Raw genomic sequence first — 111818 nt, forward strand, 5'->3', positions numbered from 1 at the left:
CGGTGCCCACGCGCCTGCTCACCAGCTCCGGCGGTCCCCACGCGTCCAGGCACTCGGGGCCGATCGCGGCGTCGAGGACGAGCAGCAGGAAGCCTGAAACATCGCGAAGGATCAGCGCGCCGGCCGCGACCCGAGCGAGGGCCCGGGCGAGCCGTTCCCGCCCGGCGCGAATGGCCAGATACCAGCTCAGGAAGCCCAGCACGATCAGCGCCCGACACGAACCACAGCTGACCGCTGAGCTCGTTGCCTAAGCACCACCCAGAGGACCCCCACGCGAACAACCTGACGTCATCGTCGATCCAGAAGTAGACGGTGGGACTCACCGCGGTGAGCAGGGCCGCCACCCACAGGATCGATGATCGCCGGGACACGGAGACAGATGGTACGTGATCACAATCGCGCGAACCGTGTGGACAGCCGGCGTTCGGTTTCATGAGCTGCCGGAGCAGGGCGATCCGGCCGCCGCGTGCCTGGTTCGGCTGATGACAGAACGTCGGTCCACCAAACGAGGTCTTGCGACCTTCCACTTCAGGTCCACGATCGGGTTCCTGTCGATCAGCTTGAGTTCGACGGCATGGGCCATTGCATTGGACAGGATGACGCGGTGCCGTCTGTTCGAGCTGGCGGCCACGCACTGCATGCGGCGCTCACCCTAGAACCGTGTAGATCCATCGATTATGGCAAGCTTCTTGATTTCTTCGATGGATACACCTTTTATGCCGCGTAGATTCGCGCCCTTAAAATCCGCTTGCCGGATATTGGCTCTCGAAAGATTCGCGAAGGATAAGTCGGCATTCGTTAGCACGGCATTGGTGAGATCGGCAGATTTCAAATTTGCTCTTGTTAGATCAGCAGCGTTCAGGTTGGCCTCATAAAGCACGGCAGACCCCATATCTGCACCCGAGAGAGTTGCACTGGAAAGATTAGTCCTAGTCAAGAATGCTTCGACAAGTCTGGCATTCCTCAACGAAGCGCCCAGCAGGTCTGAACCCATTAAGCGAGCACGACTGAGGTTCGAGTTACTCAAGTCCGCAAATGCAAGGTTAGACGTCTCCAGGGATACATTGCTTAAGTGGGCACCTCGGAGATTAGCCCAATGGAAGTTCGCTTGCTCGAAACGAACTGTCGTGAGCGCCACGGATTCACGAGTGATGCCCGTAACTGTTCCCAACACTCTCAATGCCGTTAATATATCGGCACTTGGTTGCCATCTAGTCAGCGGCGGAACCCATGGTGGATCCGGTGGTGGCGGCAACTCGGGCGAAGTGCGTGATGCCGTAGGGGAGAGAGAACTCTTGCTGGCGCTAACATGCTGGACAACGAAGGCCACGATAACTTCCTGAACGATGGAGGCATCATATGAAGAGTCTTGAGCTATCCGCTGCAGTGCGTACAGGCCGCCAATGCGGACTTCGATAGACTTTTCGGAGCTTATTTGCTCAATGGCCTTTGTGTAGCGATCTGTTATCTGACCTTGAATCTGAGACTCTAAGGTCTTCTGACCAGTCTCCCAAGTGCGTGCAGTATAAAGAAGGCCGCCCGCGGTGAAAATAAGACCAAAGAGTACACCGAACGATGTGATCCGCTGCCAGCGGCGTTCACGACGCATGTCGTATAGCTCTTGACGATCCCTTACTGGAAGGGCATCAAGTTCCGCTTGCGTGGGCGGTGTTATGCGTGGAGTGCGGTGCCGCTTCCATCCCCGCTCTACTGGGCGTGCCATCGCTACGGTGCCATCGTTGATCGCCTTCTTGCGCTTCTTCTTGGGAGAAGTGCCTGGAACAGGAGTATGCGGCTTGGTCGAAGGACCGGGCGGTCTTTCGGCATCGGACACGGAGGTGAGAGTAGCCGATCATGGGCGCAAGCGGCTAGGAAGCAGGCTCGCCAAAGGTCGGACACATGATCCAGGTGGCCGCTTAGGGGCCTTCTCGCCACGTTCCGGTCGGCGAGCCTGCCGAGAGGCGCGACGCGCAACCGATTAGTGGAAGACGGAGGCTCTGTAGGGGCACACTGACGGGTGTCCTCGGCGCGATCCAACCGTTACTCGCGCCCCGCACCGAGGACGGCAGAAGGGCTCACAAGCATGACTATTTCCCAATGCTTCCCACATAGGGCTTGTGGCGAGCCGATCGGCGGCGCTGTTGCTGGTAGGAGCTATGAGTCTTCGAGTTGAATCTTCCTACGGATCAGAAGGTTAGGGGTTCGAGTCCTCTCGGCCGCGTAGGGTCTGACCAGGAAGTTCCTTGATCTCAAGGGGCTCCCTGAGCCATTTCTAGAGGTCTGCTGTAGCAACAGCTGTAGCAGCCAAAGATCGTTCACCCTGGTTCGCCAGGGACTCGGCGGCGGCCCAAGTTCGCCAGGGTGCCGTCGAGGGAGTCGGCTGCTCGCCGCTGCACCTCGGCGGTGAAGTGCGTGTAGATATCTGCCGTGGTCGCCATCCGGCTGTGCCGAAAGGCCCCCTGGATGCCCTTCAGGTACAGGCCGGCCACGTGCAGCCATGTCGCCCTCGACCCCGCCTACGTCGGCTCCCTCAAGCAGGAGTACGTCGGCCTCTGGTATTGCCACTTCATCGAAGGCGCCTGGTGCCTCGCCGAGGGCGCCGTCTACGACATGTGGGACGGGGACATCTGTCGTCGACCTGCTCCCGCCCATCGAGCGGTGGATCGCAACTGGCGTCGGCTACGGCACCGTCAACCCGTTCGCCGCGCTCGTGCTTGGCCTCGGCGCCGACGGCCACCTCACCAGCGAATACCGCTGGATGGACGTCGGCGGCCACCCGCGCCCTCAGTACGTCGTCGTCGAGCCGAGCGCGGCCAGCTTCCGCGTGCAGCTGCATCAGCCGCCGTACAGCATCGCCTCCACGCTCAGCAACAACGAGGTCCTACCAGGGTTGAGGATGATGGTGAGCCTCTTCGCCACGGACCGGCTCAAGGTCCACCGCTCGTGCACCGGGTTCGAGGAGGTTCCTGGTTACTCGTGGGATGACGAGAAGGCCGAGAAAGGCCCCGACGAACCGATCAAGTCTGACGATCACAGCCTGGACGCTGGCCGGTACGCGGTTCACACAACGCGCGGTCTGGCAGTACCACTTGCGAGAGCCGACGCTTCTCGCAGCGTGAGGGCTATGCGAAGCCAAAGACGAGTCCTGCCAGGTAGAGCAGGATGCAGAACGCGAAACCTGCCAACATGATCAACATCCAAACGCCGATGCCTTCGAGATCTCGGCGCCTGATGTGACCACACCTGCAACAACCGCAATCGCGACGATCGCTAAAAGGAGGAACATGGGGGACTGTGCCTTTCTCGCCGAGACTATGCGATGGGTTGTACCCAGGCGCGGGTCGCGATAGACGACCAAGAGCACTGCTCTACTGATAATTAGCTTTTGGGAAGTTCCTCTCCCAAGCTCCACATTCAAGATCACCGAGTAGTGCTCGTGAAATAGATCACGACATGAAGGCGGATACGGCTTGCCCGAACGCGATGACCGCTAGGATCACTCCGATCACCCAGATACTTCGCTTCCCCCGCCTCGTGCGAGAAGGGTCCATAGCGAAGACCATTCGGATCAGCGATTCCGCTGCAGGGATGCTGAACGCGAGGATGATCCCGAACGTGAGCATCTGTGCAAGTACAGAATCGTCAGGTTCAGTAAGACCGCTCGCGATCTGTAGGACCCGGAGTTCGCCGAGGGCAAGAACGATCTGGATCATCGCCATCGTGCCTATAAGCACGCCCATCCACTTGAACCTGTAGTCCTCTGCGTCATCTTCGCCCTCCGGCGCAACTCAACGTATCGAACTGTGTATGCACGCAATTCGAGAGCGACCGCAATCGCGATAACCGGAATCACCTAGGCGAGCAGCGAGGCGTACTCCTTCGTCACATTTCGTCAGTATCACGTACTTGGGGAGAGATCCATGCCGCTGCCAAGCGGCGGCACCTGGCCGCCCCGCAACACCCAGCCCATCTACCAGCACTACGGCATCCTCGACGCCTGGTACCGCGGCGTCAGCGAACGTCTGGCAGCCATCTACGGCGACACCCGCGGCGTGAGTACGGTCGCCCCCCGCCAACCGGCCCAGCACCTACCAGGGCGGCATGGTCGGCACCCTCACCCGCTGGTTCTGGGGCCAGCTCGTCCGCTGCCGGTCCGAGACGCTCGACGGGTTGGCCCGGCTCCGCGCCTCGGGATGGAAGGTGGCGATCGTCACCAACGGGATGGCCGACAACCAGCTCGGCAAGATCCAGCAGACCGGCTTGGCTGAGGCTGTCGACGCCTACGCGCTGTCGGGGATCGAAGGGATGCGCAAACCCGACGTCGGCCTGTTCGAGGTCGCCGCCAAGAGGTGCGGGACGACCCTTGCCGACGGGGGATGGATGGTCGGTGACCACCTCGTTGCCGATATCGGCGGAGGACGATCAGCCGGTCTCCGTACCATCTGGATCGATCGGGGCACATGGCCGGAGCACGACCATCCCGCGGATCACGTAGTCACGGGCGTGCTCCAGGCGATCGAGATCCTTCTCCAGCACCAATAACCGAGGGGCTCGAATCAGCTCGCTCAAGTGATACAGCGGCTTGACGGCGTCTCGTCATCGACCAGGGCACCCTTCACGATGACCGGCATGGGGAAGCCTCACAAGCGTCAGCCAGCCAAGCCGGACTCCGCGACGGCCGCGAGTGCCGAGGAGCTCGCCATGCGCCGAGCCCAAAGCGAACACGATGCACGGCGGGCTGCCGCCGAGAACCAAGGGCAAGAGTGGAAGATCCCTCCGGGGGAGAAGGAGCGACGAGCCACGCAAGCCGCCCTCGCACGTGGCCGAGCCCGCACACCGGGAACCCCGGAGTTCAAGAACCGCGAACGCCAGCGAGACGCCGCCCGGGATGACGAAGCGATCTGGAACAGCGCCCATGATCCAGAAGCGTTCGGTTCCGAAGACTGGTGAGCGGATGCCCGTACCCCAGATAGGCAGGGCACGACGAGGGCACATCAGAGCGCGAAACCACCAGACAAGGCGAGACACAGCGAGGTGCCGAACCGCAGGTCAGCGGCCATCCGGCGGCATCGGCGCGGGGCTCAGCCGCCGCCCTTGCTGAAGTGCTGGTAGTCCTTGGTGCCGGACCAGTAGCCGCCCCATTCCCAGCCGACCGCGGCGAACGTGCGGACCACCCGGTCGCCGGGGTTGATCACGCCCTTGCCCTTCATCGGGCGTTCGGTGAACTCGCGGGCGTTGTCGTGGGCCGTGGAGCCGGACGCCGTGACGTACGGGTTCTCGCGCGGGTTCACGTCGACCGCCTGGCCGTAGGCGTGGTTGGACCAGCTGCTCGACCCCGTGGCGCGGCGGCAGTTGAAGGCCGAGGTGTTGTCGGCGTCGATCGAGGCGTAGTCGCTGCCCTTGTAGACGTCGACGGGCTCCATGCGGTTGATGGGGTACCGCATGGCGTACAGCTTCTTGAAGACGGTGACGATGTCGTCTGTGACGGTTTCGCGGACGACGAGTTCGCCGGTGTGGGCCTGGTCGTCGAAGCCCCAGTAGGTCATGGTGATCAGGCGGAGGTCCCGGTAGTGGACGGGGCAGCCGGGGCGCCAGGAGTGGGGGAGCCGGTCGGGGTCGAGTTTGCTCACCTTCGCCTGGAAGGCGGGCGGGCCGGTGGGTGACGGCGCGGGGGTCGGGTCGACGGCGGGCGCGGTGGAGGCGGCGGGGTCGGCGGTGGAGGTCGACGTGGCCGCGGGATCGGTGGACGGGGCGGTCGCGGGCGTCGGGCCGGTGGCGCCTGGGCTCGCCGACGCGACGGGGGCGGTGTTGGCGCCGCATGCGGTGACCAGCAACGATACGGCGGCGATGACGCGTTTCACCTTTTCCAAAGTAGCGCGCTCTACGGCACGACCAGTACCGTTCGCCGCGCGTGCCGTATCAAACCTCGGGACACGGACGCGTGCCAGGGCGAGCGGGAGCGGCCGACGACGATGGCGTCGGCCCGGTGGGTGGCGGCGAGCGTTTCGAGCTCTCTGGCGGCCTCGCCGCGCACGCTGACGAAGCGCCAGGGCACGCCGTGGTGGCCCATCTCCTCGCGCAGGTCGTCGATGAGGTCCTCGGCGGGGTCGGGGATGACCGGGGAGCCGACCCAGAACCACAGGGTGGTGCTGGTGAGGGATTCGACGAAGGCGACCAGCAGGCCGGCCCCGTCGCGGCGGGCGAGCCCCGCGGCGTACGCGAGGGCGTTGCGGCTTGGGCCGGTGCCGTCGTAGCCGACGACGAGCAGGCCCGCGCCGTCCTTGCCTATCTCGAACCGGCCGTCGGGGAGCCGGTTGGCCAGCGGTTCCACGGCGCCGCTCTCAACGGGTGAGGTCCACGGCGTGCCGGCCGCGACGGGCCAGCTCGCGCAGCGTGGCGGCCGCGTAGCCGGCCAGCGTGAGGAAGGCGCCCGCGGCCAGCAGGCCGCCGATCCACACGTCGTTCACGGTGGCGTCGGTCCAGGCGGCGCCGCGCGGCTGGTAGCCGGTCACGAAGGGGGCGGCGACCAGCCAGAGGCCGCCGACGAACAGCAGCGCGAGGGCGCCGAGGCCCAGTGTGGTCTTCATCGCCGGTGTCCGTTGGTGGTGGTGAGGTCTTCGCGCAACGCCACGACGAGCGGCGCGAGCATGGTCGCCAGTTCCGCCGACGACATGCCGGGGGGTGCGGGCTCGGGTGCGGGTTCTGGTTCGGGTTCGGGGGCGCGCTGCCGTACGGTGACCAGCCCGCGGGCCACCAGGTCCTCGTGGATGGCGGCGGCGAACGCCACCACGCCCACCAGGCCGGCGACGGTGACGCCGAGCCCGGTGAAGAACTCCACGTTCGTGGCGTCGATCCAGTCGTCGAACTCGGGCTGGGTGCCCAGCGCGAAGGGTGCGACCATCAGCCACAGCCCGGCGATCGACGCCAGGGCGGCCGTGACCGCGCCCACGAACCTGCGCATCATCGTGCGGCTCCTTCGGGGACGGTGTTGACGGACGGCACGGCGCGGGCCAGCAGCGCGCGCGAGGTGGGGCGCAGCACGGCGCCGGCGACGGCTCTGGCCCGGTCGCCTTCGGGTCTGTTGTCGGGTGGCGCCATCCGGGCGACCGCGCTGACCAGCGCGGACGGCCTGCCGTCCGCGTGCTCGACGCGCTGGGCGATGAGTTCGAGCAGCAGGCCCGCGAGGACCAGGTCGTCCTTGCCGGGCGGTGTGGACGGCGCCGCCTCGGCGGGGCCGTGTCCCCGCAGCGGCAGCTCCTTCAGGAACAGCACCGCGAAGAAGCCGAGCACCGCGATGGGCACGCCGACCAGGAAGACGGTCTCCAGGCCTCTGGTGAAGGCTTCGAGCACGATGCCCTTGACGGGTTCGGGCAGCTGCTGGATGTCGGCGGGGCTGCCGAGGCTGAGCGAGCCGCCGCCGGGCGGCCTGACGTGCGCGGCCCGCATGAGCTCGGCCATCTCGTCCTTGAGCCGGTTGGACAGGATCGCCCCGAACGCGGCGACGCCGACCGCCCCGCCCAGCGAGCGGAAGAACGCCACGCCCGAGGTGGTGGCGGCCATGTCGCGTAGTTCGGAGCCGTTCTGGGCGGCGAGGATGAGCATCTGCATCGACAGGCCGAGCCCGATGCCGAGCACCGCGACGTCCACGCCGATCAGCCACTGCGTCGAGTCGACGTGCAGTCGCGAGAGCAGGAACAGTCCGACGGCGACCAGCAGCAGGCCGACGACCGGGAAGATCTTCCACCTGCCGGTCCTCGTGACGATCTTTCCGGAGATCACGCCGGACAGGAACAGCGAGAACACCATCGGCAGCGTCATCAGGCCCGAGGCGGTCGGGCTCATGCCCTTGACGATCTGCAGGTACTGCGGCAGGTAGATCATCGCGCCGAACATCGCCATGCCCACGAAGAGGGAGGCCAGGCTGGTGAGCACGAACGTCCGGTTGCGGAACAGCCGGGGCGGCAGGATCGGGTTGCGGGCGGTGCGCTCGGCGAACACCGACAGCAGCAGCATGACGACCGCGACGGCGCCGAGGAAGTAGGTCCAGAACGAGTTCCAGGCGAACTCGTGCCCGCCCAGCGTCAGCAAGAGCATCAGCGCGCTCGCGCTGGCGGTGATCGTCGTGGCGCCCCAGATGTCGATCGAGGTGTTCCGGTTGGTCGCCGGCAGCCTGAGCACCTTCTGGATCACCGCGAACGCCACCACGGCGAACGGGATGCACACGTAGAAGCACCAGCGCCAGCCCAGCCAGTCGGCGTCGACGATGAACCCGCCGAGCAGGGGGCCCGCGACGGTGGAGATGCCGAAGACCGCGCCCATGTAGCCGGAGTAGCGCCCCCGCTCGCGCGGGGGCACGATGTCGCCGAGGATCACCTGGGACAGCGCGGACAGACCGCCCACCCCCAGACCCTGTACGGCACGCGCCGCGATGAGCTGGCCCATGTCCTGCGAGAGCCCGGCGGCCAGCGAGGCGGCGACGAACAGGCCGAGGGCGATCTGGAAGAGCAGCTTGCGGCCGTAGACGTCGGACAGCTTGCCCCACAGGGGGGTCGACACGGTCATCGTGAGCATGGTGGCCGAGGCGACCCAGGAGTACTGCTCCTGCCCGCCGAGCTCGCCCACGATGGTCGGCAGCGCCGTACCCACGACCGAGGTCGAGATCATCGAGGTGAGCATGGCCAGCATCAGCCCCGACATCACCTCGAGGATCTCTTTGTGGGTGTACTGCCTGGTTTGTGCCATGCCAGCGAGTATACGTCTGTTTACTAGCCGCGCGGCAAGTGCGATTAGGCTTCAGCCATGGAGGTCCGGGTACGGGATCGCGAAGCGACCAGGGAACGCCTGCTCACGGCGGCACGCGCGCTGTTCACCGAGCACGGCTACGAGCAGGTCACCGTACGCATGATCGCCGCCGCGGCCGACGCCAACCTCGCGCTGGTCGGCCGCTACTTCGGCTCCAAGGCGGGCCTGTTCGGCGAGGTGCTGGCGGGCGAGCCGTCGGTCGCCAGGGTGCTGGACGGCGACACGGCAGGGCTGCCCAGGCGGCTGGCCGAGTACGCGGCGCAGCGCATGCACTCCGACCCCGAGAGCCCCATCCTGCGCACGCTGGAGCGGTCGGCCGGCGACCCCGAGGTGCAGGCGCTGATGACCGAACGGCTCAGGACCGCGGTCGTGCAACCACTGGCGGCCCGGCTGGGCGGGGACGACGCGCACGCCCGCGCCCGCCTGGCGACGGCGGTCTTCCTGGGCATCGGGTCGGTACGGCGGCTGCTCGGCCCGGCGGATCCGTCGGCCGACGACATCGACCGCCTGACCGCGGTGTTCGAGGCCTGCCTGCGGTGAGGCTCAGCCGGTCAGGTCGGCGAGCCTGTCCAGCGCCAGGCCCCACGGGAAGGCCGCCGCGTGGCCGGCGTCCGCGGTGGCCGGTGGCGGCTCGAACTCTCCCGGGCCCAGCAGCACCGCGACCCCCTCGGCCCGCAGGCTCGCCACGTTCCTGACGAACGGCGCCCGCGAGGCCAGCGCGCTGTTGACGAACGGCAGCACGACCACCGGGATCCCCAGCCCGGGGGCCTCCGCCAGGACGCCCAGGGCGTAGGTGTCGGTGATGCCCGTCGCGAACTTGTTGACCGTGTCGAACGTGGCGGGCGCCACCACGATCGCGTCGGCCCGCGGCGGTTTCGGCTCGTCGGGCCCGCGGTACCTGCTGCGTACCGGGCGCCCGGTCTGCTCCTCCAGCGCGGCGACGTCGATGAAGCCCAGCGCGGAGGGGGTGGAGACGACCTGGACGGCCCATCCGGCGTCCTGCGCCATGGCGACCAGCCGCCCGACGCCTCCCGCCGGTACGGCCGCGCACACGATGACGTACAGGACCTTGCTCATACCAGCGGAAGGTTAACGCCTCAGCCCTCCCCGATGAAGCGCTCGCCCGCGGCCTCGATGCGCAGGATCTCCGTCCTGAAGAAGCGGGCCAGCTCGGCGCAGGCGGCCGGATCGACCGGGCCTCCCTCGCGTCTGGGCAGGTCGGGGTAGGGACTGCCGATGACGAAGATGTTCTCGTCGTTGTAGTTGTTCGCCGGCTCGGTGTAGTTGAACGAGCCCGCGATGACCGTGGCGTCGTCGATGACCATGAGCTTGTGGTGGAGCTTGCCGAAGGCGGGGCCGCGCTTGGGGAAGTACAGCTCGATGTTGGCGCGGTCGAGGTCATGGGTGGCCGCCCACTTCTGCGCCCCCTGGCCGGGGTCCATCGCTCCGGTGACGGCCCGCCCGGCCGCGGCCAGGGCGATCATCGCGTCGTCGATGCCGGAGGAGCCGGAGAAGGTGAAGATGGCGAAGTCGACCCGGTCGGTCGCCTTGAGCATCTGCTTCATGATCTCCAGCTCGGGCGCGTGGTCCGGGGCGAACAGCACCTTCACCGGGATGCCGTTGAGGCTGTAGGCGGCCGGGACCTTGCCGTGGGCACCGCGGCCGAACTGCCCGGCGCGCATCTGGTTGAACTCGGTCGTGTACGCCAGGCAGACCCGCGCGTCATGAAATATCACGACATGGTTGAGGTTGCGGTGGCAGTCGGTGCCGGTGAAGTTCGCCGACCCCGACAGGATCGCCGACGTGGGCAGGGCCCGCTCGCGGTAGTCGCGGATGATGAACTTCTGGTGGAAGATCGCCGGGTTGTAGTCGGCCTTCACGTCGACGTCGCAGCGCAGCAACGCGGCCAGGATCTTCCTGTTCGGCTCCAGGCTGCGGGCGCCCGTCTCCTCCCCCCACTGGACACGCCGGCGCGCGGCCGCCTCGTCCTCCCCCGCCCGCGGGATGATCTTCGGCAGCTTCGCGGAGACCAGATAGTCCTGTTCCAGCACCATGCGGACGTCCACCCCGCGGAAGCGGGCGTCGAGCACGGCCTGGGCGATGGGCTCGGAGTCGAGCTCCTGGACGGCGATGTCGAGGGACCGCTGGGCGCCGTCGATGAAATCGATGATCACGTGCTCGAGGTCGTCTGCCGCGCCCAGCTCGGTCGGCCCGACGAACGCCTCGATCTTGCCACCGGCGAACATCGTCATACGGTAAGCGTTCCACTACAGCAGGTGGCAGACAAGCATCACCCGCGACGGGCGTACCGCATCCCGCCGACGGCACGCGCCGCGGGCCGGGCGGAGCCCGGGGGTCAGCCCTGGGGGGTGACGATGAGGCCGTAGATGATCATGATGCAGACGCCGATCCCGATCAGCGACCAGATCGGGAAGGCGGCGATGAACAGGAACTGCCCGAGCATCGCCAGCGCCGCCATGAAGATGCCGGCCCATCGCGCCCACCCCTGCCCCATCAGGAGACCGGCGCCGGTGGCGATCTGCAGCGCGCCGATCACCAGCCAGATCCAGCCCCACGTGTTGTAGTCGAGCACCAGGAGCCGGCCGTCGGGGGCGAGGAAGTAGCTCTCCTTGACCAGGGCGATGAACCCCTCGATGACGTTGAACACGCCCATCATGACGCCGAGCATCCCGGCGAATCCGTACCATCCGGTCTGCATCGGCTGGCGGAAGGTGGGGCCGTGCGGGGTGGAGGCGGTTGTCATCGCGAGCTCCTCTCACCGATCCCGGCAGGTACTGCCGAGCCCATTCAGCGGTGGTCATTCCCTGATTGTGGATAGCGCTAGTAACCGATCCGACAAAGTTCTCGTAAGGAAAGTAACTGGCGGTGCCAGACGGACGACAGCGCCCTCCGGCGATCCGATGGCACGAGTTTCCGCGCGGCTGTCCGGATCGGGCCGCGCCGATCGTCACTAGGGTGCAACCACCGAGAGGAGACCCTGGCGATGAAGTACGTGATGTTCGTCTGCACCGACACGGAACCGGACACCGACCCCGCCGCGACGCCCGACATCGACACGTGGGTGGCCGAGAACGACGCCGCCGGCCGGCGGCTGCAGGGGATGGTGCTGGCGCCGAAGTCGACCGCGACGACGGTGCGCGTGCGCACCGGCGAACTGCTCGTCTCGGACGGCCCGTTCGCCGAGACCAAGGAGGTGATCGTGGGCTTCGACCTGCTCGAGTGCGCGAACCTGGACGAGGCCATCGAAGTCGCCCGCACCCATCCGATGGCCCGTGGCGGACGCATCGAGATCCGCCCGCTGGCCGACTTCGAGCAGTGACCGGTCCGGAAGGGGCCACGGCGGTCCAGGCGGCCGCGACCGCGGCCGCCGACGCCTATCCGCGTATCGTCGCGGCGCTGATCCGCGTCACGGGCGACTGGACCCTGGCCGAGGACTGCGCACAGGAGGCCCTGGCCCTGGCGCTGGAGCGCTGGCCCGCGGACGGCGTGCCGGCCAACCCGGGCGGCTGGCTGATGACGGTCGCCCGCAACCGGGCCCTGGACGTGTTGCGGCGGGCGTCCGTCGAACGGCGCAAGCTGCACGAGCTGGCGGTGGCGACGCTCACCGCCGCCACCGAGGAACCGGCACCGGAGGAGATCGTGGACGACCGGCTTCGCCTGATCTTCACCTGCTGCCACCCGGCCCTCGGACCGGAGGCGCGGGTGGCGCTGACGCTGCGCACGATCTGCGCGGTGCCGACCGCGGACATCGCGCGGGCGTTCCTGGTCACCGAGTCCACGATGACCCGGCGGCTGACCCGGGCGAAGACGAAGATCGCGCAGGCGGGCATCCCGTACCAGGTCCCCACCGGCGTGACCCTGACCGAGCGGCTCCCGGGCGTGCTGGCCGTGCTGTACCTGCTGTTCACCCACGGCTACAACGCCGACGGGGAGCCGGCGTTCGCCGAGGAGGCGATCAGGCTGGCCAGGCTGCTGGTGCGGCTCATGCCCGGACAGCCCGAGGCGGCGGCGCTGCTCGCCCTCTTCCTGTTCCAGCACTCCCGGCGCCACGCCCGCCGGGACGCCGAAGGCCACCTGGTCACCCTCGACAAGCAGGACCGGTCCCGCTGGGATCACGCCGCGATCGGCGAGGCCGTGGGCATCCTGGCCGCTCTGCGGCACCTCGGGCCCTACGCGCTGCAGGCGGAGATCGCCGCCTGCCACGCGACCGCGACGTCCGCGGCCGACACCGACTGGCGCCGGATCGCCTCCTGCTACGACCGGCTCGTACGGCTCCAGCCGGGTCCGGTGATCGAGCTGAACCGCGCCGTGGCGCACGGCTACGCGTACGGGCCCGCGGCCGGGCTCGCCCTGCTCGAACAGGCTCACGCCGGCGGCGCGCTCGACGACTACCCGCTGGCCATCGCCGCCGAGGCGGACCTCACCGCCCGCGCCGGCGACCGGGAACGCGCCGCCGTCCTGTTCCGGCAGGCGGCAGCACGGACCCACAGCGCGTCCGAGCGCCGGGGGCTGCTCGTCCGCGCCGCCGAACTGTAGAGAGTCGTCGAGAAGGGAACGTCCATGGACCTGCTCACCGCCCTCAACGGCCAGCGCCGGCACGTGCTCGGCATCGTGGACGGCCTGACCGAGGAGCAGCTGCGCCGGCCGGTGCTGCCGTCCGGCTGGTCGTGCCTGGGGCTGGTCAACCATCTGGCGCTGGACGTCGAACGGTTCTGGTTCGGCGCGGTGGTCGGCGGCCGGCGGGCCGCGATCGACGAGCTGGCCGGGACGGCCGACGCCTGGCAGGTCGGGCCTGACGTACCCGCCCGTGACGTGCTCGACCGCTACCGCCAGGAGATCGACCTCGCGGACGCCGTCATCACCGCCACTCCCGAGGACGCCGCGACCGCCTGGTGGCCGCAGGACCTGTTCGGCGACTGGCGGCCGCGCACCCACCGTGACGTGCTCCTCCACGTGATCACCGAGACCGCCTGCCATGCGGGGCACCTGGACGCGGGCCGCGAGCTGATCGACGGCAGGCAGTGGCTCGTCCTGCCGTGACCGCCGTGGCGCCGAGTCCGCCTTTCACCGCGCGAGGGGCGCGGCGGGACAGGTAGACCCGTGTGACGGAGTTCCAGGAGAAGCGTGCCTTCAGGGAGCGGCCGGTGGCCGTGGTCAGCGGATGACGCGGCCGCGGTGGATGACGCGGGCGGGTGTGCGCAGGACGGCGAGATCGGTGCGCGGGTCCAGGTCGTAGGCGACCAGGTCGGCGGGGGCGTCGTGGTCGAGCACGGGAAAGCCGAGGAAGGCGCGCGCCGTCCAGGAGGCCGCGCCCAGAGCCGCGGCGGCGGGCATGGGGGCGGCCGCCAGGTGGCGCACCTCGCCGGCCACCCGGCCGTGGGGGAGTTCGGGCGTCCCGTAGCTGTCGGTCCCGGCCAGCACCGTCACGCCGGCCTCGTGCGCGGCCGACACCAGCGGCGCCAGGCGGGCGTGGGCCGCCCGGAACCACGAGCGGAACCGTTCGGAGCCGGAGGAGCGGGCGACCTGCTCGAAGGTCTCCCAGACGGTGAACGTGGGCACCAGGGCGGTCCCCTGGCGGGCCATCCGGTCCAGCAGGGCCGGGTCGAGGCCCAGACCGTGTTCGAGGCTGTCCACCGCGGCCGCGACGGCGGCCTCGGCGCCCGCCGCCGTCTGCGCGTGGACGGCGACCCGGCCGCCCATGGCGTGCACCCGCCGGGTCAGCTCGGTGAGCACGCCGACGGGAAGCGGCGGCGCGTCGAGCCCCTCCTCGCCGACCACCCAGTCCGCGTAGACCTTGCACCAGCCGCCGGACGCGCGGGCCTCCTCGACCGCCGCGTCCGCCAGTTCGGGCTCGCCGACGTGCCGCGCCCATCCGTCGTAGAACGTGCCTGGCACGCCCAGCCAGCGACCGGCCGAGACGACGCGCGGCTGGTCCGGTTCCGCGCCGAACCACGCGGGGAGCCGGTCGGCCGAGCCGGGCACGCGCAGGAGCGTCACGCCGGCCGCCAGGTGCTCGCGGCCGTGCCTGCGGAGCAGCGCCGGGTCGAGCGGGTCGCCCGGACGAAGGGCGCCTGGATGCGTGTGCGCGTCCACGAGCCCCGGCAGCAGCCAGCCGCCGTCCACGACCGTGGTCGCGTCCGGCAGCGGCTCGCGCGTCAGCCTGCCGTTCGCGATCCAGAACTCGGCCCACTCCTCGGACGGCAGCGCGACGCCGCGCACGCGCAGCCGCTCCTGACGGCGGCCCGGTCGTGTGTCGTTCGCCATGCTCGGCAACCCTCGTCCGGAACGTTCCCCGGCGATGGCGGGAAAACCGCGAGAACCGCGTGGGCCTGACCGGGGCCGCCGGAGGATAACCGGGCCAAGCCAACCCCTCAAGTCCCGAAATTTCGTGGCATGACGGTTGATGTCGTGTCTGACCTACTTGAGACGAGCTTCCTGCCACGTCTCCGAGGTGAACGACCGTATGCCCACATCCGACAAGCCCTCCACGGCCGGCGTCAGGCGCCGGCTCGCCGCCATGGCGGCGATCGCCACCGTGGTGGTCGCGGGCCCCGTGGCAGGCGCCGCCGCCGGCACCGCCGCTCCGTCCCGCGTTCCCGCCACGGCACCGAGCGAGCAGCGTCTCGCGTGGGCTCCGTGCGCGCACGCCAAGGGCTTCCAGTGCGCCACGCTGGAGGTCCCGCTCGACTACGCCGACCCGTCCGGGACGTCGATCAGCGTCGCCGTCATCCGGTCGAAGGCGACCGACCCGAGCCGGCGCCTGGGGTCCTTGGTGTTCAACTTCGGCGGCGGCGCCACCGGCGTCTCGATGCTCCCGGAGGACGCCCCGGCCTACGCCACCCTGCACACCCGCTACGACCTGGTCAGCTTCGACCCGCGAGGGCTGGGACAGAGCACGCCGGTGGACTGCAGCAGCTACCGGCCCGCCGGCGCGACCGCACCCGACCTCGCGACCGCCGCCGGCCGCAGGGCCATCAGGGCGGAGTTCGTCGCGTTCAACCGGGCCTGCGCGAAAGGTTCCGTGAACCTGCGGCACCTCGACACCGAGAACGTCGCCAGGGACATGGACACGCTGCGGGCCGCCCTCGGCGACGACAAGCTCAACTACTTCGGCACCTCGTACGGCACGATGCTCGGCGGGGTGTACGCGGGCCTGTTCCCCGGCAAGGTCGGGCGCTTCATGCTCGACTCGGCCATGGACGGCGACCTCTACGTCGACGGCAAGGAGTTCGTCAAGAGCCAGGTCGTGGCGTTCGAGCGGGTGCTGAACAGGTTCCTCGACGACTGCGTCAGGAGCAGCTCCTGCCCTCTGGGCGGCAGCCGGGAGAAGGCGTACGCGCGCGTGACGGAACTGGTCGCCGATCTGAACGCCGAACCCCTCGATGTCGCCAAGGGCAAGAAACTGACCGGGACGGACGCGATCACCGGCATCGGCGCCGCCCTCTACTCCCGTCACTCCTGGCCGGCGCTGCGCGAGGCCCTCACCCAGGCCTACGACGGCGACGGCGCCGCGCTGCTGGACATGGCGACGGCGTATTCCGGCGTCACCGGCGGATGGCACGTGACGTTCTGCGCGGACACGGCCTACCGCCCGGCCCTGGACGAGTTCGCGCGCGTCGTCCCGGAGTTCACCGAGGCCTCCCCGCTGTTCGGCCCCTGGACCGTCGCCGAACTCATGAGCTGCGCCGGGTGGCCCCGCGGTGACGGTTCGGCCGCTCGCGTGGACGCGACCGGTTCGGCGCCGATCCTGGTCGCCGGCGTGACCAACGACCCGGCGACGCCGTACGAGCAGTCGGTCTCCCTCGCCACCAAGCTGCGGACGGCCACGCTGATCACGCTGGACGGCGACGGCCACGGCGCCTACTTCACCGGCGACGCCTGCGTCAAGAACGCCATCGACGACTACCTGCTGTACGGCACGCTGCCCGCCGCAGGCACCACCTGCTGAAACGCTCCTGATGGCCCCGGGCGGGCGGCCGGGGCCATCAGGCTGACACACCGAAGGCGGCGAACCTGCGATCTCACCGCGAGCCGGGTTAGCCTCGTGCTGGGCATCCGGCGTCTCCCCCGGTCAGGTGGCCCTGGCAGCACACACCACCGTGATCGGAGGCAGGTCATGTCCCACCATCTCAGCGGCCCGAACCTGCGACCGCCGTCCGGTGACGCGCGCCTCGACCTCACCGACGTGTTCGCCTTCCGACCGCCGCGCGCTCCGGAGAGCACCGTGCTGGTCATGGACGTGAACTCGTTCTCGTTCGACCCGACCCACGGCCCGCACCTCCACCCTGACGCGGTCTACCGGCTCAACATCGACAACGACGGCGACGCCCGCGCGGACGTCGCCTTCAGCTTCGTCTTCTCCGCGCCCAGGGAAGGCCGCCAGACCGTCACCGTCTTCCACGGCACCGGCGAAGCCGCGAGGTCGTGGGAGGCGGCGGGTGACCAGGTGCTCACCGACGTCCCGGTGAGTTTCGGGCCCGAGCCGGAGATCGCGGAGACGGACTGGCTCCGGTTCTCCGCCGGGCTGCGCAGCGATCCGTTCTTCGCCGACCTGGAGGGCATCGGCAAGGGCTTCCAGTGGACCGGCGCCGACACCATGGCGGGCAGGAACGTCGTCGGCATCGTCCTGGAGGTGCCCGACCGGGTCCTGGGCGCCGAGCCGGGCATCGGCGTGTGGGGCCGGGTCTGCCTGCGCCGGGACGGCGAGCTGGTCTCGGTGGACCGCGGCGCGCACCCGTCGCTGACCGCCTACTTCAACGCCGAGGAGGCCAAGGAGGGCTACAACCGCGGCGAGCCCGCCGACGACGTGGCCACCTACCTGGACGCCTGGACCGCGGCGCTCCAGCACACCGGGGGCTACACCGCCGAGGCCGCACGCGACCGGCTGGCCACCGTCCTGCCGGACATCCTGCGTTTCGACAGGTCCGCGCCCGCCGCCTACCCCAACGGCCGCCGCCTCGACGACGACGTCACCGACGTCCGCATCGGGATGGTCACCGACGGCAGGGTCCCGGACGACGGGATCGGCCCGCATACCGACCTGCTGCCCGACTTCCCGTACCTGGGCACCCCGCATCCGCAGACGTGATGCCGCCCTATTTCTGGTCGACCCTGTGGAACGCCGCGCTGATCGTGGCGCTCTACTACCTGCTGCCGCTGGAGGAGGCCAGGTACGGCTGGGGGGCGTGGGCGCGGCTGGGCGTGTTCGTGGTCGGCGTGCTCCTGCTGGTCTGGGGTGTGGTGCTGGCGGCGCGGCGGCAGGCGGCGACGGACCGGGCATACCTTCCGGTGAGCGGCCTCATCCTGCTCACGCTCGGCGGCCTCGTGCTGTTCGCGCTGGCCGACTTCACCGTCGCGACCCGGTTGGACGGGCAGTTCGTCGGGCTGACGACCAAGACCGACGCCCTCTACTTCTCGATGACCACCTTCGCCACCGTCGGCTTCGGCGACATCCACGCCTCCGGCCAGCTCGGCAGGGGGCTCCTCCTGGTCCAGATGACGTTCAACCTGGTCGTCCTGGCGACGGCGGCGAGCCTGATGTCCCTGCGGATCAAGGAGCGGGTCGGGCAGCGGGAGCAGAGACCGCACGACTAGGTGTACTGACCGTCGCATCGATCCGGATCTGGCTTCGGGATCCTGTCGTGTGAGCTACTGGACGCGCCCTGGTCGACCGGCTGACGTGGCGCCGACGGCCGCCTCGGGTGCGGCGACCGTGAGAATCGGCTCCAATACGCCCGGAAAGCGAGCCTCCAGGTCGTCACGACGCAGCGTCATGTAGCGGGCCTTGCCCTCGGAGCGAGTCGAGGTGATGCCCGCCTCACGCAGAATGCGCCAGTGATTGGAGAGCGTGGAACGCGGGACGTTCAGGTGTTGCGGGCTGCAGGGCACCTCGCCGTCTGCGGCCATCAGGCGCACCAGGCCCAAGCGGACGGGATCGCCGAGCGCGTGTAGCACGGCGACCAGATCCATGTCTGCCGTCTTGGGCTCGGTCGGCGATCGCATCCCGCTCTCCTGATGTCGGTCTGAGTTGACATGTCCCGATCCGACCAGCATAGGATCATTTCCATATTTCGAGAAAATGGAAATGATCATGGAGTGTCGCATGGCCACCCGTACCACCTACGCCCGCATCTATGTCGACGACCTGGACACCGCTCTGCCCACCTTCGAAGCCCTCACCGCCGCCCGGCCGGGGCTGCGCTTCCCCTACGGGAACCTCGAGCTGGCGAGCATCGGCGACTACCTCCTGGTCTCAGGCACCCCAGAGGCGCTGGCGCCCTACCGCGACGTGCAGGCCACCGTCATCGTCGACAGCCTCGATGATGTCTTCGCCATCGTTGAGCGCGAGGGAGGCGACACCCTTGACGGCCCGAACGAAGTCCCCACTGGACGCAACCTGACGATCCGCCACCCCGGCGGCGCGATCATCGAATACGTCGAGTTCGACTCCGCCAAGGTCCAGGCTCAATCGGCGCAGTAGAAGTTCGGGACAGGCCCTAGCCCAGCCGTACGGTGACCGTGGCCGAGCCGCCGCCGGCACCGGCCAGCGGGCCCCACACGAGCGTCAGCGCCGCGCCCGTCGTGGCGGCCGACAGCAGCGGGTGCCCGCCGAGCACCCCGGCCACCGGCCGTTCCCACGTCACCGTGAGCTCGTCCAGAGCCTCCCGCGGGTCGGCCACGGTTAGCGTGGCCGTGCCGTCGTCCCTCTCCCTGACGAGGACGGCGCACGGCGCGGAGGCGGAAAGCGCTCCCGCGCCGCCCTCGGTCCAGAAGTTGACGGCGGTGACGCCGAGCGAGGGGACGGCCACGCCCTGCTGCGCCGAGGTGTTGGCCAGCACGCGCAGCCATCCCAGGTCGGCGGCGCGTGCCCGGGTCGCGGCCGCGCTCGCTCCCGGCATGAGCAGGTAGAGGTATCCGGCCGCGCGCGGGTCGACGCCGTGGTCGAGCCAGAGCGTCACGTAGCCGCGCGTCGCCGCGCCGCCCGAACGCCTCTCGCGCAGCGTGCGCAGCGGGGCGCAGGGCAGCACGTAGCCGCCGTGGCCCTCGAGGTGCGCCCAGCCCGCCACGCGGTCGACGGTCAGCGGCGCGTCGGTCCTGCGGTTGTCCACGACGGTCTCGACAGGGACGCCGTCGTCGCTCGTGATGCCGGCGCCCATGCAGACCACCGCGTCATCGAGGAAGACCCACGACTTGACGGCCTCCATCGTGCTCTCCAGGCCGTTGAGGTGCTGGCCGACCGTGGCGTACGTGCCGTCGGTGGCGCCGCCGACCCAGCGGCCCGGCGGGCAGGTGTCGCCCCATGCGCCGCCCGCGCCGTCGGGCAGCCGCCGGGTGGAGACCGTCGTGCCGGGCAGGCGGTAGGGGTCGACGGTCTGCCAGAAGGAGTCGGAGTACTGCTCGCCGTGGCCGTCGGCCCACCAGTAGAGCATGCCGGAGCCGGTGTGCCAGCCCCGCAGGTTCTCGCCGTTGCCGTGCTCGTAGTGGCCGATCCTGGCCGAGGCCATGCTGAGCCCCGCGCACCAGCCGGGCCTGCGGTGGACGGCTCGGGCGCTCTTCGGCAGCAGCCGGTGCCCGGCGGGTTCGGCGAGCGCGGGGATCGTGTCGTCGGCCATGAGTGCCGCCAGGCGGGCGTGGGCGGCCGGGTCGAGCGCGGGGCGGTGCGCGGCCCGCCGTACCCATCCCTTGACCATGCCCTGCCAGCGGATCCGCTCGGCGGCCGAGGCCGACTCGCCCAGCAGCAGGATCGCGGCGGCGATCTCGTGTCCTTTCCGGTGGTCGCCGTAGGGCCGCCTGCCGATTCCCCTGCCGCTGACCAGGTCCATGCAGAACCCGTCGTGGACGAACGGCGCGAACGACCGCTCGACCGCGTCGAAGACGTTCTGGTCGGTGAGCTGCCACGGCGTGCCGCGCAGCACCGCGAACAGCGTCGCCAGGCCGGACAGCAGCACCAGCCCGTACCCGCCCTGGTAGGGGATGGTGGCGTGCTGGATGAAGGAGCCGTCGGGGTAGATCCCGTCGCCCTCCCGCACGTACGGGAAGACGGGGGCGAGCGCCGAGACGGCCTGCGCGGCCCTGTCGCCGTCGGCGGCGAGCATGGCGCGCAGGAGCATGACCGTGCACTGGTCGACCCTGTTGGCGCCGGTGCTGGTGCCGCTGTAGTCCTCGAGCACGCATGCGGGCAGGAAGTGGTCCACGGCCTCGGCCAGCGCCCGGCTCCGCGGCTCGCCCAGGTGCGGGCCGATCAGCACGGCCGCGTCGAGGAGCCGCAGGGGGACGCCGATCTGCCAGTTCCACCAGTTGCCCGCGGGCTCGGCGCCTGCGGTGTACACCTGGCGCCGGTAGTGGTCGATGCCGGTCGCCACGGCCGCCGCCAGCGTGGGGTCGCCGGTCAGGCCGGTGCCCGTCACGGCGTACGCGCGGGCCATGGCCCGCAGCCGCGCGGGGGTCTCGTCGAACGAGGGGAAGGCCAGCCCCGGCCAGAGCGACCCGTCGTCCGGGCGCATGGTGTCCCGGTAGCCGGCCGCCGTCGCCCCGAGCACCGCCACCCTCCTCCGGTACGGCCCGGCCGCGACGGCGCCCTCCGGCTCCGCCGTGACCTCGCGCCAGCGCCGGCGCAGCGCAGGGAAGGGATCGCCGGCCCGGCCCGCCCGCGCCAAGGAATCGCCGGCCCGGCCCGCCGTCGCCGGAACGGGATGGCCGGTCCGAGCCGCCGACGCCGGAAAGGGGTCGCCGATCCGGCCCGCCGGCACCGCCCCGGCCGCGACCGCGACGGCGCCCAGATGGAGGAACGACCGCCGGGAGAAGCCGCGCACGCCTTGATTATGCGGACTCGGTCACCCGCGCGGCACGCGGTCGGCCAGCCGCCTGGCCAGACGCTGCGCCGGCAACTCGACCAGCCGGTGCGTCGCGTACGCGAGCGGCAGCAGCACGAGGACGTACGACCAGGCCGACGGCAGCAACCGCAGCAGCAGCGGGTGGAGCAGGTACGTCGAGTAGCTGATCACGCCGAGATGGGTCAGGAGGCGCGGATACCGCAGCCGCCGCAGCGCGAACGCCGCCGCGAAGCACGCCCCCGCCGCCACGATGGCGGGGGCCCAGCCGGGGTCGTCCTTGGCGAAGAGCGCGCATGCCAGCACGACCGCCAGCGCCGCCGCGGCCGTGCGCGGCCGGATCTGCCCGTGCTCGGCCCGGTGGACGGCCGTGCCCGCGAACATCACCGCCAGGATGACCAGCCCCTGCCACGCCCCGATCCTGCTGCCGAGCACCACCAGCGCCAGCCCGAGCGCGCCACCCGCCACGGCCGCCGCCGTACGCGCCGCTCCCCGCCCCCACACGGTCACGGCGACGGCCGCCAGCACGGGCATCCCGAGCAGCGCGACCCACCCGCCGATCACCGGCCCGGGCAGCAGCAGCCCCAGCGGTACGGCGAGCAGCGCCAGGACCGCGGCGGCCGGAGCGGACCGGTGGGCCTGGCCGATCCTGAACAGCGCGACGGTGATCAGGTAGAACGCCATCTCGTACGACAGCGTCCACATCACCCCGATGACGGCCGGCACGCCGAGCAGTTCCTGCAGCATCGACAGGTTCCCCAGCGCGACCAGGAACGGGGGCGTGGTGGCCAGGCCCGGGTGCGGCTCGTAGGCGCCGAAGGCGGCGAGCGTGAACGCCAGCGCGACGGCCACCAGCAGCAGTGGCAGCAGCCGCAGGCACCGGCCGGTCCAGAAGGCCCGCACGTCGCCGCGGCGTTCCAGAGAGGCGGGGATGATGTAGCCGCTGACCAGGAAGAAGACGAAGACGCCCCAGGTGCCGACGTCGATCCGGCGGTCCACCTCCGCCCACAGGCCGGGGAAGTAGGTCCAGCCCGCATGGTGCAGGACCACCGCGAGGGCCGCGGGCCCTCTGATGGCGTCGAGCCAGCCGAGGCGCGAGGGAGGGGGAGGGGACATTTGCCCGACTATAAGGGCCTATACCAGGTGCAAACTGGCCAGTTCGGTCCTGTTGGAGACGCCAAGCTTGGGGAAGGCCCGGTACAGGTGGTGACCCACGGTCTTGGGGCTGAGGAACAGCTGGGCGCCGATCTCCTTGTTCGTCGCGCCGGTGGCGGCCAGCCTGACGATCTGGAGCTCCTGCGGGGTGAGCTCGGGGAGCGCGCCAGGCGCCGGGGGCGCGGCGACCGTCTCGCCCGCCGCGCGCAGCTCGGCCCTGCAGTGGTCGGCCCACGGCACCGCCCCCACCTGCTCGAAGACCTCCAGGGCGGACCTGAGCTGGATCCTCGCCTCGCTCTTCCTGCGTGACCTGCGCAGCCACTCTCCGTAGAGCAGCCTGCTCCTGGCCTGCTGCAGCGGCAGGTCGGGGCAGGCGACGGCCTGCTCGTAGTGCGCGTGCTGCTCCTCGGGGTCGCCGGCGAGCAGGGCAAGGCAGCGGTGCCGTACGGCCAGCGCCCACGCCACACCCGAGGCCAGCGCCCAGCTCTCGAACCTGGCGAGCTCCCGCGCCGCCGGACGCCCGGCCCGCACGGCCGCCTCCACCTGGTCGGCGGCGAAGCACGCGCCGTACGGCCGGTGGGCGAGGTGGCCGAGACGCTCCAGCGCTGCCGCCCACCTGCCGGTGACCAGGTCGAGGACGGCGCGGGCGCGATCGGCCCAGTCCCCGCGCAGCCCGGGGTCCGGCTGCTCACCGCGCAGGGCCGCGGCGTGGGCGAGCAGCCCGCGGGCGACGGCGGCGTGCCGCCGCTGACCGGTGTCCTCCGCGATGCGCAGCGACTCGGCCGCGGTCGCCTCGGCCGTCCTGGCCAGGCCCAGCAGCGTCTCGGTCTCGGCGAGGACGGCGAGCACGCCGGGCAGCCAGCCGATCGCCCCGCGGGAGCGCATGTCGGCGGCCACCGCCTGAAGGTGGTCGCGGGCGGTGGCGTAGTCGCCCGACAGCAGGGCCAGGGAGGTGGGGGTGAGCGGGAGGCCGTCCCCGCGCTCGGGCGCCTGGTCGAGGTGCCGCCTGATCAGGTCGAGACCGGTTCCAGGGTCGCCGGCCAGCAGCTCGACGGCGCCGGTCATCAGGCTCGCGGGGCCGTCGTCCATGCGGTCCCTGACGGCGCGCAGGCCGTCGGCGTCGCCGACCGTCCAGGCCACCCGCGCCGCCTCGACCAGCAGGTCCTGGCCGGCGTCGAGGAGCAGCCGCGACGCGGTCTCCGGCGAGCCGTGCTCGAACTCGATGCGCGCGCGCAGCCGTACCAGTTCCCGCGAGGCCCCGCCGAGGCGAGCCGACTGGTCGAGGAGGACGCGGGCGCGCTCGCCCTGGCCCGCGTCGGCGGCCAGCGCGGCGGCCGCGGTGAGCCTGCGGGCCCGTTCGGCGGTGTCGGGGGTGAGCCTGGCGGCGCGCTCGAGGGCCGTGGCGGCCTCGCCGTACCCGGAGACCTCGCGGGCGGTGCCGGCCGCGGCTTCCAGGGCGGCCGCGGCCTCCTCGTCGGGGCCGGTGGCCGCGGCGGCCAGATGCCGGGCGCGGCGCTCCCCCGTGGTGGCGCCGGCCAGCGCGCGGTGGACGGCGACGCGCTCGGCGAAGGAGGCGCTCTGGTAGGCGGCGGCGCGCACGAGCGGGTGGCGGAAGGCGGCGTCGGCGACGAGGCCCGCCCGCTCGGCGGGGGCCAGCGCGCCGATGCCGAGTCCCGTCGCCTGGAGCGCCGCCGCGAGTTCGCCCTCGGCGGCCAGCGCGAGCAGCAGGGTGCGGGTGTCGGACGGCAGGGCCGACACCCGCGCCTGGTAGGCCTCCTGCAACCGGTACGGGAGCGGGAGCGGCCCGGCGGCCAGGGAGTCGACGTTCATGCCGGGCAGCTCGATGAGCGCGAGCGGGTTGCCGCCCGACTCGGCGACGACCCGGTCGCGTACGGCGGGCGGCAGCCCGGGAGCGCGCTCGGCCAGCAAGCGCAGGGCGGCGGCCCGGTCCAGGCCCGCCAGGCGCAGCTCCGCCAACCCCGCCGTCGTGAACAGGTCGCGGTCCATGGTCCTGGTCGCGAAGACCAGCACGACGCCCTCGGCCTCCAACCGCCTGGCGGCGAACAGCAGCGCGTCCAGCGAAGCGTGGTCGATCCAGTGCGCGTCGTCCAGCAGGCACAGCAGCGGCCCCTGGTCGGCCAGCAGCGTCAGCGTGGCCAGCCCGGTCAGGAACCGGTCCTGTCCGCCGGTCGTGGCGGCCAGCCCGAGCACGCCGCGCAGCGCGTCGGCCTGCGGCTGCGGGAGCGCGTCGAGGCCGCGCAGGAGCGGGCGCAGGATGAGGTGGAGCGCGGCGTAGGGCAGCTCCGCCTCCGTCTCGGCCCCCGCGACGCGCAGGACGGGGATCCCGGCGTCCACGGCGGCGGCGTCGAGCAGGGCCGTCTTGCCCGTTCCCGGCTCGGCGCGGACCACGAGTGCGGCGCTGCGCCCCTCCTGCGCCCCGGCGACGAGCCCGCGCAGACGTTCCAGCTCTTCCTGACGGCCATGCAGCATGCCACGCAAGATAGCGGGCGGCATGTCCGATATGCCGGTCCGCATCCTTGGGCATCTGCCCGATACCGCCGGATCGCCCGGCTTTCTAGGTTGTGGAGCCATGAACACCGCCATCAGCATCCGTGAGCTCCACAAGAGCTTCGGCAGGGCCCACGCGCTCGACGGGCTCGACCTCGAGGTGCGCACCGGCGAGGTGCACGGCTTCCTCGGCCCGAACGGCGCGGGCAAGTCCACCACGATCCGCATCCTGCTCGGCCTCATGCGGGCCGACTCCGGCACCGCCGTCCTGCTCGGCGGCGACCCGTGGAAGGACGCCACCGAGCTGCACCGGCGGCTGGCCTACGTGCCCGGCGACGTGAACCTGTGGCCCTCGCTGACCGGCGGCGAGGTGATCGACCTGCTCGGCAGGCTGCGCGGCGGCCTCGACCCGGCCCGGCGCGCGGAGCTGATGGACCGCTTCGAACTCGACCCCCGCAAGAAGGCCAAGACGTACTCCAAGGGCAACCGGCAGAAGGTCGCGCTGGTCGCGGCGTTCGCCTCGGACGCCGACCTGCTCATCCTCGACGAGCCGACCTCGGGGCTCGACCCGCTCATGGAGGCCGTCTTCCAGCAGTGCGTGCTGGAGGAGAAGCGGCGGGGCCGGACCGTGCTGCTGTCGAGCCACATCCTGTCCGAGGTCGAGGCGCTGTGCGACCGGGTGAGCATCATCCGCGCGGGACGCACGGTCGAGTCGGGCACCCTGCCCGAGCTGCGACACCTGACCATGACCAAGATCACCGCCACGCTCTCGGGCGCGCTGCCCGACCTGCCGTGGGCGCACGGGACGGCCGTCGAGAACGGGAAGGTCACCTTCCAGGTGGACGACCAGGACCTCGACAAGGTCATGCGCCGCCTGGCCGAGGCCGGGATCACCAGCCTCGTCAGCACGCCGCCGTCCCTGGAGGACCTGTTCATGCGCCACTACGCGGACCGGAGCGCGCGATGACCACCCTGATCAGGCTGATCCTGCGCCGCGAGCGGCTGATCGCCCCGGTGTGGATGCTGCTCCTGGCCGTGCTCGCGGCGGGCCAGGCCAACCGGTACGCCACGGCCATCCCCTCGATCGGCGACTTCGCCAGGGAGATGGCGGCCAACAAGGCGCTGACCGCCTTCGCCGGCGAGGTCTACTCCCCGACCGTGGCGGGGATGGCGGTGTGGAAGAACGCCGACGCGATCTACACCGTCATCGCCCTGATCGCGATCCTCATGGTGGTCAGGCACACCCGCGCCGAAGAGGAGTCGGGCCGCGCCGAGCTGGTGGGCGCCGGAGTCGTCGGCAGGCTCGCGCCGCTGACGGCCGCGCTGACGGTCACCGCCGCCGCCGTGGCGCTCGCGGGCCTGCTGGCCGGGCTCTCGATGGCCGCGATGGGCTTCGACCTCGCCGGATCGCTGGCCTTCGGCGCCGCGATCACCACCATGGGCCTGGTCTTCACCGGCGTCGGCGCGCTGGCCGCCCAGCTCACCGTCGGCGCCCGCACCGCCGTCGGCCTGGCCGCCTTGGCGCTCGGCGTCAGCTACCTGCTGCGCTTCGTCGCCGACGGCAGCGGCCTGACGGCGCTCAAATGGCTCTCGCCGCAGGGATGGAGTCACCTGGTCAAGCCGTACGGGGACGACAACTGGGCCGCCCTGCTCCCCGGACTGGCGCTCACCGCCGTGACCGTCGCCGCCGCCTACCGGCTGGCCGGGCGCCGCGACGTGGGCCACGGCGTCATCCCCGAGCGGCCCGGCCCCGCGGGGTCCACCACGCTGCGCGGCCCGCTGGCGCTGGCATGGCGGCTGCAGCGGGGCCTGCTGGCCGGATGGACCGTCGGGTACGCGATCGCCGGCCTCGCGCTGGGCGCGCTGGCCCTGTCGATCCCCGAGGTGTCGCGTCAGGGCGCCGCCGTCCAGGAGTTCCTCGCCCGCTACACCGCGGGTGACGGGGTCAGCATGACCGACGCCTACCTGTGGCTGATCGCGCTCAGCCTCGGCTACGTCGCCGCCCTCCACCCACTGCTCGCCCTGCTGCGGCTGCGCGGCGAGGAGGCGGCGGGACGCGCCGAACTGCTGCTGGCCACCCCCGTCGGGCGGCTCCGCTGGGCGGGCAGCCACCTGGTCTTCGCCCTCGGCGGCAGCGTCGTGATCCTCACGGCGGCCGGACTCGGGATCGGCCTGGCGACCGGCGACCCGCTGGGCGTCCTGCCCGGCACGCTGGTGCAGGTACCGGCCGTGTGGGTGCCGGCAGGCGTGGGCGTACTCGCCTTCGGGCTGCTGCCCAGGGCGGCGGCCGGCATCAGCTGGGCGACCTTCCTGTTCGTCAACCTCTTCGGCGAGGTGCTCGGCCCGATCATGGGGATCGACTACTGGATCGCCAAGTACGTCGTGCCGTTCCCCAACCTGCCGATGGTGCTGTCCGGCGAGGAGTTCACGCCCGGCCCGGTGGCGGTGATGCTGGCGCTCACCCTGGCGCTCGTCGCAGGCGGCCTGGCCGCGCTCAGACGCAGAGCGCTCCTCTGAGGCACAGCGTCGCGCTCCACTGAAGCGCAGGACGCTCCCGGGGCGCTCCTCTGAAGCGCCAGGACGCTCCCGGGGCGCTCCGGAGCGGCGCGGCCTCCACGCCACGCGACGCCGGCGCCATCCGGCCACGGATCCGCCCGGCCGCTGCGCGCCCGATGGGGCCGCCCGGCCACTGCGCCTCGCGACACCCCTGGCCCCGCCGTCCCCACGGCGGGGCCGGTCGCATGCCCGCCGGGATTCCACAACCGGCCCGCCGGGCGGATGGACGGATCGGATGGGTCGCCGGGCGAACCGGCCGCGTGGCCAGGCGGACCCGGCGGATCGACCTGGCCAGGCGGATCGGACAGGCGCCGAGCAGGTCAGACGGACCGGACGGGTCGGCGGGCGGACCGGACGGGTCGTTGAGCGGGGCGGGCGGGTTGCGGAGGGCGCGGGCCGGGTCAGCGGTGCGGGCGGTGGAGGGGAGGCGGGGCCGTCCTGGTCACGTCGCTTCCAGGTAGGGGTCGGTGACGCCCTCGACGCTGGCGAGCCTGGCGGCGTCGCAGCCGGTCAGCTTGGCGCCCGCCTGGTAGGCGCTGCCGAGGAACCCCAGGACCGTGGCGACCGGGTCGTCGCCGCGCCTGGCGTCGTCGTACTTGAGCACGGCCAGATGGCTGCCCCTCGAGGGGATCCACGCCGCCTGGTCGGGCCACAGCGGCTGCTCGGACAGGCCCTGCGGCTCCGGAGCGGTGTAGGAGTAGAACGCGGGCCACGGCCGTTCCTCGTCGCCGAACCAGAAGCCCGCGCTGATGACCTCCCAGCTGTACGCCTCCCTGGTGACGGGGTCGGCCTCGGGCGCGGCCCCTACGGCCCTGCCGGTGAAGCGTGTGACGGCGATGTCGAAGGTGTGCCAGAAGTGGTGGACCGGGCTCGTCTTGCCGCAGAAGTCGGCGGCGAAGCGCTCCAGCACCTGCGCGACCTGGCCCAGGACGATCCAGTACCGGTTGACGAGTGCGGGGTCGTAGGCGGCGTGCCTGGTGTCCAGGGCGAAGGGGGTGCTGTCCGCCATGTCGTACGGCACCGCCTGGATCTCCACGTCGATCCCCAACTCGTCGAGGATCTCGAAGAGCCGGGCGTAGAAACCGGCGACCGACTGGCCGATCAGCGAGAACTGGGCGCTGCGCCCGTCGGCCTTGTCGACGATCAGGCGGTGCCCGACCAGGTCGAAGTCGATGGAGAACGGGTCGGGCAGCCCCATCGGCCTGGTGGTGAGGCCTCGTCCGGTCAGGTGGAAGGGCACGTTCCACCAGTGGTTGCGGCGCGGGCTCGCGGCCAGCCGTATCTTTCCGACGATCTGCGCGAACCTGTGGAAGGTGTCCTTGGTTTCGAGCCACTCCTCGTACGGCATGGCAGGAAAGAGCTCCATTGGCTCGTGCCCCCCTGAAAACGCGACGCCAGATGTATGTGCCCGGAGAGTAAACCGACACAACGCCCAGTGAGGCGAATTTCCGGTCAGTCCTCGTTCAGCACCTCTCCTGGTCGGTCAAACCTCTCCTCACAAATTACGACATTCACTACTTTCACCACACAGGAGGGAACAAAGAGGGCGGAGGGATCATCATGGTCAAGAGAATCGGCAGCGACATCGCACTGCTGGCCGCACGTGTGATGGTCGGCATCATCTTCATCGCTCACGGCCTGCAGAAGTGGCATGCGGGAATGGACGCCACCACGGCCGCCTTCGCCCACCTCGGCGTGCCGAGCCCCCAGCTGGCCGCCTATTTCGCCACCGCTGCCGAGATCATCGGCGGCGCGATGCTCATCACCGGGTTCGGGGTGCGGATCGCGGCGTTCACCCTGCTGGTGGACATGGCCGGAGCCGGGATCTTCGTCGAGTCGCGCGGCGGCATCTTCACCAGCACGCCGGGCTGGGAACTCGTCGTGGCACTGGCGGCCGTCTGCCTGGCACTGCTGGCCTTCGGCGGCGGCCGTCTCGGCGCCGACGGCCTGCTCGCCCGCTGGACCGCCACGCGCGACGAGCGCATCGACAGCGAGGACGCGCCCCCGAGACCACCGGTGCCGACGGGCGCGGTCATCATCTCGCGCGCCTCCGACGATCCCTCCGACGCCCGCCCCTTCACCGAGGACCGGCCGACCACGCGCCACTCGCCGTACACGCCGTACTCTCCGTACTCCGCCGCCCGCTCGGCACGCGCGGACGGCCCCGACCCCGCCCATGCGATACCCGCGGGACCCGTCACCCCGGAGACCGGCGCCACGAAGACCGCTGTCCCGGAGACCGGCGCCGCGAAGAGCGGTGGCGCGGGGACCGGCGCCATGAAGAGCGGTGGCGCGGAAACCGGTGCCGCGAGCGAGGCGGCGGGCAGCCACGCGGTGCCACCGCAGGCCGGCGCGTCCCAGGCCCCGGCGGAGGCCGGGGAGGTGGAGCAGTTGCGTTCCGAGGTCGGCCGGCTCCAGCAGGAACTGGCCGCGACCAAGCGCAGGCCAGGCTCCGGCAAGCAACCCTGAGCCCGCCCCGCCGGACTCCGTGGCACCCCTGACGCCCCGCCGGGCTCAGGGCAGCCCCGAGCCCGCCCCCGCAGGCTCACGGCGTGCGGCCCCGAGCTCGCCACCGCAGGCCCTTGCGTGCGGCCCCGAGCCGGCCAGCGCCGGGCTCCGGCCAAGCCGTCCTGAACCCGCCCGCGCCGGGCACCGGCTCCAACCGGTGCCCGGCGCGTGCCGGCGCGTGCCGGGGGGTGCCGAGGGGCGCCTGGGGAAGGTCAGGCCGACCAGTGCGGGTCGCGGCCGAGGTAGCGCAGCAGGGCGGCCACGTCGTCGTCGCCGTCCTCGGGCGAGAGGGCGGCGGCGTAGAAGCCGTACTGCCTGGGCGGCTCGACGTGCTGCTGGGCGATCGGCAGCAGCTCGCGCGCCATGGCCGGGGTGAGCGGCGAGGGCTGTCCCGTCGCCGTCGCGATGTCCCAGGCGTGCACGGCGGCGTCGAGCGCGCACGCCCCGATGCCGAGCGTGTAGGTCATGGTGTTCGGCGGCACGGGGACCGGCACCTCCTGGGCGTCGGGTGACACCGTCGCCCAGGCGTCGGCCGAGGCCTTCATGGCCTGCTCGGCCACCTCTTCGGGGGAGCCGGCGAGCCTGCCGGAGGGGGCGAAGGGGTTCTCCTCGGGCAGCGGACCGCCGGTGATGAACGCCGCGTAGCCGAGCTGGTCGCCGGCGGCGTGCTGGAGCACCTGGGTGACGTTCCACTCGGCGCAGGGGGTGGGCAGCTCCCAGCCGTCGGCGGGGACGTTACGGATGACGGTGCGGAGGGCTTCGTGCGCCTCGGTGAGGATCATGTCTCCAACTATAGCAGAACGGAATAGTCCATTCCAATACAAGGTGAGCCCCGATTCGCTACTGTGACGCCGTGGGACTGGATGTCTGCGTGGTGGTCCGTTACCGCAAAGCGGTGACGTACGGCATGCACGCCCTGCTCGGCGCGCTGCAGGCGGCGCAGGTCGACTGCGAGGTGCGCTACGGCACCACGCCGGAGGAGACAGCCGCGCTGATCTCGGCCTCCGCGGCCGACCGGGTGCTGGTGCTGTGGTCGTTCTACTCCCCCGGCGCCGAGGCGATGGCCGCTGAGCTGGCGGCCGTCCGCGCGGCCGGCGGCGGCGACGCCCTGCACATCGCCGGCGGGGTCCACGCCACCGCCGAGCCGCAGCACGTCCTCGACTCCGGCTGGGACCTGGCCGCGATCGGCGAGGGCGAGTCCACGATTGTCTCCCTCGTCACGGCGCTGCGCGAAGGCACACCGCTGACCCAGGTGCCCGGCCTGGCCCTCAAGGACGACGACGGCGTCGCGCTGCGCACCAGGCCCGCGCCCCAGCTGCCCCTCGACGCCTTCCCCTCCTTCCCCGCCGAGCGCGGCCGGTTCGGCCCCATCGAGATCACCAGGGGTTGCCGCTACACCTGTCGGTTCTGCCAGACGCCGTTCATGTTCGGCGGGCAGTTCCGCCACCGGTCGGTGGGCAGCGTGCGCGCCCACGTCAGGGAGATGGTCGCCCACGGCCTGCGCGACGTCCGGTTCATCACCCCCACCTCCCTGTCGTACGGCTCGCCGGGCCCCGACCCCGACCTCGACGCGGTGGAGGAGCTGCTGGCCGGGGTGAAGGAGGAACTCCCTCCCCATGGCAGGGTGTTCTTCGGCAGCTTCCCCTCTGAGGTGCGCCCCGAGCACGTGACACCGGAGGCGATGCGCCTGCTCAAGCGGTACGTCGCCAACGACAACATCATCATCGGCGCGCAGTCCGGCTCCGACCGCGTCCTGGCCGCCTCCGGGCGCGGCCACGGCGCCGGCCCGGTGCGCGACGCCGTCAGGATCGCCGTCGAGCACGGCTTCCGGCCGAACGTCGACTTCATCTTCGGCATGCCCGGCGAGGACGGCACCGACCAGGCGGCCTCGCTGACGCTCGCGGCGGAGCTGGCGTCCCTGGGCGCGCGCATCCACACCCACACGTTCATGCCGCTGCCGGGCACCCCGTGGCGCGACGCCGAGCCCGCCTTCATCCCGCTCGAGACGATGCGCGAGCTGGACCGGCTGGCCCAGCGCGGCGACGCCTACGGCCACTGGCGCAAGCAGGCCGAGCACTCGGCGCGGCTGGCTGAAACCGCCAAGGCCTACCCGCGCAGGACCCGCAGGCGCCGGGCCTGACCCGCTCTCCGGGCCCGCGACCCCGCGCTGACCGGCCGCGGCGAAGGGATCGCCGCCATCGCCACCGCGCTCGTCGTCGCGGACGTCGCCCGAAAGATGTCGGCGGCCGCCCGGGGGAATCCCGACCGCGGGCGCCCCGACCTCAGGTGTGGATGAGCTTGCGGAAGTCGCCGGCCACGGCGAGGTAGTCGGCGGGGTTCTCGGTCGAGTAGTGCAGGTCGATCAGCGGTTCGGCGCCCAGGGTGATGACCGCCTCCGTGAGGTAGCCGGCGATCTGCTCGAGGGTGCCGCGACTTGGGACCTGCTCGTCCGGCACCGGTTCCGGTGTGATCCTGGGATTGACGCGCACGATCAGCCGCAGCTTCGCCGGATCGCGGCCGATGGACTCCGCGTGCCGCTGGATGCCGCGCCAGGCACGTGTCAGCATCGGCAGGGGCAGCGCGGCGGCCAGCCAGCCGTCCCCCCTTCGCCCGATCCGCTCCAGCGCCGCCGGCGAGAACCCGCCGAGCAGCGTCGCGGGCCGCTGGACCGGCTTGGAGCCGATCACCGACTCGGGGATGGTCCAGAGCCTTCCTTCGTGGCGGATGACGTCGGACTCGCCCCACACCAGGTCGAGGATGTCGAGCGTCTCCTCCAGGCGCTCCCCTCGCCCGTGCCAGGGGATTCCGGTGGCCGCGTACTCGTCCGCCGACCAGCCGATTCCGAGCCCCACGTCCAGCCGTCCTTCGCTGAGCAGGCCGATCGTGGTCAGCGATCTGGCCAGGACGACGGGCGGCGTCCAGAAGGCGTTGAGGGTGCTGGTGCCCAGCCGTACCCGGGACGTGGCCGTGGCCACGGCGGTCAGGACCGTCAGCGGATCGAGGCACCTGCGGTGCTGCGGGGGGATGGTGCCGTCGCCGCCCGGATAGGGCGTCGTGGGCCGGGTGGGGTTCAGCAGCCGGTCACCCACCCACAAGCTGTCGTAGCCCATCTCCTCGGCGGCCTTCGCCACCTCGATCGACAGCCGTGGATCGGCGAGGACACCGAGTTGGGGTACGGCGAGGCCCAGCATTGCGTGATTCCCTTCACCAGCGCGTCATGGAAGGTCACATCATCTGGGGTGGCGATAAACGCCACGTTATCAACAGGTCATTCCATGAGCTGGTAGGGCAGAAGGACGGCGGCCGCCTCCGTGCGGCAGCGCCGCGCCTGCCGGGTGTCTCCGAGTTCCTCCCATGCCTGGCCCAGCCTTGCCAGGAGCCTCCCGGCCAGCAGGGGGTCGTGCATCGCCTCGGCCATAGGGACCGCCTCCTCGCCGACGGCCACGGCGTCCTGCGGCCGTCCGGCGGCCAGGTGGACGAGCATCAGGCGGTTGGCGGGCCAGGCGACTCTCAGCGGCAGGCCGCCCCTGCGGTAGGTCTCGGCGCTTGCCAGCAGATGCTCGGCGGCCTGGTCCAGCTCGCCCGCGCACAAGCACACGACTCCCTGCGCCATCTGGTTGACCCCGATACTGTGCGGGTCGCCCGCCAGCCTGCCGAGCTCCAGACCCCGCTCGGCGTGGTGCCGGGCGTCCGGGATCGAGCCGTCGTCGGCCAGCGCCATGGCGAGCATGGCGTGGATCATCGCGCTCAGCTTGGGATGGGCGTGGGCGTCGACCGGCGCGAGAGCCTCGGACAGCAGGTTGACCGCCTCGTCCGTCGCCGCCATGCGCTGCGCGCCCAAGCCCATCGCGAGCATGACGGAGGGCAGGAAGATGGCGTCGTCGACGTCGGCGAACCCGGTCACGTGGGCGAGCAGGGGCACCTCGCGCATGAGACCTTCGCGGCCGGAGCCCGCGATCGTGGCGGCCACGTTGGCCTGCTCGGCCCGCATCCAGGCGCGGGCGGCCGGTACCCCGGAGAAGCTCAGCTCGGGACGGCCGGTCCCGGCCGGGTGCACGAAGCCCGGCAGCGCGACGCGGCACACGCCACGGATGCCGGACAGGTAGTGCTCGAAGAGCCGCCGCGTCGCGGCCGTACGCTCCTCGTCGCCGACCAGGCCCCTGCCGTACAGCCGCAGCAGGTCGTGATAGCGGTAGCGGCCCGGGGCGGTGGACTCCAGGAGGCTCGCGTCGACCAGGGCCTCGCACAGGTCGTCGGCCTCGAAGGGGCCGACGCCGAGCATCGCGGCCACCGCCTCGACCGGCAGGTCCGGTCCCTCGGCCAGCGCCAGCAGCCGGAACGCCCTGGCCTGCTCCGGGGGCAGCTGCTCGTAGCCGAGCGCGAAGCAGGACGCCACCGTCTCCTGCCCGGCCTTGAGCTCGTTGATGCGGCGCTGGGCGTCGGCCAGCCGTACCGCCAGGGCCTCCAGCCGCAGGCCGGGCCGCGCGGCCAGTCTGGAGGCCACGATCCGCACCGCCAGCGGCAGCCGCCCGCACGCCTCGACCAGCTCGGCGGCGGCCCGCGGCTCGGCCGTCACCCGGGCCTGCCCGGCGACGCCTCCGAGCAGCTCCAGCCCCTCGTCGGCGGACAGCAGCCCGAGGGCCGTCAGCTGGGCACCGGGAATGCCGACCTGCCGGACGCGGCTGGTGACGATCACGGCGCAGGTCGCCGAGCCCGGCAGCAGCGGCTCGACCTGGCCGGAGCCGGCGACGTCGTCGAGCACGACCAGCACCCGCCGACCGGCGAGCGTGGACCGCAACAGCGCCGCCCGCTCCGGCAGGGTGGGCGGAATCCGGCGGTCGGCGCAGCCCAGCGCCCTCAGGAAGCCGGCCAGTACGTCCTCGGGAGCCTGGTTTCCGCTGCGGAGGTTGGCGTACAGCTGACCGTCGGGATAGCTCTCCCGTACGGCATGCGCCACGTGCAGCGCCAGCGTGCTCTTCCCGATCCCGCCCGGGCCTGACACCCCCACGACGGGCATCGTGCTCGTACCCGCCGACTTCAGCCGTTCGACCAGGTCCCGCACGACGTCACGCCTGCCGGTGAAGTCGTGCACGCCCGCCGGCAGCTGTGCCGGCGCCGGCCGGACCCCGCCGGCTCTCACGGCGACGACCGGCTGGTCGGTGGCGATGATCTGCTGGTAGACGGCCGCCAGCTCGGCCGACGGGTCCACGCCGAACTCCTCGGCCAGGAGCAGGCGGGTGTCGGTGTAGACGCCGATGGCCTCGGCCTGCCGTCCGGCGCGTTTGAGGGCCAGCATGAGCTGGCCGGACAGCCGCTCGCGGGTCGGGTGCTCGGCGTGCAGCGCGGTCAGCTCGCCGATCACCTCGGCGTGCCGCCCCAGCGCCAGGTCGGCGTCGATCCTGGACTCCAGGGCGACCAGGCGTGTCTCGGCCAGCCGGGCGCGCCGCGCCTGCGCCCAGGCGCCGGGCAGCCCGGCCAGCGGCTCGCCCCGCCAGCACTCCAGCGCCTGGTTCAGCAGCGTATACGCCTGGTCCGCCGGGGCCTGCGCGGCCTTGCTCAGCAACCGGTGGAAGTCCGCCACGTCGGTGGCGGCGGCGCACCTGTATCCGCCTGCCACCGACTGGATCACCTCGGCGCCCACCGCCGCCCGCAGCCGCGACAGGTACTGCCGTACGACGTTCGCGGCGGTCCTGGGCGGCGCGTCGGCCCACAGGATGTCGATCAGCTGGTCCTGGCCGACCACGCGGCCCTCGGCCAGGAGCAGGGCGGCGAGGGTCAGCCGCTGCTGAGGGGAGCCCAGGTCGAGTTCCTGCTCGCCCCGCAGGCAACGTACCGGTCCCAGCAGCTCGAAACGCATTGGGGGATGATGCCACGCCCCGGCCCTCGCCGCCCTTCGAACCTCGTGCCTGACCCGCCCCCGCGGCACGCGGCCCCGCGCCTGCTCGTAGGCTCGGGCGGGTGCGCGAGACAGACAAGCGGATCCGCCAGACGGACACCCTGTACGGCAGAGCCGCCGAGCAGGCCGCCATCACCGCTCTGCTGGACGCGGCGGGCAAGGGCCAGGGCCAGGCGCTCGTCGTCCGCGGCGACGCCGGCATCGGCAAGTCGGCCCTGGTCGAGCACGCGGAACGCCAGGCGGGCCCGCTGAGGGTCCTCAAGGCCACCGGCACCGAGAGCGAGAGCGGGCTCGCCTTCGCCGCGCTCCACCAGCTCCTCCACCCCGTCACGGGCGATCTGGACGCCCTGCCCGGGCCGCAGCGCGACGCGGTGGCCGGGGCGCTCGGCCTGGCCGCCGCCCGCAGCGACGACCGGTTCCTCGTGGCGGCGGGCGTCGTGTCGCTGCTGATCGAGGCGGCGGTGCCCGACGGCCTGCTGGTCGTGGTCGACGACTTCCAGTGGATCGACCAGGCCTCGGCGGCGGCGCTGCTGTTCGCCGCCAGGCGGCTGGGCAGCGAGCGCATCGCGATGCTGCTGGCCGTACGAGGGGAGACGCGCACTCCTGGCGTGCCCGAGCTGCCGCTGGGCGGGCTCGACCAGGACAGCGCCGGCACGCTTCTCGCCGCGCGGGCCCGGCCGGCGAGGGAGGTGGTGGCGCGCCTGGTCGAGCTGACCGGCGGCAACCCGCTGGCCCTGCGCGAGACGGTCGAGCTGCTGACGCCCGCGCAGCTGGCCGGCACCGCCCCGCTGCCCGAGCCGCTGCCGGTGGGCGCGGGCATCTTCGGGGAGCAGGTGCGGCGGCTGCCCGAGGACACCAGGCGGCTGCTCCTGTTCGCGGCGCTGGAAGGCAGGGGCGATCTTCAGGTGGTGCTGAAGGCCGCGGGCAGCGGGGAGCCGGCGCTGCGGGCCGCCGAGACCGCGGGGCTCGTCAGCGTCGACACGGCCATCAGGTTCAGGCATCCGCTGGTCAGGTCGGCCGTCCACGCCGACGCCGATGCCGCGCTCCGGCGCGAGGTCCACCGGGCGCTTGCCGTACAGGTGGGTGATCCTGACCGGCGGGCCTGGCACCGGGCGGCGGCGACGGTCGGCCAGGACGAGGCGGTCGCCGCTGAGCTGGCCGCCGCGGCCGAGCGGGCGAGGGCGCGCGGCGGCTACGCCGACGCCGCCACGACGCTCGTGCGGGCCGCGGAGCTGACCCCCGATCCAGAGCGGCGCGCGGTACGGCTGGCCGCCGCGGCCACCTCGGCCTGGCTCGGCGGCCGGCCAGGGCAGGCGGAAAGCTGCCTGGCCGAGGCCCGATCACTCGCCGACCGGCCAGAGTTCGCCCAGCTCAGAGGCCGGTTCGAGCTCAACTCCGGCAACGCGGCCGAGGCGCTTCGCATCCTGTCCGGCGGCGAGACCCTGGAGATGCTCGCCGACGCCTCCGAGGCCGCCTCCTACGTGGGCGACGTCGAGGCGATCGTCGCGCTCGGCCGCCGGGCCGAGTCCTTCCCCGAGGGTTTCGTGCGCGACGCGGTGGCCGGGATCGGCGCGACGCTCGCCGGCGACCGGGCCGCCGGGACGCTGATGCTGCGCAGGGCGCTGAGCCGAAGCGATGAGCTCGACGAGGCCGCCCAGCTGCTGTGGGCCGCCGCCGCGGCCAGCTACCTGGGCGAGGCCGACGTCTCGACCGAGCTGGCCACCAGGGCCGGGCGCACCGCACGCGTGTCGGGCATGGTGGGTCAGCTGCCCGTGGTGCTGGAGTTCGTGGCGACGGCCGAGCGCATCGAGGGCCGGTTCGCGCTGAGCGCGGCGATCGCCGAGGAGGGCCTGGAGCTGGCCCGCGAGGCGGGATACACCAACTCGGTCGCCGCCCACCTGGCCAACCTCGCGGCGGTCGCCGCCGTCCAGGGGCGGGAGGACGACTGCGCCCGCCTGGCCCACGAGGCGCTGGCGATCGCGATCCCGCATCGCCTGGGCATGCGGGCCAGCATCGCCCGCTACGCGCTCGGCCTGCTCGACCTGGGCCTGGGACGCCACGCGGCGGCCCACGACCGGTTCACCGGGCTGGTCGCGACCGGGCATCCCACGGCGGTGTGGCGTTCGACGCCCGACAGGGTCGAGGCCGCGGTCGGCTGCGGCGAGCTGGAGGCGGCCCGCGCGGCCTTGAGCGCCTACGAGCGCTGGGCGGCCGAGGCGCGCACGCCCTTGGCCAGGGCGCTGCTGGCCAGGTGCAGGGCGCTGCTCGGCGACGACGCCGCCTTCGACGAGGCCATGGGCCTGCACACCGAGGGCTTCGAGCGGGCCAGGACCGCCCTGCTGTACGGCGAGCGGCTGCGCAGGCTGCAGCGCCCCGGAGAGGCGCGGGCCCACCTGCGCTACGCGATGGAGACGTTCGAGCGGGCCGGAGCCGACCCGTGGACGCGCAGGGCGGGCGACGAGCTGCGCGCGGCGGGCGAGACCCGGGCCAGATCCGAGCCCGCGGCGCTCGCCGCGCTGACCCCGCAGGAGCTGCGCATCGCCAAGCTGGTGGCGGCGGGCGCCTCCAGCAAGGAGGTCGCCGCGCAGCTGTTCCTCAGCCCGCGCACCGTGGAGTACCACCTCTACAAGATCTATCCGAAGCTCGGTGTCAGCTCACGTACCGAACTGGCACTAGTAGTCCTACGGATGGCAGGCGAGTCGCCGGACGAGAAGCTTTAGCCATGCAAAACACGATCTGGACCGAAGAGTTCGGCGACACCGCCCACCCGCCCGTCCTGCTCATCGCGGGCTCCATGTCCCAGGGCCCGCAGAGCTGGCCCGACGCGTTCGTCGGCCGTCTGGCCGCCGGTGGCCGCAGGGTGATCCGCTACGACCACCGCGACACCGGCCGGTCGAGGACCGTCGACTTCGCGAGCGACCCCTACACCTGGCGTGACATCAAGGACGACGCGCTCGCCGTCCTCGACACGCACGGGATCGAGTCGGCGCACATCGTCGGGCACTCGGCGGGCGGCCTGCTCGCCCAGTGGATCGCCGTCGAGCACCCCGAGCGGGTGACCACGCTGACCGTGATCGGCTCCTCGCCGCTCGGCCGGCGGGAGGGCATGACCATCATGCGCGCTCTCATGGGCGAGGAGCAGCCGGAGGGCAGCCTGCCGCCGCCCGCCCCCGCCTTCGTCGAGTTCTACCGGCAGATGATCACCACCGCGCCGCCCGCGACCAGGGCCGAGCAGATCGACTTCCAGATCGCCGAGGCCAGGGTCCTGTCGGGCGGCGGGCTGCCCTTCGACGAGGACGAGGAGCGCCGCCAGGCCGAGCGGCTCCACGACCGGGCGCTCGACCTGTCCGCCCTGGCCAACCACCGGCTCGCGGCGGCGGCGGACATGACCTTCGAACCGGCTGGTGTCCTGCACACGGTGAAGGCGCCCACGCTGGTCATCGAGGGCACCCACGAGCCGGCCAAGCCGGGCCACGGCGCGCTCATCGCCGCGGAGATCCCCGGCGCGGAGCTGCTGACGGTGGAGGGCATGGGGCACATGCTCGCCCCGCCGGTGCACGGGACCCTGGCCGACGCGATCCTGGCGCACACGGTTACTGTGCGAAGGTGAGCTATCACCGCCGGATGCTGGTGCTGGCGATCTGCTGCATGAGCCTGCTGATCGTCAGCCTCGACAACACGGCGTTGAACGTGGCGCTGCCGTCCATGAGGCAGGAGTTCGACGCCTCGGTCTCCGACCTGCAGTGGACGGTCGACGCCTACACCCTTGTGCTGGCCTCGTTGCTCATGCTGTCGGGTTCCACCGCCGACAGGGTGGGCCGGCGCCGGGTGTTCCAGGCGGGCCTGCTGCTGTTCACGCTCGGCTCGCTGCTGTGCAGCCTGGCGCCCGGCATGGGATGGCTGGTCGTCTTCAGGATGGTCCAGGCCACGGGCGGTTCGATGCTGAACCCGGTGGCGATGTCGATCATCACGAACGTCTTCACCGATCCGCGCGAGCGGGCCAGGGCCATCGGCGTCTGGGGTGGCGTGGCGGGCATCAGCATGGCGGCCGGGCCGCTGGCCGGCGGGCTGTTGACGGAGACGCTGGGCTGGCGCTCGATCTTCTGGCTCAACCTGCCGCTGGGCGTCGCGGCGATGATCCTGACCGCCCTGTTCGTGGCCGAGTCCAAGGCGCCGCGGGCGCGCAGGTTCGACCCGGTGGGGCAGCTGCTGGTGATCGTGCTGCTGGGCTCGCTCACGTTCGGGATCATCGAGGCCCCCGCGGAGGGCTGGACCTCGCCGCTCATCCTCGGCTGCCTCGCGCTCGCCGCGCTCTCGCTGGCCGGGCTGGTGGCCTACGAGCGGCGCCGGGTGGAGCCGCTGATCGACCTGCGTTTCTTCCGCAGCGCGCCGTTCAGCGGGGCGACCGTCCTGGCGGTCAGCGCGTTCGCGGCCCTGGGCGGGTTCCTGTTCCTCAACACGCTGTACCTGCAGGAGGTGCGTGGCCTGGACGCGCTGCACGCGGGTCTCTACATGGTTCCCATGGCGTCGATGACGCTGGTGTCCGCGCCGCTGTCGGGTCGGATCGTGGCCGCCCGCGGCCCCCGGCTGCCGACGTTGCTGGCGGGCCTGACCATGGCATGCAGCGGCGTGCTGTTCGCCGGGTTCGGCGCCGCGCAGAGCGTCGCGCTGATGTTCACCGCGTTCGTCCTGTTCGGCATCGGCTTCGGCCTGGTCAACGCGCCCATCACGAACACCGCCGTGTCCGGTATGCCGCGCGAGCAGGCGGGCGTCGCCGCCGGCATCACCTCGACCAGCCGCCAGATCGGCATGTCACTGGGTGTCGCGGTCATCGGGTCGGTCATCGCCACGACGGGACCGGCCGACAACGACGTGGCCTGGTGGATCATCGCCGGCTGCGGCGCCGCCGTCCTGCTGGTCGGCTGCCTCACGACGGGCACGTGGGCCACTGCCAGCGCCGACCGTACGGCGAAGCGCATCGCGGCCGAGGACCGGGTGCACGCCACACGCGCGTAGCGCGACCGGCCCCCGTGACCAGGACGGCGAGCGTCAGCGCGCTCGCCACCTGTGGTGATGCCCGTGTGCGGGCGACCACGCCTGATCGCCCGTCATCCGCCCGTCGCGGCGGTCGCACCTGGCCGATGCCCGGCCGACCGCCCGTTCTGCCGTGCCGAGACTCAGCCGGAGGAAGCCGCGGAGTCGTGCGACTGCTCCGTGGTCGCCCCGTCATCCCGCGGCGACTCGGCGCCGAGCTCTTCGCGCAGGCGCTCGTAGTCGATGTGGTGGTTGGTGTACTTCAGCTCGCGAGCGACCTTCGTCTGCTTCGCCTTGGCTCTGCCTCGCCCCATGGCTCCACTCCCTCGATGCCCGCCATCATCCTATCAAGTTGAAGAATTGTGCAACTCGCTATATTACGATAGTTGCATGCCCGTTCCGCTGTACCAGGCCAAGGCAGATTTCTTCCGCACGCTCGGGCATCCCGTGCGCATCCAGGTGCTAGAACTCCTCAGGCAGGGTCCCAGACCGGTCCGCGATCTGCTCACCGAGATCGAAGTCGAGGCATCGAGCCTCTCACAGCAGTTGGCAGTCCTCCGCAGAGCCGGGATCGTGAGCGCCACCCGTGACGGAGCGACCGTCGTCTACGCACTGTCCAGTCCAGACGTGGCCCATCTGCTCATCGACGCGCGGCGCATCCTCACCGACATGCTCGCCGACCAGGGGGAGCTGCTGGCGGAGCTGAGGGCGGAAGGCCGCGCGGTGGGCTAGGGCGAAGGCCGCGCGGTGGGCTAGTCGGCGATCCAGCTGCCGTGGAAGCCGGCGGGGACACGGCGCGGCAGCCGTACGGCGGCGACCTCGTGCAGGTCGGTCGCCTCGTGCACGAGGAGCCTGTCGTCCACGATGGACATCAGCCAGCCGTCGTCCTCGGCCCGGGCGTCCGCCCTCGGCACGAAGACCGCCTCGCCGGCGTGCCCGCCCACCGGGGTCACCGTGCCGGTGCCGCGCTCGAGGTCGTACTTGACCAGCTCGCCGTCGGTGACCGCGTAGAGGTAGCGGCTGGCGCGGCCGAGCCGGTCCTCGTTGAAGGTGGGGAACTCCACGCTGCGGTCGTCCAGCTGCTCCTCCTTGACCGCGCCGGTGGCCGGGTCGAGCGTCCAGCGGTGCAGGAGCGCGACGCCGGCCCGCGGCGTGGGGTCGTCCTGGCCGCCGGTGATCGTCCACGTCTTGGCGAAGCCCTCGCGGGAGTAGCGGACGCCGTCGAGGACGACCTTGCCCTCGTCCTCGCGGGCGTTGCCGACGTGGAAGACGTAGCAGGGGTCCACCTCGAACCACCGGGTGCCGCCCGCCCTGTCCATCACGCCGAGGCGGGCGCCGTAGGCGTCGCTCCAGCTGAACGGCATGCCCCTGCCGAGCCGTTCCATGTCGAAGACGACGGGCAGGTCCAGCCAGACCACGTAGTGCTCGGTCACCGCGAAGTCGTGCATCATCGTCGGGCCCGGCACCTCGACGACCCTGCTCTCCACCAGCTCGCCCGCGCTGTCGAGGCGGTGGTAGGTGAGGTAGGGCGGCACGACGCCGTAGCCGAAGAAGTGCAGCTCGCCGTCCAGTTCCTTGGGGTGCGCGGTCATGCCGGTGGTCAGCCGGCCGCCGAAGTCGCACGGTCCGACCGTGTCCAGCTCGCCGCTCATCTCGTACGGGAAGCCCGCCTCGACCAGCGCGAGGATCTTGCCGGCGTGGTGGATGACGTGGGTGTTGGCCTGGACCGCCGCCCGGTCGGGACCGCGCTCGGTGACGTAGGGCGCGTCGTGCGTGAACCTGCTGGTGCGGACCCAGCGGTTGCGGTACCACTCGGCGCGGCCGTCGCGCAGCCGTACCCCGTGGATCATGCCGTCGCCGGCGAACCAGCTGCCGGGGTCGACGCCCGGCTTCGGGTTGGGGCCGTTGCGGAAGTAGCGGCCGGTCAGCTCCTCGGGCAGCACGCCGGTGACCGGCAGGTCCACGGCGTCGATCTCGTCGGGAACGGGAGCGAGGTGGCCTTCGAGGTAGGTGGTCATGAGTGGCGCGCCTCCACGATCTTCGGGTAGCGGACGGTGAACAGGGTCGGCAGGACGAAGGTCAGCACCTTGATCGCGATGACCAGGGTGGTGGCGTGCGGGTCGAGCGCCAGCACGACGGTCAAGGCCACGGCCGCGATCGTGAAGAAGGCCGCCCACACCGCGGTGATGACGGCGTTGACCCGGTAGAAGACCGGCAGCGTGTGGACCTCGGGCGGCGCCATCGTCTTGGCGATGCCGAGCGTGAACGGCCTGCCGATGGCCAGTGAGCCCCAGGCGGTGCCCGCGAGCCACACGTTGACCAGGGCCGGGCCGTACTTCACCAGCTCGGTGTGCGGCCAGATGAACGAGATCGCGGTGATGAGCGCGAAGAAGACGGCCGCGCTGGTCTCGATCACGATCTCGTCCCACGCCCGTCCCGAGCGCCGGTCCCACAGCACCAGGACGACGGCGATCGCCAGCCCCGTGATGGCGCCGTAGCGCCACTGGTCGCCGGTGGCGATGACCGCGTAGACGATCCAGGGCAGGAATCCGATCAGGGCACGCATGTTTTGACCTTCCTATGTAGACAGGTCGAAGCTAGAACTTCCTCTCCCGATATGTCAACATAGGAATATGAGTTTGCGACACGCGGTGCTCGGGCTCCTGGCAGAGGGACCCGCGAGCGGATACGACCTGATGAAGCTGTTCGACATCTCCCTGGCCAACGTCTGGCCCGCCACGCAGAGCCAGCTGTACGGCGAGCTCGGCAAGCTGGCCGACACCGGCCTCATCACGGTCACCGCCGAAGGACCGCGCGGGCGCAAGGAGTACGCCATCACCGAGGAGGGCACGGCCGAGCTGCGCCACTGGATGACGGAGGTCCAGCCGACCCACGGCGGGCGCAGCGACCTGCTGCTGCGCGTCTTCTTCCTGGGACAGCTCTCCCCGGAGGAGGCCCGCGCCTTCGTCCGGGAGCAGGCCGCCGTCGCCGCCGCGCGGCAGGCGTCCCTCCAGGAGATCAGGGCGATGGTCGAGGCGGGCGACGACAACCTCTCGGTCTACGGCAGGATCGTGCTGGAGTGGGGCCTGCGGTTCACCGAGACCCAGCGCGAGTGGGCCGAGTGGGCCGAGCAACAGATCCGTTAGGCTCTTGAGCCATGGTCTCCGAGCTGTTCGACCCCAAGGCCTGGCAGGTCGTCGAGGGTTTCGACTTCACCGACATCACCTACCACCGGGCCGTCGACCAGGGCACCGTCCGGATCGCCTTCAACCGGCCCGAGGTGCGCAACGCCTTCCGGCCGCAGACCGTCGACGAGCTCTACCGCGCCTTCGACCACGCCAGGCAGACCACCGACGTCGGCTGCGTGCTGCTCACCGGCAACGGCCCCTCGCCCAAGGACGGCGGCTGGGCGTTCTGCTCGGGCGGCGACCAGCGCATCAGGGGCAAGGACGGCTACCAGTACGCCGACGGCACCCCCTCGACGGGCCGCCTCCACATCCTCGAGGTGCAGCGGCTCATCCGCTTCATGCCGAAGATCGTCATCTGCGTGGTCCCCGGGTGGGCGGCCGGCGGCGGCCACAGCCTCCACGTGGTGTCCGACCTCACGCTCGCCAGCGCCGAGCACGCGCGCTTCAAGCAGACCGACGCCGACGTGGCCAGCTTCGACGGCGGCTTCGGCTCGGCCTACCTGGCCCGCCAGGTAGGCCAGAAGTTCGCCCGCGAGATCTTCTTCCTCGGCGACACCTACTCCGCCGCCGACGCCCACCGGATGGGCATGGTCAACGCGGTCGTGCCGCACGCCGAGCTGGAGTCCACCGCGCTCGAATGGGCCCGCAAGATCAACGGCAAGTCGCCCACCGCGCAGCGCATGCTGAAGTACGCCTTCAACCTCATCGACGACGGCCTGGTCGGCCAGCAGGTCTTCGCGGGAGAGGCCACCCGCCTCGCGTACATGACCGACGAGGCCGCCGAGGGCCGCGACTCCTTCCTGCAGAAGCGCGAGCCCGACTGGTCACCGTTCCCCTGGCACTTCTGACGGCCCCCCGGCGCTTCCGATGATCGAGGTCCCGGCCGAGCTCGCCGCCCACCACCTCGCCTACGCCGACGACGCGGGGCCCGAGTGGACGGCCGACCTGCCCGGCCTGGCCGGGCACTTCCTCGACCGCTGGGGCCTGCGCCCCGACGGCGCCCCGATGCACGGTGTCGTGGCGCTCGTCATCCCCGTACGGGAGGCCGACGGCACCCCGGCCGCGCTGAAGCTCCAGCCCGCGACCGGCGAGAACGTCGGCGAGGCCCCCGGCCTGCGCGCCTGGGCCGGCGACGGGATCGTTCACCTGCTCGACGACGCGACCGTCCCCTCACCGACCTCGCCGCACCAGGCCAACGCCCTCCTGCTCGAACGCCTCGACGGCGCCCGCTCGCTCGACGACCTGCCCGACGCCGAGCAGGCGCTGAGCATCCTCGCCGACCTGCTGGCCCGCCTGGTCGCCCACCAGGGCCCCGACGGCGTCCGCACCCTCGGCGACATCGCCGCGCGCATGCTGGAGGACGCGCCCGGCCTGCTGCCCGGGGCCCACCCGGACGACCGGGTGTGGCTGGAGCGGGGCGCGGCCGCCGTGCGCGAGCTGGCCGGGGAGCCTGGCGACCGGCTGCTCCACTGGGACCTGCACTACGAGAACGTGCTGGCGGCGGCGCGCGAGCCGTGGCTCGCCATCGATCCCAAGCCGCTGGTGGGTGACCCCGGCTTCGAGCTGATGCCGGCGCTGCGCAACCGGTGGCCCGCCGCGGACGTGCGGCGCACGGTGCTCAGGCGGTTCGACCTCATGGTCGAGCGGCTGGGGCTGGAGCGGGAGCGCGCGCTCGGGTGGACGCTCGGCCGGCTGCTGCAGAACGGCCTGTGGTCCCTGGAGGACGGCGAGCCCCGGGTCAACCAGCACGAGATCGCGATCGTCGCGGCCCTGCTGAGCCGCTGGTCCGGCAGGCGAAGCGCGCCCGGCGCGGGGCCGTTCGGGAAGGAGACACCGGCAACCGGTGATCTCGGTGGTTGACGCACCGCGGACGGGGTAGAACCATGATCGCCCCCGGCCGCCGTTCTTCCAGCCGGGGGCGCCAGACCGGTCCGGGTCCCCAGCTGTCAGCAGGCGCAGGCGATGCCGGACACCGGGGCGGTGAGCGGGTCGACGGGGTTCCTGGTCACGCCGGCGGCGGTCGCCACGGGGAAGCCCTCGCGGGCCCAGTACTCGAAGCCGCCGATCATCTCCTTCACCCGGTATCCGAGCTTCGCGAACTCCAGCGCCGCCCTGGTGGCGCCGTTGCAGCCGGGGCCCCAACAGTAGGTGACCACGGTGGCGTCCCTGGGCACCAGGTCGGCGGCCCTGGCGGCGATCTCGGCGATCGGCAGGTGGACGGCCCCCTCGATGTGGCCCTGATCCCAGCTCGCCTCGCTCCGCGAGTCGACGACCACGACGCCGGGGACCTGGCCCGCGAGGTCGGCCGCGACGTCGGACACGTCGGTCTCGAACGCGAGCCGTGCCGCGAAGTGGGCGAGGGCCGCGGCGTTGTCCGCGGCGTTGCCGATGGCGGGGACGGCGGGAAAAACGGACATCGGGTGGTTCCTTTCTCGGACCGCTTGGCACGCACCCATGGTGGCCGCGGACACCGCCCCCGAGACAGTGGCGGGAAAGCCGCCTACCGCTAAGATTCCGCCACCTCAGGGAATCTCGATGACCAGCTTCCCCCTGCCGTGCCCGGACTCGATCTCCCGGTGGGCGTCGGCCGCGCGGTCGAGGGGGAAGGTACGGCGTACCAGCCAGCTGAAACCGCCCTTCGCGATCAGCTCCGCGTACCTGCCCAGGCGCTCGGCCGTCCGGCCCGCCTTCACCAGCTGCACCCCGAGCTCGGCCGCCTTCCCGTGCTCCACCAGCGTGACGATCCTGGCGCGGTCCTTCACCAGCTCCAGGGACACCTCGAGCGCGTGGCCGCCGGCCCCGTCGAGCACCGCGTCCACCTGGCCGAGCGCCCTGACCCTGTCGGCCAGCCCCTCCCCGTAGGCGACGGGGATCGCGCCGAGCGAGCGGAGGTAGGCGTGGTTCTCCTCCCTGCCGGTGCCGATCACCGTCACACCACGCCGGCGGGCGATCTGCACGGCGGCCGTCCCGACCGAGCCCGACGCCCCGTGCACCAGCAGCGTCTCGCCCTCCCGCAGGTCGAGGACGTCCAGGGCGAGCTCCGCCGTCTGCACGCCGGCCGTCAGGCTGCCCGCCACGGCCCACGGCACCTCCGCGGGCTTGTGCGCCACCTGGTCGGCGCCCACCACGATGTACTCCGCGTAGCTGTTCAGCAGGGAGAAGCCGAGCACCTCGTCACCCTCGGCGAACCCGGTGACGTCCACGCCCACCTGGTCGACGACGCCCGCGAACTCGTTGCCGGGGACGCGCGGCAGGTCGCCGCTCACACCGGGCGGGGTCCATCCGGCGCGCACCGCCGCGTCGTACGGCTGCACGCCCGCCGCCTTGACCCGCACCCTCACCTGGCCGGGACCCGCCTGCGGGGTCTCGATCTCCATCACCTGAAGCACCTCGGGCCCGCCGGGGGTCGCGAATGCCGCTGCCTTCATCGTCATCAACTCCTCGTGTTCGGTGAGATCACTGTGCAACCTCAACCAAACTTGAGGTCAACTCCATCCCCGGGATGGCGGAGAGCGCTGCCGCCGTACCGGATCCCTCTCGAGAGCGAGGGCGGACCGCTCCCACCGGCGATCCGCCCGCGCCCTCGCATGGCCGACCATGGCCTGCAGCACTCCCGGAACGGAGGAAGATTGGACACCGTGTCAGATCTGCCGCAAATCGCCCGCCTGAAGGCGCGTTTCCGCGCCCTTCCCCCGCTGCAGGTCGACCTCACGCTGGCCGCGTTCGTCCTGGCCGTCCAGCTCTCGCCGTTCTTCGGGGAGCGGTGGACGAGCGGGGCGTGGCACTGGTGGGGCTACGTGGTCGTCGTCGCGTCCGCGGTGCCGCTGGTCTGGCGGCGGCGGGCACCCGTCGCCACGCTGGTGCTGAGCATCTGCCCGGTCCCCTTCTACGACCTGGCCGACGCGCTCCCCTCCCAGCCGATCTGGTACTCCTCCCTCGTCTGCCTCTACACCGTCGCCGCCTACAGCTCCCGCTGGCCCAGGGTGGCCATGCTGGTCTCCACCCTGGTCGGCGGCATCGCGCTGGTCGGCTCGTCGGAGACCGCGGTGCGCGGCACCGTGTGCGCCGTCGCCGCCTACGCGATCGGCAGGGCCACCGCCACCTCCCGCGCCTACGCCGCCGCGCTGGAGGAGCGTGCCGTACAGCTGGAAAGGGAGCGGACGCTGGAGGCCGAACGCGCGGCCGAGCGCGAGCGCGCCAGGATCGCCCGCGACATGCACGACATCCTCGCGCACGCGGTCAGCCTGATGGTCGTGCAGGCCGAGGCCGGGCCGGTCGTGGTCAGGAGCGACCCGGCCCGCGCCGAGGCCGCCTTCGACGCCATCGCCACCGCGGGCCGCGACGCGATGGCCCAGCTGCGCCGCATGCTCGGCGTGCTCAAGGAGGATGAGGGGCCGCGCGCCCCGCAGCCCACGATCACCGACCTGCCCGCGCTGGTCGCGCAGGTGCCGCTGCCGGTCTCCCTCCAGGTGCACGGCACGCCGCGCCCGCTGCGGCCCGACGCCGAGGTGGCGGTCTACCGGATCGCGCAGGAGTCGCTCACCAACGTCGTCAAGCACGCCGGCGCCTCCCGCGCCGAGGTGACGCTCCGCTGGAGCGACGAGGCCCTCACGCTCGACGTCGCCGACGACGGCGCGGGCGCGGGCCTGGCGCTACCCTCGGGCGGCAACGGCCTCATCGGCATCCGCGAGCGCGCCGCCGCCTGCGGCGGCACCGTGAGCGCCGGCCCCCGCGCCGGCGGTCAGGGCTTCGAGGTCTCGGTACGGCTCCCGCTCACCCCCGATCGGGACCACGTCAGGCAAGGAGTGCGCCGATGAGCATCAGGGTAGTGGTGGCCGACGACCAGGAGCTCGTGCGCGGCGGGTTCAGCATGATCCTCGACGCCCAGCCCGACATCGAGGTGGTGGCCGAGGCGGGCGACGGCGTCGAGGCCGTCGCGCTGGTGCGCGAGCACCGGCCCGACGTCCTGCTGCTCGACATCCGGATGCCCAGGATGGACGGCATCGAGGCGGCCAGGCTGGTGGGCAAGGAGACCAGGGTCATCATGCTCACCACCTTCGACCTCGACGACTACGTCTACGACGCGCTGCGGGCGGGCGCCAGCGGGTTCCTGCTGAAGGACGTGCGCAGGGACGACCTGGTCAGCGCGGTCCGCGTGGTCGCCGCCGGGGAGTCGCTGCTGGCCCCCACCGTCACCAGCCGGCTGATCGCCGAGTTCACCTCGCGCCCGGCCGCGACGGCGGTCTCGCCGGAACGGCTCGCCGTCCTCACCGCCAGGGAGCAGGAGACGCTCGCGCTGATCGCCCGCGGCCTGTCGAACGCCGAGATCGCCGCGGAGATGGTCGTCAGCGAGCACACCGTGAAGACGCACGTGAGCAACGTGCTCACCAAGCTCGGCCTGCGCGACCGGGTCCAGGCCGTCATCGTCGCCTACGAGACGGGGCTGGCCGTACCGGGACGTTAAGCGTTCTTCAAGCGGCCTGCAACCTCCCCGCCGATATATTCGCCCCATTACGGGCGCATGATCCGAGGGAGCCGATGCCCGCATTCGTCGACGCCGCGCTGGCCTTCCCAGCCGTGCTCTTCAGCTTCTTACTCGTCGTGGTCGTCGGTTACTGGCTCGTGGTGATGGTCATGGGCGGTGACGTCGACCTCGACGACGTGCAGCTTCCCCTCGGCCTCGGCGGCATCCCGGCGACCGTCGCCTTCTCCCTGTTCGTCGCCCTGGCCTGGTTCGTGAGCCTGGCGGGCGTGGTGCTCGTCGGCGGCGGGCCGCTCGTGCTCCCCGTCGCCCTCGCGGCCGGATGGGCGGGCACGAAACTCCTGATCATCCCCCTGCGCAGGCTCTTCCCCGACAGGAAGGAGCCTTCCCGCCACGACTTCGTCGGACAGCGGTGCGTGGTGCGCACCGGCCGGGCCGACGCCACCTTCGGCCAGGCCGAGGTCACCGCCCCCGACGGCGCGTCGGCCGTCGTCCAGGTCAGGACGACCGGCGGCGACATCCTCTCCCGCGGCCAGACCGCGTTGATCTTCGACTACGACGCGGAGGGCGAGTTCTTCTACGTCATGGAGGACCACACATGAGTGTCATCTCGACGGGTTTCGGCATCCTGCTGGCCGTCATCCTGATCGTCGCCATCGGCCTGCTCTTCGCCATCAGCCGGCTGTTCAGAAAGGTCGAGCAGGGCAAGGCGCTCATCGTCTCCAAGGTCCGCAGGGTCGACGTGACCTTCACCGGAGCCGTCGTGTTACCGGTGCTGCACAAGGCCGAGGTCATGGACATCTCGGTGAAGACCATCGAGATCGCCCGCACCGGCGGCGAAGGGCTGATCTGCCGCGACAACATCAGGGCCGACATCCGCATCACGTTCTTCGTGCGGGTGAACAAGACCGTCGAGGACGTCATCAAGGTCGCCCAGTCCATCGGCACCGAGCGGGCCAGCGACGAGACGACGCTCCAGGCGCTGTTCAACGCCAAGTTCTCCGAGGCGCTCAAGACCGTCGGCAAGCAGCTCGACTTCGTCGACCTCTACACCAAGCGCGAGGAGTTCCGCGACCGGATCATCCAGGTGATCGGCACCGACCTCAACGGCTACAGCCTGGAGGACGCCGCGATCGACTACCTGGAGCAGACGCCGATGGCCAAGCTGGACCCGGCCAACATCCTCGACGCCCAGGGCATCCGCAAGATCACCGAGCTGACCGCCACCGAGAACGTGCGCACCAACGAGTTCAGGCGCAGCGAGGAGAAGGAGATCACCCGCCAGAACGTCGACGCCGCCGAGGCCATCCTCGAGCTGAGGCGCCGCCAGGCGGACGCGGAGATCAAGCAGAAGCGCGAGATCGAGACGATGAAGGCGCGCGAGGAGGCGGAGATCGCCCGCGTGCAGGCCGAGGAGCGGCTCAAGGCGCAGGCCGCGCACATCAAGACCGACGAGCAGCTCGGTGTCCAGACCGAGAACCGCAACCGCGAGGTCGCCGTCGCCGAGAAGAACCGCGAGCGGGTCATCGCCATCGAGACCGAGCGGATCGAGAAGGACCGCATGCTGGAGGTCATCTCCCGCGAGCGGGAGACCGAGCTGTCGCGCATCGCCAAGGACAGGGAGGTCGAGACCGAGAAGCGGTCGATCGCCGAGGTCGTGCGCGAGCGGATCGCGGTGGAGAAGACGGTCGCCGAGCAGGAGGAGAACATCAAGAAGCTGCGCGCCGTCGAGGAGGCCGAGCGGCTGCGCCAGACCACGATCATCCAGGCCGAGGCCGAGGCGCAGGAGAGCCTGGTCAAGGACATCAAGGCCGCCGAGGCCGCCGAGGCGGCGGCCAAGCACAAGGCGCGCGAGGAGCTCACGCTGGCCGAGGCCAGGCAGCAGGCCGCCGAGCTCGACGCGCGGGCCAAGATCAGGCTGGCCGAGGGCCTGCAGGCGGAGGCCGCGGCCAAGGGCCTGGCCGACGTCCAGGTGAAGGAGCGCGGCGCCGACGCGATCGAGAAGGTCGGCCGCGCCGAGGCCCTGGCCACCGCGGAGAAGCTACGGGCCGAGGCCGAGGGCGCCAAGGCGATGGCGCTGGTCGAGGGCGAGCGGCTCAAGGCGCAGGCCGAGGGCGAGCAGGCCATGGCGCTGGTGACGGGCGACCGGCTGAAGGCCGAGGCCGAGGGCCTCGTCGAGAAGGCCAGGGCGATGGCCGCCATGGACGAGGCGACCAGGGCGCACGAGGAGTACCGCCTGCGCCTCGAAGCCGACAAGGAGATCAGGCTCAAGCACATCGACGTGCAGCGGCAGGTCGCCGAATCGCAGGCCAACGTCGTGGCGGCGGGCCTGGCCAAGGCCAACATCGACATCGTCGGCGGCGACAGCATGTTCTTCGACAGGGTGGTCGGGTCGATCACCGCGGCCAAGGCCGTCGACGGGTTCGTCGAGCACTCGTCGGTCACGCGGACGCTGGCCGAGCCGTACCTCAACGGGTCGGCCAGCCTCACCGAGGACCTGGCCAGGCTGGTCGGCGGGATCAGCACCGAGGACGTGAAGAACCTGACGGTCTCGGCGCTGCTCATGCGGCTCATCTCGCACGGCGGGCCGGAGACGGCGAGGCTGAACGAGCTTCTGGAGAGCGCGCGCAGGCTCGGCGTGGCCGAGTCGTCGGTGGCCGCGCTCACGGCGGTGAAGGGCTGACGTGACCACTGCGCAGGAGGCGGCCCTCGAGGCGGGCACCTACGAGGTGCTGCGCAACCGCCTGTCGGTCCAGGCCAGGGAGCTGGCCAGGGCGGCCGAGGCGGTCAACGAGGAGCGGCTCAAGGTCTTCGGCGGTGCCGAACTCCGCCTGATCGGCACCGAGCGGATCCGTACGGAGAACAACTGCGTCCCCCGCGACATCGTCTCGGTCGGCGACCTGATGCTCTTCGGCTACAACGTCTTCATCGGGCTGAAGCCGGAGACGGCTGTGGATGACGTGTTCTCCGTCCACAGGTTCAGCCGCGACGGCGACGCGTTCAGGTTCGACGCGGAACAGTTGGGGGCGCTCAGCGACCCGGCGTTCCGGAAGGACTTCGCGGAGTTGTACCGCTACTACAAGGAGACCAGGCTCCTGCAGCTGCGACGGCTGGAGGGCAAGCTGCTGGCCGTCTTCCAGACGGGGCCGACCGACCTGCGGGTGCTGCGCTGGGCCGTCGACACCCACGGGGCGACCGCCTACCTCGACAACAGGGGCGAGCGCGACCACGTCTTCCCGCCCTCGCACGACTTCGAGTGGACGCCGACCACGCGAGACGACCACGTGCTCGGCCGGCACCCGCACATCTCCATCGAGGACGAGGTGTTCGTCGAGACGGTCGGCGGCGACCTCACCATCAAGATCGAGAACAACACGGAGTCGGGCGAGGGCATCTACACCGAGCCCGTCGCCGAACCGCTCCAGTCGCTGGCCGACGCCGAGGTCGACCACGCCAGGATCGGGCCGCTCATCCTGCTGCGCGTCAAGCCGTACAAGGAGACCGAGTGGCGGCACCTGGTCTTCAACACCCGCACCAAGTCCGTCACCAGGCTCGACGGCATCGCGCTGGCCTGCCAGCGGCTGCCCGAGGACCAGGGCATCATCTTCCCCGGCGGCTACTACCTGTCCACCGGCGTGTCCAAGACCTTCGACACCCAGGTGGCCGACCTGGAGTTCGAGCGGGTGATCCGCTCCCCCAACGGCGAGGACGTGCTCTACGTCTTCCACGCGCGGGCCGACGGCCGGTCGCTGCTGCTGCCGTACAACGTGATCAGGAAGGAGATCGCCAACCCGCTGCCGTGCCACGGCTACTCGCTGTTCGACGACGGCACGCTGGTGGTCTTCAGGGCGACCTCGGAGGAGCCGACGCGCGTCCACCCCATGCAGGTGTGGCAGACGCCGTACGTCTCCGACACCTACGCCGCCGCCCAGCCCACGGGCACCGGGCCGCTGGAACGCATCGGCAACGCCGAGCTGGTGCGCGGCATCTCCGACTGCCTGTCGGTGGCCCGCATGGTCGAGGAGATGGCGCCCTCCCAGGCGACCTTCGAGGCGCTGATCGCCGCCTGCACCCGGGCCTTCGACCACTACCACTGGCTGGGCGACCACGGGCTGCGCGGCCCGCTGGGCGACGTGCGCGCCACCGCCGAGCAGGTCCTCGACGAGTACGAGAACGTCGCCGAGCTCACCCGGCAGGCCGCCGCCACCATGGAGGCCGCCACCGCCGAGACCACCACTCTGGTACGGCAGGCCGGCGCCGAGACGCCGGCCTCGGCCGACGCCTGGGTCGCCCGCCTGGCCGAGCTGCGCCGGGCGCAGGGCCGCCTGGTGACGCTGCGCGAGGTCCGCTACATCGACCTGGCCGCCCTCGACCGGCTCGCCGCCACGCTCGCCGACGAGCTGGCGTCCACCGGCCGGCGGGCGGTGGCGTTCCTGGAGGGCGCCGACGCCTTCACCGGCTACCACGCCGCCGTCGCCCAGCTCGAGGCCGACGCCGCCGCCATCGCGACCGCCGCCGCCGCCGAGCCGGTCGCCGAGCGGCTCGTCGCCCAGGCCGAGGGGCTGGAGGTCGTCACCGAGGTGGTCGGCTCCCTCGACATCGCCGACGCCACGGTCCGCACCTCCATCCTCGAACGCATCGGCGAGGTGCTCGGCGGGGTCAACCGGGCTCGCGCCGTCCTCGACGGCCGCCGCACCCACCTGCTCGCCACCGAGGGACGAGCCGCGTTCGCCGCCGAGTTCGCCCTGCTCGGGCAGGCCGTCACGGGCGCGCTGGCGATGGCCGACACCCCCGAGCGCTGCGACGAGCAGCTCGGCCGCCTCATGCTCCAGCTCGAGACGCTGGAGTCGCGCTTCGGCGAGTTCGACGACTTCGCCGCCCAGCTCACCGCCAAGCGCGAAGACGTCTACGAGGCCTTCTCGGCGCGCAAGCAGACCCAGCTCGACGAGCGGGCCCGGCGAGCCGACCGCATCGCCGCCTCCACCGATCGCATCGTCGCGAGCGTCACCCGGCGGGTGTCGGCGCTGACGTCCCTCGACGAGATCAACACCTACTTCGCCACCGACCCCATGGTCGCCAAGCTCCGCTCCTCGGCGGGCGAGCTGCGGGCGCTCGGCGCCACCGTGCGCGCCGAGGAGCTCGACGGCCGCATCAAGGCCGCACAGCAGGAGGCGGGCCGGGCGCTGCGTGACCGTCTCGACCTGTTCTCCGCCGACGGCGAGACGCTCCGGCTGGGCCGCCACGCCTTCGCCGTCAACACCCAGCCGATCGACCTGACCCTGGTGCCGCACGACGGCGCCATGCACTTCTCCATCACCGGCACCGACTACCGCTCCCCCGTCCCCGCCTCCTTCGCCGACACACAGCCGTTCTGGTCCCAGCTGCTCGTCTCCGAAACCGCGGACGTCTACCGCGCCGAACACCTGGCCGCCTCGCTGCTGCCCACCGTCGCCCCGGGCGCCGACCTCGCCGCCGCGGTACGGCTCGCCGCCGAGGAGCGCTACGACGAGGGCTACGAGCGCGGGGTCCACGACCACGACGCGACCTCGATCCTCGCCGCGCTGCAACGGCTCCAGGAGGGCGCGGGCCTGCTGCGCTACCCTCCGGCGGCGCGGGCGGCGGCCCAGCTCTACTGGGCGTTCGGCCTGGATGATGTTTCACGTAAAACATTGGCCACGCGGGCCGCGTCACTGGTGCGAGCCCGTGCCGCCTTCGGCCGGGTGGAGGCGCTCGACACCCTGGCGGCGGAGCTCTCCACCGCCGTCTCCGCCTTCGTCGCGCCCCACGTCCTCGGCGCCGCGGACCCGGCCGCGGTGGCGCTCGCCGGCGAATACCTCGTCGAGGAGCTCGCCGGCCGGCCCGAGGGCTTCGTCACCAGCGCCGCCGCCAGGAGCATCCTCGACCGGTTCCGGCAGTCGCTCGGACCCGCCCGCGTCCGCGAGTTCGAGGAGGACCTGCGGGCGCTCGACCTGCCCGAACGCATCCAGCTCGCCGGCGCGTGGCTGAGCGCCTTCGACCGGTCCGACGACCTGCCGGAGGCGCTGGCCGTCCAGCTGTGCGAGCTGCCGCGCCACGACTCCAGCGCCACGCTCACCGCCACGGTCGAGGGGCTGCTCGGCACCCACGCCAGGATCACCGACCGGACGCTCACCCTGCGTCTCGACGAGACGCTGGCCAGGACACGCGCGTTCCGCGCCGAACGCGTCCCCGCCTACCGCGCCTACCAGAAGCGCCGCGGCGAGCTCGTCGCCCAGGAGCGCGACCGGCTCCGGCTGGACGAGTACAAACCCAAGGTGATGAGCGCCTTCGTCCGCAACCGGCTGCTCGACGAGGTCTACCTGCCGCTGATCGGCGACAACCTCGCCAAGCAGCTCGGCGCCGCGGGCGAGGGCAAGCGCACCGACCAGATGGGCCTGCTCCTGCTCATCTCCCCACCCGGGTACGGCAAGACGACGCTCATGGAATACGTCGCCAGCCGCCTCGGGCTGCTCTTCGTCAAGGTCAACGGGCCCGCGCTCGGCCACGAGGTCACCTCGCTCGACCCGGCCGACGCGCCCGACGCCACCGCCCGGCAGGAAGTGGAGAAGATCTCCTTCGCCCTGGAGGCGGGCACCAACGCCCTGCTCTACCTCGACGACATCCAGCACACCTCACCGGAGCTGCTGCAGAAGTTCATCTCGCTGTGTGACGCCCAGCGGCGCATCGAGGGCGTGTGGAACGGCCGCACCCGCACCTACGACCTGCGCGGCAAGCGCTTCGCCGTCTGCATGGCGGGCAACCCGTACACCGAGTCGGGGCAGCGCTTCCGCATCCCCGACATGCTCGCCAACCGCGCCGACGTCTGGAACCTCGGCGACGTGCTGTCCGGCAAGGACGACCTGTTCGCGCTCAGCTACATCGACAACGCCCTCACCTCCAACCCGGTGCTGGCCCCGCTGTCCACCCGCGACCGGGGCGACGTCGAGCTGCTGGTCCGCATCGCGCGCGGCGAGGAGGGCGTGCGCACCGACCAGCTCAGCCACCCCTACACCAAGGTCGAGCTCGACCAGATCCTCAGCGTGCTGCGCAAGCTGGTCAGGGTGCAGGAGGTGGTGCTGGCCAACAACCAGGCCTACATCGCCTCGGCCGCCCAGTCCGACGACTCGCGCACCGAGCCGCCGTACCGGCTGCAGGGCTCCTACCGCAACATGAACAAGCTGGCCGAGCGGATCGTGCCGGTGATGAACGACGCCGAGCTGGAGCAGGTGATCGACGACCACTACCTCGGGGAGGCGCAGACGCTCACCAGCGGCGCGGAGGCGAACCTGCTGAAGCTGGCCGAGCTGCGCGGGCGGCTCACTCCCGAGCAGGCGGCGAGGTGGGCGGACATCAAGGCGGCCCACCTGCGGACCAAGGCGCTGGGCGGGGCCGAGGACGACCCGATGACCCGCGCGGTCGGCGCCATCGGCCTGCTGGCCGACCGGGTGGGCGACATCGGCCAAGCCCTCCGCCATCCCGACCGCTGACCCACCGGCGGCGCAGGCCGGGTTCCCCTCCCCGCCCTCCGCCACCCCGACCCCTGAGCCCGTCCGCTGACCCACCGGCCTCGACCCCTGACCCACCGGCGGCGCCGAGCCGGATCGGCGGTCGGCCCAGCGCGCGGGGTCAGCGGATGGTGGAGTCCGGGTGGTCGGCGTCCCAGCGCCGGCGGGACTCGGCGATGGCCTCGCGGTGTTCGGCCGACCATGCGGTCATCGCCCTGAGCAGGTGGGTCAGGCTGTGCCCCATGTCCGTCAGCGCGTACTCCACCTGCGGCGGCACCGTCGGATACACCGTGCGGGACACCAGCCCGTCCCGTTCCAGCCGCCGCACGGTCAGGGTGAGCATGCGCTGCGAGATCCCGTCGACCGCCCGCTGCAGTTCCCTGAACCGCCGGACCCCGTGCGCCAGCTCCACCACGACCAGCACCGACCACTTGTCGCCGATGCGGTCGAGCACCTCCCTGATCCCGCAGTCCTCGGCGCAGGAGACGTGAGGCTCGCCCGAGGTGGTTACCCCGGTGTGAGTGGCTGACATGAATGTGCCTCCTTATGGCGGACGACCCCCGTCACGATACTGGTTACCAAAGAGAACCATCTGGCAAGGAGGCTGTTCATGATTCTGGTCACCGGCGGCTCAGGAGGGCTCGGCCAGCTGATCGTCAAGCGTCTGGCGGGGCGGCACGACGTGGTGGTCGGCAGCCGCACCCCCGAGCACGGTCAGCGCCTCGTGGACTTCGACCAGCCGGCCACGCTGGTGGAGGGCTTCCGGGGGGTCGGCACCCTGCTGCTGATCTCCGCGGGATACGGCGAGGACGACGTGGTCATCGCCCGGCACGAGGCCGCCATCAGCGCCGCCGAGCAGGCGGGGGTGGGTCACATCGTCTACACCAGCCTGAGCGGCGACGGCGACCACCTGACCTACGCGCTTCCCCACCGCTGGACCGAACGCAGGCTCCGGCGCGGCACCACCGCGTGGACCGTCCTGCGCAACGGCCTGTACGCCGAGTTCTTCGCCGGTCTCACCGTCCCCGACGCCGAGGGCAGGATCACCGCCCCGCTCGCCGACGGCCGCCTGTCCGCCGTGGCCAGGGAGGACCTGGCCGACGTCGCGGCGAGCGTCACGCTGGAGGCCGCCGCGCACGCCGGCCGTACCTATGAACTGGTCGGTGAGGAGGCGATCGGCGGCGCCGACGTGGCCGCGGCGCTGGGGGCGTCCTACGAGCCGGTCCCGCTGGCCGAGGCCCGGTCGGTGCTCCCGCTCCTGGGCCTGCGGGCCTTCCAGGAGCCGATGATCATGAGCACGTACTCGTCGATCGCCCATGGCTTCATGTCCGGTACGGCGGGCGACCTGCGCGCGCTGCTCGGCGGGACCCCGCGCAGGGCCCTCGACGTGATCACCGCGGTCCGGCCGGCCGCCTGAGGGGGGTGGGCGGCTTACCCGCTATTCGAGCCGTGCCAGCACGGTCCGCGCCACCTGGGCGATGGCGCGCAGTTCGTCCTCGGTGAGCAGGTCGATGAAGTGCCTGCGCACGGAGGCCACGTGTCCGGGGGCGGCCTCCTTGATCGTGCTGAGCCCCTTGGACGTGAGGACGATGGCCGCGCCCCGCGCGTCGTGGGCGACCTCTTCCCTGCTGACCAGCCCGCGCTCGGCCATGCGGGTGATGTGGTGGGAGAGCCTGCTCTTCGACCACCGCATGTGGACGGCGAGCTCGGTCAGCCGCATGCGGTGCTCCGGGGCCTCCGACAGGTTCGACAGGACGTCGTAGTCGGGCTCGGACAGCCCCGACTCGCGCATCAGGTCGCGCTGGATCTCCAGATCGAGGAGCAGCCGCATCCGCCGGTAGCCGATCCAGGCGGCGTACTCTGTCTCGTTCAGCCAGTTCACGCGCCCCAATCTAGGGCTCGGGCCACCGATTCCGCCGTCGCGGGTACCAGCGGGAGCCGTACGTCGGGCGTGGGGATGAGGCCGTGCGCGTGCAGCACGCCCTTGATCACGGTCGGGTTCGGCTCGGCGAACAACTGCGCCGACAGGGCGGCCAGCCGGTGCCCGAGCGCCCGGTCCCACGAGGCGGCCATGGACACGAACGAGGCGGTGTGCAGGTGCGCGGAGGCCAGGATGCCGCCGGTGGCGCCGAGCGCGAGCATGGGCGACAGGTAGGTGTCGTCGCCGGTCAGCACGGAGAAGTCCGGCGGCAGGTCGCCGAGCAGCGCGACGGCGTCCTGGTCGACGGCGCCCGTGGCGTACTTGACCCCGGTGATCATCGGGTGCTCGCCGAGCCGCCGCAGGGTGGCGGCGGTCAGCGGCTGTCCCGTCCGGTAGGGGATGTGGTAGATCACCAGCGGCACCGGGGTGCGCTCGGCGAGCCGTTCGAAGTGCGCCAGGACGCCGCGCTCGCCCGGCCGGACGAACGCCGGCACGGTCACGAGGGCGGCCGTGGCGCCTTCGGCCAGCTCCACGTCGCCGACGATCAGCTGCGTGCCGTACGCGGCGGTCACGTCGCGGCAGATCCGCACCACCTGGTGGCGCTCGGCGGGCGTCAGCGAGGAGGGCTCGCCCGTCGTCCCGAGGGCGACCAGTCCCGCGGCGCCCTGGTCGAGCGCGCCGGCGGCGAGCTTCTCCAGCGCGTCGTAGGCCACCTCCCCCGAGGCGGTGAACGGCGTGATCAGCGGTACGTAGATTCCGGAAAGCATGCCTTTCACCCTGGCGGACGGACCACCATCACCACCAGTTCACGTTTCTACGCCGCACCGTAAGGTGTTCTTATGCTCGATCCGAGGAAGCTCCGCCTCCTGCGCGAACTGTCGAGAAGGGGCACGATCGCCGCCGTCGCCGACGCGCTCACCTTCACCGCTTCGGCCGTCTCCCAGCAGCTCAGCGCGCTCGAACGCGAGGCCGGCCTGCCGCTGCTGGAACGGACGGGCCGCACGGTCGTGCTGACGCCTGCCGGGCGGGTGCTGGTGGAGCACGCGGAAACCGTCCTGGAGAGCCTGGAGCGGGCCGAGGCCGCGCTGGCCGCCACGCGCACCGGCCCGGCGGGGCCGCTGCGGATCGGCGCGTTCCCGACGGCGGCCCGCGCGCTGCTGCCCGGCGCGCTGGCCGTCCTGCGGAGCGATCACCCGGCGCTGGAGCCGATGATCTCCGAGATCGACCCCGCCGACGTCGCCGCCGCGCTGCGGGCGGGCGAGCTCGACGTCGCGCTGGTCCACGAGTACGACTTCGTACCCCCCGTGGTCGACGAGGGCATCGAGACCATGCCGCTGCTCACCGAGCCGATGTACCTCACGACCAGGCGCACCCTCGCCGAGGCCCGCGACGACGCGTGGATCGTCAGCACACCCGGCACGCTGTGCCACACCATGGCGGTGCGCGCCTGCCACGCCGCCGGGTTCGAGCCGCGTGTCGTTCATCACATCGACGACTTCGACACCGTCCTGCTGCTGGCGGCGGCCGGCCACGGCGTCGCCCTCGTCCCCCTGCTCGCCGCGGCGAATCCGCCGGTAGGCGTCATGTTGACCGCCCTGCCGATCGAGCGGCGTACGCTGATCGCCTTCCGCCGCGGGTACGGCACGCATCCCGCGCTGAGCCCGCTCACAGCCGCTCTCAGGCGATCCACAGCAAGGGCGACCCAGGCTGGAGGGCATGGATGAGTTGCTGAACACCCCCGCGATCACCCACGGCCTGCGCAAGGTGGAGAACAGGATGAGGCGGCTGGCCGGCTCCTCCGCGCTGCCCGGCATCAACGCGGGTGCCGACAGGATCATCACCGCGGGCGGCAAGCGCCTGCGTCCCGCGCTGACGCTGGCCACCTGCCTGGCCCTGGGGAAGACCCCCGACCGCCGGGTGATCACCGCTGCCGCGTGCGTGGAGCTGATCCACGCGGGCTCCCTCGTCCACGACGACCTCATGGACGGCGCCGCGCAGCGCCGGGGCGCCCGCACGCTCAACGCCGAGCTGGGCGAAGGCAAGGCGCTGGTCATCGGCGACTTCATGCTGGCCAGAGCGGGTCTGGCCGCGATCACCTCGGTGTCCAGGCCGGTCGCCGAGGTGCTGGCCGCGACGGTCGTCGAACTGGCCGAGGGCCAGTTCATGGAGACGGCCGACCAGTTCGACCCGGGCAGGACAGTCGAGAGCGCGCTGCGCTCGATCACCGGCAAGACCGCGGCGCTGTTCCGCGCCGCCTGCCTGGTCGCCGCCATCTGCGCGCACGCCTCGGACGAGGAGAAGGCCAGGATGGCCCTGTACGGCGAGCGGTTCGGCCTGATCTTCCAGATCCTCGACGACCTGCTCGACCTCACCGCGCCGGCCGAGCGGCTCGGCAAGCCGTCGGGCAACGACCTGCGCCAGGGCGTCTACACCCTCCCGATGCTGCGCGCGATGGCCAAGGACCCCTCGGTGCTGCGCGACGACGTCGCCGCCACCCTCGCCGCGCTCAGGGAGACCACGATCGTCGGCGACACCCTCGAGTACTGCCGCGGCCTGGCCGCCGACGCCGTCTCCGCGCTGCCCGTGATCCACGACAGCGAGATGGCCGCGATCATGTACGGCCTGCCGACCGCCTACATCGACCACGCGGAGCGGCAAACTTTGACCCGAGCAAGTTGAGATTTGTTGGTACAAAACTCAGGACGGCCGCTCATACTGGAGGCATCTGGCATCCCAGGAGCACGCTCATGCGGAAACCCCCGACGCCGCTCGAAGCGACGCAGTTCCTCCAACTGGCCGCCGTGGATTTCAACGGGATCTACGCGGTTCATCTGGCTGCCAAGGAGGAGCGGCTCAAGATGACCCGGTTAGCGATGAGCCTGCTGTCGGCGCCGTTCGCCGCCGCGATCGCGCTGACCAGCACCAAGGTGGTCGACCCCGCCAGCCTGACCAGGTGGGACACCGTGCCGTGGTACCTCTACGCGCTGGTGGCGGCCTTCGGCCTGCTGGGCGTGCTGCCCTTCCTGCGCCTGATCGAGGCGGTGAACGCGCACGCCAGGACGGCGAGGGCGCTCAACAACTTCCGGCTGCTCTACGTCACCCGCCTCAAGGACGAGTTCGACTGGTCGCCGAACCTGCCGGTCGACCCCCGCTACCCGGAGACCTACGCGCCGCTGGCGTGGCCGGGGGTCAACGTGATGATGCTGGCCCTGGTGAACTCCGCCTACCTGACGGTCGGCGTCACCGGGCTCAGCGGCGGCGAGCTCAACCCGCCGTTGCTGCTGCTGAGCATCCTGCTGGTGGCGCTGGTGCATTACTCGGTCTACTACGTGCGCTGCAACGTGACCAGGCGGCGCCGCCTGCCCCACAACCCCTACAACTTCCCGAACGTGGAGACCTGATGGCAGAGCCCACGAGGTGGGCGTCGTGTGGGGAGGCGTGGATATGGCTGATGCGGCACGTGCAGGCGTCCGGCGTGCCCGCCGACGACGACCGCGGCCCGGTCATCGAGGGCGCGGCGGTCCTGTTCGAGATCTGCGACGTGCGGTGGGACGACGACCCGATCCTCAGGCGGTACGGCGACGCCGCCAAGCACGCCCTCTACACCCGTAAGTTCACCGAGGGCGACGTCATCCCGCCGTTCAAGTACAGCTACGGGCAGCGCCTGACGCCCCAGCTGGAGTGGGCGACCACGCTGCTGCGGGCCAGGCCGTACAGCAAGAGCGCGTGGGTGTCGCTGACCAGGCCGGGCGAGCCGTACGACGCCGTGCCGTGCCTGGCCGCGGTGGCGGTCAGGATCAGGGAGGGCGCGCTGGTCATGACGGCGTCGTTCCGCTCGCAGAACGCCTACACCTGCTACCTGAACTACGTGCCGCTCAGAGACGTCCAGGCCGAGATCGCGCGGGATCTCGGCCTGGGCTGCGGCCCCCTGCGGGTGTTCGTGGACGTCCCGCACCTCTACCTGGCCGATCTCACACAGGTCCAGCGGATCGCACAGTCCTGAGCGGGGCGACCCCGGCAGGCATAGGGTCGTCCATCGCCCCGTCAAGTGTTCTGCAAGTCGGTTGACTAGCCTGCTTCGCGTGAAGGCGCGCATCGTGGACATAGCGACGTACCTCCCCGGCCTGACGCGGACGAGCGGCGAGGTCGAGGAGCGGATCGAGGGATTCAGGGCGCCCAGCGGGCTCATCGAACGCCTGACGGGCATCAGGCGCAGGCATGTGGCGGCGGGCGACCAGCAGGCCTCCGACCTGGCCGCCGAGGCGGCCAGGCAGCTCGACACAGACGTCGACCTGCTGGTCTTCGCCTCCGCGTCGCAGGACATGGTCGAGCCGGCGACCGCGCACATCGTGGCCGCGAAACTGGGCCTGTCGTGCCCGGTGTTCGATGTGAAGAACGCCTGCAACAGCCTGCTCAACGGGATCCAGGTGGCCGAGGCGCTGATCGTGTCCGGCGCGTACCGCAGGGTGCTGGTGTGCTCCGGCGAGACTCCGAGCCGGGCGATCAGATGGCAGGTGGAGGACCGCCGGCAGTTCGTCGAGTCCTTCGCCGGCTACACGCTGTCCGACGCGGGAGCCGCGGTGCTGGTCGCCGCCGACCCGCGACGCGGCATCTTCTACCGCGACTTCTCCGCCGACAGCACCGCGTGGGACGTCGGCACGCTGCCCGGCGGCGGCTCCACGCATCCCCGCGACCCCGAGCACTCCTACTTCCGCGGCGACGGCCGCCGGTTGAAGGAGGCGTTCGAGAAGGTCGGGCCCGACATCTTCCTCAACGCCCTCAAGCGGACGGGGCTGTCGTGGACGGACTTCTCGATCGTCGCGGTGCACCAGGTGGCGCTGCCGTACCTGCGCTTCCTGGCCGACACGCTGGGCATCCCCGAGGACAGGCTGGTCGTCAGCCTGCCCGAGCACGGCAACTGCGCCTCGGCCACGCTCCCATTGCAGCTCCAGCTGGGCGGCTGGGCGCCGGGCGACAGGGTGGCGATGCTCGGCCTCGGCGGCGGCATCAGCATGGGCGTCATGCTGGCGGAGATGTGATGCGCCTCTGGGTCGTCGTGCCCGCCTACAACGAGGCGGCCAGCATCGGGGCGACGCTGCGCGCCCTGCGCGAGCAGCACGACCGCGACTTCACCCTGCTGGTCGTCGACAACGCCAGCACCGACGGCACCGCCGAGGTGGCCCGGTCGTTCGGCGCCGAGGTCGTCCACGAGACGCGCAAGGGCACCGGCGCCGCCTCCGACACCGGCATGCGCCACGCGATCGCCAACGGCGCCACCCACCTGGCGCGCACCGACGCCGACTGCCTGCCGCGCGCCGACTGGACGGCGAACATCCGCCGCGCCTTCGACGACGGCCTCGAACTGGTCGGCGGCAAGCTGCGGGCGCGCACCGACGAGTTCCCGCTGAGACTCTGGGAGCGCCGCCTCATCCCCGCCGTGGTCGAGACCGCCGCCTTCTTCGGCAAGGTACGGCCGAGCAACCGCTCGCCCGAGTACCGCGGGCCGTACGTGATGATGCCCGGCGCCACCCTGGCGATCACCGCGGACCTCTACGAGCGCTCCGGCGGCTTCCCCCGCACCGCGATCGAGGAGATGCACGAGGACCGCGAGCTGGTCAACCGCGTGCGCAGGCTCACCGGCGCGTACGGCTCCCGCCGCGACGTCGTGGTGTTCGGCTCGGTGCGCCGCCTGCGCGCCTACGGCCTGGCCCGCACCCTCGCCTGGTACATCGACCACCACTACCGGCCAGACGTGATCGACATCCGATGACCCCTGAGACCAGGCTCTACCTGGCCGCGCACCCCTTCGCCTATCCCCTGGTCCGCCTGCTGGCGCGCATGGGCCCCGTGGTCCGTGTCCCCGGGCTCGGCGTGGTCGTCAACGACGCCGCCACCGCCCGCCGGGTGCTCATGGACCCGCGCTTCCGCAAGGACGGACCCGGCTCGCCGGGCGAGCTGTGGACACCGGTGCTCGGCCCGTCCGTGCTGCTCAACATGGAGGGCGCCGGCCACGCCGCGCTACGCGGCAAGCTCGCGCCGCTCTTCACTCCCTCGTCCGTCTCGGCGCTCGTCGCCGACGTGCTCGACCCGCCGTTGAAGCAGTTGTCCGCCCGGCTCGACCAGGGCGAGCGGGTGGACCTCGTGGACGCCATGCGGCTGATGGCCGGCTCGGTGATCTGCAGGGTGATCGGGCTCGGCGAGGTGCCCGCCGAACGGGCGCGGGCGCTGTTCGCCGACGGGGAACGCGTGGCCGCCATGGTGTCGCTGCGCACCCGCAGGTTGTCGGACCGCCAGGTCGTGGCCGCCCGCGAGGTCCTCGACCGGATCGGCGACATCGCCTCCGCCGCCTACCTCGCCGGCGACCCGTCCACCGTCATGGGCAGGATGCGCTCGCTCGGACTGTCCGAAGCCGAGGCCAGAGGCGCGGCGGGCGCGTTCTTCCTGACCGGCACCGAGACCGTGGCCACCTTCGTCCCCCGCCTCGTCGCGCTGCTGCACGACCACGGCCACCTCGGCGGCGACCGGCGGATCGCGGGCGCCGACCTCGACCGCGCCGTCGAGGAGGCCATGCGGGTGACCACCCCCACCCCGGTGATGCTGCGCTCGGTCGCCGAACCCGCCACCGTCGGCACGATCCCGGTACGGCCGGGCGACCGCGTGCTGATCGCCACCCACAACTGCGCCCGCGCGCACGGCCCCTTCGACCTCTCCCGGCCGCACCCGCCCGAGCTGCGCAGGCTGTGGTTCGGCGCGGGGCCGCACTTCTGCATCGGATACCCGCTCGCGCTGGCCGAGATCCGCGCCGTCGCCGCCACCCTGCTCCAGCACGACCTGCGCGTCGTGGGCAGGCGGGCGGCGCGCGGCGTCCTCATCCCGACCTACGCGCACCTCTGGGTCAGGAAAGCATGATCGACATCATCTCCGGCGTGCTCGCCACCGCTGACAGCGCGCCCGGCAGGACCGCGCTGATCGCACCCGACGGGACGCCCGTCACCTACGGCGCGCTCCGCGACCGCCTCCTCACCGTCGCCCACGCCCTGCACGACACGGACGACTTCGGCGTCCTGTTCGCCGTCCGGCCGGGGCCCGACGCCGTCGCGCTGGCGCTCGGCGCGGTCGCCGCGGGCGGGACGCTCGTGCTGGCCGACCCCGGGCTCGCGCCCGAGGTGTTCGCGGGACGGATGGCGCACACCCGCCCCCGGTGGGTGCTGGCCGAATCGCTGCTGTACCTGCTCAGCGGGCCGCTGAAAGGAGTGGCCAGGCGCAGGGGGCTGGTGCTGCCGAACCTGCGCGAGCCGTTCCCCGGAGCCCGCCACCTCTACACGGGGCCGTGGCTGCCCGGCGTCCCCCGGGGCGCGCTCAGGCTGGACGGGCTGCCCGCCGTACCGGGCGGGTCCTTGGCGGGTGGGCTGCCTGCCGTACCGGGCGGGCTCCCTTTGGGGGGTGCGTTGCCTGCCGTACCGGGCGGGCCTGGGGTGGGCGGGCCGGTGACGTCGGACCAGGCGGCTGTGGTGGCCTTCACGTCCGGGACGACGGAGCGACCCAAGGGAGTCGTGCACACCAGGCGGTCGCTGGCCGCGGGGCTGCGCCTGTTCACCGAGGCGGTGCCGCTGGGGCCGGGCGACGTCGTGCACACCGACCAGTTCATCCTCGGTCTGCCCGCGCTCATCGCGGGCGCCACCTGGTCGATGCCGGGCCGCGGCGACTACGCGAGCGAGCTGGCCAGGCGCGGAGCCACCCACGCCTTCTCCGTTCCGGTACGGCTGCACGCGCTGCTGGAGCGCACCCCCAGGCTGCCCGCGACCCTGCGCTGCCTGCTGCTCGGGGCCGCGCCCGCGCCGCCCGCCGTTCTCCGGAGGGCGCGGCAGGCGGCGCCCGCCGCCGACATCCTGTCGGTGTACGCGATGACCGAAGCGCTGCCGATCGCCGTCGCCTCCGCCGAGGACAAGCTGGCCGCGACGGGCGGCGACCTGCTCGGCGCCCCGCTGCCGGGCGTGGGTGTGCGGGTCGCCGACGACGGCGAGCTGTTCGTGAACGGGCCGCACCTCGCCCGCGGCTACCTCGGCGACCCGCCGCTCACCGAGGTGGCCACCGGCGACCTGGTCCGCCTCGACGCCGACGGCAGGCTGGTGCTGCTCGGCAGGAAGAAGGACATGATCCTCAGGGACGGCGTCAACATCTATCCCGGCGTCTACGAACCCGCCATCGCCGCGCTGCCGGGCGTCGGCGAAGCGGCGGTCGTCGGCCTGCCCGACCCCGACACCGGCGACGAGGAGGTCGTCCTGGCGCTGACCACGACGGCGGGCTACGACGAGAAGCTGGTGCGCAAGGCGCTGCCCGACCTCATGGACGCCCCCGCGCTCCCCGACCGCATCGTCACGCTCGCCGAACTGCCCCGCAAGGGCCGCAGCGACAAGCTCGACAGGGCCGCGATCAGACGGCTGGTGGCCCGATGACCCCCGCCTGCGGACACGCTCCCGGCCCGGCCTTCCATGCCGTCGGGGTCACCTGCCTCCGGGGGCTCGGGTGGGGCCTGTCATGAGGGTCGCGGTCACCGGGGCGTCCGGTTTCGTGGGTGGCGCCGTCTGCAGGGTCGCCGCCGCGCGGGGCTGGGAGGTGCTGGCGTACGGCCGGCGTCCCCACGCCGACCTGGGCACCGTCCCCTACACCTCGTGGGACCTGGTCCACGGACGGCCCCCGGACGAGCAGGTCGACGCGGTGATCCATTGCGCGGGCAGCGTCACCGACTGGGGTCCGCCGCGGGAGATCTGGCAGGCCAACGTCACGGGCACGCGCAACGCGATGGCCGCCTTCCCCGGCGCCCGCTTCGTCCACGTCAGCACGGCGAGCGTCTACGACCCGTTCCGCCCGACCGTCATGGCGAAGGAGGACGAGGCCCCGGTCAGGCGCTACGCCAACGCCTACGGCGCGGCCAAGGCCACCGCGGAGAACACCGTCATGGGCGCGGCGGTGATCCTGCGCCCGCACGCGATCTACGGCAGGGGCGACACCACGCTCCTGCCCCGCCTGCTGCGCTCGGTCAGGGCGGGCCGGCTGCTCGCCGTCGGCAGCGGCGCGACCAGGCTCAGCCTCACCTCTGTGGACAACCTCGCGCAGGCCTGCCTGCTGGCCGTCACGGCCCCGATCGGCGTCTACAACGTCACCGACAGCCACCCGGTCACCCTGGAGGCCGCGCTCCGCGAGGTGCTGCGCGAACGCCGCCTCGCCGCGGAACCGCTCTACGTCGGCGCGGGCCTCGCCATGCGGATGGCCGCCCTCTCCGAGATCGTCGCCGGGCTCACCGGCCGCCCACCCAGGCTGACCAGGTACGCCGTGGGCCACCTGGCCGTCGAGCGTACGCTGGACATCAGCCGGGCTCGCGACCTGCTGGGATACACCCCGGCACCCACCTCGTTCGCCGGAGCGGCCTCTTGGTGAAAGCTTGGACCGACGCGTTCCGCAACCTGGCCGATCGATCCGCAACCGTTACTAATCTGTGATGGATCTGCTGATAGCTGAGGTTGGGGCGGGATGGCTGGCAAAGGTCGCGAATTCGGCCCAGGTATGGGTGTGAGCCTGACGATCGGCTCGGCGCTGCTGTGGGGCGTGGCCCACATCGCCACGGGACGGCATCGCACCGGTTTCCTGCTCATGACGGTCTACCTGGTGCTCGTCGGGTTGATCGTGACCATGGCCACGGCCTTCCGCGGCCAGTTGCTGTCGCTGGCCGTCCAGCCCACCTGGCTCGCCGCGCTCACGGTCGCCATCGCGACGGTCGGCGTGACCTGGTCGGTCGTGATCCTCTGGTCCTTCTGGCTCGTCCGACCCAAGGGCGCGGGCCACAACCTGAACCTCGCCGTCGCTGGCGCGCTGTGCATGCTGGTCATCGCGCCGAGCGCGTGGGCCGGCCGCGTGGCCTACCTCTCCCATGACGTGGTGACCACCGTGTTCTCCGCCACCAGCACCAGCCCGGTGATCGCCAGGGACCCGTGGAAGGGCGCGACCCGCGTCAACATCCTGCTCGTGGGCGCCGACGCCGCCCCCAACCGCCCCGGCGTACGCACCGACAGCATGACCGTCGCCAGCATCGACACCGCCACGGGCGCCACGACGCTCTTCAGCCTGCCGCGCAACCTGCAGCAGGTGCAGCTGCCCGACGGCCCGGCCCGCGACCGCTTCCCCTACGGCTTCACCGGCGAGCCGCCCGCCACCCCTGGCCTGCTCAACGAGATCTTCCAGTACGCCGAGGACTACCCCGAGATGGTGCCGGGCGTGAAGAACGGCCACCGCGGCCCGGCCCTGCTCAAGCAGACGATCAGTGACATCCTCGGCATCCCCGTCACCTACTACGCCATGGTCGACATGGCGGGCTTCGCGCAGATCATCGACGCGATGGGCGGGGTCAGGATCACCATCAGGGAGCCGATCACCTACGGCAAGTACAACGAGGGCCTGCTGCCCGCCGGCACCCGCAAGCTGTCCGGCGAGGAGGCGCTGTGGTTCGGCCGCTCACGCACCTACAGCGACGACTACGTGCGCATGGGCCGCCAGAAGTGCCTGCTCAACGCCGTCGCCCAGCAGGCCGACCCGGTGACGCTGCTCAACAGCTTCGAGAACCTGGCCGCCGCCACCAAGCGGGCCATCTCCACCGACATCCCGGCCGACCTGCTGCCGGCGCTGGTCGACCTCGGGCAGAAGGTGAAGGGCACCCACATCAAGAGCCTCCAGTTCGTGCCCCCGTTGATCAACACGGCCTACCCGGACTGGCACCTGATCAGGCGCAAGGTGTCCGAGGCGCTGAAGGACAGGTCCGGCGCCCCCCGGCGTACCGTGTCGACCCCGTCCCCGTCGCCCACCCCTTCCTCCTCGGAGCGGGCGATCTCGCTGGACGAGGTCTGCTAGCGGCCCCCTCGACCGGCGGGGCCGCCGCCGCCCGGCACGAAGGGCGGAACGACGGCGGCGGCCAGCGCGAGGGTCGCCACGGCGGGCAGGGCTCGGACGTTGAGCACGATCTCCTTCGGTGACTTCACGGGGGCTTGAGGAGTGGATCCGTGCCCGGCCACGGGGCCGTGAACCGGACCGGCCCGGCGCCTGAGTGGGGATGGATGGTGTGGACGCCGAACCGGCCCGGGGCCGGTGCGGGCACGAACTGTGGGCGCGACCCGTGGACACGACCCGTGGGCACGACCCGTGAGCACGTAGCTGTGGACAAAGCCGTGGACACGAGCCGTGGGCACGAGCTGCGCGTACAGGGCGGGACACCGCCGGGCCGGCCCGGAGCCATGTGGGGCGTGGGGTGGGGCGGCGCCGGGCCGGAGACGGGGCGGTGTCGGCTACCGGGTCACGGTTGGCGGCACTGGTCCGGCCTGGGCCGGAGCGACGGACAGGAGCAGGCCACAGGCGGCGGGTAAGCGGGCGGGACGACGCATGGAACCTCCTGCGTGCGGTGACTGGGGGCGACCGTCTGATTACTTAAAGTAGTCGATCAGTCACGGAGAGTGCTAGAGGGATTCATGTCTCCGCCATGTCTGGGTAGGTAGGCCTCACCTCGAGGTACAGCACGGCTCACGGTGCCGCCACCCGCGCTCCCACAACCCCGGCCATTCAGCCGGCACGCGCGGCACCGAGCATCCACCCGCGCCCCGCAGCACCGGCCGACCACGCACCGACTGACCGAGCACCGGCCGACCGGCGGCAGGGCGACCCGAGGGCAGGGCGGGCGCCGGGGGCAGGGCGGGTGCCAGGGGCAGGGCGGTGCCGGAGGCAGGGCGACCCGGGGGCAGGGCGGTGCCGGGTTGGGTACAGGAGGGACACCGGGGCGGCCGCCACCGACCGATGGGATCGCATCATGACCACAGGCGCGCAGGCGCGCGAGATGGGCCTCTACCGCCACTACTTCGACCTGGTCGCCTCCGGGCGCAAGACCGTCGAGGTGCGCGTCCGCTGTCCCAACCTGAGCACCCTCAAGGCCGGTGACCGGATCAGGTTCGTCTGCGGCGACGACGACGCGGTCACCATGGTGCGGCGCGTCGCGTGTTACGCCTCCTTCGAGGAGATGTTCGCCGCCGAGGGCCCGGAGCGGGTCAACCCGGACAGCCCGCTGGCGGAGCAGCTAGCCGACGTCCGGCGCATCTACGGACCCGAGAAGGAGGCGCTCGGCGTCCTGGCCATCGAGATCGAGCTCGTCGGCCCCACCGAGTGGCCCGACAGCGCCGCCCCCTCCCGGCCGGGAGCTGACGGATCTCCCTCGTAATTCCGACTTGACTAGAAGGGAATGAAGGGTTTTGATGTGCATATAGCCGACTTATTAAGTAGGAAATAGGGAGTTGCGATGAAGAGGCTAGCCGCCGCCGTCGCCATACTGGCCATGACCTCGCTCGCGGCCGCGTGCGGGTCCTCCTCGTCGGGCGCGCCGGCTGCGGCCGCCAAGGAGGTGCGCCTCGGGTACTTCCCGAACATCACGCACTCCACCGCCCTCTACGGCGTCGAGAAGGGCATCTACGCCAAGTCTCTCGGCGTCCCCCTCAAGACCAGCACGTTCAACGCGGGTCCGGCCGCCATCGAGGCGGTCTTCTCCGGCGCCGTCGACGCCACCTACATCGGCCCCAACCCGGCCATCAACGCCTGGGAGAAGTCCAAGGGCAAGGCCATCAACATCGTGGCGGGCGCGGCCTCCGGCGGCGTCTATCTCGTCGTCAAGCCCGAGATCAACTCGGTGGAGGACCTCAAGGGCAAGAAGATCGCCACTCCGCAGCTCGGCAACACGCAGGACGTCGCCCTGCGCTACTGGCTGCAGGAGAAGGGCCTCAAGACCGACACCAAGGGCGGCGGCGACGTCAGCATCGTCCCGCAGGAGAACTCACAGACCCTGCAGACGTTCGCCACGGGTGACATCGACGGCGCATGGGTGCCCGAGCCGTTCGCCAGCAGGCTGGTCATCGAGAGCAAGGGCAAGATCCTGCAGGACGAGCGCGAGCTCTGGCCGGACAAGCAGTTCGTGATCACTCACCTGATCGTCCGGCAGGAGTGGGCCAAGGCCAACCCCGACCTGCTCAAGAAGCTCATCGAGGCGCACGTCCAGTCGACCGAGGAGATCAACGCCGACCCCGACGCCGCGGCGAAGGTGGTCAACGCCTCGGTCGAGAAGCTGACGGGCAAGCCGCTCAAGCCCGAGGTGCTGGCCAGCGCGTTCAAGAACATCACGTTCACCAACGACCCGATCGCCGCTTCGCTGACCGGCAGCGCCGACCACGCCGTGAAGGTCGGGCTGCTGAAGCCGGTGGACCTCAACGGCATCTACGACCTGAAGGTCCTCAACGAGGTCCTGGCCGCGAAGGGCCAGCAGTCGATCAAGGACAAGTGACATGACCGTCCAGGTGGACCGCCAGGTCGCGGTCAGGCTCGAAGGGGTCTCCAAGCTCTACGGCGACCTGCTCGCCCTCGACAAGGTCTCGCTCGGCGTGGCGCCCGGCGAGTTCGTCTGCCTCCTCGGCGCGTCGGGATGCGGCAAGAGCACGCTGCTCTCGCTGGTGGCCGGGCTCGACCGGCCGTCCGGCGGCACGATCACCACGACCGGCCGCAGGGTCGCGATGATGTTCCAGGAACCCGCGCTGTTCCCCTGGCTCACCGTCGCGGCCAACGTCGAGATGGCCATGCGGGCGCTGCCCAGGCGGGAACGGCGGGCCAGGGCCGAGGAGTTCCTCGAGATGGTCCACCTGGGCGGCTTCGGCCCCAAGCGGCCGCACCAGCTGTCGGGCGGCATGCGCCAGCGCGTGGCGCTGGCCCGCTCGCTGGCCCAGGACGCCGACGTGCTGCTCATGGACGAGCCGTTCGGCGCGCTCGACGCCATGACCCGCGACCTGCTCCACGACGAGCTGGAGCGGATCTGGCGCGAGCGGCGGCTGTCGGTGCTGTTCGTCACCCACAACGTCCGCGAGGCGGTACGGCTCGGCGACCGGGTCGTGCTGCTGAGCAGCAGGCCGGGCAAGGTCGTCGAGGAGTTCCCCGTGGAGCTCGCCCGGCCGCGCCGTACGGACTCGGCCGAGGTGGCGGGGCTGGCGGCGCGCATCACCGACCAGCTCAAGCAGGAGGTGGCCCGCCACGCCGGCGGCTCGCGTGAGTCGGGTCCCGCGGGTGGAGCCGGCCGCGAGGGAGGAACGCCGTGACCACCGACACTCACGCCGCCCAGATCGCCGGCCTCGACGCCCTGGAGATCACCGAGAAGCGGCGCGGCGCCCTGGCCGGCCGCCTCTGGGCGCGGGTCTGGCCGATCACGCTGGCGGTCGGCATCGTGCTGATCATCTGGCAGGGCGTGGTCTGGGCGGGGTTCTGGGAGCCCTGGGTCTTCGCCGGCCCGTCCGAGGTCTTCCCCGTGCTGTTCGACCGCCTGGCCACCGCCGAGTTCTGGCAGGCCGTCGGGGTGACCATGCGCAGGGCGGTGACCGGCTTCGCCGCCGCCGTGCTGATCGGCCTGATCGTCGGCGCGCTGGTCTCCAGGGTCAGGGTGCTGCGGGCGGCCTTCGGCTCGCTCATCACGGGGCTGCAGACCATGCCGTCGATCGCCTGGTTCCCGCTGGCGATCCTGCTGTTCAAGCTGAGCGAGAGCGCCATCACCTTCGTGGTGATCCTCGGCGCCGCGCCCTCCATCGCCAACGGCCTGATCACCGGCGTCGACTACACGCCGCCGCTGCTGCTGCGCGCGGGGCACGTGCTCGGCTTCCGCCGGCTCCAGCTCTACTGGCACGTGATCCTGCCGGCCTCGCTCCCGTCGTTCCTGGCGGGTCTCAAGCAGGGCTGGGCCTTCGCGTGGCGGTCGCTGATGGCGGGCGAGATCGTGGTCATCATCGCCAACCAGCCCTCGCTCGGCGAGCAGCTCCACTACGCCAGGGAGCTGGCCGACTCGGCGGGCCTGCTCGCCACCATGATCGTCGTGTTGCTGATCGGCATCGTCATCGACGTGCTCTTCGAGCTCGGTGACAACGCCCTTCGCCGCCGCTGGGGCCTTCGTGCGGATCTCCGCTAGGACGCAGTACGCGCTGCGGGCGGTCACCGAGCTGGCCGCGGCGCCGGAGGGCCCGGTGCCCGCCGAGCGGATCGCCGCGGCGCAGGGCATCCCCCGCAGGTTCCTGGACAACATCCTGTTGCAGCTGCGCAGGGCCGGGCTGATCCGCAGCCAGCGCGGCCCCGAGGGCGGCTACTGGCTGGCTCGCGACGCCGCCGCGATCACACTGGCCGACGTGATCGCGGTCGTCGAGGGGTGGCCGTCACCCGACGAGTATCCGGGGGTGGCCGAGCCGCTCGCCGACGTGTGGGCCGCCCTGCGCGAGCACGAGGAGAGGCTGCTGACCGAGATCACGTTCGCGCAGATCGTTTCGCTCTGACCAGGGTTTCGGCAAAATCACGCCGCCTCGCGTTCCCTTGTGTCATGCTGAATCGGTAACGGTTTTCATCGTCAGATGGGGCTTCAGCGTGAGAGTGGCGTTCGTTGGCAAGGGCGGCAGCGGCAAGACCACCGTGTCCGCACTGTTCTCGAGGTACGTGGCCGGTCAGGGCAGGCCGGTGGTGGCCGTCGACGCCGACATCAACCAGCACCTGGCGCTGGTCCTCGGCGTGGACGAGGAGCCCGAGCCGCTCGGCGGGCGCCTCACCGAGATCAAGGAGCTGCTGCGCGGCTCCAATCCGCTGATCCCCTCCGCCGCCGCGATGGTCAAGACGACCCCGCCGGGGCGCGGCTCGCGGATCCTGCGCTTCGCCGACCTGCCGTACACGGTGGCGACGCCGGAAGGGCCGCGCCTCATGGCCACCGGGCCCTTCAGCGAGGACGACCTCGGCGTCGCCTGCTACCACTCCAAGGTCGGCGCGGTCGAGCTGCTGCTCAACCACCTGGTCGACGGCCACGACGAGTACGTCGTGGTCGACATGACGGCGGGGGCCGACTCCTTCGCCTCCGGCCTGTTCACCCGGTTCGACGTGACCTTCCTGGTGGCCGAGCCGACCCGGCAGGGGGTGAGCGTCTACCGGCAGTACAAGGACTACGCCGCCGACCACGACGTACCCGTCGCGGTGGTGGGCAACAAGGTCCACGGGCCCGCCGACGTGGAGTTCCTGCACGACCAGGTCGGCGACGACCTGCTGACCTGGCTGGAGCACTCCACCGCGGTCCGCGCCATGGAGCAGGGCAGGCGGTTCACCCTCGACGACCTCGAACCGGCCAACGCCGAGGCCCTGTCGGTGCTGCTCAAGCACGTCGACGCGCAGGAGAAGGACTGGGAGAGGTTCGGCAGGCAGGCCGCGGAGTTCCACCTGCGCAACGCCCGCGCGTGGGCCAACGAGCGCACCGGGCGCGACCTCGCCGAGCAGATCGACCCCGGCTTCGTGTACGGCCCGGCGTCACTCGACTGTCGCCCTCAGGCCATCTAGAGCACGCCCACGACCACACCTAGCGTCGAGTGGGCCCCCTTCGAGAGGAGAAAGCATGTCGCTGACCGTTCCCAACGATCTTCTCGAGCAGGCGAGACAGGGTGAGATCGACGACGCGGCGTTCGTCGCCTGCGTCCGCGATTCCCTGCCCTACGCCTGGTCGATGATCAGCGAGCTGGTCAAGCAGCGTGAACATTCAGGAGCCGAGTTCGCCGACAACCACACCCCGCCCCCGGACGAGGAGGCTCGCGGCCAGCTCCTGCGCTGCCTGGCCAGCGACGCGATGCGCGGTGCCCTGGAGCGCCACTTCGGGGTACGGCTCGCCTTCCAGAACTGTCACAGGGTCGCGGTGTTCGACCCGGCCGCGACCGGCGCGCTCCGCGACTTCGTGACGCCGCGGGCGCAGATCCTCAACCAGCGGCCGGAGCTCGTCGACTGCTGATCCTGGGCAGCACCTCGGCACCGAGGCGCCGGATGTTCTCGAGGGTGCGGGCCCTGGTACCCGCACCCTCGACCATCAGGATGAGGTGCTCGATCCCGGTCACGGCGCGCGTGCGCTCGATGGCCGCCACGCAGTGACCGGCGTCGCCCACCGGGTGGGCGCTGGTCAGGAACTCCACGTAGCCGCGGATGTCGCGTGAGGGGCGGGCCCGTCCGTCCACGGGCACGTACCCGGCCAGTCCCGGCTCCAGCCACCGCGGCATCGCCTCGCTGAGCGTCCTGACGGCCTCACCGGTCGTGTCGGCGACATGGCCGACCGCCGCCGCCACATGGGGCGCCCGGGGGCCGCCCGCCGCCTCGTAGGCCGCGACGGCCGCCGCCTTCTCCTGGTCACCGACGTGCATCCCGAGCAGCATCGGCAGGCCCCTGCGGGCCGCGAGCCGCATGGTGTCCGCCGAGGTGCAGGCGACCACGGGCGTCATCCGCGCCGACGGCACCATCGCCACCTCCCTGAAGGAGAAGAACTCGCCGTCCGCGGCGACCGTGTCGCGCGAGAGCGCGGCGCACAGCACGTCGAGCGACTCGGCGAAGCCGCGCTCGAACCGGGGCAGGCCCGTCCCGAACACCTCCAGGTCCACCCAGGGGCCGCCCCTGCCCACTCCCAGCGTGAAGCGCCCGCCCGACAGGTGGTGGAGCATGGCCGCCTCCTCGGCCAGCGCCACGGGATGCCGGGTGGACAGCACGCTCACCGCGGTGCCGACGCCGATCCGCCTGGTCCTGCCCAGCGCCAGCGCCGCGAACGCGACGGCGGAAGGGCAGACGCCGTAGGACATGAAGTGGTGCTCGGCGATCCACACGTCGTCGAAGCCCGCCTCCTCGGCCGCCTCGACGGCGGCGAGCGCGTCGCCGAGCACCCGCGCGGGCTCCTGCCCGGGGAAGGCAGCCGCGACGAGGAAGACGCCGATCCGCATTCCCCGATTGTGCGTCGCCGGGGCTCAGCCGAACAGGGAGATCTGCCCCTCGCCGACCGCCGCGTCCCTGTGCTTCTTGAGATGGCGCCATCGCGGCAGGTCGTCCAGGTAGGACCAGGACAGGCGGTGGTGCGGCGTGGGGCCGTGCTCGGCCAGCGCGGCCTGGTGGACGGGCGAGGGGTAGCCCGCGTTCTCCGCGAAGCCGTACTCGTCGCAGCCGAGGTCCGCCATGAGGGTGTCGCGCCGAACCTTGGCCAGCACCGAGGCGGCGGCCACCGAGATGCTCGCCTGGTCGCCCTTGACCTCCAGGCGGACCGGCCACGGGGCGCCGATGTAGTCGTGGGAGCCGTCGAGGATCACCACGTCGGGCCGCACCGGAAGGGCCTCGAGGGCCTGCCGGGCCGCCCTGCGCAGCGCCTCCGTCATGCCCAGGGCGTCGATCTCCTCGTGGGAGGCCGTGCCGTACGCGATGCCCTTCGCCCACCGCTCCAGCTCGGGCACGAGCGCGGTGCGCCGGGCGGCCGACAGCTGCTTGGAGTCGGTCAGCCCGCCGGGCGGCTCGGACAGGTCGGTGACGACCGCGCAGACCATGACGGGGCCGGCCCACGCGCCGCGGCCGACCTCGTCGACGCCCGCGACGATCTTTCCGCGGGCGCCCGCGAGCAGGGTCTCGATCTCGTACGTCGGAGCCACGGCACCGAAGGCTACCGGTGCGCCAGCCTGACGGGCTCCAGATCGGCGGCGAGATAGCGGGCGGCGACGTGGATCGCCCGCAGCGTCACCGACACCGAGGGCCGGTGGACGCTGGAGCGCCGGGCGACGGCCAGCACGTCACGGCCTCCGGCGGAGCCGGGGAACTGGCGCACCGCGATGCCCCGCACGCCCGCGGCCAGGGCCAGGGCGGGGACGGCGGCGATGCCGATGCCCTTGGCCACCAGGGACAGGATGGTGCCGAGGCCCTCGAACTCCCAGGGCGTCGGCCGCGCGCCGCCCACGTCGGCGAAGAGCCTGTCCACGGCCAGGCGGGACGGCTCGCCGTCAGGGGTGGCCATCCACGGCTCGTCGCGCAGCTCCCGCAGGTCGATCGGCACCTCGGGGTCGGCCAGGCGGTGCCTGCGCGGCACCACGAGGACCAGCGGGTCGTGCAGGAGGGGGAAGACCCGCAGCGACTCGCTGTCGTGCGCCCTGCCGTACCAGTCGTCGACGAGCGCGATGTCGACCTCGCCCGACTGCACCTCGCGCATGCCCCGCCCGGAGCGCGACTGTCCCAGCCTGATCGTCAGCTCCGTGTGGCGGCGCAGCGAGCGCGCCAGCACCGGCGCGAAGGCGACCGCCGCCGTGGGGAAGGCGGTGAGCACCACGCGGCCCGCGGGCGTGCCCGCCTGCGCCGACAGGTCGGACTCCGCCTCCTCGACCATGGTCAGGATGCGCTCGGCGTGCGCCACCAGGCGCCGGCCCGCGTCGGTCAGCTCGGCGCTGCGCGCGGTGCGGTCGAGCAGCGCGGTGCCCGCCTCCCGCTCCAGCGCGGCCAGTTGCTGCGAGACCGCCGAGGGACTGTATCCCAGCGACTCGGCGGTGGCGGCGATGCTGCCCCGCCGAGCGAACTCGCAGATCACCACAAGACGCCGCAAATCGAGCATCGGACTTCCTTATGCCTACCCATGAAAAGCCTCGCTTGTGCTGATGCCTTCATACAACCAGGCTGGGAACGTGACAAACATGAACGTGACGCTTTCCGCCACCCTGGCGGCGAACGAGGACATCGAACGAAGACGGCGCGCCGGGGAACGCGTGTTGCACCTGGCCTTCGGCGAGGCAGGGCTGCCCGTGCACCCGGCGCTGCTGGACAGGCTGGTAGCCGCCGCCGACCGCAACGGCTACGGGCCGGTCGCGGGCGCCATGGAACTGCGCGAGGCGGCGGCGGGTTACTGGACCCGACGGGGACTCGTCACGGAACCCGACCAGGTCGTCTGCGCGCCGGGCAGCAAGCCCCTGCTGTACGGCCTGCAGCTCGCCATCGGCGGCGACATCGTGCTGCCCAAGCCGAGCTGGGTCAGCTACGCGGCGCAGGCCGACCTGGTCGGCGCCGAGCCGATCATGGTGCCGACGCCTCCCGGCGAGGGCGGGGCGCCCGACCCCGACCTGGTCGCCGCCGCCGTCCTGCGGGCCCGCGCGCAGGGCAGGACCGTGCGCTCCGTGCTCGTCACGCTGCCCGACAACCCCACGGGACGGCTCGCCTCGCCGCGGACCATGGGCCGCCTGGTCCAGGTCGCCCGCGAGCTCGACCTCATGATCATCTCCGACGAGATCTACCGCGACCTCGTCCACGACCTCGCCACCCCGTTCCTGTCGCCGGCCGACCTGGCACCGGAACGCACGGTCATCACCACCGGGCTGAGCAAGAGCCTCGCGCTCGGCGGCTGGCGCATCGGCGTCGCCAGGCTGCCCCACGGCGCGCGCGGACTGCTCGACAAGGTCCTCGCGATCGCCAGCGAGATCTGGTCGGCGCCGGCCGCTCCCGTCCAGCAGGCGGCCGCCTACGCCTTCACCGAACCCGTGGAGCTGGTCGAACGCGTGGCGCGCAGCCGGCGGCTGCACGCGGTGGTCGCCAACGCCGTCCACGCCGCGTTCGTCGAGGCGGGGGCGAGCGTCCCGGCCCCGCAGGGCGGCTTCTACCTCTACCCCGACCTCGGACACCTGAGGGTGGGCGGCTCGGCAGAAGTCACCAAACTGCTGATCGAGGATCACGGCATCGCCGTACTGCCCGGACACGCCTTCGGCGACGACCCGTCGGCCGCGAGGGTGCGGGTGGCCACCAGCCTCCTGTACGGCGAGAGCCAGGAGGAGCGCATGACCGCGCTGACCTCCTCGGACCCCCTGTCGCTGCCGTGGATCTCGGCCAACCTGGCCCACCTCTCGAGAGGTTTGCACGACCTGTCCACGCGGCAGCAGGCGGCGGGGAGAACCCCACGCCGCACCATGGCCGCAACGCCCGCGCACGGCTAGGCATCGGTTTGGCAAACTTTGCCCCGCGGGCCGCTCGCCACCCCCTACGATCAGCCTGCTGACCTGGGAAAACGCGACCATTGCAGAAACCTGCAAAAGATAGCGCGTGAGTCCTGGTATCTCCTGCGGCGTGCAAGCCCCATCATGTGCTCATGCCCGCTTTTGTCACCCTGTCCGGGCGCCTCGTGCGCCTGGAACCTCTCAGCCTCGCGGTGGTCGATGACCTCGTCGCCGCGGCGTGTGAAGACCGTTCCACGTACGCCTTCACTCGTGTTCCCGATGGGCGGGAAGAGATGGTCTCCTATGTGGAGGCCGCTTTGGCTGAGCAGGCGGAAGGCCGGACGTTGCCTTTCGCCATCCGGTGGCTGCACACCGACCGCGTGGTCGGTGCCACCCGTCTCATGCACCTGGAGTACTGGCAGGGCCCGATGCCCTGGCCTCCGGGTACACGTGGCGCGGTGGGCGAGATCCCGTCCGTGGCCGACATCGGTTACACCTGGCTCTCCGCTTCGGCGCAGGGCACCGGTGTGAACCGGGAGAGCAAGTTCCTGATGCTCTCGCTGGCCTTCGACACCTGGGGCGTCCACCGCATCACCCTCAAAGCCGATGTACGCAACACGCGATCCCGGGCCGCCATCGAGGCTCTCGGCGCACACCTTGACGGCGTGCGACGGGCAGACAGCCGAGGCGCCGACGATACGGTCCGAGATACCGCGTACTACTCGATCCTGGGCTCGGAATGGCCGGTGGTTCGAGAACGGATGGCTCAGAGACTCGGTCTCGTCGAAGCCGCCTAAGCACGTTCCTACGAAAAACTCGGACACGACGGCCCTGCCCGCACCGCCGGGCAGGGCCTGGTGTTGTTTCGAACCGGTAAGGCATGACCGCCCCCGTTGAACTGGGCCATGCCTTTGCGTGTTTCAGCATCCCTCGACCCGCTTAACGCCGGATCAAAGCGCAATCAATGAAACGGCCACCTCTGGGCAACTAGTATTTGGTAGCAAAATGGCCCATTGCGTTGGAGACTGTGAGCATGGCTGGTGAGGGGCTGCGGTTCGCCGTGCTCGGTCCCGTCCGCGCGTGGCGCGATGGCGACGAACTCGATCTCGGCACACCGCTTCAGCGGTCGATCCTCGCGATGCTGCTCCTCAGGGAAGGCCGGGCGATCACCCCCGGCGAGATGATCGACGCGGTATGGGGAGAGGAAGCCCCGCCGAGGGCGCTCGGCGCGCTGCGCACCTACGTCTCGCGGCTGCGCACGGTGCTGGAGCCCGACCGCTCGCCCCGTTCCCGCCCCGAGCTGCTCACCTCGGTCGGCAAGGGCTATGCCCTGCGCACCGGATCCCTCGACCTGACGCTCTTCGAGCGCGGCATGCAGGAGGCCGAGGCGCTGCGCCGGGCCGGCAGAACGAACGAAGCCGCCGAGAGCGTGCGCGCCGCCCTCGCGCTGTGGGAGGGGGAGCCGCTGGCCGGAGCCGTCGGTCCCTACGCCGAGCACCAGCGCGACCGGCTGGCCGAGCGCCACATCACCGCCATCGAGGAGCTCATGGACCTCGACCTGGCCCTCGGCAGGCACGCCGCGGTCGTCTCCGAGCTGATCGCGCTCACCGCCGACCACCCGCTGCGCGAGCGGCTGCGCGCCCAGCTCATGCTGGCCTACTACCGGTGCGGGCGTCAGGGCGACGCGCTCGCCGTCTTCACCGACACCCGCGACGCGCTCGTCGAGGAGTTAGGCATCGAGCCGGGCCCCGAGCTGACCGCGCTGCACCACAAGATCCTCGCCGCCGACCCCAGCCTGATGACGCCGCCCAGCCCGTCCCCCGCCCCCACCGCCGACGGCCCGGCCGGGGCCGACGTCGCCGAGGGCGCCGACGAGCACGAGCTTCCCCGGCCTGCCCAGCTCCCCGCCGCCGTCAGCGACTTCACCGGCCGCCGCCCGATCGTGGCCAGGCTGCGCACGCTGCTGTCCGCGCAGACGGCCGAGGGCGTGCCCGTCGCGGCCATCTGCGGCATCGGCGGCGTCGGCAAGACGGCGCTGGCCGTCCACGTCGCGCACGCCTGCGACGACCTGTTCCCCGACGGGCAGCTCTACGCCGACCTGCGCGGCTTCACCGACGAGGCCACCGCGCCGGAATCCACGCTGGGAGCGTTCCTGCGCGCGCTCGGCATCCCGCCCGACGTCATCCCCGAGGGGCTGCAGGAGCGGGCCGCGCTCTACCGGTCGCTGCTGGCCGACCGGCGCATCCTCGTGCTGCTGGACAACGCGCACGACACCCGTCAGGTCAGCCAGCTGCTGCCCGGCTCGCCGGGTTGCGCGGCGATCGTCACCAGCCGGGTGAAGCTGGCCGACCTGCCCTCGGCCAAGCTGATCGACCTCGACGTGATGGAGCCGGACGAGGCGCTGTCGCTGTTCACCGCCGTGGCGGGGCCCGAAAGGGTCGCCGCCGAGCGCGGAGCGGCGATGGACGTCGTGGCGGCCTGCGGGTTCCTGCCGCTGGCCGTACGGATCGTGGCCGCCCGGCTGGCGGCGCGGCCCTCGTGGACGGTCGCCTCCCTGGTGCCCCGCCTGGCCGACGAGCAGCGCCGCCTCGACGAGCTGCGGGTCGGCGACCTGGCGGTGGAGGCCACCTTCGCCCTCGGGTACGGCCAGCTCGACCCCGCCCAGGCGAGGGCGTTCCGGCTGCTGAGCCTGCCGAACGGACCCGACATCTCGGTCGGCGCCGCGGCCGCCGTCCTGTCGGCTCCGACGCTGGAGACCGAGGACCTGCTGGAGTCGCTGGTGGACGCCAGCCTCCTGGAGGCGCCCGCGCCTGGACGCTACCGCTTCCACGACCTGCTCAAGCTCTTCGCGCGGCGCGTCCTCGACAAGACCGAACGCCCGCAGGCCAGGACGCTGGCGCTGCGCCGGCTGCTCGGCTTCTACCTCGCCTCGGCCCAGGCGGCGCACCGGCTCGCCTACGAGGGCAGCATGATCGCCGACAATCTCGTCGTGGTCGGCAGCGGGCGCGCGTTCGCCTCGGCCGACGACGCCGTCGCCTGGCTCGTCTCGGAGGGCGACTGCCTGTTCGCGGTGATCGGCCAGGCCGCCGAGTCCTGCCGTACGGGCGAGCAGCTGCTGCCCGCCGCCGACCTCCTCGTCGCCATGGAGCCGCTGCTGGAGTCGGGCACCCACGCCCGCGAGTTCGACCTGGCCACCAGGGCCGTGCTCGCCACGGCACGGAAGATCGGCGACCCTGCGGGGGAGCTGCGCTCCCGCTACGTCCTCGGCCGCGTGCTGTTCGGCGCCAACCGGCTCGCCGAGGCCGAGGAGCAGTTCAGGCTCGTGCTCGACCTGTCGACCGCAGGCGACGAGCGCGTCGTCATGGGCGAGGTGCTCAACGCCCTCGCCGTCGTCTCCGGCCGTCGGCGCCGCCACCACGAGGCGCTCGGCTGGTTCGCCTCCGCCACCGCGTTCTACCGCGAGAACGGCGTGGCGGCCGGCGAGGCGCTGGTGCTCAGCTACTCCGCCCGCGACCACCTCGGCCTGGGCAACCCCGAGGACGCGATCGCCGCGGCCGAGCAGGGGCTGGCCATCTTCACCGAGATCGGCAGCGGCGCCGGCACCGCCCGCGCCCGCTACCACCTCGGCATCGTGCTGTCGCGCGTGGGCCGCCTCAACGAGGCCGTCCACCACCACGCCGAGTGCCTGGCCTTCTTCAGGGCCAGCAGGCAGCGCGTGTGGGAGCAGCGGGTGTGCGTCAGGCTGGCCGAGACGTTCATCGCCGCCCGGCGCTTCTCCGACGCGGTGCGTCACGCGGAGCAGGCGCTGGCGGTCAGCCGCGAGATCGGCCACCCGTACGGTGAGGGGCTGTCGCTCACGGTGCTGGGCAGGGCGCTGCACGGCCTGGGCGGCACCGCGAGGAGCGTCGACTGCCTACGCCAGGCGTTCGACATCTTCACCCGCCTCGGCGCCCCAGAGGCGGGTGACCTCAAGGCGCTCCTCGACGGTGTCGACTCCGTCGCCGTCGTCGAGCCCTGAGTACAGCTCGTCGTCCAGACGTGTCATCCACACATGGTTGATCAAGACTGGTCTCTTTCCGGGTGCGGTGTGTGTGGGCCCGACCAGCCGTCTGACCGTCACGTTTCGCCAGGGGGCCCGGTGTCCGGATGCTCCACGTGACAGCTAGCCGCCTCACAACGACGGCCGGTCGGGCGACACGCCCCGCTTCTGTCGAACCCCCCGGGGGCGTGTCCACGCTCCGAGGGTGCGCCGGTACGCATGCAAACCAATCAACGCCCGATCAACCGGCTCGCCACCGCTGCTTCCGGCGCGCCGTGATTGGCTGTCCTCCATCGTGCCGTCCGGGACGCGCGACGACGAACCGTGAAGAAGGAACGATGGACGCAGACGAGCAGCTGGCCGGCCGGTTCGAGGAGTACCGCGCCCACCTGAAGGCGGTGGCCTACCGGATGCTGGGCTCGCTGAGCGAGGCCGACGACGCCGTCCAGGAGGCATGGCTACGGCTCAGCCGTACCGACGTGAGCGATGTGGACAACCTCGGCGGGTGGCTGACCACCGTCGTGGGACGGGTGTGCCTGGGCATGCTGCGGGCGCGGGAGCGGCGCGCGGAACCGGCCGGGGAGCACTTCCCCGACCCCGTCGTGAGCGTGGCGGACGGCGGTGATCCCGAGCACGAGGCGATGCTGGCCGACTCGGTCGGCCTGGCGATGCTGGTGGTGCTCGACACGCTGGCTCCCGCCGAACGGCTGGCCTTCGTGCTGCACGACATGTTCGCCGTGCCGTTCGAGGAGATCGCGCCCATCGTGGAGCGCTCGGCCGCCACGACGCGCCAGCTGGCCAGCCGGGCCCGCCGTCGCGTGCAGGGAGCGGCGCCCCCGCCCGACGTGGACGTCAGCAGGCAGCGGAAGGTCGTCGACGCCTTCCTCGCCGCGGCCCGCGACGGCGACTTCGAGGCGCTCGTCTCGGTGCTGGACCCGGACATCGTGCTGCGTACGGTGAGCATGGCGGGCGTGGCGGTGCTCCGCGGCGCCGCGACCGTGGCCAAGCAGGCGGCGAGGTTCGCCCGCAACGCCACGGCCGCCCGTCCGGTGCTGGTGAACGGCGCCGCCGGAGTGGTCACCGTGGTGCACGGCAGGCCGTACTCGGTCATGAGCTTCACGGTCGTGGACGGGCGGATCGTCGAGATCTACTCCGTCTCCGGCCCCGAGCGCCTGGAACGGCTCGGCATCACGATGTGACCGAGCCGCCTACACGTGGAAGTAGCCCTCGGCGATCAGCGGGCGGAGGGTGTCGGCGAGCAGCTGCTCGCCGTCGCCCACCAGCTCGGCGATCACGTTGAGCAGCGGGCCGAGGGCGAGCTGCCCGTCGCAGACCCCGGCCAGCGCCGCCTCCACCGTGCCGACGTCGGTACTGCGGAGCAGGCCGCGGGTCTGGCGCAGCACGATGCGGGCGGGATCCTCCGCGCCGGGGGCGCCGATGCGCTCGTCGAGGAGGCCCTCGGCGACCCGCAGCCTGGCCTGTTCGAGATCGCGGGTCCGGTGGGCGGCGGCGATCGAGTCGAGGACGTCCTCGACGTAGTCGCCGACCGGCAGGGAGACCCGGTGGGTCAGCCGCTCCACCCTGACCACCGGGTCGAGGGCGCCCGCGTTGCGCAGCGTGATCCAGCCGAAGCCGATCCCCTCCACCTTGTTCGCCTCGAACCACGACAGCCACTCGTCGTAGCGGGAGGTGTAGGCGGGCGTGCCCTGCTCGGCCGCGTCGCGCAGCCACAGCTCGACGTACTCGGCCGGGTCCTGCACGTCGCGCTCGACCACCCAGCCGTCGCAGCCGGTCGCGCCGACCCAGCCGCCGACCCTGTCGCGCCAGTCCTCCCCCTCCACGTGCAGCCAGTTGGCCAGGAAGTGGGCGTGGCCGTCCTGGGCGAGGTGGGCCGGTGTCCGCAGGACGAGGTCGCGGCAGAAGTCGTCGCCCGCCGCACCGGTCTCGCGGTAGGTCAGGCCACCGCCGGGGGCGATCACGAAGGGCGGGTTGGAGACCACGAGGTCGAACAGCTCGTCCTCGACCGGCTCGAACATGGAGCCCACGCGGGCGTCGACGCCCGTGATGCCGGACAGCCGCCAGCTCAGGCGGGCCAGCTCCACCGCCCGCGGGTTGACGTCGGTGGCGACGATCCGGGACGCCCGGTCGGCCAGGTGCAGCACCTGGACGCCGCAGCCGGTGCCGAGGTCGAGGGCGCGCTCGACGGGCCTGCGGGTGACCAGCTGGGCCAGGTTCGCCGAGGCGCCGCCCGCGCCGACGACGTGGTCGGGGCGCAGCGCGGGGTCGCCGGGGCGCACCTTGCGGTCGGAGGCGACGTAGCCGTGCTCGTCCCACGGCTGGAGGTGGACGGTCGCGCGGACGCTGTCGCCGTCGAACTCGACCAGGCCCGACTCCATCACCTCGAACGGCAGCTCGGCCGCCGGCACGGGCACGCCCAGCCACCACAGCCTGATCGACGCGTCGAGCGGGTCGCCGCTCCTGGTGGCGCGAAGGGCCGGGACCAGCTCCTCCCTGGCGAGCGCCGAGGCCGCCATGTCACCGAGCCGATCGCGGACGCCGTCGATCGTGTAGCCGGTCTTCAGGAGATGGTCGCGCAGTCGTTCCACCCGGCCATCCTAGATCCGAAACTCACGGTAATCGTACAGTTACGTCTGTCATACTCCTTCTGCCCCACCCGTGTGCCAAGAGGAACGGAACCGATGCTGCTTCCCTGCCTCGCCTGCGAGTCCCGGTTCAGGCCTGACGACTACTTCAGCGCCTGCTCCGACTACGACCGCCGCCTCGACCGCGTCATCTGGACCTGCCCGACCTGCGGCAACCGCGATGACCTGCGCGTCTTCACCGGTGAGCTCGGCTTCGGCGCGGCCAGGCACGGCCGGTTCGACGTCCACGACCGGGTACGCGTCCCCGGTCTGCGCCGCCACCGGTGCGAGGTGGCGCTCGACATCTCCCTCGACCGCTGCCACTGGCACGTTCCTAGGCGATGATCCACGCCTCCACCGGCGTGCACGCGTGCACGGGCTGCTCCCCGCGCACCAGCCTGACGATGTCGTCGACGACCGACGCCGCGCGCTCCCCGGCCGTCTCGCCCGTGGCCTGGCCGAGGCGCGGCGTGAGCACCACGTTGGGCAGCCGGGTCAGCGGATGCGAGCGGTCGAGCCACTCGCCCTCGAAGTGGTCGAGGCCGGCCCCGCCGAGCCGTCCCCAGCGCAGCGCCTCGACCAGGGCGGTCAGGTCGTGCAGGGCGCCGCGCGAGGTGTTGAGGAAGATGGCCCCCTCGCGCATGGCGGCCAGTTCGGTCGGGCCGACGAACCCCCGCGTCTCGGCGGTCAGCGGCACGTGCAGCGACACCACGTCCGCCTCGGCGAGCAACGCGAACAGCGAGTGGGTGGCCTCGGGCACGTAGGGGTCGCACGCGATCACCCGCATGCCCAGCCCCTCCGCCCGCCACTGCACGGCCCTGCCCACCCGGCCCAGCCCGACGATGCCGAACGTACGGCCGGACAGCCGCGAGCCGCGATGGCGCTCGGCGGCCGGCACGCGCTTGCGGCTGACCGTGCCCCGCCGTACTTCCCGGTCGGCGGCGACGATGTTCCTGCTGACCGCGAACAGCAGCGCCAGCGTGAGCTCGGCGACCGCGTCGGCGTCCTGGCCGCCGTCGTGGAGCACCATCACGCCGCGCTCGGCGGCCAGCGCGACGTCGATCGCGGTGAGGTCGCCCGTACAGGCGACGACGTCGACGGGCAGGTCGAGGACGGAGGTGCGGACCTGGTCGTGGTGGGTGAGGAGCACACCGGCGCCGGTCTCGATGACCAGGTCGGCCAGCTGTTCGTCGGAGAAGCCGAGAGGTGGCCGGTCGGCCACCTCGACGACGTCGGCCACCTCGCGGAGCCGCGCGAGAGCGGGCTCCGGCAGGCCGGTCAGGAGGAGCACGCGCGGTCGTCTCACAATCGCGACAATAACACCACAGAGGGTGCCGGGATCATTGCTCCCTGTCGCTCTGCCGCAGACTCTGCCAGGCCGCCTGACCCAGCCCCTTGATCTCGTCCTCGGTGGGGGTGTGGGCGCCGGCGAACCACAGGCGGCACATCTCCTGCGCGGGGCCGAGCCACAGCACGTAGCACATGGTCGGGGCGACCGGCTGGAGCAGGCCGTTCTTCATGTGCGGGCGCCACCATTCGGCGACCTGGCGGAAGAAGGCGCGCCGCGCCTCGGCCGCCTCGGGGCCGCCCGGCTCGTTCTTGCGCGGCGGGCGCTCGCTGACCAGGATCCTGGCCCGCTCGGGGTGCTCGCCCGCCCAGCGCATGTGGAAGGCGACGACCGCCTCGATGCCCGCGCGGGCGTCGTCGTGGCTGACCAGCTCGGCGACGAAGGCCTGCTGGTAGGCGTTGAGGATCTCCGCGTAGAGCACGCCGAAAACGTGTTCCTTGCTGGCGAAGTGGTGGTAGAAACTGCCGACGCTGACGCCGCTCTCCTCGCGCAGGCTCGCCAGCGTGGTGGCCGAGACCCCGTCCTGGCTGAAGCGGCGAAGGGCGCCCTCGATGATGCGGGTACGGCCGTCGCGTCCGTTCTTGGCACTCTTCACGAGGTCAATGGTGGTCCAACAGAACCTTGTTCCGCAAATACCGCGGCCGGTTGGATCATAGCGGTTACCTCAACACACCCGGAAGAGACCTTCATCGTGGCATCCGGCCAGATACGCCGGATGATCCGGAGCACCCGCCTGTTGTCGCCCAGCACGTCCATGCCGACGGTGGTCGCGCCGCGGCCGGCCGCCCTGCCGAGAAGCGTGCCGATCAGCCTCCTGCCGAGACCGCACCCCTGCCACGCGTCGGTGACCACGATCGCGATCTCCACGTCGGCGACGCCGCCCCGATAGCTCATCGCGTGGCCGATGATCTCGCCGTCGTACTCGGCGACGATCGCGTCCCGCTGGCCGTCGACCGCCAGCAACGCCCTGATCAGGCTGGGTCTGGGCGAGGGGATCCCGCTGAAGAAGCGCAGCGTCTGCGTGTGGAGCGACAGGCCCGCCAGGAAGCGCCTGATCCGTTCTTCGTCGTACGGCCCGGCCTGGCGGATCTGAGTTCCAATCACAGACTCAGCATTCCGCGCGGCAGCTGAGTCTGTCAATTGGACTCAGGCGTTCGTCGAAGTACTCTTCAGCTATGAACGTGCGCTTCCGGGTGGACAACTGCTCGATCGAGCGGACCCTGGGCATCGTCGGGGAGAAGTGGACCTTCCTGGTGCTGCGCGAGGCGTTCAGCGGCGTGCGGCGCTTCGCCGACATGCAGGCGACCACGGGCGCGCCGAGGCAGGTGCTGAGCGCGCGGCTGAACCGGCTGGTCGACGAGGGGCTGCTGCGCAAGGAGCCCTACCGGGAGCCGGGCCAGCGCCAGCGCGACGAGTACCGCCTCACGCAGAAGGGGCGCGACCTCTATCCGATCCTCGTCGCCCTGATGCACTGGGGCGACACGTACCTGGCCGACGAGGAGGGGCCGCCCGTGGTGCTCACCCACCGGGGTTGCGGTGCCCTGCTCGAACAGCACTTCAGATGCGCCGACGGCCACGAGGTCGCCGGCCCCCGCGAGGTGACGGCGGTGCCGGGCTCAGGCGCGAAGCTGCAGAGCGCCTAGGGTCCTGCGCAGGTCGAGCATCGACCAGAGCGCCGTGCCGCCCAGCAGCACGGCGACCCCAGCGGTGCGGACCACCAGGAAGGTCTCCAGCGCCTCGTGGAGGAGCATCCACAGCGTGAAGGAGCCGTTGACGAGCTGCGCGCACCCCCAGAGGAGCGACTGGCGGACGAAGAAGCGGCGCATCCCCGGATGGGCGGCGACGTGGTCGGGCAACGGCACCAGGTCCCTCGCGATCCGCTCGGCCAGCGGCCTGCGTCCGCGCAGGCTGATGAAGAAGGCGGCGCTCACGCAGAAGATGCCCAGGGTGGGCTGCAGGAAGAAGAGCACGGCGCTGCCCGACAGCATCCCCACCACGGTCCGCACGGTGAGCGTCAGGACCGCCAGCAGAGCCACCCCGGGCACTGGAACGCGCCATATCAGGCGCAGCGCGAGCCCACCGTAGACCCAGAGCGCCGAGGCGGCCATCCCGCCGATCGGCCCACTGACGATCATGCCCAGGTAGAAGGAGGCGACCGGCATGATCATGTTTTCCAGGACCCTGGGCGCGGCATGGCGGACGAGCTGGCCGACCTTCGGGAAGACGGCGGGGGACGCGGCGAGCAGGACCATGGAGAGATACGGCTCCTGAAGGGGGAAAGGCGACAAATGCCGACGGTAGACCATGACCAGGCGAGTTGTCCCGGGTTCGGTGCCGGACCGGTGCGGGCAGTGCCTACCCTAGGGACGTGTACCGGTTCCTCCTGACGCCCAGGTGGCTGGCACTCCACGTGGTGGTGCTGCTGGTCATTCCCGCCTTCGTGCTGCTGGGCCAATGGCAGTTCGGGCGGTACGAGGAACGCTCGTCCAACAGCGACGTCGTCACCAGGAACCTCGAGGCCAGACCCGTGCCCATCGGCGAGCTCGTCGCCCCCGGCCGGCCCGTCGCCGAGGACGACCGCTACCGGACCGTCACCGTCCAGGGCACCTACGACCCCGGCCACGCGTTGCTGGTCCGCAGGCGTACCCAGAACAGCCAGCTCGGCTTCTACGTCCTCACCCCGCTGGTCACGAGCCCCGGCCAGGCGGTGCTGGTCAACCGGGGCTGGGTCAAGGCGGGCGCGACGGCCGACGCGCTGCCCGAGGTGCCGCCCGCCCCCTCGGGTCAGGTAACTGTCACCGGAAGGCTACGCACCAGCGAGACCGAGGAGTCGAGCGGCATCAAGAACCGCGGGGGGCTGCCCCCGGGGCAGGTGCTGCTCATCAACAGCGACGCCGTCGGGCAGGGCCTGCCGTACCGGCTGGTGGGCGGGTACGTGTCGCTCACCGAGCAGCAGCCGCGCACCTCGCCCGCGCCCGAGCCCGTCCCGCCGCCCGACGTGGGCGCCGGCGGGGGTCTCAATTTCGCGTACGGCGTGCAGTGGTGGCTGTTCATCGGCGTGGCCGTCGGCGGCTGGCTGCTCATGATCAGGCGCGAGGCGAAGGACAGGTCAGCCGAACAGCGACGCGACGCCGAAAAAGCCGACGCCGGTGACGACGGCGACCGCGAAGGCCACCAGGAACGCACCGACACCATCGAGGCGTGAACCCACCGGGCCGGTGCAGGGCGGTCCGCAGTTGCTCTGGCGTGCCCTCGGCGGCGACCGTGCTGAGCGCCACCAGGATCGCTCCCCACAGCAGTGTCACCAGGAGCAGCGTCCTGGCGACCGATCCGACGACTCGCCACGCGGGCCTGACGCCTGAGGGGCTCTCCATGTCTCCCCGGATCTTCGAGATCTCCCGACTAAGGTGAGGGGGGTGACGCGGCACCTGGACTTCCTGCGGCTCCACAATTTTCGCGACATCGGTGGATATGTCGCCCGGGACGGGCGGGTCGTGCGGTGGAAGCGCTTCTACCGCGCGGACTCCCTCGGCTGGCTAACGGGTGACGATCTCGACAGGTTCCAGGCGCTCGCCATCCGCACGGTGATCGACCTGCGCCACCCCTTCGAGGTGGAGCGCTCGGGACGCGTCCCCGAATCCGACGGCCTCGCCTACCACAACCTGCCCCTCGAGGGCCGCCGGTGGGACATGACCACCTACGATCCCGCCGGCGGCGTCGCGAGGTTTCTCGCCGACCGCTACCTGGAGATCAGCGAGGACGGCGGTGACCGGCTCAGGCTCGCCCTCGAGACCGTCGCCGAGGCCGGCAACACCCCCGTCGTGGTGCACTGCGCGGCCGGCAAGGACCGCACCGGCGTCCTCACCGCGCTCGTGCTGTCGCTCATCGGCGTCGGGGACGACGACATCGTCGCCGACTACGCGTTGACCGGCCTGGCCACCGAACGCTTCATCGCCGACTGGCGGACCAGGCACGCCCACGTCCCGATGTGGGAGGGCTTCGGCATGGCGCCCGCCGGGGCGATGCGGCTGTTCCTCCGCGACCTGTACGAGCGGCACGGCTCCGTCGAGGGCTACTGCGCCGACGTGCTCGACATCGATCGATCCACGATCGGGCGACTGCGTGCCGTACTCCTGGGTAGTGCGGCGGAGGGTTCACCCACGGCACCCTCATCGGGTGAGCCCGAGCCCGGGATCACCGGCCTTCCCGGTGATCCCGGGTAAGGGCCCGATACCAACAGGTGACCGCTCAGCTTGTTCGACGTGATACGCACGTCGTACGGTTGCCTGCGTGACTACGCCGCTCCTTCCCGACCCCGAGCCGAGGCGGCGCGACTACGTGATCATCTCCGCCGATGATCACCTGATCGAGCCTCCCGACATCTTCGAGGGCCGCGTCGCGGCGAAATATGCCGACTTGGCGCCCAAGGTGGTGGAAACCGAGGCTGGTCACCAGGTCTGGCGGTACGGCGGAGCGACCTACCCCTGCGCGGGGCTCGACGTCGGCGCCGGCCTGCCGCGCGAGCAGTGGACCCTCGACCCCGTCAGGTTCGAGGACATGCGTCCCGGCTGCTTCGACATCGAGGCCCGCATCAAGGACATGGACACCGCCGGCATCTGGGCCGCGCTGTGCTTCCCCGGCATGCTCGCCGGACAGTCCGGCATGCCGTTCGCCAGGACCCGCGACCAGGAGCTCGGCCTCGCCCTCGTCAAGGCGTGGAACGACTGGCACATCGACGTCTGGGCCGGCACCTACCCCGAGCGCGTCATCGGCCTGCAGCTGCCGTGGCTGCCCGACCCCGAGGTGGCCGCCAAGGAGATCCGCGACAACGCCGCCCGCGGCTTCAAGGCCGTCGTCTTCCCCGAGTTCCCGACGCGGCTGCGGCTGCCGTCGATCCACACCCGCCACTGGGACCCGTTCTTCGCCGCCTGCGAGGAGACCGGCACCGTCGTGTGCCTGCACACCGGCGCCTCCTCCTGGTCGCCCGTGCCCTCCCCGGACACGCCCATCGAGGCGATCACCACGCTGATGCCCGCCAGCGCCATGTTCGCCTGCGCCGACTGGCTGTGGTCGGGCATCGCGCTGCGTTTCCCCAAGCTGCGCATCCTCATCGTCGAGGGGGCCGTCGGCTGGCTGCCGATGCTCGCCGAACGCGCCGACTACGCCCTCGACCACCCCGTCGGCACCGAGGCGCTGTGGGAGGGCGGGCTCAAGCCCAGCGAGGTCCTGCGCCGCAACTTCTTCTTCGGCACGCTCGACGACCACGCCCTCTCCGGGGTACGGCTGGCCGTCGGCCTCGACCACGTGCTGCTGGAGAGCGGCTACCCGCACTCCGACTCCACCTGGCCCGACACCCAGAAGGCGGTCGCCCGCAACCTCGGCACCCTGCCCCCGGCCGACATCGCCAGGGTCGCCTACGGCAACGCCTCCCGCCTCTTCGGCCACCCCCTGCCCTCACGCGCCTGGCTCCGCATGGAACAGCTCTGAGGCGTCATCTCGGTGGAGAACATGAGGGCTGCGCGGCGGGCGGCGAGTCCTCCGATCAACTACGTGCGTGACGCGACCCGGCGGGCCCCTCGGCGAACCTGGTCAGGATGTTCAGCGTGGCACGGCGGGTGAAGGCGGAGGCGGCGTCGGTCACTCCGTGCCCGCACCGCCTTCCCCGCATCCCGCAGACCCAGCGCATGGTGCCGGAGGCGAACACCCCCGCCCCACTGGGCGCGGTGTAGTAGGTGGTGTGGGCCGTGGTCGCCCGGCCACCGCAGTCGACCGGCGACTCGGCCAGCACCTTGACGTTCTTCGGCGACTTCACCGACACCCTGTCGGTCTCCGGGCCCACGAGTCCGGTGAAGCGCGTGCCGCGGGTGCCCTGGTAGATCCAGTGGTGCGGCTGACGCACCACGTAGGCGGCGTCAGCGGGGAAGCAGTCGTACATCTGCCCGACCAGGGCGCTCTCCGCCACGGAGTCCCGCCAGAGCGCGCACTCGCGCTCCTTGTCGCACTCGACGGTCCTGCCGCGGAGCCCGATCCGCCAGTAGACGGCGTTGGCCCCGAGGAAGGCGAGGTTCACGCCATGGTCGCGGGCCTGGGTGACGGCCGTGCGCATGGCGGGCGACCAGTATTCGTCGTGGCCGAGCGACACCACGGCGCGGGCGCCGTCCAGGACGCCGGGCTTGAGGTCGAGGCTGGTGAGGTAGGCCAGCGGCACCCCGCTGCGCTCGGCCACCTCGATCGCGTCCTTCTCGAAGGCGAGGAAGAGCCGCGCGCCCGTGGTGTCGTAGGGCCGGTCGAAGGTGACCGCCCGTGAGCGCCCGGCGAACCCGCCCGGCCCCTCGTACAGACTGCGCCCGCCCCACAGGTTGTAGGCCTGCCAGGTGGTGACCGCGTTCACCAGCACCACGCGGCCAGCGGTGGAGGCGGAGCGCACGGTCATCGGGACATAACGCTGCCCTCCGGTGGAGGCGTCCAGCCTGATCAGGTAGGCACCCTCGGGCCAGCCCCCGGTGTCGACGGTGAGCGAGGGTTTCCAGTTCGCGGCCGTGACGGTGCCCCGCACGGTCGTCGCGGGTGCCTGCCGTACGCCTGCGGTCCTGCCGGACTGCCAGACCCGGTACGGCTTCGCGCCCATCCGGTAGGCCCTGGCGACGAAGCTCGGCGCGGTGGTGGAGACCCGCAGCCGGAACCTTTCGCCCGCCAGCACGCTCACCCGGTCGGCGTAGCCCTCGATCTCGTGCTCGGCGCCGCGCCTGGTGATCCGCCAGCGGGAGTCATGCCGGACTTCCACCGTGGGCTTCGGCCGGGGCTGAGGCCGGGCGGGAGGGGCCGCTGCCGGCGTGGTCACGCCACTGCAGCCGGCCAGCAGCGGAACGAGGACGAGAAGGATCTTGCGCACAGCCGTCCATCTTGGCGGCTCGGCACTCGCCTGGCAGCCCAGCGGCTCGGCAAACAGGTCGAACGCTGGACATGTTCGGGCATCTTCGTGGTGCGCCCGATCTCGGCTTCGTCGTCAGGCCCAGGGGCATGCTCAGGGGAAGCGCCAGCGGGTGGCGGTCAGCCCGTCCGGTCCGTAGCCGAACGCGCGCGTCGGGGTGATCTCGAAGAAGCCGTACTCCGGCGATCCCGGCAGGTCGTCCTCGTAGGCCGAGCCGTCCCGCACGATGAAGTCCCAGTCGTACTTGGCTTTGAGCGCGGCGGCCACGCGGCGCATGGTGGCCTCGTCGGTGGCCCGTCGGGCGGTGCCTTCGACGACCAGGTCGAGGGTCGGGTCCGCCACCGTGATGACGCAGTGCGGGTTGCCGGCCAGGTTCCTGCCCTTGCGGGAGGCCGGCCGGGTGGAGATCCAGACCGAGCCGTCCAGCCAGGCCAGCAGGACCGGCATGGCGTGCGGCCGGCCGTCGGGCCGTACCGTCGACAGCCAGGCTTTCGGGGCCGTCTCCAGGCACTGCCTGGCCTGGCTCCATGGCTTCACCGTCGACTCGTCGGTGCTGATCGGCGTGGCGTCAGCGGGGCTGAACAGGAGCTCGGCGGTGGGCGTTGTCTCGGACATCACAGGCCTCTTCCCTCGATCGATGCGTTCCCTCAGGGAACCCATAGGCAGGACGGTAACAGAGAGAGTTCCCTGAGGGAACTATTCCCTCTAGACTGGCCCCATGCAGCGCACCTCGTTCGGCGACATGGCCTGCTCGATCGCCCGCACACTGGACGTGATCGGCGAGCCGTGGTCGCCGCTGATCCTGCGGAACGTCTACGTCGGCATCACCCGCTTCGACCAGATCCAGGACAACCTCGGCATCTCCCGGAAGGTGCTGGCCGAGCGGCTCAAATGGCTGGTCGGGAACGGCGTGCTGGAGCGGCGGGAGTACTCGGCCCGGCCGCCGCGCCACGAGTACGTCCTCACGCCCAAGGGGCTGGAGCTGTGCGACCTGCTGCTGGTGATGGTGCGCTGGGGCGACCGGTGGACGGCGGGCGAAGCCGGACCGCCGGTGCTCTACCGGCACCAGGCGTGCGGCGAGATCAGCCATGTCGAGCTGCACTGCGCGGTCTGCGACCAGCCGATGCACGCGGGCGACATCGACGTGCTCCCCGGCCCCGGAACGCCGACCGCCGACGGTGGGGCCGGCCCTACCGCGTCAGGGGTGGACGCGTGACTGTGTAGGGACGCCGGCCGCGAGAGAGTCGTCGCCATGCGACCTGCCGGGCGTGAGCGTGGTCAGCGGGCGCGACCGCGCGCGGCCACCGTGTACGTCACGGGCGCCGCCACCACGCCCGTCCGCAACGCCCACCTGCACGCGACTTTCGGCAGCGCCTTCTGCTAGCGGCTCGCCACCCGCCGCGGACGCCGGCGACGCTCGGGCAGGACCCGTCCAGAAGAGCGGACGCCGGCGGCGCTCGGGCAGGACCGCCCGCTCCCGTCCAGAAGAGCGGACGCCGGCGGCGTTCGGGCAGCACCGCCCGCTCCCGCCGAGGAGAGCGGGGTCCTCCCGTGAGGTCCGGGCGTCAGCCGTGGGCGTGGGCCTGCGGCAGGGTGCCGGGCTTCTCGCCCGGGCCGAGTACGACGAACTGCCCCATCATCCCCTGGTCCTCGTGCCAGAGGATGTGACAGTGGTACATGTACGGGCTTCGGGGATCGGTGTAGTCCCGGAAGCGCATCGCGATCCGGGCCCTCGTCCGCGGCTTCACGTAGAAGGTGTCCTTCCAGCCGCTCAGCTCGGGTCGTGGCGGCCCGCCGTCGACCGACAGGATCAGGAACTGGACGTCGTGCACGTGGAAGTTGTGCGGCATCTCGTCGAGGTTCGCGACCTCCCACACCTCGACGGTGTCCTTGGCCACCCCGATGTCGATCCGCCCGGGGTCCATGAGCCGGCCGTTGATCGCGAAGTTGGCCAGCTCGAACGTGCGGACGGCGGCGGGCGAGGACGCGTCGAGTTCGGGCCGCTCGCCGAGCGTGGTGGGCAGCGGCGGCGAGGGGTTGAGGTCCGTGGCGGCGCGCAGCTCGAGGATCTCGAGGACGTCGGAGCCACCGGCGAAACGCTGGTCGCCGATGTGGATGCCGAGGTCGGACCGGTAGCTGACGACCGGCAGGCGTTCGCCGGGCCGCAGGCACACGACGATCTCGGCGCGCTCGCCCGGCGACAGCTGCACCCGGTTCGTGTCGAGCGGGGCGCTCAGCAGGCCGCCGTCGGTCGCCACGAGCGCGAACGAACGGTCGTCGGCCATCCCGATGTTGTAGAAGCGGGAGTTGGAGGCGTTGAGGATGCGCAGCCGTATCCGCTTGAACCGCACGTCGACGTAGGGGGAGACGGTGCCGTTGACGGTGATGAGGTCGCCGAGGACGCCCATCCCGCCGACCGTGGGGATCTCCTCGTTGAGCTGGTTGTCGGCGTTGAGCCGCTTGTCCTGGATGATGACGGGGATGTCGTCCTCGCCGTAGCGGCGCGGCAGGGCCAGCGCTTCGGTCTCGTCGATGATGAACATCCCGGCGAGCCCGTGGTGGACGTGGCGGGCGGTCCTGCCGTGCGGGTGCGGGTGGTACCAGAGGGTGGCGGCCGGCTGCCTGATCGTCCAGGTCGGCGACCAGGTGGTCCCCGGCGGGATGAGCTGGTGGGGGCCGCCGTCCATCATGGGGGGCACGTGCATGCCGTGCCAGTGCATGGTGGTGGCCTCGGGCAGGTCGTTGCGCACGTTGACGACCACCGTCTCGTCGCGCCTGGCACGCAGCGTCGGCCCGAGGAAGGGTCCGTTGAGCCCCCACGTCGCGGTAGGCGCCCCCGGCCTGAACTGCATGGTGCCGGGGGCGGCCCGCAGGTCGAAGACGCGCCGGCCCTGCCTGTCGTGATGCGAGCGGGCGAGCGGCGGTATGGCCAGCTTGTTGACGAAGGCCGCCTGCTCCTCCGTACGGCGGCCGGCGGTGGCCCACATGCCGCCCATCGCGCCGGCGGTGGCGATCGCGGGCCCCCCGGCAAGCCCGCATATGAGCACTGATCTACGCGAAACCATGGCCTCCACTCTGCGGCAGACCTGGCGTCATGCCGGAGAACCACCCGCCATGACCCGGCCATGAGATGTTCACGATGCGATCAGGCCCCTACACGCCCCGGCCTCCACCCCTGCCCGGTAGGCCGGTGCGGCCTGCGCTTACGTCTCAGGATTCGCGCCGCCCCGGCAGCGGCGGCGCGGTGGACACCAGCGCATGAAAAGGGATCGGCCGCCGGGACGGGGCTAGGGTCGCTCGGCCCGACCGGCGAGGCGCTTGCGCTCCCATTCGACGTACCGCCCGCTCTCCCCCAGCATCGAGGCCATCAGCCACAGGAACACGCCGAAGTCGTCGGCGACGCCGAGGAGCACCAGGAAGTCGGGGATCACGTCGATCGGCGAGATGATGTAGACCAGGCCGAGCGCCATCATGGCCAGCTTGCCCTTGCCCATGCCCTCGTAGTCGCCGCGCATCACGCCGCCGATCAGGCGGGGGATGGCCCTGACCCTGGTCAGCACGCCGGGCGTGCCGGGCTTGCTCACCTCGCGGTACGTCTTCCAGGCCGCCGCGGCCCTCGATGCCTTGACCATACGAGCACCTCCTCTTCGCGATATAACGCAATACCCGGCGCTTGGGTTCCTACGCATCAGAATCGTGGCCGCCGGACTGCCGAGAAAGCGCTCATCCGCCGGCGCGGCAGCCTGAACAGCCACGTTTCTCACGAGTGCCGCAGCGCCGCGTGCACGAACGGGTGGGCCCGCTCGACCTGGGCGGCCAGCCGTACGAGGAGATCCTCCCGGCCGGCCGCGGCGACCAACTGCACGCCGACCGGCAGCCCCGCCGCGGTCCGGTGCAGCGGCAGCGAGATCGCCGGCTGCCCCGTGGCGTTGAACGGCGAGGTGAAGGCGACGGCGGGCCCCGTCCGGCCGAACGAGGTGCTCAGGTCGTCGGGAGGGAACCACCCCAGCGGGTACGGCGGGATGCCGAGCGTGGGCACCAGCAGCACGTCGTGGCCGTCCCACCAGGCGGCCATCCGGCGGCGGTAGCGGTCCACCCAGCGCATCGCGAGGATGTGGTCGACCGCGCTGCGCCCGCGCCCGGCCTCGGCCATGGTCCGGTTGCGCGGCTCCAGCTCCGACAGCTCCACCGGCCTGCCCCGCCACCTGCCGATGCTCTCCAGTTCGGCGGCCACGTTGCCGGCCACGATCCCGCCGAAGTAGGAGGGGAAGTCGGCGTCGCCGAGCGCGGCCGGCCAGCTCTCCTCCACCTCGTGCCCGAGCTTCTCGAGCAGCGTCGCCGCGCCCGTCACGGCCGCGGCCAGCTCCGGCTCGCCGGGCACGTCCGGCCGGGGATGCTCGCGGGCGAACCCGATCCGCAACCGGCCCGGCTCCACGTCCACCTCGTGCGCGAGCGGGCCCGGCAGCGCGGGCGCGGTGTAGGGGTCGCCGGGCACGTAGCCGGTGATCAGGTCGAGCACCGCGGCGGTGTCCCTGACGGTACGGCTGACCAGCCCGAGCGCGGACATGCCGCTCCACCCCTCGCCCTCGCCCGGTCCGTGACTGGCGCGGCCCCGCGTCGGCTTGAGCCCGACGAGCCCGCAGAGGCTGGCCGGAATCCTGATCGACCCGCCGCCGTCGCTCGCCGTCGCCACCGCGACCATGCCCGCCGCGACCGCCGCCGCCGACCCTCCGCTCGAGCCGCCGGCCGAGTAGGCGAGATCGTAGGGGTTGCGCGTGGGCCCGTACGCCACGGGCTCGGTCGTGATCGTGGTGCCGAACTCGGGCGTGCTCGTCCGCCCGAGGATCACGAAGCCCGCCTGCCGCAGGCGAGTCACGGCGTGCGCGTCGGCGTCCACCTCGACGCCGTCGAGCGTGCTCGACCCCGCGTTGTACGGCTCGCCCGCCTGCGCCCAGCCGAGGTCCTTCACCAGGATCGGCACCCCGCGGAACGGGGCGTCCTCGGGCAGGTCGTCCAGCTCGGCCAGCGCCCGCTCGAAGCGCGGGTGGACGATGGTGTTCAGCTCGCCGTCGTGCGCCCTGATCGTCGCTATGGCGGCCTCGACCAGTTCCCTGGGGCTCACCCGCCCCTCCCGCACGGCCCGCGCCTGCCCGACCGCGTCCAGCCTCAGGACCTCGTCCACCCATGTCTCCTTCCCGCCGCGAACGTCGCCGCCCCCACCCTCCCCCGCCCGGCGCCCGCACGGAACCCCGCGAACCGCCAGAAGCCGTTCACCGGACCCAGGACGCCCTTTGGCGCCACAGGATCGCCGGACCAGGCACCGCCGGCCCAAGCAAGCACGGATCGACGGCCACCACGCCCGGCGCCGCCCGCCCGCTCAGGGACCGGCGAGTCGCCGCCGCTCAGGACGTGCCGCGCGAACGGGCGGGTCGCCCCGCCAGGGCGTGGACCGCCTCGGGGATCGGCAGGTCCCCTGGGAGGGGTGCCAGGATCGGCGTGTCGAGCCCGTTGGCGACGTACTCCCCCACCCGCGCCCGGCACGTCGCCGCGTCGCCGTGGACGATCAGCGCGTCCACCACCTCGTCGGGGATCGCCTTGAGCGCCGCCTGGCGGTCCCCCGCCGCCCACGCCTCGTGCATGGGCCGCAGCACGTCGCCCCGTCCCAGCCAGTCGTGGAAGGCCGCGTAGGCGGGAACCGTCAGGTAGGCGGCCAGCATCCGGCGGCCCGTCTCGCGCACCCTGTCGGCGTCCTCGCTCACGCAGACGAAGATCCGCGCGATCAGCTCGGTCGAGCCGCCCACCTCGGCCCGCACCCGCCGTACGTCCTCGGGGGACAGCCAGTTGGTGATCGCGCCGTCCGCCTCGGCGGCGGCCAGGTGGAGCATCCGGGGACGCAGCGCCGCCAGCACGATCCTCGGCGCCACCTCCGGCGCCCGCTCCAGCCTGAAGCCCTGCACCTCGAAGGTCTCGTACCGTTCCGACACCTTCTCCCCCGCCAGCGCCTTCCTGAGGAAGCGCAAGGTGTCGCGCGTCCTGGCGTACGGCTTGCCGAACTCGACCGCGTTCCACCGCTCCACGATCGCCGGCGAGGAGGAGCCGATGCCGAGCACGAACCGGCCAGGCGCGAGGTCGGCCAGCGTCGCCGCGGACTGCGCCAGCAGCCCCGGCCCCCGCGTGAACACCGGCACGATCGCGGTGCCCAGCCGTACCCCGGGCGCCCACTCGGCGGCCATCGCGAGCGGCACGAACGCGTCGGCGCCGGCGACCTCGGCCGACCAGATGTCGGTGTAGCCGAGCTCCGGCAGCTCGGCGATCAGCGCCTTGGCGGCGGCGAGGGAGCGGTCGAAGAAGGGGATCGTCATGCCCAGGTTCCGGGTCATCGCAAGCCTTCCCGCGGGGGTCCGGTCGGTACACAGGACCATACCAACCAGACGGTATGCCACTGGCGGCGCATCGCTGCGCGACGGCCGCGACGACACGGGGTCACGCCCTGAGCTCGTGCACCGCCGCGATGAAGTCCTTGGTGATGCCGCGCAGGCCGGGCAGGTTCGACAGACCGACCAGCCGGTCGACGAGCGGCACGCTCACCTCGATCAGCCGGTAGGTGCGCGCGCAGCCGGGCGAGGTGTCGTGCACCCAGTAGAGGACGATCCCCATCGACATCAGCCACAGCAGCTCGGGCAGCTCCTCGCGCAGCTCGGCGTCCATCCGGTCGCGCGCGCCCTCGACCACCTGCCGGTAGATGGCGATGGACGCCTCGCGGGCCGGCGTCGACTGGGCGCTGAAGGGACTGAGCGGGTTGGTGGGCTCGGCCGCGTGCTTGAAGAACTTCACCGCGAACTCGTGGTACGGCTCCGACACCCGCACCCACTCCCGCAGCACGCCCGTCAGCCTGGCCGCGAACGACGCCTCGGAGGCCAGCAGCTCGCGGCAGGCCTCCTCGTGCGCGATCTGGGCACGGTCGTAGTACGCCTGCACCAGCTCGTCCTTGGAGGCGAAGTAGTAGTAGGCGTTACCCACGGAGACCCCCGCCTCCGCCGCGATGGCCCGCATCGTGGTCGCATCGAAGCCGCGTTCCCTGAACAGGCGCAAGGCCGTCTCGACGATGAGCTCTCGGGTGCTCTCCGATCCTCGGGTTCGGGGTTCGGACACGCTCGTCACTTTACGTTAGTCGGCCCCGTGAGGTCATGGAGCCGCACGGTGATCACCGCCACAGGGTAAAGATCGGCGCACGGGAGGGATCACGGGCGCCGAATCGTGGGATTGAACCCTTCGGGCGGAAGGGCATCTCCGCGAAAAAAGGCCATCACATGTGGATACGTTGGTTGGTGCGGCTCTGTGTCGCCGCGCTCATCGCCATACAGACCTGCATCATCGTGCTGTCGGCTGCCGCCTCGGCAGCTCCGGTCCGGCCCGGCTCGACCGTCGAAGAGGACGTCGTCGAGGCGCGCCCGCCGATCATCAGAACATACGCGCTGGAAGGCGTGATCCGGATCGCCCGCTGGTACACGGGCGCCGCGGAACAGCCGAAGGTCGACCTGTCGCGGGCCATGCCGCGCGGGACGATGCGCGTCTCTCACACCTTCGCCATGGACCGTCTCACGTCGGCGGGTCTGCGCTGGAAGTCCAGCGGGAACTGCACCGACAAGAACAACCGCACGTGCACGTCGCTGCAGTCCGTCAGGTCCGCCACGGTCGCCGGGGCGATCGACCTGAAGCGGGCCAGCGGGTGCAAGATCATGGTCACCGGCGGCACCGAGGCGGGGCACGCACCCGGCCGGTACAGCCACGGGGCCGGCTACAAGCTCGACATCAGCCACAACAAGTGCATCGACCGGTACATCACCGAGACATATCCCAGCGCGGGCGTGCGCTCCGACGGCGCCACGCTGTACCGCTCGGAGACGGGCACCGTCTTCGCCGGCGAGTCCGACCACTGGGACATCCTGTTCCCGTGACCGCTCCCCTCCTACCAGGCCCGGCGCCCGTCATGCGCAACACCGCCGGCCGGGCCCCCTCCTCCTGAGCACTACCGCCGGCCCGGCGCCCCTCATGAGTAACACCGCCGGTCCGGCGCCACTCATGAGTAACACCGCCGGTCCGGCGCCCCTCCTGTACGGCAAGCCGGTCTGGCGCCTCCGTGGGCGCGTGGTCCCGTCCGTCGCGGGCGCGCCGCCCAGCAGGACTCCGGCCCCCGCCGCAACGGCACCCGTCGAACAACGTGGGACGGCGCGCAGGGGACGGCCCACGACCGGGCGGCCCATAAGTCCGTCCAGTCGTCTATCAGGGGTCGTCCGTCAGGGTGGTCCGTGGCGGCGGGCAAGGGGCGCCGCACGAGGAGCGTCCCTTCGACGGGCGTCAGCCGGTGACCACGGAGGCGCGTGGAATGGCTTGCCGTACAGGAAGGAGACCACCGGCGCGCTACGCGGCCCCGCTCGGCGGGAAACGGGGCACTGCTGGCCGTACAGGAAGGAGACCTGTGGAAACGGAGAAACCCCCGGCGGGCCGGGGGTTTCTCGGGAGATTGCGGGTCAGAACTCCGTGGCCACCAGCTCGGCGATCTCCGCCGCGTTGAGGGCCGCGCCCTTGCGCAGGTTGTCGCCGCACACGAACATGTCGAGCGTGTTCGGGAAGTCGATCGCCTGGCGGATCCGGCCGATGTAGGTCGGGTCGGTGCCCACCACGTCGACCGGGGTCGGCCACACGCCGTTGGCCGGGTCGTCCATGAGGACCACGGTCGGCGCCGCCTCCAGGATGCGGTGCGCGTCGGCGACGGTGATCTCCCGCTCGAACCGGGCGTGGACGGCCAGCGAGTGGGTGGTCACGACCGGCACCCGCACGCAGGTGGCGGAGACCTTCAGGTCGGGGATGCCGAGGATCTTGCGCGACTCGTTGCGCAGCTTCAGCTCCTCGGAGGCCCAGCCGCCGTCCTTGTACGAGCCCGCCCACGGCACCACGTTGAACGCGATCGGCGCGGGGAACGGCGAGTCGGCCTCGAGCTTGTTGGCCAGCGCCTTGCGCACGTCACCGGCCGTCTGGCCGATCGAACGGTCGCCCGCCAGCGCCTCGACCTCGTCGTACAGCCGCGCGGGACCCGCCACGCCGGCGCCGGACACCGCCTGGTAGGAGGCGACGACGAGCTCCTTCAGCGTGTACTCGGCGTGCAGCGCGCCGATCGCCGCCATCATCGACAGCGTGGTGCAGTTGGGCGTCGAGATGATGTTGCGCGGCCTGGCGCGGGCGGCCAGCGGGTTCACCTCGGGGACGACCAGCGGGACGTCCGGCTCCATGCGGAACGTGCCGGACTTGTCGATCGCGATGGCGCCCCGCTCCGCGGCGATCGGCACCCACGTGGCCGACACCTCGTCGGGGACGTCGAAGATGGCGATGTCGACGCCGTCGAACACCTCGGGCGCGAGCGCCTGGACGACGACGTCCTCGCCGCGGACCTGGAGGACCTTGCCTGCGCTGCGGGCGGAGGCGACGAGACGGATCTCGCCCCAGATGTCCTCACGGGTCGAGACCAGCTCGCGCATCACGGTGCCCACGGCACCGGTCGCCCCGATCAGGGCCAGAGTGGGTCGCTTGCTCATCGTCCTGTCCCTCCGTACACCACGGCCTCCACCTGGTCCGAGTCGAGGTCGAAGGCGCGGTGCGCCGCGGCCACGGCCGCGTCGACGCCGTCCTGCCCCACGATCACCGAGATGCGGATCTCCGAGGTGGAGATCATCTCGATGTTGACCCCCGCGTCCGCGATGGCGGCGAAGAAGGTCGCGGTGACGCCGGGGTGCGAGCGCATGCCCGCCCCGATCAGCGACACCTTGCCGATCTGGTCGTCGAACTGCAGCGACTCGAATCCGACCTGGGCCTGGATCCGCTTGAGCGCCGACAGCGCCGTCTGGCTGTCCGCCGCGGGAAGCGTGAAGGAGATGTCCGTACGGCCGGTCGCGGCAGCCGAGACGTTCTGCACGATCATGTCGATGTTGATCTCGGCCTCGGACAGCGTTTTGAAGATGGCGGCAGCCTCTCCGACCTTGTCGGGAACCCCGACAACGGTGATCTTGGCCTCGCTCCGGTCGTGTGCGACGCCGGAGATGATCGGCTGCTCCATCTCGGTTCCTTCGGTGTAAGGGTCGGCCACGACCCACGTGCCTTCCTTGGTGCTGAATGAGCTGCGCACGTGGATCGGCAGGTTGAACCTGCGAGCGTACTCGACACAGCGCAGGTGCAGGATTTTCGCCCCACAGGCGGCCATCTCCAGCATCTCCTCGTAGGAGATCCTGGGGATCTGCCGCGCCTGCGGCACGATGCGCGGGTCGGCGGTGTAGACGCCGTCGACGTCGGTGTAGATCTCGCAGACGTCGGCCTCGAGGGCCGCCGCCAGCGCCACGGCCGTGGTGTCGGAACCGCCACGGCCCAGCGTCGTGATGTCCTTGGTGTCCTGAGAGACGCCCTGGAACCCGGCCACGATCGCGATCTGGCCTTCGTCGAGCGCCTCGCGGATACGGCTCGGCGTCACGTCGATGATGCGCGCCTTGCCGTGCGTGGAGTCGGTGATCACGCCCGCCTGGGAGCCGGTGAACGAGCGCGCTTCATGGCCCAGGTTGGCGATCGCCATCGCCAGCAGGGCCATCGAGATGCGCTCGCCCGCGGTCAGCAGCATGTCGAGCTCGCGGCCAGGAGGCAGCGGCGACACCTGCTCGGCCAGATCGAGCAGTTCGTCCGTCGTGTCACCCATCGCGGAGACGATGACCACGACCTCGTTGCCGGCTTTTTTCGTCGCGACGATCCGCTGCGCGACCCGCTTGATGCAGGACGCGTCGGCGACGGATGAACCACCGTACTTTTGCACAACGAGCGCCACGAGAGTCTCCCAGTCTGGACTGTGAGCTGCCAGTCTACTGGCGGCTTCTCATGCACCCGGGTGGAAAGCCCACTATGTGGACATTCAGCTGGAGAGGGCCTCCTCAGCCACATCGAGGCGCGTATGGGCCGCGAGCGCCTGGAGTGCCCGCATGGCCGCGCCCGCGTGGTTGCCCCACGTGTTGAAGTAGGAGTACTGCCACCACCACAGCGCCTCCAGCGGCCGCCCCGCGTGGTAGTGGCGCAGGCCGTGGATGAGATCGGCGGCCACCGCCGTCAGGTCGTCGGACAGCCGGTACGGCGTGACGGCGGTGTCCTTGTAGGGGTCGAACACCTCGACGTAGTCGTCGACCGCCTCCATCCGCTCGGCCAGCGCCGTACGGACCCCGTCGACGTCGGGGTCCTCGCTCAGCGGCGGCTCCCAGTTGCCGGACAGGATGATGTCCTGGCTGGCGCCGAGCTGGGCGCCGGCCAGACTCACCTGCGCCACCTCGACGAGCAGCAACGACCAGATGGCGTCGCCGCCCTCGCCGCCCGCCACCCTGCTCAGGCCGTCCAGATAGTTCTGCGCGTGCCCTGCGATCTCGTCGGCGAGAGCGCTCCACTGATCAGACATCCAGCAGCCTCCGTCCTTCGAACGCGCGGCCCAAGGTGACCTCGTCGGCGTACTCGAGATCACCGCCCACAGGCAGGCCGCTGGCCAGTCGTGTCACTTTCACGCCCATCGGCTTCACCAGCCGGGCGAGATAGGTCGCCGTCGCCTCCCCCTCGAGGTTGGGGTCGGTGGCGAGGATGAGCTCGGTCACCCGGCCGTCGGCCAGGCGGGTCATCAGCTCACGGATGCGCAGGTCGTCGGGGCCGATGCCGTCGATTGGGCTGATCGCCCCGCCGAGCACGTGGTAGGTGCCGCGGAACTCGCGCGTCTTCTCGATCGCGACGACGTCCTTCGACTCCTCCACCACGCAGATCACATGGGGGTCGCGCCGCGCGTCGCGGCAGATCCGGCACTCCTCCTCCGAGGCGACGTTGCCGCACACGCGGCAGAACCGGACCTTCTCCTTGACCTCGAGCAACGCGTGGGCCAGCCGCTTGACGTCCACGGGATCGGCCGCCAGCAGGTGGAAGGCGATCCGTTGCGCGCTCTTGGGACCGACGCCCGGGAGCATCCCCAGCTCGTCGATCAGGTTCTGGACGACCCCCTCGTACATGGCCTAGAACCCTGGAAGCTGGCCGAGACCACCGCCGCCGAGCCCCTGGGCCAGCGGGCCCAGCTTCTCCTGCTGCAGGTCGGACGCCGCGCGTACGGCGTCGCGAACGGCCGCGATGACCAGGTCGGCGATCGTGTCGGCGGTGTCCTGCGGGTCGTCGGCGTCGATGACGCTCGGATTGATCTTCAGCTCGAGCAGCTCGCCAGATCCGTTGACGACAGCCGTGACCAGACCGCCCCCGGCCGAGCCCTCGATCTGCGCATCGTTGAGCTCCTGCTGGGCGCTCACGAGCTGCTGCTGCATGAGCTGAGCCTGCTCCAGCAGCTGCTGCAGGTTGACATCCCCTGGGTTCACCTTCGTGCGCTCCTCGTCGGCTCCGCGTTCATAACTGTCACGAGCCTACGGTGTCTGAGCGCCGACATGTACTGGTGGGCACATGCGTTTCGACTTTGTCGACGATCGCGGCGTCATGGCCGGGTCCCAGCCCCCCTCCAGCGTCCGGGACCCGGCCATCACGCCGACAGGAGCGGCCGCGCCACGCCGGCGTGATGGGAGGAAGCTAGCGCCCGCAACGTTGCACACACGTTGCGAGCGATCAATCACCCTGAGCAATCCCCCGAACGGCTTGCGCGAGAGAGGTGATAACACGGATGCTTCGCCGTACAGCATGACTACCTGGAGTGGCCAATGAGTTACGGTCGGCGGCTACGCCGGATCCTGGAGACAGGGGTCGGTGCGCCGCGCCAGCTGATCAACGCCTCCTGGCAGCGCTCGATGGAGGCCGGCGTCGACCCCGAGAGCCAGGCGGCGCCGCTGGTCTACGACGGCTCTCTCATCAAGGACGTCCGCCAGGCGCATCCCCTTCAGCCCGTCCTGCCCATGCTCGCGCACACGCTGAAGCGGATGGCCGACGAGTCCGCGCACATCATGATCGTGACGGATGCCGAGGGTCGCATCCTGTGGCGCGACGGCGACTCCGGCACCATGCGCCGCGCCGACCTGGTCGGACTGGCCGACGGGCACCACTGGTCGGAGATGTCCGTCGGCACCAACGGCATCGGCACCGCCCTCGCCACCCGCAGACCCGTCCACGTCTACTCGGCGGAGCACCTGCTGCGCGTGCTCCACTGCTGGTCGTGCAGTTCGGCGCCGATCCTCGACCCCGACAGCGGCGGCGTCCTCGGCTGCGTCGACGTGAGCGGCACCACCCGCAGCCTCCACCCCGCCACCGTCGCGCTGGTCGACACCACGGCCAAGCTCGCCGAGGCGCAGCTGGCGCTCATGATGCACGAACGCGACGAGCGCCTGCGCCGACGCTACGACTCCCTCATGCGGCGCTCCGGCGTCCTGGTCACCGCCACCGGGCGGGTCCTGTCCGGCGACCCGGGCGGCCTGCTCGGCTCCCGCATCCGGCTCCCCGAACCCGGCACCACGGTCTGCCCCGACGGGATCCTCGAACCGTTCTTCGACGGGTACCTGCTGTTCCCTGGCGAACGGCCGGAGGCGCTGCCGCTGCGGCTCACCTTCCTCGGCGAAGGACAACCCACGGTCCGGTACGGCGACCACACGATGACCGTCTCCCTGCGACACGCCGAGATCCTCACCCTGCTGGCCCTCTACCCGCGGGGCCTCACCTCGGAGCAGCTCTCCTATCATCTCTACGGCGACGACGGCAACCCCGCGACCATCCGCGCCGAGATCTACCGCCTGCGCGCCCAGCTCGGCGGGGCGGTCGCGGCCAAGCCGTACCGGCTGCTCGTCCCCGTGGCCGCCGACTTCCTCGAACTGAAGCGGCTGCTCGCCGGCAACGACCCCGCCGCCGTGGCCCGCGCCTACACGGGGCCGCTGCTGCCCCGCTCCGAGTCGCCCGAGATCCGGTGCGCGCGCGACGAGCTCGAGGTGCAGGTACGCGCCAGCCTCCTCACCGGCGGCACCGCCGACGACCTGTGGGCGTACGCGCAGACGACCAACGGCCGCGACGACTCCCAGGTGCTGGAACGGGTGGCCGCCACCCTGCCCTCCAGCGACCACCGCGCGGCCGCCGCCCGCGCCCGCCTGTCCCCCTGACCCGGGTCCTCCTGAAGCGCCCCCCACGACGCCGGCGGTCGCTCACCTTGCCCGCGCCCGCCCGTCCCCCTGACCCGCGTCCTCCAGAAGCGTCCCCCACGACGCCGGCAGCCGCTCACCTTGCCCGCGCCCGCCTGAAGCGTTCCCCCCGACATCGGCGGTCGCTCACCTTGCCCGCGAACGGCGCCTTCACGCTCGCGTTCTCCGGATCACCGCGTCTCGACCGACGGACGCCCGGCCCCTGCCTGACGGGCGCCGGCCCTTCTGATCAACGGCTCCGCGCGGATCGCAGGACCGGTATTCCGGAACATGCCGATCGGCACGACACGATCGAGCCCCAGCCGTCCGTGCGTCTCACCGCTCCAGCGCCTGTCGGCGAGGCCCGTGCCGTCAACGCCGCCTCGCCCGGCGGCCTGCCCGAATACCGATGTCCCCCACCACCGGGTCACTCCACTCCCCGCCGACCACCGCGGGCGGCTCGAGCTCCAATACATCCGCCCCGGCTCCCCGACAGGGCCCGGCGCGACCTCCCCAGGCAAGTCGGGCTCCCCGGGTCACCCGCGAGCCGGTCAGGTGTGGTCAATCTCGCCGATCATCTGCGCGCCGAGCTCCCGCTGCAGGAGGGCCATGCCGCTGAGCTCGTCGACGTCCGCGTCGGCGTCGTTGAGGGGATCGACCTCGTCGACCTCAGAGCCACGGTTCCGCCCCGGGATCGCGTCGGGCCAGCCACCCGCCTGCCCGCCGGCCTTTCCGCCGCCCTGCCGCGATGTGGGCTGGCGCGGGCCTGCCTGCGCGGCCGCCTGCGCCGCCGACCTCGCCGCGGCCAGTCCAGGGCTGGGTGTACGGCTGGTCGCCTGGGCCGGGCTGGGCATGGGCGGCGTGCCGTAGTCGTGGTCGTCGGGCGCCTGGGGCCACGACTCGTCGGTCGTGAGCCGCTCCCCGGCCCCGCTCGTGTCGCCTGCGGTCTGTGCCGCCGACCCTGACGCCTGGTCGGATCCGGCCCCGGCCGCCTGGCCCGCGCCGCCTGACCAGTCGCCCTGAGCCGCGCCGCCGCCCGGCCGGTCGCCGCTCTGCGGGCCGCCCGAGACGTCGCTCTGCCCGCCACCCGCCGGCCCGCCACCGGCAGTACCCCCGGAACCGCCGGGGCCGCCAGGGCTGCCCTGTCCACCAGGACCGGCAGGCCCACCGGCACCGCCTGGTCCACCGAATCCACCGGAACCGGCAGCGCCGGCTTCGCCGGCCCCACCAGTACCAGGCCCGTTCGCCGCACCAGCGCCGGGACCGCCGAACCCATCGCCACCACCGGGACCTGCACCACCGGAAACCCCGGCACCGCCGGGCCCGAGGCCACCGGGACCAGCCCCGCCCGGCCCGACCCCGCCGGAAGCACCGACGCCGCCAGGTCCGCCGGGAACACCAGCATTGCCGGCTCCGCCCGGACCACCGGGGCTGCCGGGACCGCCCGCGCTAGCGGCGCCGCCCGGCCCACCAGCGTTGCCGGGCCCGCCGGCACCTCCGAAGCCGCCGGGACCGCCGCCCTGGCCGCTCTGGGCCGGCGAGCCGTCCGGCTGCGTGGAGCCCATGGATCCACCCGAGGCGTCCCAACCACCCGCCGCAGAACCGGCCGAAACAGCACCGCCCGAGGCGGGACCGCCCGGAGCGCCAGGACCGCCCGGCACGCGGGGGGCGGCTTGGGCGTTGCGGCCGCCCTGGGGAACGGGCGCGCCGCCCACGACGGCCTCGACCCGCCACGTGCCGCCCAGCACGTCGCCGAGCGCCCCGGCCACGACGGCGTCCTTGCCGCCGCCGGTGAAGTTCTTCATCGCGCCGACCTGGCTGAACCCGAGCGTGACCAGGTTTCCCTCGACGCCGACGACCTGGGCGTTGGTGTTGACGTTCGCCCAGACGACGATGCTGCGCTTCTTCAGCGCGGCCAGAACGGCGGGCCACTGCTGCTGGAGCGGGCCGACGCCGCTGCCCGTCGCGGCAGGGGCGGAGGCAGGAGTGGGAGCGTGGTGGACGGGCTCGGATTGCTGCGCGGGTGCTCCTGGCCGCACGGGCTCGGGCCAGTCGACGTCGCCCCCGGTGACCCCACCGGAAGCACCGCCACCCGACGCACCACCATCCGATGCGAGGCCGCCCGACGCGGCACCACCGGAAGCAGGACCGCCCGGAGCGGCACCAGCGGAAGCGGCACCGGCCGCGGCGACACCGTCCATGATTGCGCCGCCCGGCCTGGCGCCGCTCGAAGCCGGGCCGTTCGTCGCGAGATCACCGGCAGCCGCGCCGCCTCCAGCGGGGCCGCCACCGGCGTAAGAGTCACCGGCGGAAGCGCGGGAGGAAGGGCCGGGAACCGCGGCCGCGGGGCCGCCTGCCGTACCGGAAGACGAGCGGGCGGCCATCTGGGCGACGACCCCGCCGCGCTCCAGGCGTTCGAGGCGGGCCAGCAGGGCCGCCTC

The 111818-nt window shown here is 71.6% G+C and carries 107 protein-coding genes (2 of these 107 only partly in view); 57 read left to right on the forward strand and 50 right to left on the reverse strand.

Annotated features, from left to right (window positions below; translation table 11 throughout):
• From ACWENQ_RS06455 to ACWENQ_RS06465, 3 genes are all read right to left on the reverse strand, one after another.
• Nucleotides 1–202: the start of a hypothetical protein gene (locus tag ACWENQ_RS06455; RefSeq protein WP_452413078.1), read on the reverse strand. The gene continues 965 nt to the left of window position 1, outside the view; the window shows 202 of its 1167 coding nt (coding positions 1–202); the start codon lies at nt 200–202; its stop codon lies beyond the left edge, outside the window.
• 450 nt (nt 203–652) lie between these two features.
• A complete protein-coding gene (locus ACWENQ_RS06460) occupies nt 653–1834 on the reverse strand; it encodes a pentapeptide repeat-containing protein (protein WP_452413079.1) in 1182 nt (393 codons plus the stop codon).
• A 1612-nt stretch (nt 1835–3446) separates the two neighbouring features.
• Nucleotides 3447–3740 carry a hypothetical protein gene (locus tag ACWENQ_RS06465; protein WP_452413080.1) on the reverse strand — a complete coding sequence of 98 codons (294 nt, stop codon included), beginning with the start codon at nt 3738–3740 and terminating at the stop codon, nt 3447–3449.
• A gap of 361 nt (nt 3741–4101) precedes the next feature.
• On the opposite strand from ACWENQ_RS06465, the gene ACWENQ_RS06470 reads away from it, so the two are divergent.
• Together ACWENQ_RS06470 and ACWENQ_RS06475 are read left to right on the forward strand one after the other, a co-directional pair.
• Nucleotides 4102–4542 carry an HAD family hydrolase gene (locus tag ACWENQ_RS06470; RefSeq protein ID WP_452413081.1) on the forward strand — a complete coding sequence of 147 codons (441 nt, stop codon included), beginning with the start codon at nt 4102–4104 and terminating at the stop codon, nt 4540–4542.
• Nucleotides 4543–4629: 87 nt separating this feature from the next.
• Entirely contained in the window at nt 4630–4950 is a 321-nt protein-coding gene (locus tag ACWENQ_RS06475) for a hypothetical protein (protein WP_452413082.1), read from the forward strand.
• 131 nt (nt 4951–5081) lie between these two features.
• Here ACWENQ_RS06475 and ACWENQ_RS06480 read toward each other — a convergent pair whose 3' ends face one another.
• Genes ACWENQ_RS06480 through ACWENQ_RS06500 form a run of 5 tightly spaced genes read right to left on the reverse strand, consistent with a single transcriptional unit; the run spans nt 5082 to nt 8742 of the window.
• The gene (locus tag ACWENQ_RS06480; protein WP_354922818.1) at nt 5082–5861 is read right to left on the reverse strand and encodes a M15 family metallopeptidase; all 780 of its coding nucleotides are present in this window, start codon (nt 5859–5861) and stop codon (nt 5082–5084) included.
• Between the two features lie 20 nt (nt 5862–5881).
• On the reverse strand, nt 5882–6331 hold the full coding sequence (locus tag ACWENQ_RS06485) for a universal stress protein (RefSeq protein ID WP_449915739.1): 450 nt from the start codon (nt 6329–6331) through the stop codon (nt 5882–5884).
• Nucleotides 6332–6341: 10 nt separating this feature from the next.
• Nucleotides 6342–6587 (reverse strand): DUF948 domain-containing protein, encoded by a 246-nt coding sequence (locus ACWENQ_RS06490; protein ID WP_449915742.1) that lies wholly within the window; start codon nt 6585–6587, stop codon nt 6342–6344.
• A complete protein-coding gene (locus ACWENQ_RS06495; RefSeq protein ID WP_452413083.1) occupies nt 6584–6964 on the reverse strand; it encodes a hypothetical protein in 381 nt (126 codons plus the stop codon). The genes ACWENQ_RS06490 and ACWENQ_RS06495 overlap by 4 nt, the downstream gene beginning before the upstream one ends.
• Entirely contained in the window at nt 6961–8742 is a 1782-nt protein-coding gene (locus tag ACWENQ_RS06500; RefSeq protein ID WP_452413084.1) for an MDR family MFS transporter, read from the reverse strand. The genes ACWENQ_RS06495 and ACWENQ_RS06500 overlap by 4 nt, the downstream gene beginning before the upstream one ends.
• A 57-nt stretch (nt 8743–8799) precedes the next feature.
• Here ACWENQ_RS06500 and ACWENQ_RS06505 point away from each other — a divergent pair, with 57 nt between their 5' ends.
• Nucleotides 8800–9342 (forward strand): TetR/AcrR family transcriptional regulator, encoded by a 543-nt coding sequence (locus ACWENQ_RS06505; RefSeq protein ID WP_354922831.1) that lies wholly within the window; start codon nt 8800–8802, stop codon nt 9340–9342.
• Nucleotides 9343–9345: 3 nt separating this feature from the next.
• Here the strand turns inward: ACWENQ_RS06505 and ACWENQ_RS06510 are convergent, their stop codons facing one another.
• From ACWENQ_RS06510 to ACWENQ_RS06520, 3 genes are all read right to left on the reverse strand, one after another.
• Entirely contained in the window at nt 9346–9879 is a 534-nt protein-coding gene (locus tag ACWENQ_RS06510; protein ID WP_452413085.1) for a flavoprotein, read from the reverse strand.
• Nucleotides 9880–9899: 20 nt separating this feature from the next.
• Nucleotides 9900–11054, reverse strand: a complete 1155-nt coding sequence (locus ACWENQ_RS06515) for a phospholipase D-like domain-containing protein (protein WP_449915751.1) — start codon at nt 11052–11054, stop codon at nt 9900–9902.
• A 104-nt stretch (nt 11055–11158) separates the two neighbouring features.
• Nucleotides 11159–11566 carry a DUF7144 family membrane protein gene (locus ACWENQ_RS06520; protein WP_449915754.1) on the reverse strand — a complete coding sequence of 136 codons (408 nt, stop codon included), beginning with the start codon at nt 11564–11566 and terminating at the stop codon, nt 11159–11161.
• 240 nt (nt 11567–11806) lie between these two features.
• Here ACWENQ_RS06520 and ACWENQ_RS06525 point away from each other — a divergent pair, with 240 nt between their 5' ends.
• From ACWENQ_RS06525 to ACWENQ_RS06535, 3 genes are read left to right on the forward strand one after another with little or no spacing between them, the layout of a single operon-like run.
• The gene (locus tag ACWENQ_RS06525) at nt 11807–12142 is read left to right on the forward strand and encodes a YciI family protein (RefSeq protein WP_354922842.1); all 336 of its coding nucleotides are present in this window, start codon (nt 11807–11809) and stop codon (nt 12140–12142) included.
• Nucleotides 12139–13359, forward strand: coding sequence for an RNA polymerase sigma factor (locus ACWENQ_RS06530; protein WP_452413086.1), 1221 nt, complete (start codon nt 12139–12141; stop codon nt 13357–13359). Before ACWENQ_RS06525 ends, ACWENQ_RS06530 begins: the two co-directional genes overlap by 4 nt.
• Nucleotides 13360–13383: 24 nt before the next feature.
• Nucleotides 13384–13863 (forward strand): DinB family protein, encoded by a 480-nt coding sequence (locus ACWENQ_RS06535; protein ID WP_449915756.1) that lies wholly within the window; start codon nt 13384–13386, stop codon nt 13861–13863.
• A gap of 114 nt (nt 13864–13977) precedes the next feature.
• Here the strand turns inward: ACWENQ_RS06535 and ACWENQ_RS06540 are convergent, their stop codons facing one another.
• Entirely contained in the window at nt 13978–15087 is a 1110-nt protein-coding gene (locus ACWENQ_RS06540) for an amidohydrolase family protein (protein WP_452413087.1), read from the reverse strand.
• A 199-nt stretch (nt 15088–15286) separates the two neighbouring features.
• On the opposite strand from ACWENQ_RS06540, the gene ACWENQ_RS06545 reads away from it, so the two are divergent.
• The 3 genes from ACWENQ_RS06545 (at nt 15287) to ACWENQ_RS06555 (ending at nt 18417) form a co-directional block, all read left to right on the forward strand.
• Nucleotides 15287–16771, forward strand: coding sequence for an alpha/beta hydrolase (locus ACWENQ_RS06545; RefSeq protein ID WP_452413088.1), 1485 nt, complete (start codon nt 15287–15289; stop codon nt 16769–16771).
• Nucleotides 16772–16939: 168 nt separating this feature from the next.
• Nucleotides 16940–17911 (forward strand): DUF4331 family protein, encoded by a 972-nt coding sequence (locus tag ACWENQ_RS06550; protein WP_452413089.1) that lies wholly within the window; start codon nt 16940–16942, stop codon nt 17909–17911.
• Nucleotides 17911–18417, forward strand: coding sequence for a potassium channel family protein (locus tag ACWENQ_RS06555; RefSeq protein WP_452413090.1), 507 nt, complete (start codon nt 17911–17913; stop codon nt 18415–18417). Before ACWENQ_RS06550 ends, ACWENQ_RS06555 begins: the two co-directional genes overlap by 1 nt.
• Before the next feature lie 54 nt (nt 18418–18471).
• Here ACWENQ_RS06555 and ACWENQ_RS06560 read toward each other — a convergent pair whose 3' ends face one another.
• Nucleotides 18472–18915: an ArsR/SmtB family transcription factor gene (locus tag ACWENQ_RS06560; protein ID WP_449915763.1), complete on the reverse strand. Its 444-nt coding sequence runs from the start codon at nt 18913–18915 to the stop codon at nt 18472–18474.
• A gap of 10 nt (nt 18916–18925) precedes the next feature.
• Here ACWENQ_RS06560 and ACWENQ_RS06565 point away from each other — a divergent pair, with 10 nt between their 5' ends.
• A complete protein-coding gene (locus ACWENQ_RS06565; protein ID WP_449915766.1) occupies nt 18926–19303 on the forward strand; it encodes a VOC family protein in 378 nt (125 codons plus the stop codon).
• 16 nt (nt 19304–19319) lie between these two features.
• Here the strand turns inward: ACWENQ_RS06565 and ACWENQ_RS06570 are convergent, their stop codons facing one another.
• From ACWENQ_RS06570 to ACWENQ_RS06580, 3 genes are read right to left on the reverse strand one after another with little or no spacing between them, the layout of a single operon-like run.
• Nucleotides 19320–21635 (reverse strand): polysaccharide lyase 8 family protein, encoded by a 2316-nt coding sequence (locus ACWENQ_RS06570; RefSeq protein ID WP_452413091.1) that lies wholly within the window; start codon nt 21633–21635, stop codon nt 19320–19322.
• A gap of 21 nt (nt 21636–21656) precedes the next feature.
• Nucleotides 21657–22769, reverse strand: coding sequence for an acyltransferase family protein (locus ACWENQ_RS06575; protein ID WP_452413092.1), 1113 nt, complete (start codon nt 22767–22769; stop codon nt 21657–21659).
• An 18-nt stretch (nt 22770–22787) separates the two neighbouring features.
• Nucleotides 22788–25298, reverse strand: coding sequence for an AAA family ATPase (locus ACWENQ_RS06580; RefSeq protein ID WP_452413093.1), 2511 nt, complete (start codon nt 25296–25298; stop codon nt 22788–22790).
• 100 nt (nt 25299–25398) lie between these two features.
• Here ACWENQ_RS06580 and ACWENQ_RS06585 point away from each other — a divergent pair, with 100 nt between their 5' ends.
• Complete coding sequence (locus ACWENQ_RS06585) at nt 25399–26283, forward strand: ATP-binding cassette domain-containing protein (RefSeq protein WP_449915775.1); 885 nt, start codon at nt 25399–25401, stop codon at nt 26281–26283.
• Nucleotides 26280–27833, forward strand: a complete 1554-nt coding sequence (locus tag ACWENQ_RS06590; RefSeq protein WP_452413094.1) for an ABC transporter permease — start codon at nt 26280–26282, stop codon at nt 27831–27833. Before ACWENQ_RS06585 ends, ACWENQ_RS06590 begins: the two co-directional genes overlap by 4 nt.
• Before the next feature lie 481 nt (nt 27834–28314).
• Here ACWENQ_RS06590 and ACWENQ_RS06595 read toward each other — a convergent pair whose 3' ends face one another.
• Nucleotides 28315–29238, reverse strand: coding sequence for a DUF5996 family protein (locus ACWENQ_RS06595; RefSeq protein WP_449915779.1), 924 nt, complete (start codon nt 29236–29238; stop codon nt 28315–28317).
• Between the two features lie 194 nt (nt 29239–29432).
• On the opposite strand from ACWENQ_RS06595, the gene ACWENQ_RS06600 reads away from it, so the two are divergent.
• Nucleotides 29433–30341, forward strand: a complete 909-nt coding sequence (locus ACWENQ_RS06600; RefSeq protein WP_452413095.1) for a DoxX family membrane protein — start codon at nt 29433–29435, stop codon at nt 30339–30341.
• A 251-nt stretch (nt 30342–30592) separates the two neighbouring features.
• On the opposite strand, the gene ACWENQ_RS06605 is transcribed toward ACWENQ_RS06600, so the two are convergent.
• Nucleotides 30593–31162: a TIGR03086 family metal-binding protein gene (locus tag ACWENQ_RS06605; RefSeq protein ID WP_449915783.1), complete on the reverse strand. Its 570-nt coding sequence runs from the start codon at nt 31160–31162 to the stop codon at nt 30593–30595.
• A gap of 71 nt (nt 31163–31233) precedes the next feature.
• On the opposite strand from ACWENQ_RS06605, the gene ACWENQ_RS06610 reads away from it, so the two are divergent.
• Nucleotides 31234–32520 carry a TIGR04013 family B12-binding domain/radical SAM domain-containing protein gene (locus tag ACWENQ_RS06610; protein ID WP_452413096.1) on the forward strand — a complete coding sequence of 429 codons (1287 nt, stop codon included), beginning with the start codon at nt 31234–31236 and terminating at the stop codon, nt 32518–32520.
• A 142-nt stretch (nt 32521–32662) separates the two neighbouring features.
• On the opposite strand, the gene ACWENQ_RS06615 is transcribed toward ACWENQ_RS06610, so the two are convergent.
• Nucleotides 32663–33571, reverse strand: coding sequence for a TIGR03619 family F420-dependent LLM class oxidoreductase (locus ACWENQ_RS06615; protein ID WP_452413097.1), 909 nt, complete (start codon nt 33569–33571; stop codon nt 32663–32665).
• 77 nt (nt 33572–33648) lie between these two features.
• Nucleotides 33649–36237 (reverse strand): AfsR/SARP family transcriptional regulator, encoded by a 2589-nt coding sequence (locus ACWENQ_RS06620; RefSeq protein WP_452413098.1) that lies wholly within the window; start codon nt 36235–36237, stop codon nt 33649–33651.
• A 101-nt stretch (nt 36238–36338) separates the two neighbouring features.
• Between ACWENQ_RS06620 and ACWENQ_RS06625 the strand changes: the two genes are divergently transcribed.
• From ACWENQ_RS06625 to ACWENQ_RS06635, 3 genes are read left to right on the forward strand one after another with little or no spacing between them, the layout of a single operon-like run.
• Nucleotides 36339–38996, forward strand: coding sequence for an AAA family ATPase (locus tag ACWENQ_RS06625; protein WP_452413099.1), 2658 nt, complete (start codon nt 36339–36341; stop codon nt 38994–38996).
• Nucleotides 38997–38998: 2 nt separating this feature from the next.
• A complete protein-coding gene (locus ACWENQ_RS06630) occupies nt 38999–39886 on the forward strand; it encodes an alpha/beta fold hydrolase (RefSeq protein WP_452413100.1) in 888 nt (295 codons plus the stop codon).
• On the forward strand, nt 39883–41292 hold the full coding sequence (locus ACWENQ_RS06635; RefSeq protein ID WP_452413101.1) for an MFS transporter: 1410 nt from the start codon (nt 39883–39885) through the stop codon (nt 41290–41292). The genes ACWENQ_RS06630 and ACWENQ_RS06635 overlap by 4 nt, the downstream gene beginning before the upstream one ends.
• Before the next feature lie 161 nt (nt 41293–41453).
• Here the strand turns inward: ACWENQ_RS06635 and ACWENQ_RS06640 are convergent, their stop codons facing one another.
• Nucleotides 41454–41624 carry a DUF3073 domain-containing protein gene (locus ACWENQ_RS06640; protein ID WP_452413102.1) on the reverse strand — a complete coding sequence of 57 codons (171 nt, stop codon included), beginning with the start codon at nt 41622–41624 and terminating at the stop codon, nt 41454–41456.
• 76 nt (nt 41625–41700) lie between these two features.
• Here ACWENQ_RS06640 and ACWENQ_RS06645 point away from each other — a divergent pair, with 76 nt between their 5' ends.
• A complete protein-coding gene (locus tag ACWENQ_RS06645; protein ID WP_354920993.1) occupies nt 41701–42042 on the forward strand; it encodes an ArsR/SmtB family transcription factor in 342 nt (113 codons plus the stop codon).
• 20 nt (nt 42043–42062) lie between these two features.
• Here ACWENQ_RS06645 and ACWENQ_RS06650 read toward each other — a convergent pair whose 3' ends face one another.
• Together ACWENQ_RS06650 and ACWENQ_RS06655 are read right to left on the reverse strand one after the other, a co-directional pair.
• Nucleotides 42063–43328 carry a carotenoid oxygenase family protein gene (locus ACWENQ_RS06650; RefSeq protein ID WP_452413103.1) on the reverse strand — a complete coding sequence of 422 codons (1266 nt, stop codon included), beginning with the start codon at nt 43326–43328 and terminating at the stop codon, nt 42063–42065.
• Entirely contained in the window at nt 43325–43876 is a 552-nt protein-coding gene (locus ACWENQ_RS06655; protein WP_449915800.1) for a hypothetical protein, read from the reverse strand. The genes ACWENQ_RS06650 and ACWENQ_RS06655 overlap by 4 nt, the downstream gene beginning before the upstream one ends.
• A 67-nt stretch (nt 43877–43943) precedes the next feature.
• Between ACWENQ_RS06655 and ACWENQ_RS06660 the strand changes: the two genes are divergently transcribed.
• The 3 genes from ACWENQ_RS06660 to ACWENQ_RS06670 are packed head-to-tail and all read left to right on the forward strand — an operon-like array spanning nt 43944 to nt 46358.
• Entirely contained in the window at nt 43944–44456 is a 513-nt protein-coding gene (locus ACWENQ_RS06660) for a PadR family transcriptional regulator (protein ID WP_354921001.1), read from the forward strand.
• Nucleotides 44457–44467: 11 nt separating this feature from the next.
• Nucleotides 44468–45346, forward strand: coding sequence for a 1,4-dihydroxy-2-naphthoyl-CoA synthase (locus ACWENQ_RS06665; protein ID WP_354921004.1), 879 nt, complete (start codon nt 44468–44470; stop codon nt 45344–45346).
• Between the two features lie 19 nt (nt 45347–45365).
• Nucleotides 45366–46358 carry an aminoglycoside phosphotransferase family protein gene (locus ACWENQ_RS06670; RefSeq protein WP_452413104.1) on the forward strand — a complete coding sequence of 331 codons (993 nt, stop codon included), beginning with the start codon at nt 45366–45368 and terminating at the stop codon, nt 46356–46358.
• An 86-nt stretch (nt 46359–46444) separates the two neighbouring features.
• Here the strand turns inward: ACWENQ_RS06670 and ACWENQ_RS06675 are convergent, their stop codons facing one another.
• Together ACWENQ_RS06675 and ACWENQ_RS06680 are read right to left on the reverse strand one after the other, a co-directional pair.
• Nucleotides 46445–46915, reverse strand: a complete 471-nt coding sequence (locus tag ACWENQ_RS06675; RefSeq protein ID WP_452413105.1) for a rhodanese-like domain-containing protein — start codon at nt 46913–46915, stop codon at nt 46445–46447.
• Nucleotides 46916–47020: 105 nt separating this feature from the next.
• Nucleotides 47021–47926, reverse strand: a complete 906-nt coding sequence (locus ACWENQ_RS06680; protein ID WP_452413106.1) for an NADP-dependent oxidoreductase — start codon at nt 47924–47926, stop codon at nt 47021–47023.
• A 210-nt stretch (nt 47927–48136) separates the two neighbouring features.
• Between ACWENQ_RS06680 and ACWENQ_RS06685 the strand changes: the two genes are divergently transcribed.
• From ACWENQ_RS06685 to ACWENQ_RS06705, 5 genes are all read left to right on the forward strand, one after another.
• On the forward strand, nt 48137–49315 hold the full coding sequence (locus ACWENQ_RS06685) for a sensor histidine kinase (protein ID WP_452413107.1): 1179 nt from the start codon (nt 48137–48139) through the stop codon (nt 49313–49315).
• Nucleotides 49312–49962, forward strand: a complete 651-nt coding sequence (locus ACWENQ_RS06690; protein ID WP_449915811.1) for a response regulator — start codon at nt 49312–49314, stop codon at nt 49960–49962. Before ACWENQ_RS06685 ends, ACWENQ_RS06690 begins: the two co-directional genes overlap by 4 nt.
• 74 nt (nt 49963–50036) lie before the next feature.
• A complete protein-coding gene (locus ACWENQ_RS06695; protein ID WP_354921018.1) occupies nt 50037–50582 on the forward strand; it encodes a hypothetical protein in 546 nt (181 codons plus the stop codon).
• Entirely contained in the window at nt 50579–52663 is a 2085-nt protein-coding gene (locus ACWENQ_RS06700; RefSeq protein WP_354921020.1) for an SPFH domain-containing protein, read from the forward strand. Before ACWENQ_RS06695 ends, ACWENQ_RS06700 begins: the two co-directional genes overlap by 4 nt.
• Nucleotide 52664: 1 nt before the next feature.
• Nucleotides 52665–57485: a DNA repair ATPase gene (locus ACWENQ_RS06705; protein WP_452413108.1), complete on the forward strand. Its 4821-nt coding sequence runs from the start codon at nt 52665–52667 to the stop codon at nt 57483–57485.
• 139 nt (nt 57486–57624) lie between these two features.
• On the opposite strand, the gene ACWENQ_RS06710 is transcribed toward ACWENQ_RS06705, so the two are convergent.
• Nucleotides 57625–58035: a winged helix-turn-helix transcriptional regulator gene (locus ACWENQ_RS06710; RefSeq protein ID WP_354921027.1), complete on the reverse strand. Its 411-nt coding sequence runs from the start codon at nt 58033–58035 to the stop codon at nt 57625–57627.
• A 78-nt stretch (nt 58036–58113) separates the two neighbouring features.
• Here ACWENQ_RS06710 and ACWENQ_RS06715 point away from each other — a divergent pair, with 78 nt between their 5' ends.
• Complete coding sequence (locus ACWENQ_RS06715) at nt 58114–58920, forward strand: NAD(P)H-binding protein (RefSeq protein ID WP_452413109.1); 807 nt, start codon at nt 58114–58116, stop codon at nt 58918–58920.
• Between the two features lie 21 nt (nt 58921–58941).
• On the opposite strand, the gene ACWENQ_RS06720 is transcribed toward ACWENQ_RS06715, so the two are convergent.
• Nucleotides 58942–59385: a MarR family winged helix-turn-helix transcriptional regulator gene (locus ACWENQ_RS06720; RefSeq protein WP_354921033.1), complete on the reverse strand. Its 444-nt coding sequence runs from the start codon at nt 59383–59385 to the stop codon at nt 58942–58944.
• Nucleotides 59382–60191 (reverse strand): dihydrodipicolinate synthase family protein, encoded by an 810-nt coding sequence (locus ACWENQ_RS06725; protein ID WP_449915820.1) that lies wholly within the window; start codon nt 60189–60191, stop codon nt 59382–59384. Before ACWENQ_RS06725 ends, ACWENQ_RS06720 begins: the two co-directional genes overlap by 4 nt.
• Before the next feature lie 72 nt (nt 60192–60263).
• On the opposite strand from ACWENQ_RS06725, the gene ACWENQ_RS06730 reads away from it, so the two are divergent.
• The 10 genes from ACWENQ_RS06730 (at nt 60264) to ACWENQ_RS06775 (ending at nt 70326) form a co-directional block, all read left to right on the forward strand.
• On the forward strand, nt 60264–61148 hold the full coding sequence (locus ACWENQ_RS06730) for a LysR family transcriptional regulator (protein ID WP_449915821.1): 885 nt from the start codon (nt 60264–60266) through the stop codon (nt 61146–61148).
• A complete protein-coding gene (locus ACWENQ_RS06735) occupies nt 61141–62103 on the forward strand; it encodes a polyprenyl synthetase family protein (protein WP_452413110.1) in 963 nt (320 codons plus the stop codon). The genes ACWENQ_RS06730 and ACWENQ_RS06735 overlap by 8 nt, the downstream gene beginning before the upstream one ends.
• Before the next feature lie 68 nt (nt 62104–62171).
• Nucleotides 62172–62825, forward strand: a complete 654-nt coding sequence (locus ACWENQ_RS06740; RefSeq protein WP_354921045.1) for a hypothetical protein — start codon at nt 62172–62174, stop codon at nt 62823–62825.
• Nucleotides 62826–62875: 50 nt separating this feature from the next.
• Complete coding sequence (locus ACWENQ_RS06745) at nt 62876–63427, forward strand: hypothetical protein (RefSeq protein ID WP_452413111.1); 552 nt, start codon at nt 62876–62878, stop codon at nt 63425–63427.
• Nucleotides 63428–63506: 79 nt separating this feature from the next.
• Nucleotides 63507–64463, forward strand: coding sequence for a 3-oxoacyl-ACP synthase III family protein (locus ACWENQ_RS06750; protein WP_452413112.1), 957 nt, complete (start codon nt 63507–63509; stop codon nt 64461–64463).
• Nucleotides 64463–65194, forward strand: a complete 732-nt coding sequence (locus ACWENQ_RS06755; protein WP_452413113.1) for a glycosyltransferase — start codon at nt 64463–64465, stop codon at nt 65192–65194. The genes ACWENQ_RS06750 and ACWENQ_RS06755 overlap by 1 nt, the downstream gene beginning before the upstream one ends.
• Nucleotides 65191–66333 carry a cytochrome P450 gene (locus ACWENQ_RS06760; RefSeq protein WP_452413114.1) on the forward strand — a complete coding sequence of 381 codons (1143 nt, stop codon included), beginning with the start codon at nt 65191–65193 and terminating at the stop codon, nt 66331–66333. Before ACWENQ_RS06755 ends, ACWENQ_RS06760 begins: the two co-directional genes overlap by 4 nt.
• The gene (locus ACWENQ_RS06765) at nt 66330–67880 is read left to right on the forward strand and encodes a class I adenylate-forming enzyme family protein (protein WP_452413115.1); all 1551 of its coding nucleotides are present in this window, start codon (nt 66330–66332) and stop codon (nt 67878–67880) included. The genes ACWENQ_RS06760 and ACWENQ_RS06765 overlap by 4 nt, the downstream gene beginning before the upstream one ends.
• An 82-nt stretch (nt 67881–67962) precedes the next feature.
• Entirely contained in the window at nt 67963–68862 is a 900-nt protein-coding gene (locus ACWENQ_RS06770) for an NAD-dependent epimerase/dehydratase family protein (RefSeq protein WP_452413116.1), read from the forward strand.
• A gap of 126 nt (nt 68863–68988) precedes the next feature.
• Nucleotides 68989–70326, forward strand: a complete 1338-nt coding sequence (locus ACWENQ_RS06775; RefSeq protein ID WP_449915836.1) for an LCP family protein — start codon at nt 68989–68991, stop codon at nt 70324–70326.
• On the opposite strand, the gene ACWENQ_RS06780 is transcribed toward ACWENQ_RS06775, so the two are convergent.
• The gene (locus ACWENQ_RS06780; protein ID WP_452413117.1) at nt 70323–70454 is read right to left on the reverse strand and encodes a hypothetical protein; all 132 of its coding nucleotides are present in this window, start codon (nt 70452–70454) and stop codon (nt 70323–70325) included. The genes ACWENQ_RS06775 and ACWENQ_RS06780 overlap by 4 nt on opposite strands.
• A gap of 818 nt (nt 70455–71272) precedes the next feature.
• Here ACWENQ_RS06780 and ACWENQ_RS06785 point away from each other — a divergent pair.
• From ACWENQ_RS06785 to ACWENQ_RS06815, 7 genes are all read left to right on the forward strand, one after another.
• A complete protein-coding gene (locus ACWENQ_RS06785; RefSeq protein ID WP_452413118.1) occupies nt 71273–71677 on the forward strand; it encodes an ASCH domain-containing protein in 405 nt (134 codons plus the stop codon).
• A 78-nt stretch (nt 71678–71755) separates the two neighbouring features.
• Complete coding sequence (locus ACWENQ_RS06790) at nt 71756–72787, forward strand: ABC transporter substrate-binding protein (RefSeq protein ID WP_354921070.1); 1032 nt, start codon at nt 71756–71758, stop codon at nt 72785–72787.
• A 1-nt stretch (nt 72788) separates the two neighbouring features.
• The gene (locus tag ACWENQ_RS06795) at nt 72789–73589 is read left to right on the forward strand and encodes an ABC transporter ATP-binding protein (protein WP_452413119.1); all 801 of its coding nucleotides are present in this window, start codon (nt 72789–72791) and stop codon (nt 73587–73589) included.
• The gene (locus ACWENQ_RS06800; protein ID WP_354921077.1) at nt 73586–74446 is read left to right on the forward strand and encodes an ABC transporter permease; all 861 of its coding nucleotides are present in this window, start codon (nt 73586–73588) and stop codon (nt 74444–74446) included. Before ACWENQ_RS06795 ends, ACWENQ_RS06800 begins: the two co-directional genes overlap by 4 nt.
• Nucleotides 74430–74804, forward strand: coding sequence for an RrF2 family transcriptional regulator (locus ACWENQ_RS06805; RefSeq protein WP_354921079.1), 375 nt, complete (start codon nt 74430–74432; stop codon nt 74802–74804). Before ACWENQ_RS06800 ends, ACWENQ_RS06805 begins: the two co-directional genes overlap by 17 nt.
• Before the next feature lie 88 nt (nt 74805–74892).
• Entirely contained in the window at nt 74893–75843 is a 951-nt protein-coding gene (locus ACWENQ_RS06810) for an ATP-binding protein (RefSeq protein WP_449915841.1), read from the forward strand.
• A gap of 55 nt (nt 75844–75898) precedes the next feature.
• Nucleotides 75899–76285: an SCO5389 family protein gene (locus ACWENQ_RS06815; RefSeq protein ID WP_449915844.1), complete on the forward strand. Its 387-nt coding sequence runs from the start codon at nt 75899–75901 to the stop codon at nt 76283–76285.
• Here ACWENQ_RS06815 and ACWENQ_RS06820 read toward each other — a convergent pair.
• The 3 genes from ACWENQ_RS06820 to ACWENQ_RS06830 are packed head-to-tail and all read right to left on the reverse strand — an operon-like array spanning nt 76254 to nt 78895.
• On the reverse strand, nt 76254–77255 hold the full coding sequence (locus tag ACWENQ_RS06820; RefSeq protein WP_452413120.1) for an LLM class flavin-dependent oxidoreductase: 1002 nt from the start codon (nt 77253–77255) through the stop codon (nt 76254–76256). The genes ACWENQ_RS06815 and ACWENQ_RS06820 overlap by 32 nt on opposite strands.
• A 24-nt stretch (nt 77256–77279) precedes the next feature.
• Nucleotides 77280–77948: a ribonuclease HII gene (locus tag ACWENQ_RS06825; protein WP_449915847.1), complete on the reverse strand. Its 669-nt coding sequence runs from the start codon at nt 77946–77948 to the stop codon at nt 77280–77282.
• 11 nt (nt 77949–77959) lie between these two features.
• Nucleotides 77960–78895, reverse strand: a complete 936-nt coding sequence (locus ACWENQ_RS06830) for a LysR family transcriptional regulator (RefSeq protein WP_449915850.1) — start codon at nt 78893–78895, stop codon at nt 77960–77962.
• Nucleotides 78896–78974: 79 nt separating this feature from the next.
• Between ACWENQ_RS06830 and ACWENQ_RS06835 the strand changes: the two genes are divergently transcribed.
• From ACWENQ_RS06835 to ACWENQ_RS06850, 4 genes are all read left to right on the forward strand, one after another.
• Entirely contained in the window at nt 78975–80261 is a 1287-nt protein-coding gene (locus tag ACWENQ_RS06835; RefSeq protein WP_452413121.1) for a pyridoxal phosphate-dependent aminotransferase, read from the forward strand.
• A 152-nt stretch (nt 80262–80413) separates the two neighbouring features.
• Entirely contained in the window at nt 80414–81058 is a 645-nt protein-coding gene (locus ACWENQ_RS06840) for a GNAT family N-acetyltransferase (RefSeq protein ID WP_354921100.1), read from the forward strand.
• A 236-nt stretch (nt 81059–81294) separates the two neighbouring features.
• Nucleotides 81295–84279 carry a BTAD domain-containing putative transcriptional regulator gene (locus tag ACWENQ_RS06845; protein WP_449915856.1) on the forward strand — a complete coding sequence of 995 codons (2985 nt, stop codon included), beginning with the start codon at nt 81295–81297 and terminating at the stop codon, nt 84277–84279.
• 359 nt (nt 84280–84638) lie between these two features.
• A complete protein-coding gene (locus ACWENQ_RS06850; RefSeq protein ID WP_449915859.1) occupies nt 84639–85499 on the forward strand; it encodes a sigma-70 family RNA polymerase sigma factor in 861 nt (286 codons plus the stop codon).
• Nucleotides 85500–85508: 9 nt separating this feature from the next.
• Here the strand turns inward: ACWENQ_RS06850 and ACWENQ_RS06855 are convergent, their stop codons facing one another.
• On the reverse strand, nt 85509–86906 hold the full coding sequence (locus ACWENQ_RS06855) for a DUF7059 domain-containing protein (RefSeq protein ID WP_452413122.1): 1398 nt from the start codon (nt 86904–86906) through the stop codon (nt 85509–85511).
• A gap of 93 nt (nt 86907–86999) precedes the next feature.
• Between ACWENQ_RS06855 and ACWENQ_RS06860 the strand changes: the two genes are divergently transcribed.
• Nucleotides 87000–87287 (forward strand): hypothetical protein, encoded by a 288-nt coding sequence (locus ACWENQ_RS06860; protein WP_449915863.1) that lies wholly within the window; start codon nt 87000–87002, stop codon nt 87285–87287.
• On the opposite strand, the gene ACWENQ_RS06865 is transcribed toward ACWENQ_RS06860, so the two are convergent.
• The 3 genes from ACWENQ_RS06865 to ACWENQ_RS06875 are packed head-to-tail and all read right to left on the reverse strand — an operon-like array spanning nt 87277 to nt 89394.
• The gene (locus ACWENQ_RS06865) at nt 87277–88248 is read right to left on the reverse strand and encodes an NAD(P)-dependent oxidoreductase (protein ID WP_452413123.1); all 972 of its coding nucleotides are present in this window, start codon (nt 88246–88248) and stop codon (nt 87277–87279) included. The two genes, ACWENQ_RS06860 and ACWENQ_RS06865, sit on opposite strands and share 11 nt — an antisense overlap.
• A gap of 34 nt (nt 88249–88282) precedes the next feature.
• Nucleotides 88283–88885 (reverse strand): TetR/AcrR family transcriptional regulator, encoded by a 603-nt coding sequence (locus ACWENQ_RS06870; RefSeq protein WP_354921113.1) that lies wholly within the window; start codon nt 88883–88885, stop codon nt 88283–88285.
• On the reverse strand, nt 88882–89394 hold the full coding sequence (locus ACWENQ_RS06875) for an N-acetyltransferase family protein (protein ID WP_449915867.1): 513 nt from the start codon (nt 89392–89394) through the stop codon (nt 88882–88884). The genes ACWENQ_RS06870 and ACWENQ_RS06875 overlap by 4 nt, the downstream gene beginning before the upstream one ends.
• 71 nt (nt 89395–89465) lie before the next feature.
• On the opposite strand from ACWENQ_RS06875, the gene ACWENQ_RS06880 reads away from it, so the two are divergent.
• Nucleotides 89466–89933, forward strand: a complete 468-nt coding sequence (locus tag ACWENQ_RS06880) for a winged helix-turn-helix transcriptional regulator (protein WP_354921119.1) — start codon at nt 89466–89468, stop codon at nt 89931–89933.
• Here ACWENQ_RS06880 and ACWENQ_RS06885 read toward each other — a convergent pair.
• Entirely contained in the window at nt 89907–90578 is a 672-nt protein-coding gene (locus ACWENQ_RS06885; protein ID WP_452413124.1) for a VC0807 family protein, read from the reverse strand. The genes ACWENQ_RS06880 and ACWENQ_RS06885 overlap by 27 nt on opposite strands.
• Nucleotides 90579–90658: 80 nt before the next feature.
• Here ACWENQ_RS06885 and ACWENQ_RS06890 point away from each other — a divergent pair, with 80 nt between their 5' ends.
• The 3 genes from ACWENQ_RS06890 to ACWENQ_RS06900 all read left to right on the forward strand — a co-directional run bounded on the left by ACWENQ_RS06890 (nt 90659) and on the right by ACWENQ_RS06900 (nt 93777).
• Nucleotides 90659–91495: an SURF1 family cytochrome oxidase biogenesis protein gene (locus ACWENQ_RS06890; protein WP_354921125.1), complete on the forward strand. Its 837-nt coding sequence runs from the start codon at nt 90659–90661 to the stop codon at nt 91493–91495.
• 211 nt (nt 91496–91706) lie between these two features.
• The gene (locus ACWENQ_RS06895; protein WP_449915876.1) at nt 91707–92513 is read left to right on the forward strand and encodes a tyrosine-protein phosphatase; all 807 of its coding nucleotides are present in this window, start codon (nt 91707–91709) and stop codon (nt 92511–92513) included.
• 67 nt (nt 92514–92580) lie between these two features.
• Entirely contained in the window at nt 92581–93777 is a 1197-nt protein-coding gene (locus ACWENQ_RS06900) for an amidohydrolase family protein (RefSeq protein WP_354921128.1), read from the forward strand.
• 55 nt (nt 93778–93832) lie between these two features.
• Here the strand turns inward: ACWENQ_RS06900 and ACWENQ_RS06905 are convergent, their stop codons facing one another.
• Together ACWENQ_RS06905 and ACWENQ_RS06910 are read right to left on the reverse strand one after the other, a co-directional pair.
• Nucleotides 93833–95074 (reverse strand): N,N-dimethylformamidase beta subunit family domain-containing protein, encoded by a 1242-nt coding sequence (locus ACWENQ_RS06905; RefSeq protein WP_452413125.1) that lies wholly within the window; start codon nt 95072–95074, stop codon nt 93833–93835.
• A 240-nt stretch (nt 95075–95314) separates the two neighbouring features.
• Entirely contained in the window at nt 95315–95836 is a 522-nt protein-coding gene (locus ACWENQ_RS06910; RefSeq protein WP_452413126.1) for a pyridoxamine 5'-phosphate oxidase family protein, read from the reverse strand.
• Between the two features lie 103 nt (nt 95837–95939).
• Here ACWENQ_RS06910 and ACWENQ_RS06915 point away from each other — a divergent pair, with 103 nt between their 5' ends.
• On the forward strand, nt 95940–96437 hold the full coding sequence (locus ACWENQ_RS06915) for a winged helix-turn-helix transcriptional regulator (protein WP_452413127.1): 498 nt from the start codon (nt 95940–95942) through the stop codon (nt 96435–96437).
• 36 nt (nt 96438–96473) lie between these two features.
• Nucleotides 96474–96605, forward strand: coding sequence for a hypothetical protein (locus ACWENQ_RS06920; protein WP_452413128.1), 132 nt, complete (start codon nt 96474–96476; stop codon nt 96603–96605).
• Nucleotides 96606–96786: 181 nt separating this feature from the next.
• Here ACWENQ_RS06920 and ACWENQ_RS06925 read toward each other — a convergent pair whose 3' ends face one another.
• From ACWENQ_RS06925 to ACWENQ_RS06945, 5 genes are all read right to left on the reverse strand, one after another.
• Nucleotides 96787–98286, reverse strand: coding sequence for a multicopper oxidase family protein (locus ACWENQ_RS06925; RefSeq protein WP_452413129.1), 1500 nt, complete (start codon nt 98284–98286; stop codon nt 96787–96789).
• Between the two features lie 222 nt (nt 98287–98508).
• The gene (locus tag ACWENQ_RS06930; RefSeq protein ID WP_449915894.1) at nt 98509–98853 is read right to left on the reverse strand and encodes a YkvA family protein; all 345 of its coding nucleotides are present in this window, start codon (nt 98851–98853) and stop codon (nt 98509–98511) included.
• Between the two features lie 128 nt (nt 98854–98981).
• Nucleotides 98982–100403 carry an amidase gene (locus tag ACWENQ_RS06935; protein ID WP_452413130.1) on the reverse strand — a complete coding sequence of 474 codons (1422 nt, stop codon included), beginning with the start codon at nt 100401–100403 and terminating at the stop codon, nt 98982–98984.
• Between the two features lie 220 nt (nt 100404–100623).
• Nucleotides 100624–101601 carry an LLM class F420-dependent oxidoreductase gene (locus ACWENQ_RS06940; protein ID WP_452413131.1) on the reverse strand — a complete coding sequence of 326 codons (978 nt, stop codon included), beginning with the start codon at nt 101599–101601 and terminating at the stop codon, nt 100624–100626.
• Nucleotides 101602–101704: 103 nt separating this feature from the next.
• Nucleotides 101705–102373 (reverse strand): TetR/AcrR family transcriptional regulator, encoded by a 669-nt coding sequence (locus tag ACWENQ_RS06945; protein ID WP_354921155.1) that lies wholly within the window; start codon nt 102371–102373, stop codon nt 101705–101707.
• Between the two features lie 173 nt (nt 102374–102546).
• Here ACWENQ_RS06945 and ACWENQ_RS06950 point away from each other — a divergent pair, with 173 nt between their 5' ends.
• The gene (locus tag ACWENQ_RS06950) at nt 102547–103179 is read left to right on the forward strand and encodes a hypothetical protein (protein WP_452413132.1); all 633 of its coding nucleotides are present in this window, start codon (nt 102547–102549) and stop codon (nt 103177–103179) included.
• Between the two features lie 573 nt (nt 103180–103752).
• Here ACWENQ_RS06950 and ACWENQ_RS06955 read toward each other — a convergent pair.
• The 5 genes from ACWENQ_RS06955 to ACWENQ_RS06975 form a co-directional block, all read right to left on the reverse strand.
• Nucleotides 103753–104814, reverse strand: a complete 1062-nt coding sequence (locus tag ACWENQ_RS06955) for an aspartate-semialdehyde dehydrogenase (RefSeq protein ID WP_452413133.1) — start codon at nt 104812–104814, stop codon at nt 103753–103755.
• Nucleotides 104811–106085, reverse strand: a complete 1275-nt coding sequence (locus ACWENQ_RS06960) for an aspartate kinase (protein ID WP_354921164.1) — start codon at nt 106083–106085, stop codon at nt 104811–104813. Before ACWENQ_RS06960 ends, ACWENQ_RS06955 begins: the two co-directional genes overlap by 4 nt.
• 84 nt (nt 106086–106169) lie before the next feature.
• Entirely contained in the window at nt 106170–106700 is a 531-nt protein-coding gene (locus tag ACWENQ_RS06965) for a DUF5063 domain-containing protein (RefSeq protein ID WP_449915905.1), read from the reverse strand.
• The gene (recR, locus tag ACWENQ_RS06970) at nt 106693–107292 is read right to left on the reverse strand and encodes a recombination mediator RecR (protein ID WP_358132984.1); all 600 of its coding nucleotides are present in this window, start codon (nt 107290–107292) and stop codon (nt 106693–106695) included. The genes ACWENQ_RS06965 and recR overlap by 8 nt, the downstream gene beginning before the upstream one ends.
• A 3-nt stretch (nt 107293–107295) precedes the next feature.
• Complete coding sequence (locus ACWENQ_RS06975; protein WP_354919065.1) at nt 107296–107646, reverse strand: YbaB/EbfC family nucleoid-associated protein; 351 nt, start codon at nt 107644–107646, stop codon at nt 107296–107298.
• A 333-nt stretch (nt 107647–107979) separates the two neighbouring features.
• Between ACWENQ_RS06975 and ACWENQ_RS06980 the strand changes: the two genes are divergently transcribed.
• The gene (locus ACWENQ_RS06980; RefSeq protein WP_452413134.1) at nt 107980–109359 is read left to right on the forward strand and encodes a GAF domain-containing protein; all 1380 of its coding nucleotides are present in this window, start codon (nt 107980–107982) and stop codon (nt 109357–109359) included.
• 569 nt (nt 109360–109928) lie between these two features.
• Here the strand turns inward: ACWENQ_RS06980 and ACWENQ_RS06985 are convergent.
• A protein-coding gene (locus tag ACWENQ_RS06985; protein WP_452413135.1) for a DNA polymerase III subunit gamma and tau crosses the window boundary here: on the reverse strand, nt 109929–111818 show its 3' portion. Its footprint extends 1110 nt past the window's final position; only the last 1890 of its 3000 coding nucleotides appear in the window; its start codon lies beyond the right edge, outside the window; the stop codon is at nt 109929–109931.

It is taken from the genome of Nonomuraea sp. NPDC004354, assembly GCF_053602555.1.

What these genes read in the sequence shown, in the direction of transcription:
- ACWENQ_RS06465 (WP_452413080.1), bottom strand. Translation starts at nt 3,740, where the DNA reads ATGGGCGTGCTTATAGGCACGATGGCGATGATCCAGATCGTTCTTGCC.
- ACWENQ_RS06470 (WP_452413081.1), top strand. Translation starts at nt 4,102, where the DNA reads ATGGTCGGCACCCTCACCCGCTGGTTCTGGGGCCAGCTCGTCCGCTGC.
- ACWENQ_RS06475 (WP_452413082.1), top strand. Translation starts at nt 4,630, where the DNA reads ATGGGGAAGCCTCACAAGCGTCAGCCAGCCAAGCCGGACTCCGCGACG.
- ACWENQ_RS06490 (WP_449915742.1), bottom strand. Translation starts at nt 6,587, where the DNA reads ATGAAGACCACACTGGGCCTCGGCGCCCTCGCGCTGCTGTTCGTCGGC.
- ACWENQ_RS06495 (WP_452413083.1), bottom strand. Translation starts at nt 6,964, where the DNA reads ATGATGCGCAGGTTCGTGGGCGCGGTCACGGCCGCCCTGGCGTCGATC.
- ACWENQ_RS06500 (WP_452413084.1), bottom strand. Translation starts at nt 8,742, where the DNA reads ATGGCACAAACCAGGCAGTACACCCACAAAGAGATCCTCGAGGTGATG.
- ACWENQ_RS06505 (WP_354922831.1), top strand. Translation starts at nt 8,800, where the DNA reads ATGGAGGTCCGGGTACGGGATCGCGAAGCGACCAGGGAACGCCTGCTC.
- ACWENQ_RS06510 (WP_452413085.1), bottom strand. Translation starts at nt 9,879, where the DNA reads ATGAGCAAGGTCCTGTACGTCATCGTGTGCGCGGCCGTACCGGCGGGA.
- ACWENQ_RS06515 (WP_449915751.1), bottom strand. Translation starts at nt 11,054, where the DNA reads ATGACGATGTTCGCCGGTGGCAAGATCGAGGCGTTCGTCGGGCCGACC.
- ACWENQ_RS06520 (WP_449915754.1), bottom strand. Translation starts at nt 11,566, where the DNA reads ATGACAACCGCCTCCACCCCGCACGGCCCCACCTTCCGCCAGCCGATG.
- ACWENQ_RS06525 (WP_354922842.1), top strand. Translation starts at nt 11,807, where the DNA reads ATGAAGTACGTGATGTTCGTCTGCACCGACACGGAACCGGACACCGAC.
- ACWENQ_RS06535 (WP_449915756.1), top strand. Translation starts at nt 13,384, where the DNA reads ATGGACCTGCTCACCGCCCTCAACGGCCAGCGCCGGCACGTGCTCGGC.
- ACWENQ_RS06540 (WP_452413087.1), bottom strand. Translation starts at nt 15,087, where the DNA reads ATGGCGAACGACACACGACCGGGCCGCCGTCAGGAGCGGCTGCGCGTG.
- ACWENQ_RS06545 (WP_452413088.1), top strand. Translation starts at nt 15,287, where the DNA reads ATGCCCACATCCGACAAGCCCTCCACGGCCGGCGTCAGGCGCCGGCTC.
- ACWENQ_RS06550 (WP_452413089.1), top strand. Translation starts at nt 16,940, where the DNA reads ATGTCCCACCATCTCAGCGGCCCGAACCTGCGACCGCCGTCCGGTGAC.
- ACWENQ_RS06555 (WP_452413090.1), top strand. Translation starts at nt 17,911, where the DNA reads ATGCCGCCCTATTTCTGGTCGACCCTGTGGAACGCCGCGCTGATCGTG.
- ACWENQ_RS06560 (WP_449915763.1), bottom strand. Translation starts at nt 18,915, where the DNA reads ATGATCATTTCCATTTTCTCGAAATATGGAAATGATCCTATGCTGGTC.
- ACWENQ_RS06565 (WP_449915766.1), top strand. Translation starts at nt 18,926, where the DNA reads ATGGCCACCCGTACCACCTACGCCCGCATCTATGTCGACGACCTGGAC.
- ACWENQ_RS06575 (WP_452413092.1), bottom strand. Translation starts at nt 22,769, where the DNA reads ATGTCCCCTCCCCCTCCCTCGCGCCTCGGCTGGCTCGACGCCATCAGA.
- ACWENQ_RS06580 (WP_452413093.1), bottom strand. Translation starts at nt 25,298, where the DNA reads ATGCTGCATGGCCGTCAGGAAGAGCTGGAACGTCTGCGCGGGCTCGTC.
- ACWENQ_RS06585 (WP_449915775.1), top strand. Translation starts at nt 25,399, where the DNA reads ATGAACACCGCCATCAGCATCCGTGAGCTCCACAAGAGCTTCGGCAGG.
- ACWENQ_RS06590 (WP_452413094.1), top strand. Translation starts at nt 26,280, where the DNA reads ATGACCACCCTGATCAGGCTGATCCTGCGCCGCGAGCGGCTGATCGCC.
- ACWENQ_RS06595 (WP_449915779.1), bottom strand. Translation starts at nt 29,238, where the DNA reads ATGGAGCTCTTTCCTGCCATGCCGTACGAGGAGTGGCTCGAAACCAAG.
- ACWENQ_RS06600 (WP_452413095.1), top strand. Translation starts at nt 29,433, where the DNA reads ATGGTCAAGAGAATCGGCAGCGACATCGCACTGCTGGCCGCACGTGTG.
- ACWENQ_RS06605 (WP_449915783.1), bottom strand. Translation starts at nt 31,162, where the DNA reads ATGATCCTCACCGAGGCGCACGAAGCCCTCCGCACCGTCATCCGTAAC.
- ACWENQ_RS06615 (WP_452413097.1), bottom strand. Translation starts at nt 33,571, where the DNA reads ATGCTGGGCCTCGCCGTACCCCAACTCGGTGTCCTCGCCGATCCACGG.
- ACWENQ_RS06620 (WP_452413098.1), bottom strand. Translation starts at nt 36,237, where the DNA reads ATGCGTTTCGAGCTGCTGGGACCGGTACGTTGCCTGCGGGGCGAGCAG.
- ACWENQ_RS06630 (WP_452413100.1), top strand. Translation starts at nt 38,999, where the DNA reads ATGCAAAACACGATCTGGACCGAAGAGTTCGGCGACACCGCCCACCCG.
- ACWENQ_RS06640 (WP_452413102.1), bottom strand. Translation starts at nt 41,624, where the DNA reads ATGGGGCGAGGCAGAGCCAAGGCGAAGCAGACGAAGGTCGCTCGCGAG.
- ACWENQ_RS06645 (WP_354920993.1), top strand. Translation starts at nt 41,701, where the DNA reads ATGCCCGTTCCGCTGTACCAGGCCAAGGCAGATTTCTTCCGCACGCTC.
- ACWENQ_RS06650 (WP_452413103.1), bottom strand. Translation starts at nt 43,328, where the DNA reads ATGACCACCTACCTCGAAGGCCACCTCGCTCCCGTTCCCGACGAGATC.
- ACWENQ_RS06655 (WP_449915800.1), bottom strand. Translation starts at nt 43,876, where the DNA reads ATGCGTGCCCTGATCGGATTCCTGCCCTGGATCGTCTACGCGGTCATC.
- ACWENQ_RS06660 (WP_354921001.1), top strand. Translation starts at nt 43,944, where the DNA reads ATGAGTTTGCGACACGCGGTGCTCGGGCTCCTGGCAGAGGGACCCGCG.
- ACWENQ_RS06665 (WP_354921004.1), top strand. Translation starts at nt 44,468, where the DNA reads ATGGTCTCCGAGCTGTTCGACCCCAAGGCCTGGCAGGTCGTCGAGGGT.
- ACWENQ_RS06670 (WP_452413104.1), top strand. Translation starts at nt 45,366, where the DNA reads ATGATCGAGGTCCCGGCCGAGCTCGCCGCCCACCACCTCGCCTACGCC.
- ACWENQ_RS06675 (WP_452413105.1), bottom strand. Translation starts at nt 46,915, where the DNA reads ATGTCCGTTTTTCCCGCCGTCCCCGCCATCGGCAACGCCGCGGACAAC.
- ACWENQ_RS06680 (WP_452413106.1), bottom strand. Translation starts at nt 47,926, where the DNA reads ATGAAGGCAGCGGCATTCGCGACCCCCGGCGGGCCCGAGGTGCTTCAG.
- ACWENQ_RS06690 (WP_449915811.1), top strand. Translation starts at nt 49,312, where the DNA reads ATGAGCATCAGGGTAGTGGTGGCCGACGACCAGGAGCTCGTGCGCGGC.
- ACWENQ_RS06695 (WP_354921018.1), top strand. Translation starts at nt 50,037, where the DNA reads ATGCCCGCATTCGTCGACGCCGCGCTGGCCTTCCCAGCCGTGCTCTTC.
- ACWENQ_RS06700 (WP_354921020.1), top strand. Translation starts at nt 50,579, where the DNA reads ATGAGTGTCATCTCGACGGGTTTCGGCATCCTGCTGGCCGTCATCCTG.
- ACWENQ_RS06710 (WP_354921027.1), bottom strand. Translation starts at nt 58,035, where the DNA reads ATGTCAGCCACTCACACCGGGGTAACCACCTCGGGCGAGCCTCACGTC.
- ACWENQ_RS06715 (WP_452413109.1), top strand. Translation starts at nt 58,114, where the DNA reads ATGATTCTGGTCACCGGCGGCTCAGGAGGGCTCGGCCAGCTGATCGTC.
- ACWENQ_RS06725 (WP_449915820.1), bottom strand. Translation starts at nt 60,191, where the DNA reads ATGCTTTCCGGAATCTACGTACCGCTGATCACGCCGTTCACCGCCTCG.
- ACWENQ_RS06730 (WP_449915821.1), top strand. Translation starts at nt 60,264, where the DNA reads ATGCTCGATCCGAGGAAGCTCCGCCTCCTGCGCGAACTGTCGAGAAGG.
- ACWENQ_RS06735 (WP_452413110.1), top strand. Translation starts at nt 61,141, where the DNA reads ATGGATGAGTTGCTGAACACCCCCGCGATCACCCACGGCCTGCGCAAG.
- ACWENQ_RS06740 (WP_354921045.1), top strand. Translation starts at nt 62,172, where the DNA reads ATGCGGAAACCCCCGACGCCGCTCGAAGCGACGCAGTTCCTCCAACTG.
- ACWENQ_RS06745 (WP_452413111.1), top strand. Translation starts at nt 62,876, where the DNA reads ATGCGGCACGTGCAGGCGTCCGGCGTGCCCGCCGACGACGACCGCGGC.
- ACWENQ_RS06755 (WP_452413113.1), top strand. Translation starts at nt 64,463, where the DNA reads ATGCGCCTCTGGGTCGTCGTGCCCGCCTACAACGAGGCGGCCAGCATC.
- ACWENQ_RS06760 (WP_452413114.1), top strand. Translation starts at nt 65,191, where the DNA reads ATGACCCCTGAGACCAGGCTCTACCTGGCCGCGCACCCCTTCGCCTAT.
- ACWENQ_RS06765 (WP_452413115.1), top strand. Translation starts at nt 66,330, where the DNA reads ATGATCGACATCATCTCCGGCGTGCTCGCCACCGCTGACAGCGCGCCC.
- ACWENQ_RS06770 (WP_452413116.1), top strand. Translation starts at nt 67,963, where the DNA reads ATGAGGGTCGCGGTCACCGGGGCGTCCGGTTTCGTGGGTGGCGCCGTC.
- ACWENQ_RS06775 (WP_449915836.1), top strand. Translation starts at nt 68,989, where the DNA reads ATGGGTGTGAGCCTGACGATCGGCTCGGCGCTGCTGTGGGGCGTGGCC.
- ACWENQ_RS06785 (WP_452413118.1), top strand. Translation starts at nt 71,273, where the DNA reads ATGACCACAGGCGCGCAGGCGCGCGAGATGGGCCTCTACCGCCACTAC.
- ACWENQ_RS06790 (WP_354921070.1), top strand. Translation starts at nt 71,756, where the DNA reads ATGAAGAGGCTAGCCGCCGCCGTCGCCATACTGGCCATGACCTCGCTC.
- ACWENQ_RS06795 (WP_452413119.1), top strand. Translation starts at nt 72,789, where the DNA reads ATGACCGTCCAGGTGGACCGCCAGGTCGCGGTCAGGCTCGAAGGGGTC.
- ACWENQ_RS06815 (WP_449915844.1), top strand. Translation starts at nt 75,899, where the DNA reads ATGTCGCTGACCGTTCCCAACGATCTTCTCGAGCAGGCGAGACAGGGT.
- ACWENQ_RS06820 (WP_452413120.1), bottom strand. Translation starts at nt 77,255, where the DNA reads ATGCGGATCGGCGTCTTCCTCGTCGCGGCTGCCTTCCCCGGGCAGGAG.
- ACWENQ_RS06830 (WP_449915850.1), bottom strand. Translation starts at nt 78,895, where the DNA reads ATGCTCGATTTGCGGCGTCTTGTGGTGATCTGCGAGTTCGCTCGGCGG.
- ACWENQ_RS06835 (WP_452413121.1), top strand. Translation starts at nt 78,975, where the DNA reads ATGAACGTGACGCTTTCCGCCACCCTGGCGGCGAACGAGGACATCGAA.
- ACWENQ_RS06840 (WP_354921100.1), top strand. Translation starts at nt 80,414, where the DNA reads ATGCCCGCTTTTGTCACCCTGTCCGGGCGCCTCGTGCGCCTGGAACCT.
- ACWENQ_RS06845 (WP_449915856.1), top strand. Translation starts at nt 81,295, where the DNA reads ATGGCTGGTGAGGGGCTGCGGTTCGCCGTGCTCGGTCCCGTCCGCGCG.
- ACWENQ_RS06850 (WP_449915859.1), top strand. Translation starts at nt 84,639, where the DNA reads ATGGACGCAGACGAGCAGCTGGCCGGCCGGTTCGAGGAGTACCGCGCC.
- ACWENQ_RS06860 (WP_449915863.1), top strand. Translation starts at nt 87,000, where the DNA reads ATGCTGCTTCCCTGCCTCGCCTGCGAGTCCCGGTTCAGGCCTGACGAC.
- ACWENQ_RS06880 (WP_354921119.1), top strand. Translation starts at nt 89,466, where the DNA reads ATGAACGTGCGCTTCCGGGTGGACAACTGCTCGATCGAGCGGACCCTG.
- ACWENQ_RS06910 (WP_452413126.1), bottom strand. Translation starts at nt 95,836, where the DNA reads ATGTCCGAGACAACGCCCACCGCCGAGCTCCTGTTCAGCCCCGCTGAC.
- ACWENQ_RS06915 (WP_452413127.1), top strand. Translation starts at nt 95,940, where the DNA reads ATGCAGCGCACCTCGTTCGGCGACATGGCCTGCTCGATCGCCCGCACA.
- ACWENQ_RS06920 (WP_452413128.1), top strand. Translation starts at nt 96,474, where the DNA reads ATGCGACCTGCCGGGCGTGAGCGTGGTCAGCGGGCGCGACCGCGCGCG.
- ACWENQ_RS06925 (WP_452413129.1), bottom strand. Translation starts at nt 98,286, where the DNA reads ATGGTTTCGCGTAGATCAGTGCTCATATGCGGGCTTGCCGGGGGGCCC.
- ACWENQ_RS06930 (WP_449915894.1), bottom strand. Translation starts at nt 98,853, where the DNA reads ATGGTCAAGGCATCGAGGGCCGCGGCGGCCTGGAAGACGTACCGCGAG.
- ACWENQ_RS06940 (WP_452413131.1), bottom strand. Translation starts at nt 101,601, where the DNA reads ATGACCCGGAACCTGGGCATGACGATCCCCTTCTTCGACCGCTCCCTC.
- ACWENQ_RS06955 (WP_452413133.1), bottom strand. Translation starts at nt 104,814, where the DNA reads ATGAGCAAGCGACCCACTCTGGCCCTGATCGGGGCGACCGGTGCCGTG.
- ACWENQ_RS06965 (WP_449915905.1), bottom strand. Translation starts at nt 106,700, where the DNA reads ATGTCTGATCAGTGGAGCGCTCTCGCCGACGAGATCGCAGGGCACGCG.
- recR (WP_358132984.1), bottom strand. Translation starts at nt 107,292, where the DNA reads ATGTACGAGGGGGTCGTCCAGAACCTGATCGACGAGCTGGGGATGCTC.
- ACWENQ_RS06980 (WP_452413134.1), top strand. Translation starts at nt 107,980, where the DNA reads ATGAGTTACGGTCGGCGGCTACGCCGGATCCTGGAGACAGGGGTCGGT.